General features: G+C 62.3%; 104 protein-coding genes (2 of these 104 running past the window's edge). 71 read left to right on the top strand and 33 right to left on the bottom strand.

Going from position 1 to position 113,872, the window contains the following annotated elements; genetic code table 11:
• On the top strand, positions 1–319 hold the 3' end of the coding sequence (locus Q8L25_RS12155) for an IS66 family transposase (protein ID WP_308921040.1). Its footprint begins 1,226 nt before the window's first position; 319 of the gene's 1,545 nt are visible here — the last part of the coding sequence; the start codon falls outside the window, past its left edge; its stop codon occupies positions 317–319.
• 79 nt (positions 320–398) lie between these two features.
• Here the strand turns inward: Q8L25_RS12155 and Q8L25_RS12160 are convergent, their stop codons facing one another.
• The 3 genes from Q8L25_RS12160 to Q8L25_RS12170 all read right to left on the bottom strand — a co-directional run bounded on the left by Q8L25_RS12160 (position 399) and on the right by Q8L25_RS12170 (position 2,569).
• Positions 399–665 (bottom strand): helix-turn-helix domain-containing protein, encoded by a 267-nt coding sequence (locus Q8L25_RS12160; protein WP_308925065.1) that lies wholly within the window; start codon positions 663–665, stop codon positions 399–401.
• A gap of 313 nt (positions 666–978) precedes the next feature.
• Positions 979–1,710 carry a hypothetical protein gene (locus Q8L25_RS12165; RefSeq protein WP_308925066.1) on the bottom strand — a complete coding sequence of 244 codons (732 nt, stop codon included), beginning with the start codon at positions 1,708–1,710 and terminating at the stop codon, positions 979–981.
• Between the two features lie 331 nt (positions 1,711–2,041).
• The gene (locus Q8L25_RS12170; protein ID WP_308925067.1) at positions 2,042–2,569 is read right to left on the bottom strand and encodes a hypothetical protein; all 528 of its coding nucleotides are present in this window, start codon (positions 2,567–2,569) and stop codon (positions 2,042–2,044) included.
• Between the two features lie 303 nt (positions 2,570–2,872).
• Between Q8L25_RS12170 and Q8L25_RS12175 the strand changes: the two genes are divergently transcribed.
• Positions 2,873–4,729 (top strand): GGDEF and EAL domain-containing protein, encoded by a 1,857-nt coding sequence (locus Q8L25_RS12175; RefSeq protein WP_308925068.1) that lies wholly within the window; start codon positions 2,873–2,875, stop codon positions 4,727–4,729.
• A gap of 15 nt (positions 4,730–4,744) precedes the next feature.
• Here Q8L25_RS12175 and Q8L25_RS12180 read toward each other — a convergent pair whose 3' ends face one another.
• The 5 genes from Q8L25_RS12180 to Q8L25_RS12200 all read right to left on the bottom strand — a co-directional run bounded on the left by Q8L25_RS12180 (position 4,745) and on the right by Q8L25_RS12200 (position 10,736).
• On the bottom strand, positions 4,745–5,524 hold the full coding sequence (locus Q8L25_RS12180; RefSeq protein ID WP_308925069.1) for a transporter: 780 nt from the start codon (positions 5,522–5,524) through the stop codon (positions 4,745–4,747).
• Positions 5,525–5,938: 414 nt separating this feature from the next.
• A complete protein-coding gene (locus Q8L25_RS12185; protein WP_308925070.1) occupies positions 5,939–8,074 on the bottom strand; it encodes a peptidase domain-containing ABC transporter in 2,136 nt (711 codons plus the stop codon).
• A gap of 32 nt (positions 8,075–8,106) precedes the next feature.
• On the bottom strand, positions 8,107–9,414 hold the full coding sequence (locus Q8L25_RS12190; RefSeq protein WP_308925071.1) for an HlyD family efflux transporter periplasmic adaptor subunit: 1,308 nt from the start codon (positions 9,412–9,414) through the stop codon (positions 8,107–8,109).
• A gap of 253 nt (positions 9,415–9,667) precedes the next feature.
• Positions 9,668–9,874 (bottom strand): hypothetical protein, encoded by a 207-nt coding sequence (locus Q8L25_RS12195; RefSeq protein ID WP_308925072.1) that lies wholly within the window; start codon positions 9,872–9,874, stop codon positions 9,668–9,670.
• A 772-nt stretch (positions 9,875–10,646) separates the two neighbouring features.
• Positions 10,647–10,736 (bottom strand): class IIb bacteriocin, lactobin A/cerein 7B family, encoded by a 90-nt coding sequence (locus Q8L25_RS12200; protein WP_308925073.1) that lies wholly within the window; start codon positions 10,734–10,736, stop codon positions 10,647–10,649.
• A 96-nt stretch (positions 10,737–10,832) separates the two neighbouring features.
• On the opposite strand from Q8L25_RS12200, the gene Q8L25_RS12205 reads away from it, so the two are divergent.
• Positions 10,833–11,300: a helix-turn-helix domain-containing protein gene (locus tag Q8L25_RS12205; protein ID WP_308921530.1), complete on the top strand. Its 468-nt coding sequence runs from the start codon at positions 10,833–10,835 to the stop codon at positions 11,298–11,300.
• Positions 11,301–11,308: 8 nt separating this feature from the next.
• The gene (locus Q8L25_RS12210; protein WP_308925074.1) at positions 11,309–11,833 is read left to right on the top strand and encodes an IS630 family transposase; all 525 of its coding nucleotides are present in this window, start codon (positions 11,309–11,311) and stop codon (positions 11,831–11,833) included.
• A gap of 130 nt (positions 11,834–11,963) precedes the next feature.
• Here Q8L25_RS12210 and Q8L25_RS12215 read toward each other — a convergent pair whose 3' ends face one another.
• Positions 11,964–12,521, bottom strand: a complete 558-nt coding sequence (locus Q8L25_RS12215; RefSeq protein ID WP_308925075.1) for a hypothetical protein — start codon at positions 12,519–12,521, stop codon at positions 11,964–11,966.
• A 4-nt stretch (positions 12,522–12,525) separates the two neighbouring features.
• A complete protein-coding gene (locus Q8L25_RS12220; RefSeq protein WP_308925076.1) occupies positions 12,526–14,760 on the bottom strand; it encodes a protein kinase in 2,235 nt (744 codons plus the stop codon).
• Between the two features lie 205 nt (positions 14,761–14,965).
• On the opposite strand from Q8L25_RS12220, the gene tssF reads away from it, so the two are divergent.
• From tssF to Q8L25_RS12260, 8 genes are all read left to right on the top strand, one after another.
• Positions 14,966–16,813: a type VI secretion system baseplate subunit TssF gene (gene tssF / locus Q8L25_RS12225; RefSeq protein WP_308925077.1), complete on the top strand. Its 1,848-nt coding sequence runs from the start codon at positions 14,966–14,968 to the stop codon at positions 16,811–16,813.
• On the top strand, positions 16,810–17,814 hold the full coding sequence (tssG, locus tag Q8L25_RS12230) for a type VI secretion system baseplate subunit TssG (protein ID WP_308925078.1): 1,005 nt from the start codon (positions 16,810–16,812) through the stop codon (positions 17,812–17,814). The genes tssF and tssG overlap by 4 nt, the downstream gene beginning before the upstream one ends.
• 35 nt (positions 17,815–17,849) lie before the next feature.
• A complete protein-coding gene (locus Q8L25_RS12235; protein WP_308925079.1) occupies positions 17,850–20,600 on the top strand; it encodes a type VI secretion system Vgr family protein in 2,751 nt (916 codons plus the stop codon).
• A 23-nt stretch (positions 20,601–20,623) separates the two neighbouring features.
• Positions 20,624–22,846 (top strand): DUF3274 domain-containing protein, encoded by a 2,223-nt coding sequence (locus tag Q8L25_RS12240; RefSeq protein ID WP_308925080.1) that lies wholly within the window; start codon positions 20,624–20,626, stop codon positions 22,844–22,846.
• 73 nt (positions 22,847–22,919) lie between these two features.
• Positions 22,920–24,263 carry a hypothetical protein gene (locus tag Q8L25_RS12245; protein WP_308925081.1) on the top strand — a complete coding sequence of 448 codons (1,344 nt, stop codon included), beginning with the start codon at positions 22,920–22,922 and terminating at the stop codon, positions 24,261–24,263.
• Positions 24,264–24,282: 19 nt separating this feature from the next.
• The gene (locus Q8L25_RS12250; RefSeq protein WP_308925082.1) at positions 24,283–26,514 is read left to right on the top strand and encodes a DUF3274 domain-containing protein; all 2,232 of its coding nucleotides are present in this window, start codon (positions 24,283–24,285) and stop codon (positions 26,512–26,514) included.
• 66 nt (positions 26,515–26,580) lie between these two features.
• On the top strand, positions 26,581–27,924 hold the full coding sequence (locus tag Q8L25_RS12255) for a hypothetical protein (protein WP_308925083.1): 1,344 nt from the start codon (positions 26,581–26,583) through the stop codon (positions 27,922–27,924).
• A gap of 19 nt (positions 27,925–27,943) precedes the next feature.
• Positions 27,944–28,207 (top strand): PAAR domain-containing protein, encoded by a 264-nt coding sequence (locus Q8L25_RS12260; RefSeq protein WP_308925084.1) that lies wholly within the window; start codon positions 27,944–27,946, stop codon positions 28,205–28,207.
• Positions 28,208–28,212: 5 nt separating this feature from the next.
• On the opposite strand, the gene Q8L25_RS12265 is transcribed toward Q8L25_RS12260, so the two are convergent.
• The gene (locus tag Q8L25_RS12265) at positions 28,213–29,535 is read right to left on the bottom strand and encodes an aspartate aminotransferase family protein (protein WP_308925085.1); all 1,323 of its coding nucleotides are present in this window, start codon (positions 29,533–29,535) and stop codon (positions 28,213–28,215) included.
• 179 nt (positions 29,536–29,714) lie between these two features.
• Here Q8L25_RS12265 and Q8L25_RS12270 point away from each other — a divergent pair, with 179 nt between their 5' ends.
• The 3 genes from Q8L25_RS12270 to Q8L25_RS12280 all read left to right on the top strand — a co-directional run bounded on the left by Q8L25_RS12270 (position 29,715) and on the right by Q8L25_RS12280 (position 32,236).
• On the top strand, positions 29,715–30,386 hold the full coding sequence (locus tag Q8L25_RS12270; RefSeq protein ID WP_308925086.1) for a response regulator transcription factor: 672 nt from the start codon (positions 29,715–29,717) through the stop codon (positions 30,384–30,386).
• Positions 30,370–31,743: an ATP-binding protein gene (locus tag Q8L25_RS12275; RefSeq protein ID WP_308925087.1), complete on the top strand. Its 1,374-nt coding sequence runs from the start codon at positions 30,370–30,372 to the stop codon at positions 31,741–31,743. The genes Q8L25_RS12270 and Q8L25_RS12275 overlap by 17 nt, the downstream gene beginning before the upstream one ends.
• An 82-nt stretch (positions 31,744–31,825) precedes the next feature.
• Positions 31,826–32,236 carry a NirD/YgiW/YdeI family stress tolerance protein gene (locus tag Q8L25_RS12280; protein ID WP_308925088.1) on the top strand — a complete coding sequence of 137 codons (411 nt, stop codon included), beginning with the start codon at positions 31,826–31,828 and terminating at the stop codon, positions 32,234–32,236.
• Here the strand turns inward: Q8L25_RS12280 and Q8L25_RS12285 are convergent.
• Both Q8L25_RS12285 and Q8L25_RS12290 read right to left on the bottom strand, forming a co-directional pair.
• Positions 32,233–33,102, bottom strand: a complete 870-nt coding sequence (locus Q8L25_RS12285; protein WP_308925089.1) for a MurR/RpiR family transcriptional regulator — start codon at positions 33,100–33,102, stop codon at positions 32,233–32,235. The genes Q8L25_RS12280 and Q8L25_RS12285 overlap by 4 nt on opposite strands.
• A gap of 45 nt (positions 33,103–33,147) precedes the next feature.
• Positions 33,148–33,441 (bottom strand): hypothetical protein, encoded by a 294-nt coding sequence (locus Q8L25_RS12290; protein ID WP_308925090.1) that lies wholly within the window; start codon positions 33,439–33,441, stop codon positions 33,148–33,150.
• Between the two features lie 213 nt (positions 33,442–33,654).
• Between Q8L25_RS12290 and Q8L25_RS12295 the strand changes: the two genes are divergently transcribed.
• The gene (locus Q8L25_RS12295) at positions 33,655–34,089 is read left to right on the top strand and encodes a YbjN domain-containing protein (RefSeq protein ID WP_308925091.1); all 435 of its coding nucleotides are present in this window, start codon (positions 33,655–33,657) and stop codon (positions 34,087–34,089) included.
• A gap of 1 nt (position 34,090) precedes the next feature.
• Here the strand turns inward: Q8L25_RS12295 and Q8L25_RS12300 are convergent, their stop codons facing one another.
• From Q8L25_RS12300 to cphA (Q8L25_RS12310), 3 genes are all read right to left on the bottom strand, one after another.
• The gene (locus Q8L25_RS12300) at positions 34,091–37,267 is read right to left on the bottom strand and encodes an EAL domain-containing protein (protein ID WP_308925092.1); all 3,177 of its coding nucleotides are present in this window, start codon (positions 37,265–37,267) and stop codon (positions 34,091–34,093) included.
• A gap of 173 nt (positions 37,268–37,440) precedes the next feature.
• Positions 37,441–40,011: a cyanophycin synthetase gene (gene cphA / locus Q8L25_RS12305; protein WP_308925093.1), complete on the bottom strand. Its 2,571-nt coding sequence runs from the start codon at positions 40,009–40,011 to the stop codon at positions 37,441–37,443.
• Positions 40,012–40,090: 79 nt separating this feature from the next.
• Positions 40,091–42,268, bottom strand: a complete 2,178-nt coding sequence (gene cphA, locus Q8L25_RS12310; protein ID WP_308925094.1) for a cyanophycin synthetase — start codon at positions 42,266–42,268, stop codon at positions 40,091–40,093.
• A gap of 480 nt (positions 42,269–42,748) precedes the next feature.
• Between cphA (Q8L25_RS12310) and Q8L25_RS12315 the strand changes: the two genes are divergently transcribed.
• Both Q8L25_RS12315 and Q8L25_RS12320 read left to right on the top strand, forming a co-directional pair.
• On the top strand, positions 42,749–45,022 hold the full coding sequence (locus Q8L25_RS12315; RefSeq protein ID WP_308925095.1) for an ABC transporter ATP-binding protein: 2,274 nt from the start codon (positions 42,749–42,751) through the stop codon (positions 45,020–45,022).
• Between the two features lie 2 nt (positions 45,023–45,024).
• Entirely contained in the window at positions 45,025–45,495 is a 471-nt protein-coding gene (locus tag Q8L25_RS12320; protein WP_308925096.1) for a DUF1854 domain-containing protein, read from the top strand.
• A gap of 86 nt (positions 45,496–45,581) precedes the next feature.
• Here the strand turns inward: Q8L25_RS12320 and Q8L25_RS12325 are convergent, their stop codons facing one another.
• Positions 45,582–46,229 (bottom strand): hypothetical protein, encoded by a 648-nt coding sequence (locus Q8L25_RS12325; protein ID WP_308925097.1) that lies wholly within the window; start codon positions 46,227–46,229, stop codon positions 45,582–45,584.
• A 152-nt stretch (positions 46,230–46,381) separates the two neighbouring features.
• On the opposite strand from Q8L25_RS12325, the gene Q8L25_RS12330 reads away from it, so the two are divergent.
• Positions 46,382–46,864, top strand: coding sequence for an antitoxin Xre-like helix-turn-helix domain-containing protein (locus Q8L25_RS12330; RefSeq protein ID WP_308925098.1), 483 nt, complete (start codon positions 46,382–46,384; stop codon positions 46,862–46,864).
• Positions 46,861–47,331, top strand: coding sequence for an RES family NAD+ phosphorylase (locus Q8L25_RS12335; protein ID WP_308925099.1), 471 nt, complete (start codon positions 46,861–46,863; stop codon positions 47,329–47,331). The genes Q8L25_RS12330 and Q8L25_RS12335 overlap by 4 nt, the downstream gene beginning before the upstream one ends.
• 4 nt (positions 47,332–47,335) lie before the next feature.
• Here Q8L25_RS12335 and Q8L25_RS12340 read toward each other — a convergent pair whose 3' ends face one another.
• A complete protein-coding gene (locus tag Q8L25_RS12340) occupies positions 47,336–48,850 on the bottom strand; it encodes an AMP nucleosidase (RefSeq protein WP_308925100.1) in 1,515 nt (504 codons plus the stop codon).
• A 232-nt stretch (positions 48,851–49,082) separates the two neighbouring features.
• Positions 49,083–49,484, bottom strand: coding sequence for a hypothetical protein (locus Q8L25_RS12345; protein ID WP_308925101.1), 402 nt, complete (start codon positions 49,482–49,484; stop codon positions 49,083–49,085).
• A 215-nt stretch (positions 49,485–49,699) separates the two neighbouring features.
• Between Q8L25_RS12345 and Q8L25_RS12350 the strand changes: the two genes are divergently transcribed.
• From Q8L25_RS12350 to Q8L25_RS12370, 5 genes are all read left to right on the top strand, one after another.
• Positions 49,700–50,002 carry an HNH endonuclease gene (locus tag Q8L25_RS12350; RefSeq protein ID WP_308925102.1) on the top strand — a complete coding sequence of 101 codons (303 nt, stop codon included), beginning with the start codon at positions 49,700–49,702 and terminating at the stop codon, positions 50,000–50,002.
• Between the two features lie 90 nt (positions 50,003–50,092).
• Entirely contained in the window at positions 50,093–51,334 is a 1,242-nt protein-coding gene (locus Q8L25_RS12355) for a hypothetical protein (RefSeq protein WP_308925103.1), read from the top strand.
• A 77-nt stretch (positions 51,335–51,411) separates the two neighbouring features.
• Positions 51,412–52,014 (top strand): TetR/AcrR family transcriptional regulator, encoded by a 603-nt coding sequence (locus tag Q8L25_RS12360; RefSeq protein WP_308925104.1) that lies wholly within the window; start codon positions 51,412–51,414, stop codon positions 52,012–52,014.
• 25 nt (positions 52,015–52,039) lie between these two features.
• The gene (map, locus tag Q8L25_RS12365) at positions 52,040–52,843 is read left to right on the top strand and encodes a type I methionyl aminopeptidase (protein WP_308925105.1); all 804 of its coding nucleotides are present in this window, start codon (positions 52,040–52,042) and stop codon (positions 52,841–52,843) included.
• A gap of 62 nt (positions 52,844–52,905) precedes the next feature.
• Entirely contained in the window at positions 52,906–53,208 is a 303-nt protein-coding gene (locus tag Q8L25_RS12370; protein WP_308925106.1) for a hypothetical protein, read from the top strand.
• A 95-nt stretch (positions 53,209–53,303) separates the two neighbouring features.
• Here the strand turns inward: Q8L25_RS12370 and Q8L25_RS12375 are convergent, their stop codons facing one another.
• Positions 53,304–55,745, bottom strand: coding sequence for a hypothetical protein (locus Q8L25_RS12375; protein WP_308925107.1), 2,442 nt, complete (start codon positions 55,743–55,745; stop codon positions 53,304–53,306).
• A gap of 113 nt (positions 55,746–55,858) precedes the next feature.
• Here Q8L25_RS12375 and Q8L25_RS12380 point away from each other — a divergent pair, with 113 nt between their 5' ends.
• Entirely contained in the window at positions 55,859–56,758 is a 900-nt protein-coding gene (locus tag Q8L25_RS12380; protein WP_308925108.1) for a DMT family transporter, read from the top strand.
• 37 nt (positions 56,759–56,795) lie between these two features.
• A complete protein-coding gene (locus Q8L25_RS12385; RefSeq protein ID WP_308925109.1) occupies positions 56,796–57,392 on the top strand; it encodes a class I SAM-dependent methyltransferase in 597 nt (198 codons plus the stop codon).
• Here the strand turns inward: Q8L25_RS12385 and Q8L25_RS12390 are convergent, their stop codons facing one another.
• Together Q8L25_RS12390 and Q8L25_RS12395 are read right to left on the bottom strand one after the other, a co-directional pair.
• Positions 57,393–57,902, bottom strand: coding sequence for a GAF domain-containing protein (locus Q8L25_RS12390; protein ID WP_308925110.1), 510 nt, complete (start codon positions 57,900–57,902; stop codon positions 57,393–57,395).
• A 61-nt stretch (positions 57,903–57,963) separates the two neighbouring features.
• Complete coding sequence (locus Q8L25_RS12395) at positions 57,964–58,842, bottom strand: LysR family transcriptional regulator (protein WP_308925111.1); 879 nt, start codon at positions 58,840–58,842, stop codon at positions 57,964–57,966.
• A 135-nt stretch (positions 58,843–58,977) separates the two neighbouring features.
• Between Q8L25_RS12395 and Q8L25_RS12400 the strand changes: the two genes are divergently transcribed.
• The 13 genes from Q8L25_RS12400 (at position 58,978) to Q8L25_RS12460 (ending at position 75,359) form a co-directional block, all read left to right on the top strand.
• On the top strand, positions 58,978–59,934 hold the full coding sequence (locus Q8L25_RS12400) for an aldo/keto reductase (RefSeq protein WP_308925112.1): 957 nt from the start codon (positions 58,978–58,980) through the stop codon (positions 59,932–59,934).
• An 87-nt stretch (positions 59,935–60,021) separates the two neighbouring features.
• Positions 60,022–60,882, top strand: a complete 861-nt coding sequence (locus tag Q8L25_RS12405; protein WP_308925113.1) for a CheR family methyltransferase — start codon at positions 60,022–60,024, stop codon at positions 60,880–60,882.
• 14 nt (positions 60,883–60,896) lie between these two features.
• Entirely contained in the window at positions 60,897–61,505 is a 609-nt protein-coding gene (locus Q8L25_RS12410) for a chemotaxis protein CheB (protein ID WP_308925114.1), read from the top strand.
• A gap of 159 nt (positions 61,506–61,664) precedes the next feature.
• Positions 61,665–62,786: a hybrid sensor histidine kinase/response regulator gene (locus Q8L25_RS12415; protein ID WP_308925115.1), complete on the top strand. Its 1,122-nt coding sequence runs from the start codon at positions 61,665–61,667 to the stop codon at positions 62,784–62,786.
• The gene (locus Q8L25_RS12420) at positions 62,783–66,157 is read left to right on the top strand and encodes a PAS domain S-box protein (RefSeq protein ID WP_308925116.1); all 3,375 of its coding nucleotides are present in this window, start codon (positions 62,783–62,785) and stop codon (positions 66,155–66,157) included. The genes Q8L25_RS12415 and Q8L25_RS12420 overlap by 4 nt, the downstream gene beginning before the upstream one ends.
• A 42-nt stretch (positions 66,158–66,199) precedes the next feature.
• Positions 66,200–66,598 (top strand): MAPEG family protein, encoded by a 399-nt coding sequence (locus tag Q8L25_RS12425; RefSeq protein ID WP_308925117.1) that lies wholly within the window; start codon positions 66,200–66,202, stop codon positions 66,596–66,598.
• A 119-nt stretch (positions 66,599–66,717) separates the two neighbouring features.
• Positions 66,718–68,439 (top strand): ATP-dependent DNA helicase RecQ, encoded by a 1,722-nt coding sequence (locus Q8L25_RS12430; protein WP_308925118.1) that lies wholly within the window; start codon positions 66,718–66,720, stop codon positions 68,437–68,439.
• A gap of 84 nt (positions 68,440–68,523) precedes the next feature.
• Positions 68,524–69,579, top strand: a complete 1,056-nt coding sequence (locus tag Q8L25_RS12435; RefSeq protein WP_308925119.1) for a ligase-associated DNA damage response exonuclease — start codon at positions 68,524–68,526, stop codon at positions 69,577–69,579.
• A complete protein-coding gene (locus tag Q8L25_RS12440) occupies positions 69,572–71,203 on the top strand; it encodes an ATP-dependent DNA ligase (RefSeq protein ID WP_308925120.1) in 1,632 nt (543 codons plus the stop codon). Before Q8L25_RS12435 ends, Q8L25_RS12440 begins: the two co-directional genes overlap by 8 nt.
• 10 nt (positions 71,204–71,213) lie before the next feature.
• Positions 71,214–73,679 (top strand): ligase-associated DNA damage response DEXH box helicase, encoded by a 2,466-nt coding sequence (locus Q8L25_RS12445; RefSeq protein WP_308925121.1) that lies wholly within the window; start codon positions 71,214–71,216, stop codon positions 73,677–73,679.
• A complete protein-coding gene (gene pdeM, locus Q8L25_RS12450) occupies positions 73,676–74,377 on the top strand; it encodes a ligase-associated DNA damage response endonuclease PdeM (RefSeq protein WP_308925122.1) in 702 nt (233 codons plus the stop codon). The genes Q8L25_RS12445 and pdeM overlap by 4 nt, the downstream gene beginning before the upstream one ends.
• A gap of 158 nt (positions 74,378–74,535) precedes the next feature.
• Positions 74,536–74,907, top strand: a complete 372-nt coding sequence (locus Q8L25_RS12455) for a KGG domain-containing protein (RefSeq protein WP_308925123.1) — start codon at positions 74,536–74,538, stop codon at positions 74,905–74,907.
• A 161-nt stretch (positions 74,908–75,068) separates the two neighbouring features.
• Positions 75,069–75,359 (top strand): hypothetical protein, encoded by a 291-nt coding sequence (locus Q8L25_RS12460; protein WP_308925124.1) that lies wholly within the window; start codon positions 75,069–75,071, stop codon positions 75,357–75,359.
• Here the strand turns inward: Q8L25_RS12460 and Q8L25_RS12465 are convergent.
• Together Q8L25_RS12465 and Q8L25_RS12470 are read right to left on the bottom strand one after the other, a co-directional pair.
• The gene (locus Q8L25_RS12465; protein WP_308925125.1) at positions 75,356–75,946 is read right to left on the bottom strand and encodes a DUF2239 family protein; all 591 of its coding nucleotides are present in this window, start codon (positions 75,944–75,946) and stop codon (positions 75,356–75,358) included. The genes Q8L25_RS12460 and Q8L25_RS12465 overlap by 4 nt on opposite strands.
• 80 nt (positions 75,947–76,026) lie before the next feature.
• Positions 76,027–76,524, bottom strand: coding sequence for a pyridoxamine 5'-phosphate oxidase family protein (locus Q8L25_RS12470; RefSeq protein ID WP_308925126.1), 498 nt, complete (start codon positions 76,522–76,524; stop codon positions 76,027–76,029).
• A gap of 217 nt (positions 76,525–76,741) precedes the next feature.
• Here Q8L25_RS12470 and Q8L25_RS12475 point away from each other — a divergent pair, with 217 nt between their 5' ends.
• Genes Q8L25_RS12475 through Q8L25_RS12500 form a run of 6 tightly spaced genes read left to right on the top strand, consistent with a single transcriptional unit; the run spans position 76,742 to position 81,767 of the window.
• On the top strand, positions 76,742–77,386 hold the full coding sequence (locus Q8L25_RS12475; RefSeq protein WP_308925127.1) for a PepSY-associated TM helix domain-containing protein: 645 nt from the start codon (positions 76,742–76,744) through the stop codon (positions 77,384–77,386).
• 32 nt (positions 77,387–77,418) lie between these two features.
• A complete protein-coding gene (locus Q8L25_RS12480) occupies positions 77,419–77,934 on the top strand; it encodes a DUF2271 domain-containing protein (protein WP_308925128.1) in 516 nt (171 codons plus the stop codon).
• Positions 77,935–77,946: 12 nt separating this feature from the next.
• A complete protein-coding gene (locus Q8L25_RS12485) occupies positions 77,947–78,771 on the top strand; it encodes a DUF4198 domain-containing protein (RefSeq protein WP_308925129.1) in 825 nt (274 codons plus the stop codon).
• Between the two features lie 3 nt (positions 78,772–78,774).
• Positions 78,775–79,797 carry an FAD:protein FMN transferase gene (locus Q8L25_RS12490; RefSeq protein ID WP_308925130.1) on the top strand — a complete coding sequence of 341 codons (1,023 nt, stop codon included), beginning with the start codon at positions 78,775–78,777 and terminating at the stop codon, positions 79,795–79,797.
• Between the two features lie 7 nt (positions 79,798–79,804).
• Positions 79,805–81,169 (top strand): sulfite reductase subunit alpha, encoded by a 1,365-nt coding sequence (locus Q8L25_RS12495; protein WP_308925131.1) that lies wholly within the window; start codon positions 79,805–79,807, stop codon positions 81,167–81,169.
• Positions 81,170–81,215: 46 nt separating this feature from the next.
• On the top strand, positions 81,216–81,767 hold the full coding sequence (locus Q8L25_RS12500; protein ID WP_308925132.1) for a glutathione peroxidase: 552 nt from the start codon (positions 81,216–81,218) through the stop codon (positions 81,765–81,767).
• Positions 81,768–81,771: 4 nt separating this feature from the next.
• On the opposite strand, the gene Q8L25_RS12505 is transcribed toward Q8L25_RS12500, so the two are convergent.
• From Q8L25_RS12505 to Q8L25_RS12535, 7 genes are all read right to left on the bottom strand, one after another.
• Positions 81,772–82,998, bottom strand: a complete 1,227-nt coding sequence (locus Q8L25_RS12505; protein WP_308925133.1) for a DUF2325 domain-containing protein — start codon at positions 82,996–82,998, stop codon at positions 81,772–81,774.
• Positions 82,999–83,042: 44 nt separating this feature from the next.
• Positions 83,043–83,372: a hypothetical protein gene (locus Q8L25_RS12510; RefSeq protein ID WP_308925134.1), complete on the bottom strand. Its 330-nt coding sequence runs from the start codon at positions 83,370–83,372 to the stop codon at positions 83,043–83,045.
• 96 nt (positions 83,373–83,468) lie between these two features.
• Entirely contained in the window at positions 83,469–83,666 is a 198-nt protein-coding gene (gene hemP / locus Q8L25_RS12515) for a hemin uptake protein HemP (protein WP_308925135.1), read from the bottom strand.
• Between the two features lie 177 nt (positions 83,667–83,843).
• Complete coding sequence (locus Q8L25_RS12520; RefSeq protein ID WP_308925709.1) at positions 83,844–84,656, bottom strand: helix-turn-helix domain-containing protein; 813 nt, start codon at positions 84,654–84,656, stop codon at positions 83,844–83,846.
• Positions 84,657–84,982: 326 nt separating this feature from the next.
• A complete protein-coding gene (locus Q8L25_RS12525) occupies positions 84,983–85,627 on the bottom strand; it encodes a response regulator transcription factor (RefSeq protein WP_308925136.1) in 645 nt (214 codons plus the stop codon).
• Positions 85,628–85,735: 108 nt separating this feature from the next.
• Positions 85,736–86,203 (bottom strand): universal stress protein, encoded by a 468-nt coding sequence (locus Q8L25_RS12530; protein WP_308925137.1) that lies wholly within the window; start codon positions 86,201–86,203, stop codon positions 85,736–85,738.
• A complete protein-coding gene (locus Q8L25_RS12535) occupies positions 86,185–86,523 on the bottom strand; it encodes a hypothetical protein (protein WP_308925138.1) in 339 nt (112 codons plus the stop codon). The genes Q8L25_RS12530 and Q8L25_RS12535 overlap by 19 nt, the downstream gene beginning before the upstream one ends.
• A 135-nt stretch (positions 86,524–86,658) precedes the next feature.
• Here Q8L25_RS12535 and Q8L25_RS12540 point away from each other — a divergent pair, with 135 nt between their 5' ends.
• Entirely contained in the window at positions 86,659–87,510 is an 852-nt protein-coding gene (locus tag Q8L25_RS12540; protein ID WP_308925139.1) for a protein phosphatase CheZ, read from the top strand.
• The gene (locus Q8L25_RS12545; RefSeq protein WP_308925140.1) at positions 87,510–89,399 is read left to right on the top strand and encodes a chemotaxis protein CheA; all 1,890 of its coding nucleotides are present in this window, start codon (positions 87,510–87,512) and stop codon (positions 89,397–89,399) included. Before Q8L25_RS12540 ends, Q8L25_RS12545 begins: the two co-directional genes overlap by 1 nt.
• A 52-nt stretch (positions 89,400–89,451) precedes the next feature.
• On the opposite strand, the gene Q8L25_RS12550 is transcribed toward Q8L25_RS12545, so the two are convergent.
• On the bottom strand, positions 89,452–90,585 hold the full coding sequence (locus Q8L25_RS12550) for a S41 family peptidase (protein WP_308925141.1): 1,134 nt from the start codon (positions 90,583–90,585) through the stop codon (positions 89,452–89,454).
• Between the two features lie 311 nt (positions 90,586–90,896).
• On the opposite strand from Q8L25_RS12550, the gene leuC reads away from it, so the two are divergent.
• The 16 genes from leuC to Q8L25_RS12630 all read left to right on the top strand — a co-directional run bounded on the left by leuC (position 90,897) and on the right by Q8L25_RS12630 (position 108,901).
• Positions 90,897–92,300 carry a 3-isopropylmalate dehydratase large subunit gene (gene leuC / locus Q8L25_RS12555; protein WP_308925142.1) on the top strand — a complete coding sequence of 468 codons (1,404 nt, stop codon included), beginning with the start codon at positions 90,897–90,899 and terminating at the stop codon, positions 92,298–92,300.
• A gap of 67 nt (positions 92,301–92,367) precedes the next feature.
• Positions 92,368–92,490, top strand: a complete 123-nt coding sequence (locus Q8L25_RS12560; RefSeq protein ID WP_308925143.1) for an entericidin A/B family lipoprotein — start codon at positions 92,368–92,370, stop codon at positions 92,488–92,490.
• A 53-nt stretch (positions 92,491–92,543) separates the two neighbouring features.
• Positions 92,544–93,191 carry a 3-isopropylmalate dehydratase small subunit gene (leuD, locus tag Q8L25_RS12565; RefSeq protein ID WP_308925144.1) on the top strand — a complete coding sequence of 216 codons (648 nt, stop codon included), beginning with the start codon at positions 92,544–92,546 and terminating at the stop codon, positions 93,189–93,191.
• Positions 93,192–93,203: 12 nt separating this feature from the next.
• Entirely contained in the window at positions 93,204–94,274 is a 1,071-nt protein-coding gene (gene leuB / locus Q8L25_RS12570) for a 3-isopropylmalate dehydrogenase (protein ID WP_308925145.1), read from the top strand.
• An 80-nt stretch (positions 94,275–94,354) separates the two neighbouring features.
• Complete coding sequence (gene asd, locus Q8L25_RS12575; RefSeq protein ID WP_374694265.1) at positions 94,355–95,446, top strand: aspartate-semialdehyde dehydrogenase; 1,092 nt, start codon at positions 94,355–94,357, stop codon at positions 95,444–95,446.
• Between the two features lie 384 nt (positions 95,447–95,830).
• A complete protein-coding gene (locus Q8L25_RS12580) occupies positions 95,831–98,293 on the top strand; it encodes a FimV/HubP family polar landmark protein (RefSeq protein ID WP_374694266.1) in 2,463 nt (820 codons plus the stop codon).
• A 103-nt stretch (positions 98,294–98,396) separates the two neighbouring features.
• Positions 98,397–99,227, top strand: coding sequence for a tRNA pseudouridine(38-40) synthase TruA (truA, locus tag Q8L25_RS12585; protein ID WP_308925148.1), 831 nt, complete (start codon positions 98,397–98,399; stop codon positions 99,225–99,227).
• 15 nt (positions 99,228–99,242) lie between these two features.
• Entirely contained in the window at positions 99,243–99,923 is a 681-nt protein-coding gene (locus Q8L25_RS12590; RefSeq protein WP_308925149.1) for a phosphoribosylanthranilate isomerase, read from the top strand.
• A complete protein-coding gene (gene trpB, locus Q8L25_RS12595) occupies positions 99,920–101,164 on the top strand; it encodes a tryptophan synthase subunit beta (RefSeq protein ID WP_308925150.1) in 1,245 nt (414 codons plus the stop codon). The genes Q8L25_RS12590 and trpB overlap by 4 nt, the downstream gene beginning before the upstream one ends.
• An 87-nt stretch (positions 101,165–101,251) precedes the next feature.
• Entirely contained in the window at positions 101,252–102,049 is a 798-nt protein-coding gene (trpA, locus tag Q8L25_RS12600; protein WP_308925151.1) for a tryptophan synthase subunit alpha, read from the top strand.
• Positions 102,050–102,260: 211 nt separating this feature from the next.
• Positions 102,261–103,133, top strand: coding sequence for an acetyl-CoA carboxylase, carboxyltransferase subunit beta (gene accD / locus Q8L25_RS12605; RefSeq protein ID WP_065310462.1), 873 nt, complete (start codon positions 102,261–102,263; stop codon positions 103,131–103,133).
• 96 nt (positions 103,134–103,229) lie between these two features.
• Complete coding sequence (gene folC, locus Q8L25_RS12610; protein WP_308925152.1) at positions 103,230–104,528, top strand: bifunctional tetrahydrofolate synthase/dihydrofolate synthase; 1,299 nt, start codon at positions 103,230–103,232, stop codon at positions 104,526–104,528.
• 24 nt (positions 104,529–104,552) lie between these two features.
• Positions 104,553–105,539 carry an SPOR domain-containing protein gene (locus Q8L25_RS12615; protein ID WP_308925153.1) on the top strand — a complete coding sequence of 329 codons (987 nt, stop codon included), beginning with the start codon at positions 104,553–104,555 and terminating at the stop codon, positions 105,537–105,539.
• 27 nt (positions 105,540–105,566) lie between these two features.
• Positions 105,567–106,055, top strand: a complete 489-nt coding sequence (locus tag Q8L25_RS12620) for a CvpA family protein (protein WP_308925154.1) — start codon at positions 105,567–105,569, stop codon at positions 106,053–106,055.
• Between the two features lie 37 nt (positions 106,056–106,092).
• Entirely contained in the window at positions 106,093–107,616 is a 1,524-nt protein-coding gene (gene purF / locus Q8L25_RS12625; RefSeq protein WP_308925155.1) for an amidophosphoribosyltransferase, read from the top strand.
• 43 nt (positions 107,617–107,659) lie between these two features.
• Positions 107,660–108,901 carry a cystathionine gamma-synthase family protein gene (locus Q8L25_RS12630; RefSeq protein ID WP_308925156.1) on the top strand — a complete coding sequence of 414 codons (1,242 nt, stop codon included), beginning with the start codon at positions 107,660–107,662 and terminating at the stop codon, positions 108,899–108,901.
• Positions 108,902–108,966: 65 nt separating this feature from the next.
• On the opposite strand, the gene lexA is transcribed toward Q8L25_RS12630, so the two are convergent.
• Entirely contained in the window at positions 108,967–109,605 is a 639-nt protein-coding gene (gene lexA, locus Q8L25_RS12635) for a transcriptional repressor LexA (RefSeq protein WP_308925710.1), read from the bottom strand.
• 276 nt (positions 109,606–109,881) lie between these two features.
• Here lexA and rpsF point away from each other — a divergent pair, with 276 nt between their 5' ends.
• The 7 genes from rpsF to Q8L25_RS12670 form a co-directional block, all read left to right on the top strand.
• On the top strand, positions 109,882–110,271 hold the full coding sequence (gene rpsF / locus Q8L25_RS12640) for a 30S ribosomal protein S6 (RefSeq protein ID WP_034750499.1): 390 nt from the start codon (positions 109,882–109,884) through the stop codon (positions 110,269–110,271).
• Between the two features lie 17 nt (positions 110,272–110,288).
• Positions 110,289–110,588 carry a primosomal replication protein N gene (gene priB / locus Q8L25_RS12645; protein ID WP_308925711.1) on the top strand — a complete coding sequence of 100 codons (300 nt, stop codon included), beginning with the start codon at positions 110,289–110,291 and terminating at the stop codon, positions 110,586–110,588.
• A 26-nt stretch (positions 110,589–110,614) separates the two neighbouring features.
• The gene (gene rpsR / locus Q8L25_RS12650) at positions 110,615–110,905 is read left to right on the top strand and encodes a 30S ribosomal protein S18 (protein WP_010400024.1); all 291 of its coding nucleotides are present in this window, start codon (positions 110,615–110,617) and stop codon (positions 110,903–110,905) included.
• 27 nt (positions 110,906–110,932) lie between these two features.
• Positions 110,933–111,388, top strand: coding sequence for a 50S ribosomal protein L9 (gene rplI / locus Q8L25_RS12655; RefSeq protein WP_308925157.1), 456 nt, complete (start codon positions 110,933–110,935; stop codon positions 111,386–111,388).
• Between the two features lie 136 nt (positions 111,389–111,524).
• Positions 111,525–112,910: a replicative DNA helicase gene (locus Q8L25_RS12660; RefSeq protein ID WP_308925158.1), complete on the top strand. Its 1,386-nt coding sequence runs from the start codon at positions 111,525–111,527 to the stop codon at positions 112,908–112,910.
• A 93-nt stretch (positions 112,911–113,003) separates the two neighbouring features.
• A complete protein-coding gene (locus Q8L25_RS12665; RefSeq protein ID WP_065310472.1) occupies positions 113,004–113,630 on the top strand; it encodes a DUF47 domain-containing protein in 627 nt (208 codons plus the stop codon).
• A 44-nt stretch (positions 113,631–113,674) separates the two neighbouring features.
• Positions 113,675–113,872: the 5' end (the start) of an inorganic phosphate transporter gene (locus Q8L25_RS12670; RefSeq protein ID WP_308925159.1), read on the top strand. 813 nt of this gene lie beyond the right edge of the window; 198 of the gene's 1,011 nt are visible here — the first part of the coding sequence; it begins with the start codon at positions 113,675–113,677; the stop codon falls past the right edge of the window.

Raw genomic sequence — 113,872 nt, forward strand, 5'->3', positions numbered from 1 at the left:
GGCCATCCTGTATGCCCTGAACCTGTGGCCGGCCCTGACGCGCTACTGCGACAACGGCGCCATCGAGATCGATAACTCGGCAGCCGAACGGGCATTGCGCGGTATCGCCATCGGCCGGCGCAACTACCTGTTCGCCGGCGCCGACAGCGGTGGCGAACGGGCGGCCGCGATCTACTCGCTGATCGGCACCGCCAAGCTCAATGGTATCGACCCCGAAGCCTGGCTGCGCCATGTGCTGGCCAACATCGCCGATCATCCGGTCAACCGGGTTGACGCCTTCCTGCCCTGGAACTGCACCGCGCAGCTCCCTTCAGCCTAAACAACACGCCGCTTCCCAGCGGTGTGAGGCCATCATCTAGCAAATCAACACCCAGTTCAAGACGGCGCTGGCTTTACGCTTACTGCTGTTCGGCCGTCCACTTGCGTTTGCGCCCGGTATGATGGCCTTCATAAAGACCCATCAGGCCTTGCTTGTTCCAGCGTTGCCGCCATGCTTCAATGCTGTTCAGATGGACATGGAATTCGTTCGCGGTTTGCTGCAAAGTCAGTCCCTGACTCAATCGAACTATCGCTTGGGCACGTATCCGTACACGTGGATGCTGATGAAAAACACCCATGTCGCGCAATGTTTGCTGTTCAGCCGGTTGTAGTATCAGTAGTTTCATCACATCAACTCCTGCGTCGTTGCCTATCAGGCTTTGACAGCAAAAATTGACGAATTACTTAGTCGCCTTTTTATTTGATGCACCGACCTGAAATCGTATGGCGTATGCGCCAGCTGACGCGTATCCATCCAGTATGGCGAGAGCTGGTGGCCGATGATTAGCATGGCCTCGTTGGAAAATAAGAAAAACCTTTGAAAAGTGCAAAAAAGGTTACAAACCCAAGCATGTAACCCTTTGATTTCACTACAATTCTGTGGGGTGGGTGATGGGACTCGAACTCACGACAACAGGAATCACAACCTTGGACTCTGCTTTAGACCTGCAGATCTCTGTGGTCTAGTGCCTGTCTAATGAGCATAACGTCCCAGCAAGCATGAACTCTGGCATGTGCGTTGAGGAATGCTAGAGCATCAAGCCACCCGACGACCGCTTCGTATCGCTTTTTATAAAACTCTGCAACAGACTCTGCGCCGCCGATGCGGTTGTACTCCTCAAGGCACCAAGCAAGTTGTTGAAGTTCGATTCCGATCACTCCAACTATCGACCCTATTGCCGGCTTTATCTTGTTAATTATTTCATTATTTCGGGCTTCGATGATGAAGTCAGCAGCAGGAGCTATTGCCGCGCTACCAGCCGCGCTTATGTAATAAAACACGGTTTCTGGCTTACCTACAAGACCGGGATGTATCGGCGGTACTTCAAGCCTATGGGCGAGTAAACCATCCAGTTGCAATGAAACGTTTGCTATCACTCTTTGAAACTCGTCAATCTTGGCCTGTGATTTTGCTCTATCAAGCTGTATTGCTTGAAGCCAGACTGTAAGCAGGACGCCGGCAAACGCGAGAAATGAAAAAAGAGGGCCGAGCACTCCTCCGATATAGCTTCCGAAATTAGCCCAAGCACCGTCACCCGGTGAAAGTTGAAAGTTGTTCTTGGGTCCAAAATTGTAAAAGTACAGTGATATGAGTACTGCCGAAAAAAATACTGCAGCCACGGTGATCTTCTTCGCCCAGGAAAAAATTGGTTTTAAATCAGTATTTTTCAAAGAAAGATCCCTTTTAGGCGGTCACAAAAAAAATCGTTGCGGCTTAACTTTTGGCGCAGCTTTTAATAATCCATGAAATTTTTCATAGGTAAAAGCCCTGTTGCATCATCGGCGTGAGTTTGCTGCGGGCGATATTGGCGAGCTCGTGGTTTGACTGCATGTTCATGTAAGTCTTTGAAGGTAAGCGTTGTTCTGTAGGGTGGTCGGGTGCCGGGCGGGGCGGGCGCGCAATGGCGCGGCCAGGCTGCCTGCGGCAAGCCACACTTTACCATTACCGGCAGGGTAGGGGCGAGACTTGCCGGACGGCAGGCCTGGCTCCATGACGTTCACGTCACTTTCTTTTGATGATGTTATCCGCATGGGCCTTCAGCACCGGATTGCTGATCGCATCGTTGCCGTATTTTGTCACATTGGCCAACACCGAAGAGATGCTGTCCTTGTAGATGGCCTTGATTTCTTCCGCGCTCTTGCCAGCGGCCATGCCAATCGCAAACGCTGTTTCGGCATACGCTTTTTGCGACAAAATCCATTTGGCCAAAGCCAGCTGCTCCGCATCATGCGATGCCTTGAAGCGCGGATTTTTTTCCGCCATCTGATGCATGGGCAGAGTGAATAAACTCTCAAGGAATGCGTTGTCAAGCGCAAGCTTTTCATTTGCCTGCTGTAACTGACGATTTTTTTCGGCCAGTGCAGCGACATTATTTCTCAGTTGAACAATCAAGCTGTCATTGGACTGATTGCAAAATTTTTGGGCCTCAAGCTCCCGTTTTGCCGCAATCTCCTCGAGTCTTGCCCTCTCCTCATTCTGCTTCGCCTGTTGTGCAAAATAATTGTTTGGGTTTAAATAATCATCGTTCATGACGCGCCTTGTTCTCAGATTTCGAAAGATTGTTAAAAGTGTAGCAGTTATTCGTAGACCGATGTCACCATGTCATCCTGGTCCAGTACCTGGTCGATCAGAGCAGGCGCAGGGGATCCACCAAACAACAGATTTGCGCAAATATAATTTCATATTGTTAACGTAAATTACTTTGATGTAATTTCAGGGTAAGATAAATACATCCAGGCATTTTTCTTTTCAAATACCCTAACCTTGTATTGTATTGAGGGAAATATTGCCAACCGCCAGGCGTCACGAGCGCCCGCGTTGGACTGGTGAATCTTGAATAACAACCAAGCCCAACCCATGACCATTTCCTGCCATATCACCGAAGCGCGCCGCCTGCAGGCGCTGCGCAAGCTCAATCTGCTCGACACGCCGCCCAGTGAGGCCTTCGACCGCATCACGCGCATGGCGGCGCGCTTTTTCAATCTGCCGATCGCCGCCGTGTCGTTGACCGATGCCAACCGGCAATGGTTCAAGTCGCGCGTCGGCGTCGAGCACACCTCGATACCGCGCATGCAGGCGCCGTGCGGCGCAGTGGCCGACAGCCGCGACGTGCTTGTGATTGCCGATCTGCTGGCCGACGCCGGCTATTGCGACAGTCCGCTGGCCGCCGGCGGCGTGCGCTATTACGCGGGCGCGCCCCTGATCACGCAGGATGGCCATTGCCTGGGCGCCTTGTGCGTGCTGGGCAACGCGCCGCGCGAGACGACGCCGGAAGAGCTGGGCAGCTTGCAGGACCTGGCCGGCATGGTGATGGCGCAGATCGAGATGATGCATGCGATTGGACGCGTCGATCCGGTCAGCGGCTTGCCGAACCGCACCCAGTTCATCGAAGATTTCCAGGACATGCAAAAAGACCGCCCCAGCGGCGAATGGCGCCTGGCCATCCTGATCAACCTGGCCACGCCGGAGCAGCTGGCGCACGCCGCGCGCGCCATGGATTCGGTTTACCTCGATGACCTGGTCAACGACGCGGCCGCCTGGATACGCGACGAGCTTGGCGATGGCCGCAAGGTCTACCACGTGGCCACCACCCAGTTCGCGCTGCTGGCGGCTCCCGGCATCACGCTCGACGCTTGCCTGCCGGTGATCGAAGCGAAAATCGCCGGCGCCATCGCCTCCATCAAGACCAGTTTCGTCGCCACGCCCGCGGTCGGCGTGGCGCCGTTCGAAGTGGGCACGGCCGATTGCCTGAGCGTGCTGCGCCGCGCGCAAAGCGCGGTCCAGGACGCGCTTGAGCGATCCAGCCATGTGGCCGTGTATTCCGCGCATGAAGACCGGCTGTATCGCCGCCGCTTCACCTTGCTGGGCGACTTCGCGCGGGCCTTGGCCAGCGGCGACCAGCTGCGCCTGGTGTACCAGCCGCGCATCGATATCGCCAGCGGCCTGTGCGTGGGCGCCGAGGCCTTGCTGCGCTGGAACCACCCGACCCTGGGCGCCATCGGCCCGGCCGAATTCATCCCCTTCATCGAGCGCTCGCGCCTGGCGCAAGCCACCACCGCCTGGGTGCTCGAAACGGCGCTGGCGCAGCAACGGGCGTGGCGCGAGGCGGGCATGGCCTTGCAGCTGTCGCTCAATGTATCGGCCGCCAACCTGCTGGAGCCGGACCTGGCCGGCCGCGTGACCGGGGCGCTCGACCGGCGCGGCCTGCCGCGCGACTGCCTGGAACTGGAAATCACGGAAAGCGCCATCATGGAGCAGCCGGCCCGGGCGCATGCCACGCTCGAGGCGATCGCCGCCAGCGGCGTGCACCTGGCAATCGACGACTTCGGCACCGGCTACAGCAGCCTGGCCTATCTGCAGCGCATGCCGGCCGACGTGGTCAAGATCGACCAGTCCTTTATCCGCGAACTGGAAACCGATACGCGCCAGCAGGGCCTGGTGAAAGCCATGATTTCACTGTCGCAGGATCTGGGCCACCGGGTGGTGGCCGAAGGCGTGGAAAACGAGGCCGTGCTGGCCTTCCTGCGCGAGGCCGGCTGCGACGAAGCGCAAGGCTATCTGTTTGCGCGGCCGCTGGAGGCGGACGTGTTTACGGCCTGGTATGTGGGAAGGATGGTGGCGCAGGCGCAGCAGTTGTCCTTGAATATTGCGCCCATGCCAGCAAACGGGATGGTGGTTGCCGCTTCCTGAGCGCGGGTATTGGTGTTACCACAGGCGCGCCAGCGGCATCACAAAGCCGCTGAAGAACGACCACTTGGGTGACGCGCGATTGAGTCCGTGCGCAAAGCCAAAGTCGATCGCCAGCCGTTTGGCCGGGCTGTAGGTGGTGGCGAACAGAACCTGGGCCGTGCTGCCGGCGCCTGGCCGGCGCGTGCCGGACAGCTCGCCCGTGGCGCCCGAATGTTCGTCCAGCGGCAGCGACAATGAGACCGAGGCGCCCGTCTGCACGCGCCCCTCGCCCGCATCGGCGGCGCCCATGCGCGTCACGTTCAGATTGCTGTCCATATGCACGCTGGCGATATCCTGGCTGTAGATGCCATTGATGCTGTAGTCCGCCCTGCCACTGCCGATCACCTTGCGCGCCGTCGGCACCTTGGCGCCCAGTTCCACGCCGAAGGCGGTAGCCGGGCTGACCAGGAAAGCATGCTTGAGCTCGACGGTGGTATCGCCCAGGCCCTGCTTGCGCGGGCTGCCGCCATCGCGCTCGGAAACAAAGGCCTCGCCCCCCAGCAACACGCCCCAGGTCTCGTTGAAAGCCAGCTTGACGGTGTAGGGCAGGCTGGCCCGGCGGTCATCGTCGAGCCTGGTGTGCAGGCCACCCAGCTCCAGCTCCAGCTGCCCTGGTACGGGCAGTTGCGCCGGGCTGGAGACGGAAGGACGGTAAGGCGTGACCGCATCGTCCGGGGCTTGCTGGGCGTGCACGGTGCTGGCGGCGATGCACAGGCAGAGCAGGGCGAGATGGGGGAGGAATTTCGGGACGGACATTGCGGGCTTTCGGGTGGTCAGGGCAGCAGTGCGGTGATTGTCGCACTGCTGGCACTTTAACCACAGTGGCGATGACCAGGCAACTAGGCAGTGCAGTGACTTAATAAAATGCTTGTTCAGCTGCGTAGTCCGGCCGTTGTTGCATATATTTTTCGAGATTACCCATGGCCCCAAGACTCGCCAACAGAGCTTTCTGGCATATTCCCACCAGATATTTCTTCTACTTCATCAAAATTTAATTCTTGCATATTTTCCTCGCTGGTTTTTTAACTTAGGGGGTATCTGTATAGCGGTAAGTATTGCTCACCTACCAAGAATAATATTAACTTGCTGAGTTGATTTTGTATATGAAGGCTGGAGAAATTTCCAAATTGCAAAAAACATGCAAGCGTTTCCCATGTCAGCCGGTACTGATCACGCAGACTCTCTTGTCTCCTGCATCACATCCTTCACTATTTTCCCTTGTTGCAGTACCACCAGCCGCTCTGCCATGGCAATCGTTTCCGGCCGATGCGCAACAATCACGCGCGTCAGCCGGATCTTCTGAATCGCCGCATTCACCGCCTGCTCATTCCACACGTCCAGATGGCTGGTCGCCTCATCCAGCACCAGCAGTTTCGGATTGCAGTACAGTGCGCGCGCCAGCAGGATACGCTGCTTCTGACCACCCGACAGGCCGCTGCCGATATCGCCCACCAGGGTATTGAAGCCCATCGGCATGGCGGCAATTTCTCCGTGCACGGCCGCCAGTTGCGCGCAGGCCTGCACCTGCTGCGGGTTCGGCGACGGCGCAAAGAAGCTGATATTGTCGGCGATCGAACCGGCGAACAGGCTGTCTTCCTGCATCACGGTGCCCAGCAGTTGCCGGTAATTCTTCATGCCCAGGTTCGCCAGCGTCACGCCGCCGATCAGGATCTCGCCTTCGGTCGGCTCCAGCAGGCCCAGCAGCAGTTTCATCAGGGTCGTCTTGCCGCAACCGGACGGGCCGGTCACCGCAATGCACTGGCCGGCCGGTATCGTCAGGTTCAGCCCACTCAGCACATAGGGTTCGCTGTCGGCGTAACGGAACGCCAGGTTGCGGATCTCGATCGATGGCGAAATATGCTCGACGTCGATTTCGACGTCGTTGCTGTCTTCTTCCGCGCGGGTCAACACGATATCGGCCACCCGCTCGCCATGCAGGCGCAGCATGCGCAGTTCGAACAGCTTGTCGACCAGGCTGGCCATGCGCTGGCTGAACTGGTCCTTGTAGCTGATAAAAGCAAACAGCATGCCGACCGAAAAACGGTTGTCGAGCACCGCCAGCGCGGCCATCCAGATAATGATCACTCGTTCGGCGCTGAATAAAAATGTATTGGCGGTCTGGTAAGACACCGACAGGCGCGCGATGCGCAGGTCGGCGTTGAACTGGTCGGCCAGCGCATTCATCCAGCTGGCGCGGCGCTCTTCATTGCGGCCGAACAGGCGGATGCTCTGGATGCCGCGCACCGATTCCAGGAAGTGCGTCTGCTGCTTGGCGGCGTGGATGATCTGCTCGGCGGTCGCCTCGCGCAGGGCCTTGAAGATGCTCCAGCGCAGCAGCACGTACAGCAGCACCGCGATGCAGGCCACGCCAGCCAGCAGCGGACTGTAGATCAGCATCATGCCCAAGGTGGCCAGCACCAGCACGCCGTCGATCGCGACTTCGACAAATTGCGTCGTCAGGCTGCGCTGCATGGTCTGGATCGAATTGAAGCGCGAGACGATGTCGCCCGTGTGGCGCTTCTCGAAATACGGCAGCGGCAGCTTCAACAAATGCGCAAACGCATTGCCCAGCCATTGCAGATTCAGATTCGTCGCCAGCACGGTGGTGATCCACGAGCGCACGGCGCCAATCGCCGTCTGTATCAGCACCAGCAGCAGGAAGCCGCAACCGAGCACCGTGATCAGGTCGCGGTCGGCCGCCAGCAGCGCTTCGTCGACCAGCCACTGCATGTAGAACGGCGCCACCAGCGCGCACACCTGCAAGGCCAGGCCCAGCACCAGCAGTTGCAGCAGGCCGCGCTTGAGGCCCACCACCCGACCCATCAGCGACAATAAGGAAAACTGCTGCTTTTCCTCGACTTTTTTGAACTCGGCGGTCGGCGTCAGTTCCAGTGCCACGCCCGTAAAATGCTTGGCCACTTCCGCCAGCGCCAGGCGGCGTTCGCCGACGGCCGGGTCGTGGATGGTTGCGTGGCTGCCGGAGACCGATTTGAGCACCACGAAATGGTTCAGGTCCCAGTGCAAAATCGCCGGCAGTTTCAGTTCGGGCAAGTGCTGCATGTCCAGTTTCAGCGGCCGCGTATGCAGCGCCAGGCCCTGTGCCATCGCCATCAGGCCTTTTAACGTGACACCTTTCAGCGAGACGGAAAAGCGTCGGCGCATGCTGGAAATATCGATCTGGTGGCCCCAGTAACTGGCCACCATGCACAAGCTGGCCAGGCCGCATTCGGCCGCTTCCGTCTGCAGCAGCACGGGCAGGCGATTGCTGCGCCAGAAAGACAAATGAGCAAGAGAGGGGAGATGCATGGCGCACAGACAAAGAAAATAAAAAAGAAGCCTTACAGGCGCCCGGAAATGCTGAACAGCGGCTCCAGCACCCATTCATACAGGCGGCGCTGTTCCAGCAGCACGCTGGCGTCGACCAGCATGCCCGACTTCAAAGGCAGCGTTTCGCCATACGCCTGCACGCTCTGGCGCTGCAGGCGCAAGCGGATGCGGTACAAGGGTTCGCCATTGGTGCCGCTGACGGCGCCCGGCACAGCCAGGTCTTCCGGTCGCAGCGAGGTGCTGGCCACTTCGCGCACCTGGGCCGGATACTGGCCGAATTTCTGGTACGGATAGGCCTGGTAGCGCAGCAGCACCTGCATGCCGGGCTTGATAAAGCCGACCGAGCGCGATGGCGCATAGATTTCCGCTTCCAGTTCCGCGCCCATCGGCAGCACCGAGGCCAGCACGCTGTTGGCGGCCACCGTCTGGCCGATCTCAGTGGTGATCGCCGTGACCTTGCCATCTTGCGCGGCGCGCACCAGGATCTCGCGGCGCGCCTCGTTTTCGGTCAGGTCCTGCTCGATCTCCGACGCATTGCGCTGCAGGTTTTCCGCATCGCGCTGGGCCTGCACCTGCAGGTCGCGTACATCGGCCTGGGCAGTAGCCAGGTCGCGCCCGCTGGCCGACTTGATGCGCTGCAGTTCCGCCAGGCGCTGGTGCTGGTCCAGCAGCTCGGCCTGCTTGTCCTGCAACTGCGCCGAGGAAATATAGTTGGTGGCGTGCAGGTCGCTGTAGCGCTTGTACGATTGCTCGGCCAGCGTGATGCGGCGCTGCTGCAACACGATCTGGTCTTCCATGCGGGCGATTTCGGCCGTCAGGTCGCTGGCACGGCGCTGCCCGGCCGCCATGCGCTGGCGCGATTGCAGGCTGGATTGTTTCAGCTCCGCGTCATAACTGTCGCGCCGGCTTTTCAGCAAGGTCGACACCACTTGCTGCGGCGCACCCGCATTCGCGCTGCTGCGCTCGCCCGACAATACGAACAGTACCTCGCCAGCGCGCACGGTCTGGCCTTCCTTCACGCGCGCTTCGGTAATCACGCCAGACTGGCCCGGCATGACGCGAATCACGCCGCTGGTCGGCAGCAGCACGCCTTGCGACTGCGCCTTGCGGGTGGTGCTGAAGAAAATGAAAAAAGCGATGATGGCCAGCGCGATGCCCAGAAACAGCAGGGTCAGGAACAGATGGCTGACGGGACGCGCCAGGATGACCGTGCCATATTGGCGGCTGCTCAGGTGCTCGAGGGCTTGCTGGCGGAACAGCGGTTGGACAGCTTGAGGGGGAGTTGCTGGCGACGCCGGAGCACTGGGTTGATCACGCAAAATAAGTGCTTTTCAATAAATGGATTGATCTCGGCCACGGTGTGCCGGAAACAGGTGAAACACGAGCTTCAGAGAAAATATCGCCGAAGCTCGTTGAGCGCACGCCACGCTGAAGCCTGCGTCGCAAATCCGTGTTTGGTACAAAGTAAATGCCTGTTTATGCTAGCGCATTGACTAACATGCCATCGGTCATGCTTGTTGATGCACTAATGTCTTTTGTTGTGTTTTAATGGCAAAATTATCTGAGGCAGCCTTACCAGTTGCTTTCGCCACCAACCGAGCTTTCAGGCAAGTTGCCACCGGATACCTCTTCAATTTCCTCGATGCTTAATGCTTGCATGTTTTTCTCCAAAACTTCATTATAGGTTGATGACAGGTGGTGCTGAAATGCCCCGTGGGATCGTGTCGCCGCCCACTGAGCCTTCAGGCATGTTGCCGCCAGAAACTTCCTCGATTTCATTGATTTTCAATTCCTGCATATTACTGTCCATTCGTTTTAAATGTTGCGGGTGAAATCAGGCTTTTATATGATTAGGTTTCCAAGCGTCCGCCAACCGAAGCTTCAGGATAATTTCCGCCAGCCACTTCTTCGATTTCACTAATATTTAATTCTTGCATATATTTTTCTTTTCTTCTGGTTGTTTGAATCATACATCGAATTTTAGTAGACAGCGTGCATCGTCAGTCCTGATCGCAACTTGAATTTTCTACTGGGTTTTATGTGAAAAGCCAAGCTTTCAGATATTTTTTCCATCGCAAAATTTTTCAATTTTGGTTTGACTTAATTCAGTCATGGCTTCTGCCAAAAATTAAAATTTATGATGGTTCTCGATGACCATGCAATCACGGCCTTACTTTGCCACCAACTGAAGCCTCCGGATAGTTTCCGCCTGATACTTCTTCTATTTCTTTGAGATCTAATTCTTTCATATTGTTTTTCTTTCTTTTGAATTTTGTGAGATAAAAATCAGGTCGACTATGTTTATATGTTTCAGTTTTTATTATTATTTTCTATTGAAATAATAATTTTATTTTTTTGTTATCTCTTGGATTTTATCTCGGACCAGTATCACCACCAACTGAGCTCTCAGGCATGTTGCCGCCGGATACTTCGTCAACTTCATTTAAATTTAATTCTTCCATTCGATTGATTCTATCTTGAGATTGAGGTGCTGAGAGAATAATTTAACTGAAAATTTTGACTGCTGCCTGGAATGGAGTTAATGTTTTAATTAACCCATGCCCCAAGCATCGCCAACCGAGCTTTCAGGAATATTTCCACCTGATATTTCTTCTAAATCATTATCATCTAATTCTTGCATTTTTGAAAAATTTGAAAATGTGGTATATGTTGGACTAAGTAATTCGTCAATTTTTGCTGTCAAAGCCTAATAGGTAACGACGCAGGAGTTGATGTGATGAAACTACTGATACTACAACCGGCTGAACAGCAAACATTGCGCGACATGGGTGTTTTTCATCAGCATCCACGTGTCCGGATACGTGCCCAAGCGATCGTTCGATTGAGTCAGGGACTGACTTTGCAGCAAACCGCGAACGAATTCCATGTCCATCTGAACAGCATTGAAGCATGGCGGCAACGCTGGAACAAGCAAGGCCTGATGGGTCTTTATGAAGGCCATCATACCGGGCGCAAACGCAAGTGGACGGCCGAACAGCAAGAGACACTGCGCGCATTGGCGCAAGCCGATGGGGGCAGCGCCAACAGCCTGCTACGGACTCTGGCGCAAACGGAAGGCTTGCCAGTCATCAGCCAGGAAACGGCAAGGCGATATCTGCATGAGATGCAGTTCAGCTACAAGCGCTACCGTTACAGTTTAAAAAAAAGCATCCGCCTGAAGCTTTCGGCAAGTCCGCACGGATAATCGGCGAGTTGGATTACTTGGCACGCGCCGGGCGGTGTGAACTGCTGTTTTATGACGAATCCGGTTTCAGCCCGAATCCGCCGATTCAGTCCGGTTGGTCGCCGATTGGGCAGACGCGTGGCGTGGAACCGCTATCGCATGGCGAGCGCGTGAATGTTCTGGGTGCGCTCAGCCATGACCACAAGCTGCACTGGCGAACGCAACGTCGGCCGACAGTACGCGACGACGTGATCGCTTTTTTCGACGAGCTCGCGGCACAAAAACATACCGTGCCGCGCATTGTCGTACTGGACAATGCGTCATTTCACAGGGGGTCGCAGATTGAGAAATGCCGACGAAAATGGATGGCACAGGGACTGTTTCTGTATTACTTGCCGCCTTACAGCCCGGAACTGAATCGCATCGAGATCCTGTGGAAACAGGCCAAGTACTTCTGGCGCCGTTTCGCCGGGCTGAAAGGAAGTGAGTTGCTGAGCGAGGTGGAATCCTTGATGAAAGGTTTCGGAACTGCATTCACAATAAATTTCGTCTGACTACTTAGTATCGCCGCCCACTGATGCTTCTGGCATATTTCCACCGGAAACTATCTCTACCTCATAAAAATCAAGTTCTTTCATATTATTCATAAATGATTGATTTTTACAAAGTGAATTTATCTAATTGTTACATATCAGTGTTGCCGCCTACTGATGCTTCTGGGTCAAAACTAAAAACACGTAATTCTGGCAGATCCTGTTCACCTCTGGTAATGCGTACGGTTATGACAAATGCAAGTTCCCAGCGGCCTTTGCTTTGCCCGATATCGAGATTGTGTTTCCATTCCTGACGAATACGGCGCAGGTCAGGCATTTCCGGATCTTGTGGCAGTAAGTGCGATTCAAAATCCAGTGGCAGTTGGTATGTTGCACCCACTGATTGCAGAAATGGTGACGGCATGGAGTAGCGTGTGGGTAAATCTGGACCAATCTGCGTCAACTGAGGCACGCTGATAAGGCAGCAATCGACGATTTGAAAGCCGGTAAAACCACTTTCTTTTGAGCCGCAGCAATTAATTTCTAGGTAAACATGCTGACCTTGCTGAAAGTGTACACCTCCCATATAAGGCCCATGGCGAGGATCAGCGCTACCATCACAAGAGGTAAAGGCGTAGTCCAGTTCATTGGTAATTTGATCTGCATCGAAGTGAACAGATAATTTCATCCAAGGTTTTTCGTAATTCATCTTTCTATTTTCTTTCGATGTGAGTAAGTAGTTTTTGATAGCGAGCATCTCGCCTCAGTGCCAACAGATCGGGAGTTGCTTCGATCAAATTGATAGGGTAGCCCCGCTCCAGGGCGTGTGCGAGAGCAGTTATAGCTTCGTTGCGGTTGCCTAGTAATTCATAGGTTAATGCTGCGCGAAAATGAACATCTGGCAAAGTTGGAGCAAGATTGATAGCTTGCGCCACGTGCTTTAACGCATCTTCACGCAAGCCAATATACGCAGAATATAATGCCAGACGAGAATGAATGTTAAAGTCATCAGGCATGTTTTTGAATGCGTATTTGGCAAGCATTATGGCCTGGCGATAAGATTCGCGCGAAAGTTCAATTTGGCCTGGAACCCATCGTTGAGCATCTGCTAGATTTGCCCAAAGTAAATAATTGTTGGGGCTTCCTTTTTTATCGGAGACTGCATTTTTAAATGATTGAACTGCACCTAAATAGTCTCCGCGATTAAATAGTGCATTGCCTAAGTTGGTGTAAAGTTCCCAATCTGGATTTATTTGCAATCCTTGTTGTAGAATTTGTAGCGCTTCATCATTGCGATTTAAACGATCGAGTGTGGCACTAAGATGGGCATATGCGTTTGCTAATCCTGGTTCTAATTTTACTACCTTTCTAAAAAGCTTTTCTGCCTCAATATAGTTTCCCTGATTATAGTGTATGCGCGCTAGGAGAGAAATGAACGGACTATTGTCAGGATAAATTTGTAAAGATGCCTCAAGTATGTCTTTTGCTAAATAAAATTTTTGTGCACGATTAAACAGTCGAGCTTTACCATACAATCCGAGAAAATTGTTTGGTTCTAAATTTAATGCAATAGTCGTTTCTTGTTGAGCTTGATCGTGTTTTCCTTTGTACTCAAGCACCCAAGCCTTCGCTACATGCGCCAAGGCTAACTGGTCGTCGGTTATTAATGCTTGCTTCGCTGTAACATCTGCGCGTTGTAACCAGGTGGGATCGCGATCACTGCCGAGATAGCGTAATGTGGATACCAGCGAAGTGCCTGCGTTTGCACCTGCATGTTCGGGTTTGTGCTTGAGAATTTTGCTGAAATGTTCCAGCGCCTGATATTGAGAAATTTGTTGGTCGAATGTACGTAACGCCTTCATCCCCGCAGCCATACTTTCTACCTCGGAATATGGTGCCGGCGCTTTTTTTCCAGTGACCAAAGCTGTTACTGCAGGTGCTATATTGGACCATTGCCAAGTGAGTAACAACATCAACACCATAATCCCTGCACCAATTTGCAAACTGCGCTTGCGCGGTACTAGAACTCGAATTGAAACAGTTGTGGGGGGCACGGTCGGCAATGTGGTTTCAGGTGTCGGAACTGCGGCAGATGCCGATATCAGACCGCTGCGGTGCGCCGCGATCGCTTCCTTTATCACCCCCATCGTCCTCGGCCGATCCATCGGCTCATGCCCCGTCATCGACCGCACCAGCGCATCGATGGCAGGCGGCACGGTGTCTGGCAACGCTGGCCAGACCGCATTCGACTGCATATGCGCGGCGGCCAGGGCCAGGCCGTTCAGGTGCGAGAACGGGCGCTGGCCGGCCAGCATTTCATACAGCATGGCGCCCAGCGCATAGATGTCGCCGCGCATGTCGGGCAGGCGCCCCATCAGGCGCTCGGGCGCCATGTAGGCAATCGTGCCCTGCAGGTCGCACAGCAGCGTGGTTTGCGTCGCTTGCGGGTCCAGCTGGCGCGCCAGGCCAAAGTCGAGGATGCGCACCTTGCCGTTTGCTTCCAACATCAAATTCGATGGTTTCAAGTCGCCATGCACCAGGTCCATGGCGTGCGCTTCGTCCATCGCGTCGGCGATCTGCTGGGCGATGTCGAGCGCGGCGTCGAGCGGCATGGCCGCTGCGTGCATGACTTGTCCCAGGGTCTGGCCTTCGACCAGTTCCATCACGATGGACTGGCTCTTGCCGTCGCCGTCGATCGAGAAGATGCGCACGAAAGCGGGGTGGCGCAGGGACGCCGCCAGGCGCGCTTCGTTGAGCAGCTTTTCCGGATGCAGCATGTCGGCATGCTGCTTGAGGCGCTTGAGCGCCACGCTGCGGCACAGCTTGGCATCCCACGCTTCGTACACGTGGCCGAAACCGCCTTCGCCCAGCAGCCGGCGCACTTCGTAGTGCGCGCTGAGGGTGTCATCTTGCAGCGCAGGCTGCAGCACCGGATCGAGCAATTCCATAGGGCGTGATGTGCAGTAAATTGATTTTAAGTAACTTCCTGATTTAAAACGATTGTTTCGAATAAGTCAATTCCTATTGATAAAAAATGAAGATGGCTTGCCGTGCAAGATGATGACGTGCGCACCAGAAACTTGTTTAAACGCAACTTTGGGGGCGGCCGCTGCGCCAATAATGCAAGGGGAACCTGGCATGGGAAGGGCGGTCATGGACAAGCTGCTGCAGTATTACGAGCGTGAACTGGGTACCCTGGGCGCGCATAACCAGGCGTTCGCGCGGCGCTATCCGGCGCTGGCCGGCGCGCTCGGCATGGCCGGTGGCGAGCCCGGCGATCCGCACCTGGCGCGCATGCTGCAGTCGTTTGCCATGTTCAATGCGCGCACGGCCAAGCGGCTCGACGATGCATTCGGCCAATTCAGCGATACCCTGCTGGACGTGAATTTTCCGCATTATCTGCGGCCGTTCCCGTCGTGCTCGATTGCCCGCGTGGACAGCGATGGCCATGACGATATCGGCCCGCTTGTGATTCCACGCGGCACTGTCATGCATGCGCAGGAACAGCAGGGCGTGGCTTGCAAGTTCAGCACGGCGTGGGACGTGACGGTCGCGCCGCTGCGCCTGTTTGACGTGCGCTATCAGGCCGTGCTGGCGGCGCCGCCAGCGCTGCGCCTGGCCAGCGAACTGGGGTCGGCCATCAGCATCGGCATCGAAGCCACCGGCGCGGTGCCCGCCCTGGGCAAGCTGACCCTGCCGTCACTGCGCTTGTTCCTCGATGGCGAACCGGCCTTGTGCGCGAGCTTGCGCGATGCCCTGTTTCTGCGCGTGCGCGGCGCCTGCGTCGAGATCGTCGATGGCGCCGGGAAAGGACGCTGGCTGGCGCTGGAGCAGATTCCGGTCGCGGCGGTGGGCTTTGCACCAGGCGAAGCGTTGATCCCGTTCCAGGCCACTGCGCACCCGGCCTACCGCCTGCTGACCGAATACTTTGCCTTTCCCGAGAAATTCAACTTTATCGATATCGGGCTGGCGCCGATCCTTGCGCTGCTGCCGGACGACTGCCGCCGCTGCAGCGTGCACTTGCTGCTGGCCGATGTGCATGCCGACTCCGCTATCGCGCGCATCCTGCGGCCATTATCAAAGCGCAACCTGCTGACCGGCTGCACGCCGGTCGTCAATCTGTTTGCCCAGGCGGCCAATCCGCTGCGCCTGACGCACACCAGCGCCGACTATCCGCTGCTGCCGTCCGTGCGGCAGGCGCATGGCCATGACATCTACAGCGTCGACAGCGTGCGCGTGTTCGGTGGCAGCGGGCAGGGTGCGGCGCCAGACACTTATTTCCCTTTGTATTCGATGCGCCACGGCGAGGCCGGCGGGCGGCGGGGCCGCTACTGGCTGACGCGGCGCGACGAGGTCATGGCGCTGAGCCATCCCGGCTACGAAATGCGCATCGCCTTTGTCGACAGTGCCATGGTGCCGCTGCACGACAGCACGCAGACGGTGTCGATCAATCTCACCTGCAGCAACCGCGACTGGCCGACCCGCCTGGCCTATGGCGCGCCGGGTGGCGACCTGCGCCACGAAGGGCCAGCCAGCAGCCTGCCGGTACGCCTGTTGCGCAAGCCCGGCGCGCCTTGCCGCTTTGCCTCGGGCGCGCCGGCCCACTGGCGGCTGATTGCCCAGCTGTCGCTGAACCACCAGTCGCTGGGCCAGCAGGGTTTGCCGGTTTTCAAGCAAATCCTGGAGCTGTACAACTTGCCGGGTTCTATCAGCGCCGCGCGCCAGATCGCCGGCATCACCGGCTTGCGCCAGCGTCCCGCCAGCACCTGGCTGGCCGACGAGGCGGGCGGCAGCCTGGTGTTCGGCATCGAGGTCGTGCTGACGGTGGACGAGGACGCTTTTGCCGGCAGCGGCCTGCATGCGTTCGCGCAAGTGATCGAACATTTTCTCGGGCTATATGTTCACCTTGCCAGCTATACCCGATTGATCGTCCTGTCGCACCAGAGCGGAAAGGAGTTGCTATGTTGCCTGCCCCGCAATGGAAGCCAGACCCTGGTGTGAACCCTGACGTTATCCCTGATTTGATCGCACAACTGCTGGCGCGGCCCGGGCGCTTCGATTTTTTCCAGGCGCTGCGCCTGCTGGCGGCCTGGCTGGCGCAGCAGGGCCTGGAAGCGGACCGGGTATTCGAGCAGGGCCTGCACCTGCACGGCAGCGCCAGCCTGGCGTTTGCGCCTGGCCAGATCGAACACTGCTGGGCCGATGACGAGGGCCGGTTGCATGTGCGCGCGGCCATGATCGGTTTTCTGGGCCTGCACGGCAACTTGCCGCTGCACTACACCGATACCATCGACCGGCATGAACGCGACACGGGCGACGGCGGCCCGCGCGCCTGGCTCGATGGCTTGTCACAGCGTGCGCTGAGCTTGTTTTACCAAGCCTGGGCCCGCTACCGCATCGAATGTCAGGGCGACGCCGATGGCGGCGACTTCCTGCCGTTGCAACTGGCGCTGGCCGGCGTCGCTCCCGGTGCCTTGGCGCAACAGTCCGATAGTTTGCCCGCGCACGTGATTGCCCATTACGCGGCTTTGCTGCGCCACCGGCCGGCCACGGCCGAAGTGATGCAGGCGGTACTGGCCGAGTATTTCGGCGTGGACGTACGGTTGCAGCGTTTTATCGCTGCCTGGGTGACCCGCGCGCCGCACGAGCATACGCGGCTGGCGGGCAGCAACGCCGTACTGGGCGGCGGCGCCATGCTGGGCGAGCGCTGCCGGCGCGCCGATCTGCGCCTGCGCCTGGTATTCGGACCCTTGTCGCGCGAGCAATATGACGACTTCCTGCCGGGCCGGCCGGGCGCGCTTGTCCTGCGCCAGATGCTGGCGCTGTTCGGCTTGCCGTGCGTCAGCTTCGAGGTGCGGCTGGTGCTGCGCCGCGACGCCGTGCGCGGTTGTGCGCTAGGCGATGGCGCCTGCCTGGGCCAGCATGCCTTTCTGCTGACCGAACCGCCACAGGCCGACCGCGACGACATGCATTACGAGCTGCGTTTTGATGGTTCCGCCTGAGATGGCAAATCTTGACCATGATGGGAGGGCATGCCGTGGACAGTGACAACGATTTTGCGCAATGGATGGCGCTGGAAAAAACCTTGATTACCGCCAACCGGCCGCTGCGCCTGCGCCTGGCTTATGCGCAAGGCATCAATGACGATGTGCTGCTGCCGCAGCGCATCCACGGCACGGAAAGCCTCTGTGGCGGCATCGAGTACCGCATCCTGTGCGTGGCGACCGATGCCCAATTGCCGCTCAAGCAGTTCATCGCCGTACCGGCCGAGTTGCAGATCGTCACCGACCGGGGCGCGCTGCGCAGCGTGTGCGGCATCGTCGCCGAAGCGATGGCAGGCCAGAGCGATGGCGGCCTGGCCACGTATCAGCTGGTGCTGCGCGACGCGCTGGCATTGATGGACAAGCGCATCAATACGCGCGTGTTTCTCGACAAGAACGAATTGCAGATCGTGCAGCTGCTGTTCGAGGAATGGCGCCAGGGCAACGGCATCCTGGCGGCCAGCCTGGCGCTTGATATCGAGCCGGCGCTGGCGGCGCGCCAGCATCCGCCGCGCGACTTCACCATGCAGCACAATGAATCGGACGCGGCCTTTATCCGCCGCCTGCTCATGCGCCGTGGCATCGCCTGGTGCATCTGTCCGGGCCAGCCCGCCACCCCGGGCGTGCAAGGCGACGACTTTCCCGCACACACGGTGCTGCTGTTCGATGACGCCAGCCGGCTGCCGCAAAACGCGGCCGGCCTGGTGCGCTATCACCGCGACGACGCCACCGAACAGCGCGATACCGTCACCGCCTGGAACGCCGTGCGGCGTTTGCAGCCGGGAACGCTTGACCGCCACAGCTGGGACGAGACCCACCCGCTCAATCCGCAATTCATGCATGTGCGCTCATACGGCATGGCGCAGCAAGGCGCCAACGGCCAGCAGCTGGCGGCCACCCTGGACGATTACATCGTGCAGATGCCGCAGGCCGGCGCCGGCAGCGACGATCACGCCCGGCTGGGCGAACTGGCGATGGCGCGCCACGATCTGGAAACCAAGTGCTTCGAGGGCGAAGGCTGCGTGCGCGATTTTTGCGCCGGGCAATGGTTCAGCTTGCAAGGCCATGCGGAGATCGACAGTCACGCCGTCGACCAGCGCAGTTTCGTGATCACCTCCCTGAAGGTATTGGCCAGCAACAACTTGCCGAAGGGACTCGATGCGCGCATCGACCGCCTGTTTGCGCAGAACCACTGGGCCATCGATGCCAGCCTGGCGCCGCCAGCGGAGGGCATGACCTTGCGTTACCGCAACCGTTTCAGCTGCGTGCGGCGTGGCGTCGCCATCGTGCCCGCTTTCGACCCGCGCAGCGACTTGCCCGTGGTGCGCCTGCAAAGCGCGCTGGTGGTGGGCCCAGGCAACGAGGAAGTCCATTGCGACGCGCTGGGCCGGGTCAAGCTGCGCTTTGTTGCCACGCGCGCGCAGGATCATGTACATGCCAACGGCTCGGGCGCCTCGAATACCGAGCGCGATTCGGCCTGGGTGCGCGTCGCGTCGAGCTGGGCCGGCAATGGCCCGGGCATGGGCCGGCAGTGCGGCGCCGTTACCTTGCCGCGCGTCGGCAGCGAAGTGCTGGTCGATTTTCTCGGCGGCGACCCGGACCGGCCCATCATCGTCGGCCAGTTGTACAACGCGGTGGCCATGCCGCCCGGCTTGAGCGAGCGCGGCGGCTTGCCTGGCAACCGCTATCTGTCGGGCCTGCGCAGCCGCGAAGTACGCGGCGCGCGCGGCAATCAGTTGTGCCTGGACGATACGCCAGGCCAGATCGGCGCCCAGCTGGCCAGCGACCATGCTGCGACGCAATTGAACCTCGGTCATTTGAGCGTGCCGCGCGTTGACGGCGCCGGCCAGCAGCGCGGCGACGGTTTCGAATTGCGCAGCGACGCCAGCGGCAGCCTGCGCACGGCCCGCTCGCTCTTGATTTCAAGCTGGAAACAGCTGGCCGCAGGCGGCAAGCAGCTTGACAGCAGTGAGCATGCGGCGCTGATGAAGGAGTGTCTGGAACTGTTTACTTCGCTTGGCGAGTATGCCGCGCAGCACCGGGCGCTGGCGCTGGATGCCGCCGGCAGCAAGGCCCTGGCCAGCGCGATCGCGGCGGACCAGCCGGTGATCAGCATTACCGCGCCCCACGGCGTGGCCGTTTCCACACCCAAAACCATCGTCGGCCATGCCGGTGAAAATATCGACCTGGTGGCCCTGCGGCAGCTGCAACTGAGCGCGGCGCAGCACTGCAATTTCAACGCGGGCAAGGGCATCTCGCTGTTTGCGCACCAGGATGGCATCGTGCAAGTGGCCCATCATGGCAAGTTCTTGCTGCAAAGCCAGCATGATCTGCTGCAGGCCGACGCCGCCAAGGAAATCCGCCTGTCGGCCGGCACGCGCCTGGTCGGCATGGCGCAGGACGAAATCACCTTCATGACGACCGGCGGCGCGTATTTGAAACTGTCGGGCGGCGCGGTCGAGCTGGGTGGGCCGGGCGCCTTGACGATCAAGACCGACGGCCACCACTGGAACGGCCCGGGCAGCATGAAGGCGGAGTTGCCGGTTTTCAGCGAAGGCGACCTGGGCCGCGTGCCGCAGCTGGTGCGCGCCACCGACGGCATGCCGGTCGAAGGCGTGGAGGTACACGTCGAGCGGGAAAACGACAGCGCCCTGACCGGCAAGAGCGATGCCGGCGGGCGCGGCCCCAAGGTGCTGACCGACCACTTGCAACGGCTGAAAGGCTTTTTCTTCAGCCGCCGTTCCTGATTCCCCCTCCAGGAGAGCACACCATGACCTTTGATCCACGCCCGCCGCTGTGCGACGACCCGAAAGTCGACCTGCACGGCGAGTTTGCCTGCAGCGCCGATTATCTGCACAGCGACAGGGTGACGGTGCAGCAATTGCCGCTACCGGGCATCATTATTTTCGTGCACGGCGTCAATTCCGATGGCGAGTGGTACCAGGCTGCAGAGGAGGGCTTGTGCCGGGGCTTGAACCAGCGCCTCAAGCGAAGTTGCGATCACCTCATGCATCACGGCGTGGAAGGCGGGGAAATGACGCCGGTGAGTTATGGCAAGGAGATTACGGACGAAGGCTTTCTCAATCCCGAGATGTCGGCCGACAATCTCATTCTCGACAGCGCTACTTTCTCGCCCGTGATCCGCTTTCGCTGGGGCTACAAGGCCTCGGGCGAGGAATTGCAACAGTATGGCCGGGGCATCTACCTCAATGAACAGGATTACTGGGGTGGCGGCCCGTTTGCCAATGGCTGCAGCGCGCTGGCCGATTTGTGGAAGGAGGGCTTGAGCGAAGACCTGTTCCTGTGGACCACGATCCAGCACATGAATCCGTTCCCCGAGCGGCAGGTATTCAGCTGCCCGCCGCGGCCGTACTTCGTGCTGGCCGCGTATCGCCTGGCCAAGCTGGTGGAAGCGGTACGCCAGCAGCAGGCCGATGTGCCGGTCACCATCGTCTGCCACAGCCAGGGCACGATGGTGGCGATGGCGGCCGCTTTCCTGGGCAACAATCTGCCGGCGGTGGATGGCGCGTTTCCCTGCGTGGCCGATAACTATGTGATCTGCAATTCGCCGTACAGCCTGGCGCAAAGTAATTTTTCCGAAAACTGGATCGGCAGCAACCTGCGCGCGGTGGACGGCAGCAAGGGCAGGGTGACGGTCGCGGCGCGGATCGAAACGTTGAAGAACTTCTTCGAGATTATCCGCCAGCGCGCCAGCCTGGCTGAAGTGCAAACCGACCAGCGCCTCGATGACTGGGCGGCCAATGTGCAACATGGATTCTCCGCCGCCGCCGACCGCGAACGATATGGCATCGCCGGTGCCGCGCGCGGCGGCAGGAAATCGTCGTACGGCCGCGTCACCTTGTATTGCAATCCGCACGATGTGGTGGTGTCGTCGATCGCCATCCAGGGCATCGGCTGGCGCGGCCTGGATGGCGCAGAGCTGGCTGTCACCCATGCCGAAGGCGTGTATGTGCAGCGCGTGTTTGCCCAGGGTTTCGAGGTGGGCAAGCAGGGCAGTTATCACTACTGGGCCAATCATTGGCGCAAACCCAAGCCGGGCGGCAAGGATTTCTGGTTTCCGGACCAGAAATATGCGTCCTACTCCATCAAGCAAGGCAAGGAGGCCAGCGAGAGTGCGTTTGCCGCCATCCTGACGGTCGGCTTTGCGCCCTTGTTCATCCTGCTGACCAAGCTGTCCAAGAATCCCACCAATGCCTCGCCCGACAAGGATTGGAAAATCGAGCTGACTGCACCCGACCTGGCGCCGCCCTTCACGCCCCAGTCCCTGCGTTTCGGGGTAGCGAGCGATCAATTCGACGAAGGCTACGACCCCGCCGGTGAGTCGCGCCAGGCCGGCAAGCAGCGCACGCCGGACGACGATTATTTTGCCAACCATGAAATTCCACGCGGCGGCCTGCAAGGCGAGGAAAAAAGGCTGGAGGCGCAACGCATGGATATCGCCAGGGGTACGGCCGACGACGAGGCGCGCCTGCGCTACGAGCAGCGCGCGGTACTGCGCGCCCAGGCGATACGGGAAGAGAAAAGCGCCGCCGGAAAAAAGGTAGAGCAGGAAATGCCGCGCGCCACGCCCAGCGCCGACTACATGACCTGGCGCAGCGCGCGGGTCGAGGAAATGATGTCCAACCAGGCCGGCGCTTTTGCCACCGACCATTCCACCATCATGACCAACCCCCTGCATGCGGAGCGGGTGCTGGCGTATGACGTGCCGGTGGGGGTGTGCAATATCAAGTCTGATGCGCTGAGGAAGTTGCGGGTGGCGGCGGATTGGAGGTTGTTGAAGGCATTGGAAGAGACAAATACTGCAAAAGTTTTTCAGGAATATTTTGATAAAGGTGAGTTTCGTCGAAAGACTACTTTTGTATGGGCGAGTCAGTCCGACGGCGAGGCTGCAATGCCAAACTTAATTATTGATAGACGTCAAAACTTAGCATCGAACGCCAGGCCTGCATCCGGTGAAATGGCGCATGAATGATACAAATCCGATTGATTTTCCTTGCTTGAATCACTAAGAAATATTTAAAAGGTTTTCCAAATGGAGAATTCGTATGTTGAAATCATTTTTTTTGTATACGTCGTTGGTTGTTCTTGCATTGATTTTTCTTGCGGCCTGTGCTCGTTTTCGTTCATCAACTACTACACCGTCAAATGCCGTGGTTGCATTGCCAGAAGCTGTCAAACGACCCTATATGGCACAAGTGGTCGCCGTGCAATGGCTTAATCCACTACAGCGGCGAGACTATCCAACGCAATGGCAACTGTTGTGGACTTTGGGACTTGTAAAGCCAAATCCTGCTGATGATATGGTCAAGGTAAATCCTGGGAAATACTCCAGTTTACAGGCCATCTCGCCTGTTGCCGCTGGCAATGAAGGTGAAGAAACGTTTCGTGGTTATCACAGGAAATATATTCGTGAAGCTATGAATTTGTTCCGTAGCCCGTATTTTGCAGATCCGGAGTATTTCTACAATGTTCACTCGGCCGAGAATCGGTCGCGTTGGCGTGAGCTGGCGGGTATTCATGTTGAGTATGCTATTCCTGATGGAAAGCTTGATTTGGTGGACACGAAGAATTTTGTGCGCGAATACATTGGAGACACGTTTGACATTGGAAACCCGAATTTCCCTACTCTCTGGACCCGTCCTACCCCACCCGATGTGCACCTGAACATGGGCGGCCCCAACGCCGGCTTCACCTCCCTTTCCGCCGCCCTCGACTATCTGCAAGCCCACCCCAAAGAAACCGTCTGGGTCATGAACTGGGATGCGCCCAGTCGTCCCAAGGACAGGCAGATCAACGAAAACCTGGTGTTGCTGATCTTGGCTGGCCCTGACTTCAAGACCGAGCGCGCACCGCTGGCGTGGCTTGGGTATCCGAGCACAAAATCCATCGCCGACTTCGAGCTGAAAAAGGGCGAGCCGCCGCGCCTGGTGCGGGCCTGGACGGCCGCCATTGCGGATGCCGCAGAAAAAGCGGGCAAGGTCGATACCGATATCGGCTATGTGATCCACGATGCCGGCAATACGCATAAAGACTCATCCGACCGCATCGGCGCGCTGGCGCAGACCTTGACACTGGAATTACCGGAATTCGATTTTCTGAAACAAGGTTTCAACCTGACCGCCGTGCTCGGCGAGACAGGCGCCGGCACGGCCTTGACGAATGTGGCGCTGGGTATCGCTTACGCGCATCACTTCGGCAAACCGGTGCTGGTGGCCGGCACCAGCGATTTGACGTCGCCGGTGGCGCTGGTGGTGGCGCCGCCAGCCGTGGTGCGGCCGATTCAATATGACAAGCCGTGGTTCCGAGCGCGCGGCGGCAATCATGCGTATTTGCCGTGGTGGGGGCTGCGTCATGATGCTCCTGAGTATCTTCAGGGATTTTCGCAATGAAGGCGGAGCGGGAGGTACCATGCGCGGCTTGATGTTTGATCCTCATCCGGCACTGTGCGACGACCCGAAAGTCGACCTGCACGGCGAGTTTGCCTGCAGCGCCAATTACTTGCACAGCGACAGGGTGACGGTGCAGCAATTGCCGCTACCGGGCATCATTATTTTCGTGCACGGCGTCAATTCCGATGGCGAGTGGTACCAGGCGGCCGAGGAGGGCTTGTGTCGGGGCTTGAACCAGCGCCTCAAGCGAAGTTGCGATCACCTCATGCATCACGGCGTGGAAGGCGGGGAGTTGGCGCCGGTGAGTTATGGCAAGGAGATCACGGACGAAGGCTTTCTCAATCCCGAGATGTCGGCCGACAATCTCATTCTCGACAGCGGCACTTTCTCGCCCGTGATCCGCTTTCGCTGGGGCTACAAGGCCTCGGGCGAGGAATTGCAACAGTATGGCCGGGGCATCTACCTCAATGAACAGGATTACTGGGGCGGCGGCCCGTTTGCCAATGGCTGCAGCGCGCTGGCCGATTTGTGGAAGGAGGGCTTGAGCGAAGCCCTGTTCCTGTGGACCACGATCCAGCACATGAACCCGTTCCCGGAGCGACAGGTGTTCAGTTGCCCGCCGCGGCCGTATTTCGTGCTGGCCGCGTATCGCCTGGCCAAGCTGGTGGAAGCGGTACGCCAGCAGCAGGCCGATGTGCCGGTCACCATCGTCTGCCACAGCCAGGGCACGATGGTGGCGATGGCGGCCGCTTTCCTGGGCAACAATCTGCCGGCGGTGGAGGGCAAGTTTCCCTGTGTGGCCGATAACTACGTGATCTGCAATTCGCCGTACAGCCTGGCGCAAAGTAATTTTTCCGAAAACTGGATCGGCAGCAACCTGCGCGCGGTGGACGGCAGCAAGGGCAGGGTGACGGTCGCGGCGCGGATCGAAACGTTGAAGAACTTCTTCGAGATTATCCGCCAGCGCGCCAGCCTGGCTGAAGTGCAAACCGACCAGCGCCTCGATGACTGGGCGGCCAATGTGCAACATGGATTCTCCGCCGCCGCCGACCGCGAACGATATGGCATCGCCGGTGCCGCGCGCGGCGGCAGGAAATCGTCGTACGGCCGCGTCACCTTGTATTGCAATCCGCACGATGTGGTGGTGTCGTCGATCGCCATCCAGGGCATCGGCTGGCGCGGCCTGGATGGCGCAGAGCTGGCTGTCACCCATGCCGAAGGCGTGTATGTGCAGCGCGTGTTTGCCCAGGGTTTCGAGGTGGGCAAGCAGGGCAGTTATCACTACTGGGCCAATCATTGGCGCAAACCCAAGCCGGGCGGCAAGGATTTCTGGTTTCCGGACCAGAAATATGCGTCCTACTCCATCAAGCAAGGCAAGGAGGCCAGCGAGAGTGCGTTTGCCGCCATCCTGACGGTCGGCTTTGCGCCCTTGTTCATCCTGCTGACCAAGCTGTCCAAGAATCCCACCAATGCCTCGCCCGACAAGGATTGGAAAATCGAGCTGACTGCACCCGACCTGGCGCCGCCCTTCACGCCCCAGTCCCTGCGTTTCGGGGTAGCGAGCGATCAATTCGACGAAGGCTACGACCCCGCCGGTGAGTCGCGCCAGGCCGGCAAGCAGCGCACGCCGGACGACGATTATTTTGCCAACCATGAAATTCCACGCGGCGGCCTGCAAGGGGAGGAAAAAAGGCTGGAGGCGCAACGCATGGACATCGCCAGGGGTACGGCCGACGACGAGGCGCGCCTGCGCTACGAGCAGCGCGCGGTACTGCGCGCCCAAGCCATCCGCGAGAAAAAAATTCCCACCGGCCAGAAAGTGGAACAGGAAATGCCGCGCGCCACGCCCAGCGCCGACTACATGACCTGGCGCAGCGCGCGGGTCGAGGAAATGATGTCCAACCAGGCCGGCGCTTTTGCCACCGACCATTCCACCATCATGACCAATCCCCTGCATGCGGAGCGGGTGCTGGCGTATGACGTGCCGGTGGGCGTGTGCAATATCAAGTCCGATGCGCTGAGGAAGTTGCGGGTGGCGGCGGATTGGAGGTTGTTGGATGGACTGGATAAGCACGATTCGGCAAAGCAGTTTGGCGAATATTTTACCAAGGCTAAACGTCACAAGATGATTCTCACAATATGGGCCAACCAAGAGGGTGGTGAGGCTTGTCTCCCTGAAAAAATAATCGATAGGCGAGAGAATCCTGCGCGCGATTCCCAACCGAATTCGGGAGAACTAGCTCACGGATGAAAAATGCCGGTCTTTTTTCATGGATAAGGTTAAATAATAAATATCTATTTTTCAATGGGGAAAATTATGTCAAAATCTTTTTTTCTTTATGTATTTGTATTAATTATTATTCTGTGCAGCATAACTGCCTGCACGCATTTTCGCTCATCTGTCAAGCAGCCAGAGAGCATCGTTGTCGATCCCTCTGATCGTAGTAAAAGACCTTTTATTGCCCAAGTTGTCGGTTTGCAATGGCTTAATCCTTTACAACGCAAGGATTACCCGACGCAATGGCAATTGTTGTGGACTATGGGATTGGTAAAGCCAAATTCTGGCGATGAGATGGTCAGAGATAAGCCTGAAAAATACACCAAGATTCAAAGTATTGCATCTATTGCCATAGGAAATAATGGTTCAGAAACATTCGATGGTTATCATGAGAAATACGTCGAAAAGATGTTTGATTTAATGTATAGCGTGTACTATGCGGATCATGAATATTTTTATAATGTTCATTCGGCCGAAAACAAGTTACGCTGGCGCGAACTTGCAGGTATCCACATCGAATATGCTTTACCCGAAGGTAAACTTGATCCTGTGGAGGCAAAAAATTTTGTCCGAGAATATGTCGCAGATGTTTTTAATATCGGAAATGTCCATTCACCATCTCTCTGGACTCGTCCTACCCCACCCGATGTCCACCTGAACATGGGCGGCCCCAACGCCGGCTTCACCTCCCTTTCCGCCGCCCTCGACTATCTGCAAGCCCACCCCAAGGAAACCGTCTGGGTCATGAACTGGGATGCGCCCAGCCGTCCCAAGGACAGCCAGATCAACGAAAACCTGGTGTTGTTGATCTTGGCTGGCCCTGACTTCAAGACCGAACGGGCTCCGCTGGCGTGGCTTGGTTATCCGAGCACAAAATCCATCGCCGACTTCGAGCTGAAAAAGGGCGAGCCGCCGCGGCTGGTGCAGGCGTGGACGGCCGCCATCGAAGAGGCCGCCGGCAAGGCGGGCAGAATCGATACCGAGATTGGCTATGTGATCCACGATGCGGGCAATGTGCACAAGGACTCGTCAGACCGTATCGGCGCGCTGGCGCAGACCTTGACTTTGCAACTACCCGAGTTCGATTTTCTGAAACAAAGTTTTAATCTGACCGCCGTGCTGGGCGAGACGGGGGCCGGCACGGCCTTGACGAATGTGGCGCTGGGCATCGCTTACGCGCATCACTTCGGCAAGCCGGTGCTGGTGGCCGGCACCAGCGATCTGGCCGCGCCGGTGGCGCTGGTGGTGGCGCCGCCAGCCGTGGTGCGGCCGATTCAGCATGACAAGCCGTGGTTCCGCGCGCGCGGCGGCAATCATGCGTATTTGCCGTGGTGGGGGCTGCGGCATGATGCGCCTGAGTATGTCCAGGGGTTTTCGCAATGAACACGGGCCAGGAGGCGGCATGCGTGGCGTGATCCGTCTGAACGACCCCACCAGCCATGGCGGCAAGGTGATGGGCGCGGCGCCGAACAGCACGGTGCTGGGAGTGGCCGTGGCGCGCAAGGGCGATCCTTGCATGTGTCCGGTCAAGGGCCATGTGCGCTGCACGATTGCGGAAGGCGATCCGCAGGTGCTGATCGATGGCGTGCCGGTCGCCTTCGAAGGCCACAAGACCACCTGTGGCGCCAGCCTGATTTCCACGGTGGGCAAAAGCGGGCGCGGCTGACGCAATCAGGCCAGGCAGCTGTCGATGGCCTTGCCCAGCTTGTCGACAATCTCGTCCACATGGCTGCCGTCGATGATGTACGGCGGCGCCAGCAGCACATGGTCGCCGTGCTGGCCGTCGATGGTGCCGCCCATGGGGTAGCACATCAGGCCGGCCTGCATGGCTTGCGTCTTGATGCGCGCGTGCAGGCGCCGGGCCGGGTCGAACGGCTGTTTTGTCGCGCGGTCGCATACCAGTTCCAGCCCCAGGAACAGGCCACGGCCGCGGATGTCGCCCACATGCGGATGCCCGCCGAAGCGCTGGACCAATCGATCTTTCAACAGATTGCCCATGGCGCGCACATTGGCCAACAAATCGCGCTGTTCGATCTGCTGCTGCACCGCCAGGGCCGCCGCGCAGGCGGTGGCGTGGCCGATATAGGTGTGGCCGTGCTGGAAGAAGCCGGTGCCCGCGCGGAGGGTGTCGCGGATGGTTGTTGATACCATCACGGCGCCGATCGGCTGGTAGCCGGCGCCCAGGCCCTTGGCGATGCAGATCAGGTCGGCGGTCACGCCTTCCTGCTCGCAGGCGAGCAGGCTGCCCGTGCGGCCCATGCCGCACATCACTTCATCGAGGATGAACAGGATGCCATGGCGCTGGCAGATGGCGCGCATATGGGCAAAATAGCCGGCGACGGCGGGCAGGGCGCCGGCCGTGGCGCCCACCACCGGTTCGGCGATAAAGGCCAGCACGTTGTCCGCCCCCAGCTCCGCGATACGCTGTTCCAGCTCGCGGCCCAGGCGCGCCACATAGTCGCCATCGGTTTCGCCGGACAGCTGGTCGCGATACGCATAGCAGGGCGCCACATGCGTGACGTCGATCAGCAGCGGCGCAAACTGCTGGCGGCGCCATGCGTTGCCGCCGGCGGCCAGCGCGCCGAGGGTGTTGCCGTGATAGCTCTGGCGGCGCGCGATGATATGGCGGCGCTGCGGCTGGCCCCGCTCGACCACATACTGGCGTGCCAGTTTCAGCGCGCTTTCCACCGCTTCCGAACCGCCCGACACAAAATACACGCTGGCCATGCCGGCCGGCGCCCGGGCGACCAGGAAATCGGCCAGTGCTTCCATCGGCTCGCTGGTGAAAAACGCGCTATGCGCGTACGCCATGCCGGCCACTTGCCGCTGCACGGCGGCGATCACGGCCGCGTCCGAATGGCCCAGGCAGGAAACGGCCGCGCCGCCGCAGGCGTCCAGGTAGCGCTTGCCGTCGGCATCGATCAGGTAGGGGCCGTCGCCGGCAACGACGGTGGGATAAGTGGCGGTCAAACTGCGGTGGAAGACATGGCTCATGGCGGCGCTTTCGGCAAGGAGGGAAGCGCCAGTATAGGGTTGCCAAAAGCAATTTACAACATGTGTTGTATTTTAAAATTAAAAACAACATAAAATGTTTGACGTCTTAAGATGGCATTCATCTTGCCCCTCCACACTGAGCGGGCCATACTGGCGGCTGACTTTTTTGGAAACTTCTCATGCGTATCCTGCTTGCCGAAGACGATCTCTCCCTCGGTGAAACCATCCTGGCCTGGTTGCGCCTGGACCAGCACGCCGTCGACTGGGTCGAGCGCGGCGACTCCGCACAGACGGCCCTGATGACTCATCACTACGACTGCGTGCTGCTGGACCGTGGCTTGCCGGGCATGAGCGGCGACGCCTTGCTGGCGCAGTTGCGCGGCGCCGGCAACGCCGTGCCGGTGATATTGATCACCGCCTTCAATGCCCTGGCCGACCGGGTCGAGGGGCTGGACCTGGGGGCCGACGATTACCTGGTGAAACCGTTCGAGCTGGAAGAGATGTCGGCGCGCATCCGGGCCGCCGTGCGGCGCGGCGCCAGCCAGGTCAGCAATGCGCTGGCGCACGCCGGCATCGCCCTCAATAGCGAGACCAGGCAGGCCAGCCTGGACGGCCGGCCGGTGGCGCTGACGGCGCGCGAATACCATGTGCTGCATGCGCTGTTGTTGAGGAAAAACAGCATTGTCGCGCGCGCGCAGATCGAGGAAGCGCTGTATGGCTGGGGCGATGAAGTGGAAAGCAACGCCATCGAGGTCTACATCCACAACCTGCGCAAGAAATTCGGCGCCGACAGCATCGTGACCGTGCGCGGCCTGGGCTACCGGCTGAAACACGATGACAGCCAGGCTTGAGCTGAAACCCAAGCCCTGGTCGCTGCGGCGGCGCCTGCTGGCCGCCATTGTTGCCGCCAGCACCGTGCTGTGGCTGGCCAGCCTGGGCATTGTCACCATGATCGCCTGGCATGAAACCAACGAGGTGTTCGACGATGCGCTGGAGGAATCGGGCCAGATGCTGATGGCCGCCACCACCGACTGGCAGCAGCGCGGCCTGCTGGCGCGCGCGCAGGGATCGGATGGGCCTGAGCGCAAGGTCGACATGCAGTACCAGATCGTGGTCGGTGGCAAGGTGGTGCAGCGCAGCAGCGGGGCGCCAGCGCAGCCGTTCGTGACGGGCTTTGACGACCGCCACGGCTTTGCCGACCCACACGTGGAACAGCGCCGCTGGCGCGTGTTCGTGATACGCGACGAGGAGCGCCATTTCGAGGTACAGGTGGGCCAGCAGTACAAGAAGCGCTACGATATCCTGGAGGAACTGGCCGAGCACCTGTGGCTGCCGATCGCCGGCTTCCTGGCGCTGCTGGCGCTGGTGTGCTGGCTGCTGACGGGCAGGGTGCTCAAACCGCTGCGCGCGACCGCCGCCAGCATTGCCGGCAAGAGTCCCAGCGACCTGGCGCAGGTGGCACTGGCCGGCCAGCCGCGCGAGCTGCTGCCCATCGTGCAGGCGCTCAATGGCGTGCTGGCGCGGCTGGACACGGCGCTGCAGTCCGAGCGCCGCTTTACGGCCGACGCCGCCCATGAACTGCGCACGCCGCTGGCCGGCCTGCACATGCATGTGCAGCTGCTGCAGCGCCAGCATCCCGACCTGGCCGCGCCGTTTCAGAAGCTGCGCCGCGATATCGCGCGCGTGACAGCCCTGGTCGACAGCCTGCTGACCCTGGCGCGGCTGGACCCGCTGGCGCCTGGGCAAGTGGGTCGCCAGCCCGTGATGCTGGCGCCGGTGCTCGATCAATTGCTGGCATCCCATGCGCAGGAAGTGGCGGCGCGCGGCATGACCCTGGCCGTGCGCTGCGAGCTCGACTCGGTCGCGGCCGACCCCGCCATGCTCGAGATCGTGCTGCGCAACCTGCTCGACAATGCGCTGCGCTATTGCCCCGACGGCAGCCGCATCGAACTGGTGGCCGAACGCCACGCGGGCCGGCTCCGCATCAGCGTGCGCGACAACGGGCCCGGCGTGGACCCGGCCAGCCGGCACCGCCTCAGCGAGCGTTTTTTCCGGGTGCTGGGGCAGCAGCAATCGGGCAGCGGACTGGGTCTCTCCATCGTCAGGCGCATTGCCGACCTGCATGGGATCGCGCTGGCGTTCGGTAGCGGCCTGGACGGCCGTGGCCTGGGCGTGACCCTGGATTTTCCTGGCGGGTCCGCACCTTAAGATACGGTTAATGTCGGCTGGGTGTAATGCGTCTGTGCCTGCAGCGACAGGCAAACCCCACCACTACCGAAGAGGAACGACCATGAAAAAAGTACTGACCATCTCCTGCATGACCGCCCTGATTGCCGCTTCCGCCTTTGCCATCGCCCAGCCCGCCGGCTATACGGGGCCCTCGAATACGGCGCCGGCCGCAGCAAGCGGCTACACCGGCCCGTCGAGCGTGGCTTTGACAACGGCCAAGGACGTGCTGGCCAAGGCCAAGGACGATCAATACGTGAAGGTCAAGGGCAAGCTGACCAGCCACAAGGGCGGCGAGGAATATGAATTCACCGACGCCAGCGGCAAGATGACGGTGGAAATCGACGCCAAGCGGTTCCCGCCAGGCGTCAAGATCGATCACACGACGATGGTGGAACTGACCGGTGAATTCGACAAGGAAACCTTTGGCGAGTCGACCCTGGACGTGAAACAGATCAAGGTCGTCACCAACTAAGGCGCGTACGCGCCCAGTTCGCGCAGCTGGCTTTCGGCCGCCGCAATCGCCTGCACGGCCTGCGGTCCGGCGCGCGCCACCAGCAGTTCGGCCAGGCTTTCGACGGCGGCAATGCCGGCCACGATGGACGGGAAGAACGAAGGGCTGTCGACGGCGATGACGATGCTGGCGTGCGCTTGCAGGGCCAGCGGCGACATGGCGCTGTCGCTGAAGGCCACGACCATGCAGCCGGCCTGGCGCGCGCGGCTGGCCACCAGCAGCGCTTCGCTGGAATATGGTGCAAAGCTGGCCACCACCACCGCGTCGCCTTCCTGCAGGGCGCGCAAGTCCATCTCCAGGGTGCCGCCCTGGCCGCTCAGCAGCTGCACGCTGGGGCGCAGCAAGCGGTACAGATAATGGAAGGTGTAGGCGATCGGGTGCGCCGCCCGAAAGCCGGCCACGTGCACGCGGCCGGCCGTTTCCAGCAGGCCGGCCGCCGCCTGCAGGGCGGCCTGGCTGGCGCATTCGGTGGCGGCCAGGTTGCGCTGCTGCACCGCAAATACTTCGGCCACCAGCTCGGCGCCCTTGCCGGCCAGCGCGCCGGCTTTTTCCGCATAGGGCGCCGGCCGCGTGCGCAGGCGCTCGACAAAAATGCTTTTCAGTTCAGGCCAGCCGGCAAAGCCCAGCTGCTGCGCCAGCCGCACCAGCGCCGCCGACTGGACCCTGGCGCGCGTGGCGATGCTGCGCATCGACGAGACGGCCACGTCGTCGGGATGGTCGACCAGGTAGCGCGCGCCGGCCTGGAATTGCGGACTGAACTGCGCATAGCGCGCCTGGATCTCGGCGATCAACGCCGCGTGCCTGTCGTGGTGGGTGCTTGCCTGCATCGCCGTGCCTGAAGTAAGTAAGGTGGGGCGATGGTACAGGATAGCTCAGCGTCCCGGTAGCGCCGCGCCGAGGGTAGCGTAGCCGACGGCCCCCGCGCGCGGGCGCAAGCGGGCGAACAGGTGCGGGCCGGCCTTGTGCCGCTGCGGCCCGGTGGTCAGCACGCGCAGGGCGGTGGCCAGCGGCACGTCGTGGCAATGCAGGAACAGGGCGGCCGCGCCGGTGCCGGCCATGTTCTGCAGCGCCAGCGCATGCTCGACCAGTGCGCAAGTGCGCATGTCCAGCCGCGCCGGGATGTCGGGCTGGAATAATTGCTGAGGAGCTTGCCGCGCACCGCCCATGCCGTTCTCCGCTTGATTGGATGAGGAACTGACAGCATAAAAGCGCCGTGCGGTTTGACTTTGCGCCAGATCAAATCCCGTACTAAAACGATGCTTTCAGGAAAATTTCGCGGGCCGTGAAAATAATTTTGCATTGTGGCCGGGCCGCGCCGTTGAGGAGGGTATGCAGCGGCACCATCACGGTTGCCGGCATCCCAACTGAAAGGATCTACCATGGCCAATACTCCCGTTACCGACTTCCTGCTCCAGCATCTGCAAGCCGAAGGCTACCAGGCCAGCCTCGACGGCGATGGCGATATCGCCTTCCGCTTCGAGGGCATGGGTTACGTGCTGTGCTTTGACGAGGACGACGCCCAGTTCGCCAAGCTGATCCTGCCCAATGTCTGGTCGATCGATACGCCGGAGGAACTGCAGCGGGTGCTGGCCGCGCTCGACGAAGTCAACCGCCGCATCAAGCTGGTCAAGGGGCACGCGGTGCGCGGCCAGGTGTGGTTCTGCATCGAGATGCTGCTGGTCGACCAGCGCCACTGGTCGGTCTTTTTGTCGCGCGCCACGCGGGCCATCTCGCACGCCACGGCCATGTTCGCCGCCGAGATGCGCGCCAGCGCGGTGGCCGCGCAAGCCATCGCCGACGCCGGCGCCAACTAATTCAGGCGCAGGCCGGCACGGGCTGCTCGATGCCTTCCAGCCATGCCAGCAGCTGCGCCTGCAGCATGGGGCGGGCAAAATAATAACCCTGCAATTCGTCGCAGCCGGCATGGCGCAGCACGTCAGCGTCGGCCGCGCTTTCCACGCCTTCGGCCGTCACCGTCAGGCCCAGCGTGTGGCCGAGGCCGATGATGGCCTTGGTCACGGCCAGGTTTTGCGGCGACTCATGGATGTTCTGCACGAAGCTCATGTCGATCTTCAGCTTGTCGAGCGGGAAGCGGCACAGGTAGTTCAGGCTGGAATAACCGGTGCCGAAATCGTCGATCGACAGGCCGAAGCCCAGCGCCTTGATTTGCTGCAGGGTGGCGATGGTGTCGTCCACATTGTCCATCAGGATCGATTCGGTCAGCTCGAATTCGATCTGGCCCGGCGCCACGGGAAACTCGGCCAGCACTTCGCGCAAGGTCGCCACCAGCGCGCCGTTTTTCAGCTGGATCGCCGACAGGTTGATCGAGACGGCGATGGCGCCGATGCCGGCCTCGCGCCAGGCCACGTGCTGGCGGCACGCTTCGCGTATCACCCAGGCGCCGATCGGCACGATCAGGCCCGATTCCTCGGCCACGGGTATGAAGCTGTCGGGCGCGATCAGTCCGCGCTGCGGATGGTTCCAGCGGATCAGGCTTTCCACGCCGTGCAGCAGGCCGCTGATGGCGTCGATGCGCGGCTGGTAGTGCAGCACCAGCTGCTGGCGGTCGATGGCGTGGCGCAGATCGCTTTCCAGGTGCAGCTGCTGCAGCTGCTGGTCCTGCAGCTGCGGCGAGAACATGCGCGCGTTGTCGCGCCCGCCGCTCTTGGCCTGGTACATGGCGGCGTCGGCATGGCGCATCAGGGTGTCGAGGTCGTCGCCGTGATCGGGATACACGGCCACGCCCACGCTGCACGACACATACAGCTCGCTGCCGGCCACCTGGTGCGGCGCGCGCATGGCCGGGATCAGGCGCTTTTCCAGCAGGCGGCCGATGGCCTCGACATCGTCGATGCCGTTCAGGATGACGACGAATTCATCGCCACCCAGGCGGCTGACGGTATCGCCGTCGCGCACCAGCTGCAGCAGGCGCGATGACACCGATTGCAGCAGCGCGTCGCCGACATGGTGGCCCAGCGCGTCGTTGACGTTCTTGAAGCGGTCCAGGTCGATGAACAGCACGCCCACCTTGTCGCCGTTGCGGCGCGCCTGCGCGATGGCGGTGGCCAGGCGCAGGTTCGAGACATGGCGATTGGCCAGGCCCGTCAGCGCATCGTGATGCGCCATGTGCTCGATCTGGCGCTCGCTGGCCTTGCGCTCGCTGATGTCGAGCGAACTGGCGATAAAGTGCGTGGTCACGCCGTCGAGGTCGCGCACGGCGTTCATCACCAGCCAGGCCGGATAGCATTCCAGCGATTTGCGCTGGATCGAGATTTCGCCTTGCCAGTAGCCGCGCCGCGCCAGCGTGTGGCGCAGGTTGTCGAGCTGCTCGGGGCTGTTGTCCGGCGCCAGCAGAAAGGCCGGCCGCTTGCCGATCAGTTCCACCATGTCGTACAGCGAATGGCGGCGGAAAGCCTGGTTGACGGTGATAATGCGCATGTTCGCATCCATCACGATCAGGCTTTCGGCCGAGGCCTCGAACACCTTGGCCCACAGTTCCAGGCGCGACTCCATCTGCTTCATCTTGTTGATCGGCGTGAAGGTCGACAGCACCGCGCGCTGGCCCTGGTAGTCGATCAGGCGCGCCGAGATCAGGGCCCAGGTGGGCGTGTCGCCGCTGTGCCACAGCACTTCGAATTCATCGACGGCGCCCAGGTCGCTCAGGCGCTGGAAGAAGCGCGAGCGGGCTTGCGCGCTCATGCCGCGGCTCCACGGATCGAGTTCCAGTCCCTGCTGCCACGCATGCGCGGCCTGGTTGGCGTGCAGCACCTGGTGGTGCGGGATCGAGGTGACCATCAGCGGGATCGGAATCGCGTCGACCAGCTGGCGCTGCGCATCGGCCGCGCTGGCGCGCGCCACCAGTTCCTGCTGCGCCACGCGCTGGAAGTCGAGCTGCTGCAGCATGGTGTTGAAGGCGCCCACCAGGCGGCCGATTTCGTCCACGCTGTGCCAGTCGGCGCGCAGGCTATGGTCGCCCGTTTCACGCACTTCTTGCGCCACGCGGGCCAGGCGGCGGATCGGCAGGGCGATCTGGCGGGCGACGAAAAACACCAGCCCGAGGATCATCACCAGCAGCAGCACGGCGGTACCCAGGTGCAGCCACATGCGCGTGAAAAAGCCGTCGACCCGCAGCTGGATCAGGCGCTGCAGCTCGACTTCGGCATCCTTCCAGGCCAGCTGCAGCGCGGAGACTGCCGCCGCGTCGCGCAGCAGCAGTTCCTGGCGTCCGGCCGGATACGCCTCGGCGCCGGCCAGCGCCTGGGTGCTGGCACGGAACCGGGTGACGGCGTCGCGCAGGGCCGCGCGCGAGCCTTCCAGGTGGCGGCGCAGCAGCGGCGTGCTCGCTTCGAATGCTTCCGTGTAATCGCTGCCGATGCCGCCCATGGTGGCGTCCATGCGCCCTTCCAGGATCAGGAACTGGGTCTGCATGCGCTGGCGCTGCGCGCCTTCGGCGCTGGACAGGTTCAATGCCAGTTCGCGCATGCTGTTGATCACTTCCAGCAGTTCGGGAAAGCGCAGGATCACCAGCGACATGGTGTAGTAGCTGTCGAGGTCGGGGTCGAGGATCAGGTTCGATTGATTGCCCACGCGCGTGAGCAGTTCGCGCCCGGCGACAAACACGGGCGAGGGGGCGATGGCGTCGCTTGCCGCGCCGGCCTCGTGCGGGCGCACCAGCAGGGCGGCGAATTCGGCCGCCAGTTCGGCGCTGCGCATGGACCCGCCCAGGGCGCTTTCGGCGCGGGCGATGCTGGACGCCGCTGCCGCGCCCTGGGTTTCGGCGCCGGTGCGCGTGAGCGGCAGCATGGCGTCGCGGATCACGGCGATGTATTCGTTGCCGGCCATCTCCTTGCGCGAAAAATCGATGGCGATGTATTTTTCGTTGATCAGAATGCCGGAGATAAAGATGACGGCGGACAGGTCCAGCAGGTAGATCAGGGCCAGCTTGCGCCCCACCGTCAGCTTGCCGATAAACCGCGAGATTTTACTCACCATGCCTGCACCGCCTTGTCGTCAACCGATGATATGGTTTCTTATATGCAATTTTCATGCCCGAAATTACAGCATGCAGACCACGATTCGGGGTGAAAATGCACCAGGCTGGTGCGAGGGGGCCGGACGAAAAAAAGGCGGCGCATCGGCGCCGCCTCTTCATCGCAGTGAGCCGCTTACGCTTCGGCCACGCGTTTGGCGATATGCGCCAGCGCTTCTTCCACCTGGTCGATCAGGATCAGGCACAGGTCGCCTTCGCCCAAGCGCGCCAGGGCCGTATCGATGGCCACGAACTCGCCGTTGATTTCATCGATATGGCTGGTGCGCCTGGCGCCGTCGAGACCCTGGCGCAGCAGGGCCACCACTTCGCCGTCGGCGCGGCCGCGCTGGCATTGATCCTGGTACAGCAGCACGTCGTCGAACGCGGCGCCGAGGATTTCCGTCTGCTGGCGGATGTCTTCGTCGCGGCGGTCGCCGGCGCCGCTGATCACCACCGAGCGGCGCTTGGCCGGCATGCTTTCCACCGCCTGCACCAGCGCCAGGATGGCGTCCGGGTTATGGCCGTAGTCGGCGATCAGGGTCGCACCCTTGTAGTCGAACACATTGAAGCGGCCCGGCGCATTGTCGGCTTCGTTGGCAAAGGTTTTCAGGCCCAGCGCGATGGTGGTCCAGTCCAGGCCGACGGCCCAGGCGGCGGCCACCGAGGCCATGGCGTTTTCCACCTGGAAGCCGATCGCACCGTTGCGCGTGATCGGCACTTGCAACAGTGCAATTTCATGGCGCGCCTTGCCTTGCGCCGCCACCAGCTTGCCGTCTTCCACGTAGACCACGCGGTTGCCCTGGGCGCGGTGGGTGGCCATCACGGGATGCGATTTGTCGGCCGCAAAGAAGGTCACGCTGCCGCTGCAGTTCTTCGCCATGCGCACCACCGCCGGATCGGTTGCATTGAGCACCGCCACGCCGCTGTCGGCCACGTTCTGCACGATCACGCGTTTCAATACCGCCAGGTCTTCCACGGTGGTGATGTAGTTCAGGCCCAGGTGGTCGCCGGCGCCGATATTGGTCACCACGGCCACCTGGCAGCGGTCGAAGGCCAGGCCTTCGCGCAGCATGCCGCCGCGCGCTGTTTCGAACACGGCCGCATCGACGTCCGGGTGCAGCAGCACATTGCGCGCGCTGCGCGGGCCGCTGCAGTCGCCGCTGTCGATCTGGCGTCCTTCGATGTAGACGCCGTCGGTATTGGTCATGCCGGTGCGCAGGCCCGACGCCGTCAACAGATGGGCGATCAGGCGCACGGTGGTGGTCTTGCCGTTGGTGCCGGTCACTGCCACCACGGGAATACGACCGTCGTCGCCGTCGGCGAACATGGCGGCGATGATCGCCTCGCCGACCGGACGCGGCCTGCCGAACGAGGGCGCCAGGTGCATGCGCAGGCCCGGCGCGGCGTTCACTTCGACGATGCCTGCATTCTGTTCTTCCAGCGGTTTCAGCACGCTGTCGGCGACCACGTCGACGCCGCAGATATCCAGCCCCACCATGTGCGCGGCGGCGACGGCGCGCGCCGCCACTTCCGGATGCACGTCGATGGTGACGTCGGTGGCCGAGCCGCCCGTCGACAGGTTGGCGTTATTGCGCAGGATCACGCGCTGGCCCACCGGCGGCACCGAGTCGGCCACATAGCCCTGCTTGGACAGGCTGGCCAGGGCGATATCGTCGAAGCGGATCTTCGTCAGCGAGGTGGCGTGGCCACTGCCGCGGCGCGGATCGAGGTTGACCTGGTCGACCAGTTCGCGCACCGTGTGGCGGCCATCGCCGACCACTTGCGGCGGGTCGCGGCGCGCCGCCGCCACCATTTTGTTACCGATCACCAGCAGGCGGTAATCGTGGCCCGGCAAGTAGCGTTCGACCAGGATATCGTCGCGAAATTCCTGCGCCGCGATAAAGCCGGCCGTCAGCTGTTCGCGCGTGGTGACATTGACGGTGACGCCCTTGCCCTGGTTGCCGTCCTTCGGTTTGACGACCACCGGCAGGCCGATCTCGCAGGCGGCGGCCCAGGCGTCGTCGGCGTCGAGCACCACGCGGCCTTGCGGCACCGGCACGCCGGCCGAGTCCAGCAGCTTTTTGGTCAGTTCCTTGTCCTGCGCGATCGCTTCGGCAATTGCGCTGGTGCCGTCCATTTCGGCGGCCTGGATCTTGCGTTGTTTGCTGCCCCAGCCAAACGTGACCAGGCTGCCTTCGGTCAGGCGGCGAAACGGAATATTGCGGGCCAGCGCCGCGTTGACGATGGCGCCGGTCGACGGCCCCAGGCGCACGTCTTCATCGAGTTCCTGCAGCTGCAGCAGGGCGCCGGCAACGTCGAAAGGCCGGTCTTCCAGCGCGGCCAGGCACAGCTGCTGCGCCAGTTCCAGCGCCAGGCGGCCGACCGCTTCTTCCGAATATTCGACCACCACCTGGAAGATGCCCGTTTCCAGGGTCGGCGTGGTGCGGCTGAAGGTGACCGGGCAGCCGGCTTGCGCCTGCAGGCCCAGCGCCACCAGTTCGAGCACCTGCGCCATCGGCGCGGCGTTGTAGTTGCCCAGCGGTTGCAGCGGGCTCAGATGCGGAAAGATATTGCGCAGGCGCGCTTCGAATCCAGGCAGCTGGGCGATGTCGAGTTCCTGCGTAGTGCAGGAAACGATGGCTTCCACGGCGGTGTCGTGGCTCCAGAGGTTGGGGCCACGCAGGGCCCGTACGCGAGATACTTCCATAATTAACCGTATTCCTTGTGTTCTTGTGGGCCCGGCTTGCGCCGGGCTTGTTCTGTGCCTTGCCGGGTTTGGCAACCGTTCAGTTGCCGATGCTGCCCGGCGCCGCGTCAAACGTGCGCAATCCCGCGCAGATCAGGTCGGTGGACAGTTCCAGCGACCAGGCCGCGGCGACGGCCGCCAGCACGCTGTCGACGTTGCCGGCGGTGGCCGGTTTCAGCAGGTCCAGGCACAGCAGCACGGTTTCGATGCCGCCCTCGGCCAGCACGATATGGTTGCCGCGCACGAACGCGGCGCGTTTTCCTTCGGCCAGGTGGGCGGCGATGCCGGGCAAATCACCATCCTGGGCGTACAGGGTCACGCTGCCGTCGCACAGTGCGGCCATTTCCAGCACCAGTGGTTCGGCGGCGTTCAGCACCGCCACGCCGGTCGGCAGCACCACGTCGACCTGGCTGCGCACGGCCTTGTACAGGCCGACCTCGTCGAGCACGTCGAAATCCTTGATGTCATCGAGGCTGCCGGTGTCGGTGACGATGCCGATCTGGCAGCGGTCGTACGCCAGGCCTTCGGCCAGGATCATGCGCGGATTGCTTTCGAACAGGGCCGTCTGCACGGTGCGGTTGAGCAGCAGGCGCTGGCCCGCGTCCCAGTTCACGCAATTGGTGCTGACCACGCGGCGCTGGTCGAGGAACATGCCTTCGCCGCAGACGGCGCCGGTATGCAGGCCGGACAGGTTGAGCAGTTTGCACAGCATGCGCACGATCAGGCTGGCGCCGCGCGTGCCGGTCACGCCGATCAGCGGAATGCGGCCCGTTTCGCCAGGTTCGAACAGATGCTCGACGATCGCCGCGCCGACCGCGCGCGGCTTGCCGACACCCGGCTTGATATGGGCCAGCAGGCCCGGGCTGGCATTGACTTCGATGATGGCGCCGCGCTGTTCTTCGAGCGGACGCGTGATGTCTTTCGCCACCAGGTCGATGCCGGCGATATCGAGGCCGACCACGCGCGCGGCCAGCAGCACCGCATGCGCCACCGATGGGTGGACGTCGTCGGTCACGTCGATGGCGACATTGCCGTTCGGCTGGATCAGCACTTTCTGGCCCGCTTGCGGCACGGAATCGGCCGTCATGCCCTGGCGCCGCAGTTCCAGCACGATCTCGCCCGATTCATGCGGCCGGACAGTGCCGAGCGGGAAATCTTCGCCTTCGCCGCGGCGCGGATCGGTATTGATCTGCGTGTTGACCAGTTGCAGGATGGTGGAGGCGCCATCGCCATCGACCCACAGCGATTCGCCCTTGGCGGCGGCGACCAGCTTGTTGCCGACCACCAGCAAGCGGTGTTCGTCGCCGGTAATGAAGCTTTCGACGATCACGGCCGAGCTGTCGCTTTGCGTGGCGGCCAGTTCATACGCGGCCTTCACGTCGCTTTCGGTCATCAGGTTCAGCGACACGCCGCGGCCATGGTTGCCGTCATACGGCTTGACCACCACCGGCACGCCGATATCCTGCGCTTCTTCCCATGCCGCTTCGGCGCTGCGCACCAGGCTGCCTTCGGGCACGGGCACGCCGCACGACTTGAGCAGCGACTTGGTCAGATCCTTGTCGCTGGCGATGCCTTCGGCGATCGCGCTGGTGCGGTCGGTTTCGGCGGTCCAGATGCGGCGCTGCGCGGCGCCATGGCCCAGTTGCACCAGGTTGCCGTCGTTCAGGCGCAGCGACGGGATGCGGCGCTCGGTGGCGGCGTCGACGATATTGGCCGTGCTCGGGCCCAGGCAGCGCGCATCGACCATCTCGCGCAGCGGCGCCAGCGCCGCTTCCAGGTCGAATGAGGTGTCGTTGATGGCGGCCATCAGCATGTCGCGGGCGGTTTCCAGGCAGGCGCGGCCGACCTGTTCCTCGCGCGTGCGGAAAGCCATTTTATAGACGCCGCGCTGGCTGGTCGAACGCGTCTGGCCGAAGCCGGTGCGCATGCCGGCCAGGTTTTGCAGTTCCAGCACCACGTGCTCGAGGATGTGGGCCGACCAGGTGCCTTCGCGCAGGCGCTCGAAAAAGCCGCCCCGCTCGCCGACGCCGCAGCGGTGCTCGATCATGCCGGGCAGCCATGCAACGAGCCGCTCATACAGGCCGGGCAGGGTGTTGGAGGGGTAATCTTCCAGTTCGCCGATATCGACCCAGGCCTCGATCACCGGACGGTAGGTCCAGATGTTGGGGCCGCGCAGATGGGTGACGCGGACAAATTCGATGTTCTTCTTCTTGATCATGTAAGTGGTTTCTTGATAACAAGCCAGGCGTCTGGGCGCCAGATACTTTAGGTGGCTCTACAGAGACTTTTCAGGCTCGTGCTTGGTTCTTTATCCCGGGTATGCGCAGTGTGCCACTTTTAGGGGGCTCTTGTCGCGTTTGCTTCTACTATTCTGCTGGAGTTACGTTTCTAATTGTTACCAATCGTTGCCTTGAATGCTACTTTCCCCCTGCCTTGCCCCGCAACTTGCAGCATTTGCGCAACGGCGTGTTGTTGTATACTTCAGCCTGGCGTTGCAAAAGCGCAGCATCCACCTGGCCCTTCCTGATCAGTTTAGTCATCCATGCCTTACCTGCAGGCATCCATTCGATACAATACAGGAAATTGCCACTGGTATATCTGGCGGCCGCCGTCCCGCTGCACACCCCAGGATAGGCAGCGTCCATCCCCCCAAATCCGCCCTTCGAGGGCCAGGCCATGAGCCGGAGCATGCTTTACGATGACAACTGAACTGATAGTTCCTGCAGTACCCACCCCCGCCACCGCGCTGCCTGACCACTGGCTGGCGCAGGTGGAAAAGAACCTGCTTACCGGGGAGAACGTTTTAAGTAGCGTGGAGGTTGACCTCGACGCGCGATTACGTTTCACAAAAGGCATAATCGTTGTCACCGAGAAGCGCCTGCTGGCGCGCGCGCCCGGCGAAACCGAGTGGAAACACTGGTCGTACCGCCCCGGCCTGCGCCTGGCGCACCACGATCACGCCGGCGTCGGCCACCTGGAACTGTTCGACGACCATGGCCGCCTGGCGTCGTGGCGCTTCACGCTGGGCCAGAACCTGCACGCCATCCGCGTGCTGGAACAGTTCGTCGAGCGCCTCGACAGCCACCTGACGGGCCAGCCCATTCTGGCAGCCGAGCAGGAAGTGTGCCCCAGCTGCAAGGCGCCGTTGGCGCCGGACCAGGAAGAATGCCCGATCTGCGCCAAGGTGCTGCATACGCCGCCGTCGACCTGGACCCTGTTCCGCCTGTGGCGCTTCGCCCACCCTTACCGTGGCCAGCTGGCGCTCGGTTTCCTGCTGATGCTGCTGAGCACCGCCGCGCACATGATTCCGCCCTACCTGACGGCGCCGCTGATGGACAATGTGCTGATCCCGTACCAGAACGGGCAGCAGATCGACCCCTGGCTGGTGGTGTATTACATGGGCGGCCTGCTCGGTTCGGCCCTGCTGGCCTGGCTGCTGGGCTGGGGCAAGACCTATGTGCTGGCGCTGGTGTCCGAGCGCATGGGCGCCGACCTGCGTTCGGCCACCTATGAACACCTGATGAAGTTGTCCCTCGAATTCTTCGGCGGCAAGCGCACCGGCGACCTGATGGCGCGCATCGGCAGCGGCAGCGACCGCATCTGCGTGTTCCTGTCGCTGCATCTGCTGGACTTCGCGTCCGACGTGCTGATGATCATCATGACCGGCGCCATCCTGTGGTCGATGAACCCGTGGCTGGCCATCATGACCCTGGCGCCGCTGCCGTTCATCGCCTGGATGATCCACCTGGTGCGCGACCGCCTGCGCACCGGCTTTGAAAAGATCGACCGCGTGTGGAGCGAAGTGACCAATGTGCTGGCCGATACCATTCCCGGCATCCGCGTGGTGAAGGCGTTTGCCCAGGAACACCGCGAAGCGGCGCGCTTTCGCGACGCCAATGCGCACAACCTGGCCGTCAATGACAAACTGAACAAGGTGTGGTCGCTGTTTTCGCCGACGGTGTCGTTCCTGACCGAAATGGGCTTGCTGGTGATCTGGTGCTTCGGCATCTGGCAATTGTCGCGCGGCGAAATCACCGTCGGCGTGCTGACCGCCTTTATCGCCTACAGCACCCGCTTCTACGGCCGCCTCGATTCCATGAGCCGCATCGTGTCGGTGACGCAAAAGTCGGCCTCGGCCGCCAAGCGCATCTTCGACATCCTCGACCATGTATCGAGCGTGCCCGAGCCTGCCCAACCGGTCAAGCTGGACAAGATCGAAGGCCGGATCGACCTGCGCGAAGTCGGTTTTCGCTACGGCAACCGGGCCGTCAACCGCGGCATCACCCTGAACATCAAGGCCGGCGAAATGATCGGCCTGGTCGGCCACAGCGGTTCGGGCAAAAGCACCCTGGTCAACCTGATCTGCCGTTTCTACGATGTGTCGGAAGGTGCGATCCTGCTCGACGGCGTCGATATCCGCTCGTTCGCCGTCTCCGACTATCGCCGCAATATCGGCCTGGTGCTGCAGGAGCCGTTCCTGTTCTTCGGCACCATCGCCGAGAACATCGCCTATGGCAAGCCGCATGCCACGCGCCAGGACATCATCGCCGCCGCGCGCGCCGCGCATGCCCACGAATTCATCCTGCGCCTGCCGCAGGGCTACGATTCGATGGTTGGCGAACGGGGCCAGGGCCTGTCGGGCGGCGAGCGCCAGCGCATCTCGATCGCGCGCGCCCTGTTGATCGATCCGCGCATCCTGATCATGGATGAGGCCACCTCGTCGGTCGACTCGGAAACCGAGAAGGAAATCCAGAAGGCGCTCGACAACCTGGTGCAGGGCCGCACCACGATCGCGATCGCGCACCGGTTGTCGACCCTGCACCGCGCCGACCGCCTGGTGGTGCTCGACCGCGGCCAGGTGGTGGAAGTGGGCAGCCATGACGAACTGATGGCGAAAGAGGGCGCGTATTACCGCCTGTATGAAGCGCAGGCGCGCAACGCCGCCGAAATGGTATTGGAAGAGAAGGAATAAACATGGCCAGCACGACTTTTACCCTGCGCCGCGACCCGTATGGCAAGCTGGTGATGACCGCCGAAGACGGCCAGCAGCATGTCGGCGTGGCGCCGGTGCGCGCGTTTCCGATCCAGGCGCCCGACGAAGGCATTTCACTGGTGCAGGGCGACGGCAAGGAAGTGGCGTGGATCGATCATCTCGACGAGCTGCCCGAACCGCAGCGCGGCTTGCTGAAGGAGGAACTGGAAGGGCGCGAATTCATGCCCGAAATCGCGCGCGTGAAAAGCGTGTCGAGCTTTGCCACGCCGTGCACCTGGTTTGTCGATACGGACCGCGGCGAAACCGAGTTCGTGCTCAAGGGCGAAGAGGATATCCGCCGCATCGGCGCCACCTCGCTGCTGATCGCCGACAACCACGGGATACAATTTTTGATCCGCGACATGTTCACCATCGACAAGCACACGAGAAAAATCCTCGACCGTTTTCTGTAAGGCGATGTTACAGACAAAAATGGCGCCTTGTATATGGATACAAGGCGCCATTTTTACGACCATGTCATCCTGAGAGAGAGCCTTTTTTATCGTGTCTTGTTGGCCTCATGGACCTTGTGAACCGATACCGTCAGCTTTTTCATGCAGGCCAGCATGGCGTCATAATCTTCATCCGACAGTTTTTCCGAAAACTGGATGGTATTCTGGCTGCGCTGGTTCGGGTATTCAATGGACAACTGCGTTTCCTCGCCATTGATCAGATTCCATAACTGCCGGGTAGCCGGTACCAGATCGGCCGTGCCATGGAGCTGCCCGGGCTTGCTGGACGCCTCGATGTTCCGCATGCGCAGTACTTCGGCGTCATCCTTTTTCTTGATCCAGAATCCGGTAGGGCGGGGTAATTTTTTTTGTGCTCCTGCCTGTTTTGCATTGTCAGGCGGCGTGGTCGGTGCACCTGCATTGACGTGGCCCAGCAGCGTCGAGGCTGCGACATAGAACTGGAAATTATATGTTTCAAGTTTCTTGTTGATGATCACTGCGGTGATGGCATCCACTCCGCAGATGTCATTGCCGTTCGCATCGATTTCCACGAGGGGCGCAGCAAGCTGTAGATGGGCGTGGAGACGGTTTGCGCGAATGCCGGCATCGACAGACCGAATGCCAGGGCGATACTGGCGCTTTGAAATAGATTCATTATTTTCCGTGAGATAAATGGCGGACCGGGCGGTCCGCATTCATGATACGCAAGCTTTACCGAAAAGCAACCTTGGCAAAGTGCGCAATGTGTGACCATGACAGCAGGCGAGAAGTCCCTTGTCATTTTTCTCGGCGCGTACCTTGTATTTTGTCTCATTCAACCTATTCTGATGTCTTGAAGGAGACGATCATGGCACATCCCAAGCAAACAGATCATTCACTGGCAGCCAGACAAGCGCGGGTTCTGTATGAAGGCACGGCGCCGCATGGCGGTGATCCGCACGAACGCATTGCGCTGATACGCCAGGGCATCCCGGCGGCGACCATCGGCCGCTTGTCGGCGCGCATGGGCATGAGCAAGGAGCTCCTGCTGTCCAGCCTGGGGCTGTCGCGCGCCACCATCAGCCGCAAGGAAAAAGACGCCGGCCTGCTGTCGAAAGACGAGTCGGAGCGGGTGCTCGGCATCGAGACGCTGATCGGCTCGGTGCAGGCAATGGTCGAGCGCTCCGGCGATCCGGCCGGCTTTGACGCCGCGCGCTGGCTGTCTGACTGGCTGAGCAAGCCCCTGCCCGCGCTGGCCGGCGCCACGCCCGCCAGTTACATGGATACCTTCGAGGGGCAAAAAATGGTGGGCGCCTTGCTGGCCATGAGCGAAAGCGGAGCTTACGCATGAGTTTGCTCTGGCGTATCGCCGCCGATACGCCAGGCTATGCCGCCGATGACCTGAGCGGCATCGGTGCCAAGCTTACGGGCGGGCGCTGGAACAGCAAGGGCGTGCCGGTCGTGTATTGCTCCACCAGCATTGCGCTGGCGACCCTGGAAACCGTGCACTACCTGCGCGCCGGCACGCTCCCTTTCAATCGCTTTCTGGTGCGCATCGAGGTACCGGAAGCGGTATGGCAGGCGCGCCAGCTGCTCGATCCCGTGCCGGGCGGCTGGGACGCCATCCCCGCCAGCATGTCTGCCAGCCGGGCTGGCGATGGCTGGTGCGCGGCAGGCAGGACCGCTCTGCTGGTGGTACCTTCCGTGATCGTGCCCGACGAATGCAATGTGCTGATCAATCCGCGTCATCCTGACGCGACGGCGATCACTGCCAGCACCGTGCGGCGCTGGCAGTACGATCCGCGCTTCTTTGCTTGAACGCTTACTGAAACGCCACCTCGGCAAAGCTGCGCAGCTTGCGGCTGTGCAGCCGGTCCACGCCCTGGCGGCGCAGCAGTTCCACCGCGCGGATGCCGATGCGCAAATGCTGGTCGACCCGCTCACGGTAAAAATGATTCGCCATGCCGGGCAGCTTGATTTCGCCGTGCAGCGGCTTGTCGCTGACGCATAGCAAAGTGCCATACGGCACCCGGAAACGGAAGCCGTTGGCGGCGATCGTGGCGCTTTCCATGTCGAGCGCAATCGCGCGGCTCTGGCTGAAACGGCGCTCGGGCGTGCGCTGCGGCAGCAGTTCCCAGTTGCGGTTGTCGGTGCTGGCCACCGTGCCGGTGCGCATGATGTGTTTCAGGTCCAGCCCCGTCAGCTGGGTGATTTCGGCCACCGCCGTCTGCAGCGCCTGCTGGATTTCGGCCAGCGGCGGGATCGGCACCCACAGCGGCAAGTCTTCGTCGAGCACATGGTCTTCGCGCACATAGGCGTGCGCCAGCACGTAGTCGCCCAGGCTTTGCGTGGTGCGCAGGCCGGCGCAGTGGCCCAGCATCAGCCAGGCATGCGGGCGCAGCACGGCGATATGGTCGGTGATGGTTTTCGCGTTGGCCGGACCGACGCCGATATTGACCATGGTGATGCCGCTGCCGTCGGCGCGCAGCAGGTGATAGGCCGGCATCTGCGGCAGGCGCGGCGGCGCGGCGCCCAGGGCGTCGTCCAGCTCGACCGACTGGCCGACCCGGCGCGTCACCACATTGCCCGGTTCGACAAAGGCGATATAGCCGTCGTCGTCCGAGGGCGTGCCGGCGTCCTGCGGGCGCTGCATCATGGCGTGGCCCAGGCGGATGAATTCGTCGATATAGAACTGGTAATTGGTAAACAACACGAAGTTCTGGAAATGCTGCGGCGAGGTGCCGCTGTAGTGGCGCAGGCGCTGCAGCGAGTAATCGACGCGCGGGCCGGTAAACAATGCCAGCGGCTGGGCTTCGCCATGCGCCGTTTCATGCGTGCCGTTGGCGATGCCGTCGTCCATCGCCGCCAGGTCGGGCAGGTCGAACAGGTCGCGCATGGCCATGCGGCGTCCGGCATCCATATTGCCTTCGATATGGTCGTGCTCGGCAAACGAGAAATGCACGGGAATGGGCTGGGCGCTGACGCCCACTTCCAGGGTCACTTTCTGGCCGTTGTTATGGTTTTTCAGCAGCAGGGTGAACTGGTCGAGATAGTAGTCGGCGAACAGGTCGGGGCGCGTCAGGGTGGTTTCGAACACGCCGGGGCCGGCCACGAAACCATAGGCCAGCGGCGAGTCGGCGCGCGCCACGGTCTCGGTCTGGATGCGCACGAAGGGGTAGCAGCCGCGTACCCGTTCCTGCATGTTTTCGCCGGCGACAAAGCGCTGCAGCGCATCGCGCAGATGGTCGATGCTGGCGCGGTAGATGGCTTGCACCTGTTCCAAAGCCAGGCGGGGATCGTCAAAACGGGCGGAGGCGATAAAGGCGGGCGTATGCAAGCGGTACTCCTGTAAGGGTTGGTACATGGCATTGTAAGGCAGGCACCGCATAAAGGTTTAAAAACGGCGGGCCGGAGACGCGGGCCCGAGAAAATGCCGATGGCGGCGTTGCGGCTCCTTGCCGTACATGCGTACTGTCTTCGTCGCCGCGCCTTGCCCTCGACATTTTTCAGGCCCGCTTGGCCCGGGACGCCCGAGCTGGCGACTTGGGCCATGATGGGAAAGCAGTCGTCTAGGGTGCGGTGAGCGCGACAATATTGTCGCCGTAATCGCCGTCAAGCCACCCGTGATAGCCCATGCACATTCCATCACCGTCGCGCAAGTCCAGTTCGGTTGCAATGGCGGGCGGTTCTCGATTCACCAGCCGTGCGGTCACGGAGAGCTCGACAGATTGAGGCCCGCTTTTGAGAACACCGGACACACCGTCAATCACCATCATCAAGCCGTACATCGCGTCATCAATTCCTTTCTGCACAGCCAAGCGAGTTTCGTCCGGCAGCGTCGGGTCGATTTTTTCGGTAGCGTAAGCCCGTACATCCTCGAATAGAATGCGGCCTGCGGCATGCTGTAGCCAAAGCTCCAATGCGCGCGCCTGCTGCGGTGGACGAGAAAGTTCTAATTGCGATGTTGCCATGGGTAGGTCTCCTGAAGCTCTGATCAATACGGAAAAAAACGAGTCGTATCGGTGTTCAACGTCGCACCTCCACCACCCCTGGCGAGCAGCCGCCTTCAACCGCCGGATGCAACACTCTACCCTGTATGGTGACAACCACTGTCAGGCGGCACGACAAGTGCAGGCCAGGGGCGAATGATATAGTGGCGGGAATGTATACACTGAAAGAAACTGCCATGAAAAACGATATTGCCGTGCGCCCGAAAGCAAGCCAGGCACCTGCCAGGCTCAGCAAAGGGGACTTTGTCACCGTGCTGCGCAAACAGCTGCAAGAAGCGGAAAAGGCCGGCGAGGCCAGCGTGGACGTACGTGCTGCCAACTTGCACACCGAGGTTGGCGTTTATCCGGCGCGCGGCCATTCGATGCCAACCTGTTGCACCGTGATGTATGAAGAGATGCAGCCAGGTGACGAGATACTGCTGACGCCGCCTGGCGGCAAGGGACCTACGCTGCTGGTACGGTATAAATTCCCACGCTGAAAATCGCTGTCATCAGCTGCGGCCAGGGTGAGGGCGACAGGTTACACTGTCGACTCGTTCACTGATCGGCCCTGATCGGCCCACACTGCCATGTTCGTGCGCTTCGCTTTCCTCGCCACCGCCTTGACGCTCGGCTACGCCGGTCCGGCCGCCGCCGATACTGCCGTCCTCGACAAACTCCAGGCCAACCGGCTCGCCATCACGCTGAACAAAGGCACGCTATCGGGGCCCGGTGCGGCACCGCTGCTGCAAGCGTCGCGCCAGGCGCAGTATGTGCTCCTCGGCGAGGATCACGGTGTCGCCGAGATCGCCCGGTTCTCTTCCGCCTACTTCAATGCCCTGGCGCCTGCCGGTTTCACGACCCTGGTAACGGAAACTGGTCCGGTCGTGGCGAGCGCGCTCGAAGGGATGCTCAAGCGCGCCGACGCGGTCACGGCGATCGGCCAATTCGACGCCGCCTATCCGGACGCCATCGCTTTCTACGCCATGCGCCAGGAAGCGGAGATGCTGGCCGGCTTTGCACTGGCCGCAGGACCGCGCTTCGAGCACTGGGGCATCGACCAGGAATTCATTGGTACGGCCAAATACCTGATCGCCCAGATGCTGTCCCAGCCGGTCAATCCGGCCGCCCGCGCGAAGCTGGAAGCCTTGCGTCAAATGGAAGCTGTCGCTTATCAAAAGGCGGCGGCTACCGGCAATCCCCTGGAGTACCTGATGCTGTCGGCCTCCGACGAGGAGCTCGCTTCGCTGCGCCCGCTGCTGGCCGGCCCCAAGGAGCAAACAGCGCTGGGCCTGCTCGATGCACTGCTGGAGAGCCGTGCGATCTATCAGAAAAGCGCCTCCAAAGTGCCCGGCGACCGCGACCTCTCCAACCGCCTGCGTTTGGCGCTGTTAAAACGGACCCTGGCCTCCCGGCTCGGCATGCAAGAGCAAAAGCTGGTGGTCAAGGTCGGCGCAAATCACGCCTACAAGGGGTTCAATCCGCTCAACAATCGTGACGTCGGTAACTTTCTGGCGGAACGCGCCGAAGGCCAGGGCCACACCTCGCTGCACCTGATCGTGCTGGCGGTGAAGGGCAAGCAACTGCGATTCGCGGGAGCGGGCAAGCCACACCAGCCGGCACAGATCGAACCTGGCAGCGCCGCCTTCAAACTGCTGGCCGGTGCGGGCACCACCGACGGTAGCTGGTCGTTATTTGATCTGCGGTCATTGCGGCCCGGCTTGCGCAAACTGGCGGCGGGCGATATCGACATGCTCAATCTGATCAACGGCTACGACTTCGCCCTGATGATTCCTGAAGGCAGCGCTTCGACGCAGCTCGGGGCACCGTAGAGCGGAAGCGGAACCCGGGCAGGGCGCAAAATATCGGCATGCTTGACGGATTCAAATAGAATGGGTATTCTATTTGCATGGTCAGACTAGCCAAATTCAACGAAAATCATTTTATCGACAGCGCCATCACGGTCGCGGCCCAGTGCGGCGTGGCGGCCGTGTCGATGTCCGCCATCGCGGTCAAGGCGGGCGCGCCGATCGGTTCGGTGTATCACCGCTTCGATTCGCGCAACGCCATCCTGGCGCGCGCCTGGCTGCGCGTGAAAAGCGACTTCCGCGAGGAAGTGGCCAGCCTGTGGGGCGAGGGCGACACCTGGGCCGGCGTGCATGGCTTGCTGGACTGGTGCCGCCGCAAGCCCGTCTACGCGCGCTTCTTGCTGCAATGCGAGGACAGCCCCGATTTCAACGGCAGCCTCGATGCGGCACTGCAGGCCGCGCTGGAACAGGAACAGGCCGCGCTCGACGCCTGTTTTACGCGCTGCGCCGCCGCCATGCCCAACGTGGCCGAAACCGATGCGGGCATTGATCACCTAGTGCTCAAGTTCATGCTGATCGACGCGCCGGTGGCCGTCGTCAAGCCTTACCTGACCCAGGAACGCGCCATTCCCGCCAGCGTCGACGCCATGCTGCGCGCCTCGCACGACGCCGTGCGCGGCTGGGCCGCCCACACCACACATTAATCAATCAGAATAAAGAACCCACACCATGCGCTATTCCACCCAGCTTGAACACGGCAAGAAAATCCCGCTGCACGACGAAGAAGGGTTCGAAGGCATGCGCGCCGCCGGGCGCATCGCCGCCGACACGCTCGACTACATCACGCCGTTCGTCAAGCCCGGCATTTCGACCGCCAAGCTCGACGCCCTGTGCGAGGAATTCATGCGCGCCGCGGGCGCCATTCCCGCCACCATCGACTACCACGGCTACAAGCACGCCAGCTGCATTTCGGTCAATCACGTGGTCACGCACGGCATCCCGTCCGAGAGCAAGATCCTGAAAGTGGGCGACATCCTCAATATCGACGTCACGCCGAAATTCAACGAGTGGCACGGCGACACCAGCCGTACCTTCAAGGTCGGCGCCGTGTCCATCCTGGCGAATCGCCTGGTCAATACCGCGTATGAAGCGATGATGGTCGGCATCAACACCGTGAAGCCGGGCGCGACCCTGGGCGACGTTGGCGCGGCCATCGAAGCGGTGGCAAAAGCGCAGGGTTTTTCCTCGGTGCGCGACTTCTGCGGCCACGGCGTGGGCAAGGTTTTTCATGACACGCCGCAAGTGCTGCACTACGGCCGCGCCGGCACCGGCATCGTGCTGGAACCGGGCATGATCTTCACCATCGAACCTATGCTCAACGTCGGCAGCTACCAGGTGAAAGTGTTGCCCGACAAATGGACCACCGTCACCAAGGACCGTTCGCTGTCGGCCCAGTTCGAGCATTCGCTGGCGGTGACGGAAACCGGGTTTGAAATCTTTACCCTGTCGGCGTTGCCGGACGCGCAGCCCTGAGCTCGCTGACCGGGCGGCTGCTGGCGCGCCATCGCTCGGAACCCGAAGATGCACTGCAGCAGGTGGCGCAAGCCGTCCTGATGCAGCACGGCATCCGCAGCGACAGCGTGCTGCGCGCGGAACGCATTGCCGCCCTGGCGCCGCCGGTGGCGTGCGTGGTGGTGCTGGCCGAATGGCTGGCGTATGTGGACTGGGAAGGATTCGACAGCGCGCGGTACATGAATTTTAAGGCCGTCAATGCGCTGGTGCAAACCGAGCTGGGTTTGCCGCCGCTGGCGCGCGACAATTTCGAGCGGCAGCGGCCCCAAGTAGTGGACGCGCTGTACGCCTATATTCAACGCCATATTGCCGAATTCCCAGCGTAGGTCGGATTAGCGTGCAAGCGCGTAATCCGACAACATTGTTAACGCGGCCGGAGGTGATGTCGGATTACGCGCAAGCGCTAATCCGACCTACGCCGTCAAGGCTTGCCCTGCGCCACCGCTTTGACGGCGCGTTCCTCCCCCATGCTTGCCGCAATCTTCCACCTCTGCATGGCGCTGGCGCGGTCGGGGCGTTTCAGGCCGGCGCCTTCCCAGTCCATCAGTCCCAGGTTGTAGATATCGCCGGCGCTGCCCTTGTCGGCGGCCATGGTGAACCATTTGCGCGCTTCCTTGTGGTTGACAGGCGTGTTTTTGCCCATCATGTTGTACAGGCCCAGCAAGTGCATCGCTTCGGTATTACCCTTTTGCGCCGCCTGCTTCAAGAGTTCCAGCGCGCGCGGCATGTTGCGCTGCTCCTGCCAGCCTTCGGCCAGCATCACGCCCTTGGCGGCCAGCGCGTAGCTGTCGTTTTTCGCCAGCGCGCGCGTGATCCACGGCTTGGCGTCGGCGTGCCATGCCTGGCGTTCCTGCGTGGTGGGGGCGGCCTGGCCCGGCTTTTTCGATAGTCCTTCGCCCATCAGTGTCATCCAGCCGTACAGGCCGTAGGCGTCGGCATTGCCTTTCTTGACCAGCACGTCGAGCATGGCCAGCGCTTGCGCCTTTTCGCCGTTTTCATACAGTTTCAAGGCCTTCGCCGCACTCGCGTCCTGCGGCACGCTGGCCACATGCGGCGACACCGGCGTCGACGCGATGGCGGGTACCGGCGCCGTGCTGGCGCGCTGGCGCAGCGGCAGGCCATAGCCGGCGCCCAGCGCCGCCACGATGGCCGGCGTCAATACCAGGGTATAGGCCAGCTGGTGGCGGCCGCCCTTGCCGGCGATCAGCATGGCCCGTTCGGCCTGTCTGTCGCCGCCCAGCGCTTCGCTCAGCACGCTTTTGACCTGGCGCTTGAACAGCAGCCAGGCCGCGCCGGTGGCCAGCAGGCCGGCAAACGCGCCCATGCCGCGGCCAAAGAAGAACCACACGCCGATGGTGGCGGCCAGCGCGCCGAGCGCGCCTTTCCACCAGAATTGCTTGGCCAGCCGGGTGTAGACCTGGCGCAGCGCGCCCAGCACGCAGGTGCGCACATTGCTGGCGTAGTCGGCCGAGACCACGTCGGCGTGGGCGTGATTGGTCTCGCCGCTCAGCACCGCTTCGATCACGTCGGCGTTCAGCTCGGACGCCGCCACGTCGCGCAGCGGCGTCAGCAAGCCCTTCACCTGGGACGAGAACAGGCCGTCATCAAGACTGCCAGCCAGCGCGTCGCTGAGCGCCTTGAGGTCGCCGCGCAGCAGTTTTTCCACGATATCGTCGAGCGTCAGCCAGCGCAAGTCGCGGCCGTAGGCCACCAGGTGGTGCGACTCGCCATTGCAGGCGGCGTCCAGGCGCACGATGCGCAGCTTGCCCGCATACAGGGCGTCGACTTCCTGCGGCAGGTCCGGGTCGTACACACTCACTTGCGCCAGCGCCAGGCTGCCGGCAAGCGCCGCCAGTGAGCGCACGCTTTCTTTTTCGCGGATGCGGCGCGCGTCGTCGGGCGCCTGTTTCGGCAGGCTGACGCTGTAGGCGGGCGCCACATGCACGTCGACCCAGGCCGCGCTGCCGACCTTGCCGGAACCGTCGCAAGGGTTGCAGCGCAAATCGCCGACGCCGCTGCAGGTGCGGCACGTGACGCTGCCGCTGGCGCGGCAGGTGCCGCAATTGACATTGCCGTTGCCGTGGCAGGTGTTGCACGTGACCTTGCCGTAGCTGCAATGATGGCAATTGCGCTGCACGTTGCGGTACTGGGTGCGCGTTTCCGTGTGGTAGCTGGTGCGCGAACTGCCGTTCTCGTAGATGGTAGTGGGTACTTCCACCGTCACGTAATCGGTCACCTGTTCGGTGACGAAACCGCTGCCGCTGCAATACGAGCACGACACCTTGCCGCTGCCGTAGCAGCCGTAGGCGTCGCAGCTGACGGTGCGCCGGCCGTGGCAGCTCCAGCAGGTTTCCGTGGTGCTGCCGTAGCAGGTGGTGCAATCGACGCGGCCGTGGCCGGCGCAGCTGTGGCAGGTGTCCAGATGCCACTGCTTGACGGCGTGACCGAGGTACAGGCCGTCGGCAATCGCGTCGTAGGCGTGGCCGGCGCCGTTCAGTTCCGTGCCCAGCCTGGCCGCCGCGCGGCGCAGCCGGTCTTTGGTCTGCCCCTGCGCGAATGGCGTCACTTCATGGCTGGCGCAGCAGTGATCGCTCGCTGACGGCGTGAAATAGCCGTTGATATGGCGCTGTTCCAGGCGCGCCTCGAAGGTGTAATTGGCTTGCAGTGAAAAGTCCTGGAGCACATCGTCTTCGGCCAGCGGCGTGATGTCCTGCGGCTCGAAGCGGGTCTTGTCCTGCACCAGGGTGCGCAATTTGCCCAGTACGGTGGGTGCGTCGTCCTTGCCCAGGTTGATGGGGGCGGGCGAGGCCGGCGCGCTGGCGCCGCCGGTGTCATCGCCGTTCGTCTCCGACACTGGGTTCATGCGACCATCCTTTGCTCAGTAGAAAGATGTTTGGATTTTAGCATTGATGGCATTGACGCCATGCGGCCGGCCGGCGCATGCGAAAATGCGGGCTGTTGAATTGAGGAGTTGCCATGCAGGCCAAGCATTATGTGTTTCCCGTGATCGCCGTACTGATCTGGGCCGTCAATACCATCGTCAGCAAGCTGGCCGTCGGCGTGATCGATCCGGCCGCGATCTCGTTTTTCCGCTGGCTGCTGGCCGGCGTGCTGCTGGCGCTGGCGTTCGGCCGTCCGGTATGGAAGCAGCGCGCCGTCGTCAAGCCCTACCTGGGCAAGCTGTTTGTGCTGGGCATGCTGGGCATGGTGATGTACCAGTGCCTGGCGTATATCGCCGCGCAGACCACCTCGGCCACCAATATGGGCATCCTGGCGTCGATGATGCCGCTGCTGGCGGTCGGGCTGTCGGTGCTGCTGCTGGGCGAGGCGGCCACCGTCGGCGGCGTGTTCGGCGGCCTGGTGTCGCTGCTGGGGCTGGCGTATCTGCTCAGCCATGGCGACCCGGCCGCGCTGCTGGCGCACGGCGCCGCCATCGGCGATGGGCTGATGCTGCTGGCCTGCCTGTCGTATGCCGGCTATGGCGTGCTGCTCAAGCGCTGGAAGATTCCCCTGAATAATTGGCACTCGCTGCTGGTGCAGGTCTGGTGCGCGGTGCCGGTGCTGTTCATCTATTACCTGAGCCAGTCGGCGCCGCCCGTGACCAACGCCGGCCTGCCGCTGGTGCTGTTCGCCGGCATCCCCGCCTCCATCGTCGCGCCGTTCCTGTGGATGCACGGGCTGGCGAAGCTGGGACCTAGCCGCGCCACCACCCTGATGAATCTGCTGCCGGTGTTCACCGTGATTATCGCCATGCTGTTTCTTGGCGAAACCCTGCACGCCTACGATGTGATCGGCGGCGGCGTCACCCTGCTCGGCGTGCTGATGGTGCAACTGCTCAAGCAACCGCTGCGCCGCGCCAAGGTCAAATCGGCTTGATTTTTTGCTATGCTGGTGCTTTTTGCCAGGAGCCGTCATGATCATCAATCCCACCCTCGATACCTTGCTGGGCGAACTCGAAGCGTTCGGCCTGGCCAACGATGCGGCGCACGCCGAACGCGGCAGCCGCATGCTCAATATCACGCGCGATACGGGCCAGTTGCTGGCGGTGCTGGTCCAGGCGCGTGGCGCGCGGCGCCTGCTGGAAATCGGCACCTCGAACGGTTACTCCACCCTGTGGCTGGCGCACGCGGCGCAGGGCCTGCAGGGCACGGTGGTGACGGTGGAGCTGGCGCAGGATAAATTCGCCATGGCGCAGGCCAATTTTGCGCGGGCGCAATTGGCACAGCTGATCGAACAGAAACTCGGTGACGCGGGCCAGGTGCTGCGCGAGGCGCAGGACGGCGCGCACGACTTTATCTTCCTCGACTCGGCGCGCGGTCAATATCAGGCGTGGTGGCCGCAGCTGGACCGGGTGCTGGTTGCGGGCGGCGTGCTGGTGGTCGACAACGCCACCTCGCACTATGAGGAGATGGCGCCATTTCTTGACGGCATACGGGATGATCCTCGCTATACCACATGCCTGGTACCGGTCGGCAAGGGCGAGTTTATCGCCGTCAAGTCGGCTACCTGATCAGGCAGCGACGATGGTCGCTTCCAGCGCACGCACCAGCGACTCGATGCCTTGCGCATCGACATCGTCGAAGCGGCCGGGCAGGGGGCTGTCGAGGTCGAACACGCCGACCACTGCGCCGTTCGAGAAGATCGGCACCACCAGTTCCGAGCGCGAATTGACGTCGCAGGCGATATGGCCGGGAAACGCATGCACATCCTGCACCACGATGGACTTGCCTTCGACCACGGTGGTGCCGCACACGCCACGGCCCTTCTTGATGCGGATGCAGGCCGGCTTGCCCTGGAACGGTCCCAGCACCAGTTCATCACCCTTGAGGAAATAGAAACCGGCCCAGTTCAGGCCCGGCATGGTGTTGAACACCAGCGAGCTGAAGTTGGCGGTATTGGCGATATAGTCGGTTTCGCCGGCCAGCAGGCCCTGCAGCTGTGAACGCAGGTCGGCATACATGGTTTGCTTGGCGGCGGGGGTGTCGGTGCCGTAGGCGGCGTCGCTGATGGTAAAGGTCATGGTGAAAGCTCTTGAACAGGGAAGGCGACATGGTAGCGCTTCTGGCGCGATCGCGTACTGGTCAGGCGTTTGCCCTTGCATGCAACAAGTCCAGCGCCGGATGTGATTTCTCCTTGGGCGCCACCAGCGCGATCCGCAGCGCCAGTTCCTCGCCCTCGGCCAGCGCGCGGTAGGCGACCCCGGCCAGGCGCAGCGCGCGGAACGAGTCGGCCAGCAGCGCCGCGCCCTTGCCGGCGGCCACTTCGGCCAGCAGCACATGATGGTCCGGCGGTTCGCGCAGGAATACGGGATCGTAGCCGTGGCGCGCAAATACCTGCTGGCAATGGTCAAAAAATGCCGGCTGGCGCGCGCGTTCGAACCAATACACGGGCAAGCACTGCAAATCGGCCAGGCGCAAGCGGCGCTTGCGCGCCAGCGCGTGGCCGGACGGCAAGGCCACCATCATGGGCTGGCGCAGCAAGGGGTGCACCGCCAGCTCGAAGGTATTGGCCGGCAGGGCCACCAGCGCCGCGTCGAGCTTGCCCTTGCGCACAGCCGTGATCAGGGTAGGGGACGGCGCCGATTGCAGGCGCAGCGTGGTGGCCGGCAGGCGCGTTTCCAGCTGCGCCAGCCAGGGCCGGAACAGGCCCGCCTCGACCGACGTCGTCAGGCCCAGGCGCAGCTGTGGCGCCGCGCTGTTGCGCGCCAGCGAGCGCTCGGCCTGGTCCAGTAACGCCAGGATTCGCAGCGCCTGCGGCAGCAGGCTTGCTCCGGCATCGGTCAGCGCCACGCCTTGCGTATCGCGTTCGAACAGGCGCGTGCCGAGCTTGTCTTCAAGCGTCTTGATGGCGCGCGACAGGGGCGGCTGCGTCATGTGCAGCTGCTGCGCCGCCTGGCGGAAGTTCAAACAGCGGGCGACCGCGCAAAACAGGGTCAATGCGTGGGTGTCGAGGGCTCTCATACCATAAAGGTATCACGAAATCGGACCTTCCCCCGCTGCTCAAGGCGCGCCAGACTGGTCTCACTCAACCATCACTGGAGAATCACCATGCGACAAATCGTGCCACAAAGCGTACGACACATCGGCAATAGCGGAATGGCTGCTTCGGCGCTGGGCCTGGGCTGCATGGGCATGTCCGAGTTTTATGGCGCCACCGACGAGGCGCAGTCGCTGGCCACCTTGGCGGCGGCGTTCGACGCCGGCGTGACCCTGTTCGATACGGCCGACACCTATGGCTTTGGCCACAACGAACAATTGCTGGGCCGCTTTCTGCAAGGCAAACGCTCGCGCGTGCTGGTCGCCACCAAGTGCGGGCTGGCGCGCGAGCCGGGCGGCTATGCGCGCCGGGTCGATAATTCTGCCGCGTATATTCGCCAGGCCTGCGAGGCGTCGTTGCAGCGGCTCGGCGTCGACACCATCGATCTGTTTTATCTGCACCGCATCAACCTCGATACGCCGTTGGAGGAGTCGATGGGCGCGCTGGCGCAATTGCGGCAGCAGGGCAAGATCCGCGCGATCGGCTTGTGCGAAGTGGGGCCGCAGACGCTGTTGCGCGCCGCCGCGATCGCGCCGGTGGCTGCCGTGCAAAGCGAATATTCGCTGTGGACGCGTGAACCGGAGCAGGGCGTGCTGGCCGCCTGCCGCACGGTGGGCGCCAGCTTTGTTGCCTACAGCCCACTGGGGCGCGGATTCCTGACGGGTGCTGTCCATGATGTGGCAGCCCTGGAGCCGAATGACTTTCGCCGCTTCAATCCGCGTTTTGCGGCTGAGAACATGGCACGCAACCAGGCCATCGTGGCGCCGCTGCGGCGGATGGCGCAGGAAAAACAGTGCACGCCGGCCCAGCTGGCGCTGGCCTGGCTGCTGGCGCAGGGCGACGATATCATCGCGATACCCGGCACCAAGCGGATTGTTTATCTGCACGATAACCTCGGCGCGCTGGCGGTGCGCTTGAGCCCGGCTGAGCTGGACGCCATGGCGCACGCTTTTCCACCGGGCGCGGCCTTTGGCGCCCGGTATACCGACGAGGGCATGAAGGGTGTGGACGCCTGATGGTTGCTCAGTGTTCGCTACCGAACGTACACCAGACTTTTCATAAGGAAAAATGCAGGACGATCTGCTAGCATCGACCAGGTCCCCATGTCACCCGGGAAACCAAGCAAAGGTGGGAAACCATTGTTAGACGACGATGCAATTTTTGATATTGAACTGAAATTATTGTTGGAAGGAATATTGCTGCGGTATCAGCATGACTTCCGCGATTATTCGGTGGCCTCGCTGCGCCGGCGCATGCGCCAGGCGCTCGAACGTTTCGACTGCGCGACCTTGTCGCAGTTGCAGGATCGCATACTGCACGAGCCGGCCATGTTCCTGCAGATGCTGCAGTTCTTTACGGTACAGGTCAGCGAGATGTTCCGCGACCCGGCGTATTTCCGCGCGCTGCGTGAAAAAGTCGTGCCGGTGCTGCACACCTATCCCTCGATCAAGATCTGGGTCGCCGGTTGCAGCAGCGGCGAAGAAGTGTGGTCGCTGGCAATTTTGCTGGAAGAAGAGGGCTTGCTGGAACGCACCATGATTTATGCCACGGATATCAATGTCGATGCGCTGGCCGCCGCCGAGGCCGGCATTTATGCGGTCGACCGCATCGCCCAGTTCAGCGACAATTACCGGCGTTCGGGCGGCAAGCGTTCCTTGTCCGACTACTACACGGCCGCGTACAAAGGCGCGATTTTCGACCGCCGGCTGCGCCGCCATTTCGTGTTTGCCGACCACAGCCTGGCGACCGACAGCGTCTTTTCCGAGGTGCATATGGTGTCATGCCGCAATGTGATGATTTACTTTAACAAGGACCTGCAGGACCGCGCGCTGGGCCTGTTCCATGAAGCGCTGGTCAACCGCGGTTTCCTGGGGCTGGGCATGAAGGAAAGCCTGCATTTCAGCCGGCATGCGGGCAACTTCCGCGAGCTGTGCCAGGTGGAAAAAATCTTCCAGCGGGCTTGAAAGGTGATTTGACCATGCTGCCGCACCGCGCACCGCTGACCACCATCGCCGCGCCGCCGGAAGGCCTGCGCCTGATCGCCATCGGCGCCTCGGCCGGCGGCGTCGAAGCGCTGGGCTTGCTGCTATGCGCCTTGCCGGCCCACTGCCGCGCCAGCGTGGTGGTGGTGCTGCACCTGGCGCCGGGTCGTTCGAGCCGCCTGCCGCTGCTGTATGGTGCGCGTTGCCTGCTGCCGATCCGCGAAGCGCAGGACAAGGAACCCTTGCAGCCGGGAGTGGTGTATTTCGCGCCGCCCGACTACCATTTGCAGATCGAGCCGGAGCGCAGCTTTTCGCTGTCGCTGGAAGCGCCCGTGTATTTTTCGCGCCCATCGATCGACGTGCTGCTGGAAACGGCGGCCAGCACCTACCGGCGCGAGATGCTGGCCATTATCCTGACCGGCGCCTCGGCCGATGGCGCCGAAGGGTTGGCGAAAGTGCGCCAGCTGGGCGGCGGCGCCTGGGTGCAGGACCCGGCGACGGCCTCGTCGGCCACGATGCCGGCCGCCGCGCTGCGGCGCGCGGGCGCCGACCGCGTGCTGGACGTGCGGCAACTGGCCGCCAGCCTGGCTTTGTTGGCAAGCTGAGCTGCACGCTTGCACAGTCCGCCGGTGCGGATGGCGCAGTACGTGTAAGATACACATGAATGCGGTAATGTTGAATTTGTGATATTAGAATTCCTGTTTTGTAACTTTTATTGAAACGCACGCTGCCGGCTGGCCGTCGCGATGCCTGAAGACTGATCCGTGACCGCACCTATCCACATCCTTGTCGTTGACGACATCGCGCAAAACCTGGTTGCCCTTGAGGCCGTGCTGGCCCGGCCCGGCATCGTCATCCTGAAAGCCGGTTCGGGCGCCGAAGCGCTGGAAATCCTGCTCAACCAGGAAGTGGCGCTGGCTCTGCTGGACGTGCAGATGCCGCAGATGGACGGCTTCGAGCTGGCCGAACTGATACGCGGCAGCGCGCGTACGCGCGACATTCCCCTGATCTTCCTGACGGCCGCCACGCGCGAGCCCACCTACAGTTTTCGCGGCTACGAGGCGGGCGCGGTCGACTTCCTGTTCAAGCCGGTCGACGTCAAGGCGCTGCAAAGCAAGGTGCAGGTGCTGGTGCAGCTGTACCAGCAAAAGCGCGAACTGTCCTCCCAGCTTACCGAACTCAAGCACGCGCTGCACCTGAACGAATTGTTTACGGCCGTGCTGGGTCACGACCTGCGCACGCCGCTGTCGGTGGTGATGAACGGCGCCATGCTGCTGCCGATGATGAGCGAGCATCCGAAGGTCATCATCACGGCGCAGCGCATCGAGAGCAGCGCCAAGCGCATGGCGCGCATGGTCGATCAGCTGCTGGATCTGGCGCGCATCCGGTCGGGCACCATGGAGCTGCGCTGCGGCATGCACGACTACCTGGCGCTGGCGCAGGCCATCGTCGATGAATTCGACATGCCGGGCCAGCCGGCGCGCATCACGCTCAGCCATGTGGGCGAACTGCATGCCCAGTGCGATGCGGGGCTGTTGTCGCAAGTCATATCCAACCTGCTGGCCAATGCGCTGACGCACGGCGAACCGGGCGCGCCGGTGCAAATGGTGCTCGACGGGCGCGCCGCCGACCATGTGGAAATACGCGTGGTCAACCGGGGCGAACTTGATCCTTCGCTGCTGCCGGCCCTGTTCGAACCGTTCCACCAGAGCGGTGAAAAGCGCAGGACGGGGCAGGGCCTGGGGCTGGGCCTGTACACGGTCGACATGTTCATCAAGGCGCATGGCGGCACGGTGCAGGTGAGTTCCTCCGCCACCCAGGGCACCATCTTCACGCTGAATCTGCCGCGCCAGTGCGATCCCGCTGCGCAAGTGGCAATACCATGAGCGACTCCATGGATAACGATCAGCCGCGCGGCGGCGGCATTACCGGCGAGCTGGTGCGCAAGCTGGACTGGTCCGCCACCAGCCTGGGCGCCATCTCCGGCTGGCCGGCCAACCTGCGCACCAGCGTCGACATCGTGCTCAATTCGCCGATGGCGATGGTGCTGATGTGGGGCCCCGAGCATGTGATGATCTATAACGACGAATATATCAAGATTGCGGCCGGGCGCCATCCGGCCGCGCTGGGCGGCACCGTGCCCGATGTCTGGCCCGAAATATGGGACTGGAATGCGCGCATCCTCGAAGCGGGCCTGCGTGGCGAAACCCAGGTGCACCGTGAATGCGCGCTGCCGCTGCTGCGCGACGGCGTGCCGGTCGACCAGTATTTCGACCTGTTCTACACGCCCGTGCACGGCGCTGGCGGCCAGGTCGACGGCGTGCTGTGCACGGCGCTGGAACTGACGGCGCGTCTGGAAGAGGGCCGCCAGCTCAAGCTGGCCACGGCCGAACTGGGCGCCGTCAATCACGCGCTGCAGGCCGAGGCGGAAGCGGCGCGCGACGCCAACCGGCGCGTGGCCGAAGAGCGCGGCCTGTTGCGCGCCCTGTTCGAACAGGCGCCCAGCTTCATGGCCGTGCTGCGCGGTCCGCAACATGTTTTCGAGCTGGCCAACGAACACTATATCCGCCTGGTCGGACGCAGTGAATTGCTGGGAAAAAGCGTGGCAGAGGCCTTGCCGGAAGTGCGCGAACAGGGTTTTATCGACCTGCTCGACGAGGTCTACCGCACCGGCGTGCCGTTCGAAGGGCGCCAGCTGAAAGTCGACCTGGCCACCGCCGACGGCAAGCAAAGGCAGCGCCATATCGATTTCGTCTACCAGCCGATCAAGGATGACGACGGCGTGGTCGGCGGCATCCTGGTCGAAGGCAGCGATGTCACGGAACGCATCGAGGGCGAAGAGCGCTTGCGCCTGGCGCAGCAGGCCGGCGGCATCGGCACCTTCGAGTGGTTTCCTGACACCGGCAAGATGGATGTCTCGCCGACCTTCCGCCGCATCTGGGGCATCGCCGACGATGCACTCGTCACGCAGCAATTGCTGGTGAGCCTGGTCGACCGGCGTGACCTGGAAAAAGTCGGGCCCAGCCGCATGCAGCTGGCGCAAAACCCGCTCGAATATGTGGAATACCGCGTGCGCCGCCCGCTGGACGGCGAAGTGCGCTGGATCGCGCGCCAGGGCGAAGTGGTCGACGGCCCGGCGCCGGGGCAGCGCCGCTATGTCGGCGTGTCTTTTGACGTGACCGAGCGGCGCCTGATCGAAAATGAACTGCACGCCAGCCAGGAGCGCATGGCCGCCATCTTCGGCCAGGCTTCGGTCGGCCTGTCGGAACTGGGCCTGGACGGCAGCTTCCAGCGCGTCAACGGCGCCCTGTGCACCATGCTGGGCCGCTCTTCCGAAGAGCTGCTGAGCATGAACATGAACGACATCATGCATCCGGACGATGTGCCGGGCAATACCCTGCTGTTCCGGCGCCTGGTGGAAACGGGCGAATCATTCAGTCTGGAAAAACGCTACCTGAAGCCGGACGGCATGCAGGTGTGGGTGTCGAGCAATGTCAGCCGCCTGGTCGATGAGCATGGTCAAACGCGTGCCCTGATCGCCGTCAAGACCGATATCACGGAACGGCGGCGCATCGAAAAAGCGCTGCATGAATTGAACGAAACCCTCGAGCACCGGGTCGAACAGGAAGTGGGCGAGCGCACCAAGGCCGAAGACGCCTTGCGCCAGGCGCAAAAAATGGAAGCCGTGGGGCAACTGACGGGGGGCATCGCGCATGACTTCAACAATGTGCTGCAAATTATCTCGGGCAATCTGCACCTGCTGCACCATTTGTCCGGCAACGACGGCGTGATGCGCCAGCGCCTGGACACGGCGATCGCCGCCGTCGAGCGCGGCGCCAAGCTGTCGTCGCATTTGCTGGCCTTTGCCCGCCGCCAGCCACTGCAGCCGGTGGTGGCCGACCTGTCGCGCGTGGTGCGCAACATGGATGCGCTGTTGCGGCGCGCCCTGGGCGAAGCGATCGATATCGTGCTGGTGGGCGGCGCCGGCCTGTGGAATACCCTGGTCGACCGCGGCCAGATCGAAAACGTGATTTTGAACCTGGCCATCAATGCGCGCGACGCCATGGATGGCGCGGGCAAGCTGACCATCGAGATGGGCAATGTGGTGCTTGACGAGCAGTATGTGCACAACCTGGACGTGCCGGCCGGCCAGTACGTGATGCTGTCGGTCACCGATACCGGCAAGGGCATGAGCGGGCCGGTGCTGCAGCGCGCGTTTGAACCGTTCTTTACCACCAAGCCCGAAGGCGCCGGCACCGGCCTGGGCTTGTCGATGGCGTATGGTTTTGTGACGCAAAGCCGTGGCCATATCCGCATCTACAGCGAACCGGGCCATGGCACGGGCGTGAAGATCTACCTGCCGCGCACCCTGATGGCGGAAGCGGCGGACGAGGAGGAACTGAGCGGCGTGGTCACGGGCGGTACCGAAACCGTGCTGGTGGTGGAAGACGACGTGGGTGTGCGCGCCACCGTGGTCGACATGCTGGGCAACCTGGGCTACAAGGTATTGAAAGCGGAAGACGGCGAAAGCGCGCTGGCCGTGCTGCAAAGCGGTGCGCAGATCGATTTGCTGTTTACCGACGTGATCATGCCGGGACCCGTGCGCAGCACCGACATGGCGCGCATGGCGCGCGAGATGCAGCCCGATATCGCCGTGCTGTTTACCTCCGGCTATGCGCAGGACGTGATCGTGCACGAAGGACGGCTGGACGCGGGGGTGGAGTTGCTGAGCAAACCGTACCGGCGCGAAGAACTGGCGCGCAAGCTGCGCCATGTGCTGGCCAACCGCCAGCAGCAACTGCGCGCGCGCCAGTTCGACTGGTCTGCCACGCCAAACGATGGCGCGGCGGCGGCCGGCACGCCGGGCCTGGACCTGACGGGCCACGCGCCGGTGCCACAGGGAGACGTGCCGACTTCGATGAAAATCCTCGTCGTGGAAGACAACCTCGATTCCCAGCTGATGGTCTGCGAACTGGTGGGCATGCTGGGACATACGGTGAGCGGCGTGTCGGACGGCGAATCGGCGTGGGAATTGCTCAATGAGCAAGAATTCGATATCCTGTTTACCGATGTCAGCCTGCCTGGCATGTCCGGCATCGCGCTGGCGCGCATGGTGCTGCGCGACAAGCCTGGCATGCGCATCATCTTTTCCACCGGCTACGGCAAGGAATCGATGGACGAACTGGGCTTTTCCGCCAGCGTGCTGCGCAAGCCCTACGACCTGCTGGAACTGCAGGCGGCGCTGGAACAATCGTAAGCCGGGCAATCTTGCCCGGTTTTAACTAACTGAAAGGCAAGCATGACTCCTGAACTGACGATACTCGGCTGGACCCTGGTGCTGGCGCTGGTGCAGATCTTCCTGCCATCGAGTGCCCGCACGCGCGAGACCGGCGCCGCCTACAACATGAGCGCGCGCGACGAGCCGGGGCCGCCGGTGGGCAAGGTCACGGCCCGCCTGAGAAGGGCGCAGGCCAACCTGTCCGAAACCCTGCCGCTGTTCGCCGCCGCCGTGCTGATCGCACACGTGACGGCCGTGCACAACAGCCTGACCCTGTACGGCGCGGCCCTGTACCTGGCGGCGCGCGTGCTGTACGTGCCGCTGTATGCGTTCGGCATTCCTGTCGTGCGCACCCTGGTGTGGGGCGTTTCCTTCGTCGGCCTGCTGATGATCTTGTGGGCAATTCTGTTTCCCTCCTGAACCACTTCCTGAAATCCTACAGGGGCTGTGGCAGGCGTCCTATGGCGCACACACCGGCCCAACCGTAGAGTGAATACCAGCTGGCGCACGGGCGCCGGCATTCACCATACGGACACAAGATGGCCACCATCGCCACTGCATTACCCGAGACCGCCGGCAAGACGCCGGGCAAAAAGATCCAGCGCCTGCTGCGCTCCGTGTTCGGCGTCGCGCGCCTGCGCCCAGGCCAGCAGGACGTGATCGACAGCGTGCTGGCCGGCCGCGACACCCTGGCCATCATGCCCACCGGCAGCGGCAAGTCGCTGTGCTATCAGATTCCCGCCTCCTTGCTGCCGGGCCCGACCCTGGTGGTGTCGCCATTGATCTCGCTGATGAAAGACCAGCAGGAAAAGCTGGCCGGCCTGGGCATTACCGCCGTGCAACTCAACAGCAGCCTGTCGCGCGCCGAAGAACAGGACGCCATCGCCACCATCGCGGCCGGCGGCAAGGTGATTATTTTTTGCACGCCGGAACGGCTGGCCACCGCCGAGTTCCTGGCGCTGCTGGCCGCCACGCCACCGTCGCTGGTGGTGATCGACGAAGCCCATTGCATTTCGCAGTGGGGCCATGATTTCAGGCCCGCCTACCTGGAAATCGCCGCCGCCCTGCGCGCGCTGGGCCGCCCGCCGGTGCTGGCGCTGACGGCCACCGCCACCGACGACGTCGTCGACGATATTGGCGCCCAGCTCGATACGCGCAAGCTGCATATCGTCAATACCGGTATCTACCGTGACAACCTGCGCTACAGCGTGATCCAGGTCACCAATGCCGGCGAAAAACAGGATCAGGTGTTGCGCCTGCTGCGTGAGACGGCCGGTGTCGGCATCGTCTATGCGGCCACCGTCAAGGCTGTCGAAGCGCTGGCGGAGAAACTGCAGGAGCTCGGTGAAAGCGTGACCTGCTACCACGGCAAGCTGTCGGCGCGCGAACGCAAGGAACACCAGGACCTGTTCATGCGCGGCGAGCGCCGCATCATGGTGGCCACCAACGCCTTCGGCATGGGCATCGACAAACCCGACACGCGCTTCGTGATCCACCTGCAGGTGCCGGCCAACCTGGAAGCGTACTACCAGGAATCGGGACGGGCCGGGCGCGACGGCCTGCCGGCCGACTGCACCTTGCTGTACTTCCAGGAAGACAAGCGGGTGCAGCAATTTTTTCTTGCCAAGCATTATCCGACCGCCACCGAACTGGCGGCCATCGTGCTCGAAGCGCAGGAGTTGCCGGCCACGTTTACCTTCGATGCGCTGGCCGGGCGCCTGCCCGATTTCTCCGATGGCCACCTGAAAGTGTGTCTGAAGCTGTTGAAGGACGGCAAGCTGCTGCGCCAGGACCGCAAGCTCGGCTATTGCCTGAAAGCGGTGACGGCCAGGACGCCGTCGTATGCGCAGCTGGAACAGATCTATATTGAAAAGCAGGAACGCGACAAGCAGGCGCTGGAACAGATGGTGGCCTATGCGCAGAGCGGCTTTTGCCGCTGGAAGCTGCTGCTCGATTATTTTGGCGACGCCGGTGATTTTGAGCGCTGCTGCAGCTGCGACAACTGCCTGTCGCCGCCGGCCGTGTCGGCGCCGATCACCTTCGATGAGCACTTGCAGATAAGCACCCTGGCGCCGGCGCTGCCGGAAGTGCCGGAAGTGCAAAAAGCGCCGGCGACGCCGCCGATCGCCGTCGGCAGCCGGGTGCGCGTGCCGCGCTTTCATATCGGCACGGTGCTGTCGGTGGCGGGCGACCAGGTCACCATCGAGTTTCCTGAAAACACCACCAAGACGTTCATGGCCGAATTCGTCGCGCCAGCCTGAGTCTGCCTGAGTGTGCGCTGTCGAACAACGCCGGTGGCGGCGCATGGCTAGAATGGTTCCATTCGAGGATGACATGGAACTGGCATGAGCGACATGGTGGTAGTGCGCAAGGAAGGCCTGTATTGTGTGCCGGGCCAGTTTTACATCGACCCGTGGCGCCCGGTCGAGCGCGCCATCATTACCCATGCGCACGCCGACCATGCGCGCGTGGGCCATGGCCATTACCTGAGCGCGCAATCCGGCGTGAAGGTGCTGCAGTCGCGCCTGGGTCCCGTCAATATCCAGGGCCTGGCATATGGCGAGCGCATCAATCAAAACGGCGTGACCGTCTCGCTGCACCCGGCCGGCCATGTGCTCGGTTCCGCCCAGGTGCGCATGGAATGCGGTGGCGAAGTGTGGGTGGCCTCGGGCGACTACAAGCTGGAGTCCGACCCGACCTGCCTGCCGTTCGAACCGGTGCGCTGCCATACCTTCATCACCGAATCGACGTTTGGTTTGCCGATCTACCGCTGGCAGCCGTCGCAAACCATCTACGACGAGATCAACCAGTGGTGGCGCAAGAACGCCGCCGAAGGGCGCACCAGCGTGCTGTTCTGCTATGCCTTCGGCAAGGCCCAGCGCATCCTGGCCGGGCTCGACCCCGAGATCGGCCCGATTATTTGCCATGGCGCGGCGCAGGCCTTGACCGAGGTCTACCGTGCCTCTGGCGTCATCTTGCCGCATACCGTGATGGTGGGCGATGTGACGGACAAGGCGGCCCTGAAGACGTCGATCGTGATCGCGCCGCCGTCGGCCGCCGGCTCGCCCTGGATGAAACGCTTCGGCGACTACAGCGATGCGTTCGCCAGCGGCTGGATGCTGCTGCGCGGTGCGCGCCGCCGGCGTGGCGTCGATCGCGGCTTTGTCCTGTCGGACCACGCCGACTGGCCCGGCCTGATGCGCGCCATCAAGGCGACGGAAGCCGAGCGCGTGATCGTCACGCATGGCTCGATCCCCACCATGGTGCGCTGGCTGCAGCAGAACGGCTGGCAGGCGGGCGGCTTCGAGACGGAATATGGCGATGACGAAGCGGCCGACGCGGTAGCCGGCGCCGTCAATGAAGCAGTGGCCGCCGCCGCCGACGAGGCGCCCCATGCGTGAATTCGCCCGCCTGTATGCCGAGCTCGACGAGACCACCTCGACCAGCCGCAAGCTGGCCGCGCTGCAAGCGTATTTCAGCAGCGCCTCGCCCGAGAATGCGGCCTGGGCCGTGTATTTCCTGGCCGGCGGCAAGCCGCGCCAGGCCGTGCCGACCAAATTGCTGCGCGAATACGCGACCGAAGCGGCCGTGCTCGACACCTGGCTGTTCGACGAGGCCTATCACGCCGTGGGCGACCTGGCCGAAACCATCGCCCTGATCCTGCCCGCGCCCGGCCATGTCAGCGATATCGGCCTGGCCGAGTGGGTCGAACAGCGCATCGCGCCCTTGCGCGGCGCCGCCCCCGAGGCCATCCGCAGCGCCTTGCTGGGCTTTTGGGATGAGCTGGAAACGCGCGAACGCTTTCTGTTGATCAAGCTGATCGGAGGCGGCTTCCGGGTCGGCGTGTCGAAACTGCTGGTGACGCGCGCGCTGAGCGCCATCGCGGCGGTCGACAGCAAGCTGATCGCGCAGCGCCTGATGGGCTGGACCGATGGCAAGGTCAGCCCCACCGGCGCGGGATTTTTAAAACTGATCAGCGAGGAGAGCGACGGCGAACATGCGCTGCGCGGCGGCCAGCCCTATCCCTTTTTCCTGGCCCACCCCTTGCAGGCGGCGCCGGAAACGCTGGGCGAGGTCGGCGACTGGCTGGTCGAATGGAAATACGACGGGATGCGGGCCCAGTTGTTGCGGCGCGACGGCACCACCTGGCTGTGGTCGCGCGGCGAAGAACTGATCACGGAACGCTTTCCCGAACTGGCGCACATCGCGCTTCCGGAAGGCTGCGTGATCGATGGCGAGATTCTGATCTGGCAGCCGGGCGACACGCCATCGCCGTTTGCCGACCTGCAAAAGCGCATGGGCCGCAAGACGGTGTCCAACAAGCTGCTGGCCGAATTGCCGGCCGCCCTGGTCGCCTACGATGTGCTGGAGCTCGATGGTGTCGACATCCGCCACCTGCCGCAGCACGAGCGGCGCGCACTGCTGCTCACCCTGGTGGAAAAGATTGCCGACCCGGCGCTGCGCCTGTCGCCGCGCATCACGGCCGGCAGTTGGGAAGAACTGGCGGCGATCCGCAGCGAATCGCGTGCGCGCGGCGTGGAAGGCATGATGCTCAAGGCGGTCTCGGCCGCTTACGGCGTGGGCCGCACCAAGGATGTGGGCACCTGGTGGAAATGGAAGATCGATCCGTTTTCCGTCGACGCCGTGCTGATCTATGCCCAGGCGGGCCATGGGCGGCGCGCCTCGCTGTACACCGACTACACTTTTGCCGTATGGGATGACGATGAAGACGGGCAGCGCAAGCTGGTGCCGTTCGCCAAGGCGTATTCGGGCCTGACGGATGCCGAAATCGGCAAGGTCGACGCCGTGATCCGCAAGACCACCATCGAAAAATTCGGCCCCGTGCGCAGCGTGAAGCCGACCCTGGTGTTCGAGATCGGCTTCGAGGGCATCGCAGCGTCCAGCCGGCACAAGGCCGGCATCGCGGTGCGCTTTCCGCGCATCCTGCGCCAGCGCGACGACAAGGCGATTGCCGATGCCGATACGCTGGACACCCTGAAAGCCTTGCTGACGGGTGTGCCATGAAAGGAAGGCCGTGAGCAAGAGCGCGCTGGCGCAGCGCATCGACGACTGGTTTGCGGCCAAGGGCTGGACCGTGTTTCCGTTCCAGCGCGCCGTCTGGCGCGCGGCCGCCAGCGGCCAGCCCGGCATGCTGCATGCGAGTACCGGTTCCGGCAAGACCTACGCCGTCTGGTTCGGCGCCTTGCTGCGTTCCGATCGATTGGTGCGCAAGAGCCGCAAGCAGGGCCTGCGCGTGGTGTGGATCACGCCGATGCGCGCGCTGGCGGCCGATACCGTGCGCGCGTTGCAGGCATCCAGCGAAGCATTGGCGCCCGGCTGGCGCATCGAGGCGCGTACCGGCGACACCAGCGCGGCCCAGCGTGCGCGGCAATCGAAGACCTGGCCCGACGTACTGGTCACCACGCCCGAAAGCCTGTCGCTGATGTTGAGTCAAGCCAATGCCGCCGAGCGCTTCAACCTGCTGGAAACGGTGATCGTCGACGAGTGGCACGAGCTGCTGGGCAGCAAGCGCGGCGTGCAGGTGCAGCTGGCGCTGGCCCGCCTGCGGCGCTGGAATCCGGCCCTGATTACCTGGGGCGTCTCGGCCACCCTGGGCAACTTGCAGCAGGCGCAGGACGTGCTGCTCGGCGAACACAATAGCGGCGTGCTGGTCGAAGGCAAGGTGCGCAAGCGCATCGTGGTCGACAGTCTGATCCCGCTCAATCCCACGCGCTTTCCCTGGGGTGGCCACCTGGGCATCCAGATGCTGCAGCCGCTGATCGCCGAAATCGACGGCAGCGCCACGACTCTCGTATTTACCAATACCCGTTCGCAAGCCGAGATCTGGTACCAGCACCTGATCGACGCGCGGCCGGACTGGGCCGGGCTGATTGCCTTGCACCATGGTTCGCTGGCGCGCGAGGTACGCGAGTGGGTCGAGCAGAGTCTGAAGGCCGGCACGCTGAAAGCCGTGGTCTGCACCTCCAGCCTCGACCTGGGCGTGGACTTCCTGCCGGTCGAGCGCGTATTGCAGATCGGCAGCGCGAAAGGCATCGCGCGCCTGGTGCAGCGGGCCGGGCGCAGCGGCCACGCGCCGGGGCGGGTCTCGCGCGTGACCCTGGTGCCGACCAACAGCCTGGAATTGCTGGAAGCGGCCGGCGCGCGCCAGGCGCTGGCGCAGGGATTGCTCGAAGCGCGGCCGGTGCCGGACAAACCGCTCGACGTGCTGGTGCAGCACCTGGTGACGATCGCGCTGGGCGGCGGTTTCCAGTCGCAAGCACTGTATGAGGAAGTGCGCACGGCCTGGTCGTACCGGAATCTGACGGCACAGGAATGGCAGTGGGCGCTCGATTTCGTCGCACGCGGCGGGCAGAGCCTGACCGTGTATCCCGAATACCGGAGAGTGCTGCCGGACGAGGACGGTATCTATCGCGTGCCGGACGCGGCGCTGGCGCGGCGCCACCGCATGAGTATCGGGACGATTGTTTCCGAATCGTCGATCCAGGTAAAGTACATAAGCGGCGGCAAGATCGGCAGCATCGAGGAATCGTTTATTTCGCGCCTGAAGCAGGGTGACCATTTCCTGTTTGGCGGGCGCATCCTGGAATTCGTGCGCGTGCATGAAATGACGGCCTATGTGCGGCGCGCCACCGGCAGCCGTGGCGCCGTGCCGCGCTGGCAGGGTGGCAAGATGCCGCTGTCGTCGGAACTGGCGCATGCCGTGCTCGACCAGTTGCAGCAGGCGCAGGACGGCGAGGCCACCGGGCCGGAAATGCGCGCATTGGCGCCACTGCTGGCGATCCAGCAGAAATGGTCCAGCCTGCCCACGCGCGCCAGCCTGCTGGTCGAAACCTTGTCCAGCCGCGAGGGCCATCATCTGTTCCTGTATCCGTTTGCAGGCCGTTCGGTGCACCTGGGGCTGGCGTCCCTGCTGGCGTACCGGATTGCGCGCGTGCAGCCGGCGACCTTGTCGATCGCCGTCAATGATTACGGCTTTGAATTGCTGGGCGCGGATGATCTCGATTTTGCGCCGCTGTTCACGGCAGGGAAGGGCGGGCAGGTTCCCCTGTTCAGCCTGGATAAGCTGCTGGAAGACGTGCTGGCCAGCCTGAACGCGACGGAGCTGTCGCAGCGGCGTTTTCGCGAAATCGCCCGCATCGCCGGCCTGGTATTCCAGGGCTATCCGGGCCAGCCGAAAAGTACGCGCCAGTTGCAGGCGTCATCGTCGCTGTTCTTTGAAGTGTTCCGCAAGCATGACGCAGGCAACTTGCTGCTGACGCAGGCGCAGCGCGAAGTGCTGGAGCAGGAACTGGAGCTGACGCGCCTGCGCGCCACCTTGCGTGAGCTGCACCAGCGCAGCATGAGCGTGCAAGCCTTGCAGCGCGCCTCGCCGTTTGCGTTCGGCCTGATGGTCGAGCGTTTCCGCGAAAAGCTGACCACCGAAAAACTGTCGGACCGGGTGGCGCGCCTGGTGCGCGAACTGGAGAAAGCGGCCGCATGAAGCACTGCAGTATTGAACTGGCCGACGAAACGCTGTGGCTGCTGGCCGGCAAGGCCATCTATTGGCCGGCGCGCAAGATGCTGCTGGTGGCAGACATTCATTTCGGCAAGGCCACCGCGTTTCGTTCGCTGGGCGTGCCGGTGCCGCACGGCACCACCAATGAAAACTTGCAGGCCTTGTCGCACTTGCTCGAGGGTTACGCCTGCGAGGAAATCGTGTTTCTCGGCGACTTTCTGCACGCCAGGGCCGCCCGTGCGCCGGCCACCCTGGCCGCCATGCAGGCCTGGCGTGCGCGCCATCCTGGCTTGCGCCTGACCCTGGTGCGCGGCAACCACGACCTGCATGCGGGCGATCCGCCGGCCAGCCTGGGCATTACCATGGTCGACGAACCGCACCGGATGGGGCCGTTTGCGCTGTGCCATCATCCGGAGCTGGAAACAGATGGTTATGTGCTGGCCGGCCATGTCCACCCCGTGTTTCATTTGCGCGCTGCGCGCGAGACCTTGCGCCTGCCGTGTTTTCTGCTGGGGCCGCGGCGCGCCATGCTGCCGTCGTTCGGCGCATTTACGGGCGGCCATGCGGTCAAGCCCGCGCCGGACGAGGCCGTCTTTGTCGTGGCGGACACGGCTATTTTTCGCGTGCCGGGCCAGGGGCCGGATACTGTTGAGTGTTTGGTACCATCGATCAAAAACCAATAGTAACTGCGCCACCGCAGGCGGGATAGCTCCTACATATCGTCTTGTCATGCTCCTATTCTGGCTTGTCCGATCGCGCACTAAGATGACTGCTCCCATGCGTCAGCGTGGTTTTAATATCCGACATTACTCACGAATTACTCACGATTGAGGAGATGATCATGGCCACATCGAGTGACAACAAACCAGGTCAGCAAGGCGGCAAGGCCAGCGGCAGTGCCGGCAGCGGCAGCGGCAACAAGCAGAGCGACACCAGCAAACGCGGTTTTGCTTCCATGGATCCGGCACAGCAACGCGAAATCGCCAGCGAGGGTGGCCGCGCCGCCCATGAAAAAGGTACAGCCCACGAATTCACGTCGGAAGAAGCACGCCGGGCTGGCAGCCAGAGCCATAAAAACGATGGCAACCGCCAAAGCGCCAGCACGGCGCAAAATCCGGGTGGGCGCGACGACACCAGCATGAAGCAGGACAATCCGAACAAGCAAAGCGGTGGCTCGGGTTCGTCTGGCGGCAGCGGCAGCCGTGGCAGCTAGCGGTAACAGGCGGTAACAAGTGGCAATAGGCGGCAGCGATGCCGCCTTTTTGTAGGATAAATCTTACATATTCATCTGTTGTTTTCTGATGTCTGTCCCCGCCGGCGTGGACTATGCTGAACAGGTTGCAATCACGCAGCACACCATAGACGGAGGTCGACATGGCGCACACTACTCCACCGGGGCCGGCGGACAAGGCGAACAAGGCGGGCAATCCCGGCAATCAGCAAGTTGCCCGCAGGGATGAGGGTAACCGGCAAAGCCACGCGCAGGAAGGCGAGCATTTCGTGCTGGTCGACAGTGAACGGGGACTCGATATCGGCGACGATCTGTTTTCCATCGGCGAAGTGCGGCGCGCCGACCGGCTGCCGCAACACCAGGGCGGCAACGCGGGCCAGAGCCGGCAAAGCGCCGACGATGCGCCCGACACCACCGGCAGCACCGGCGTTTAGTCGGGGTTCCAGGCCGCTTGTGCCAGCCGCAGCACATGCTCGCGCACATCGGCCGGCCATGTTGCTACCTGCGTCAAAAAGGCCGTGCGCTGTCCTGCAAACAGGGCGCGGCTTGCCTCCTCGAAGCCCGCTTCATCACCGGCCAGCGCACTCATGAAGCGGTAGGCCGTTTCACGCGCCTGCCGCTGTTCGTCGACTGCCTTGTTGCCGCGCTGCGCATGTTCCACCAGTTTCCGTAACGCCACCGACGCGCCGCCCGGCTGGGTCGCCAGCCATTCCCAGTGGCGCGGCAGCAGCGTGATTTCGCGCGCCACCACGCCCAGCCTGGGCCGGCCTGCCGTGCGCGGTGTCGCGGGCACGGCAATCTCTTCCACCTGTTCACGCGACTGTGGCAGGCGCTGCAATACCTCGGCCAGGCTGCCGTGCAGGTTCAGGTCGACCTGCTGTCCATTGTCGTCATTGAAAACCAGGATTTGCGCGTCGGGCTCGCGGCTCACGAGCTCCTTCAAGGTTTGCGCCACGGCATGCAAGCTGCCGGCGGCCACCTTGCGCTTGCCGTCAAAGGCGGTGAGGGGTGATGGGGTCATGCTGCCTCCGTATAGGAATGGGATAAGCAGCCAATTCTACCCGGGTTAAAATAAAAGTCAATAATACCCGGGTAAAATTTTTAGAGATCGACGCGGCCGTGTTCGCCCAGGTCTTTCGGCGTGTCGCCCGTGATGGCGGCCTTGGCCATTTCAAAGAACTGGCGCATCTTGCTGACGTCGCTGTCCCAGTATTCGGCCGACTGGATGGTGACCTTGATCAGCGACAGGTGGGGATCGTCGAGTCCGCCCGGGAACCAGGCCTTGACGATGGGGTTCCACAATTCTTCCGCCTTGGCGCGGTCTTTCAGCAACTCGGCGCGGCCGCACACCGACACATACAGGCTGTCGCCCGGTTCGGCGAAGCTGACGTTCACTTGCGGGTTGTTCAGCAAGTCGCGCGTATAGGCTGCCTCGTCCGTGACGAAAAACCAGATCTGGCCTTCGCTGTCGACTTGCTGCTGGGTCAGCGGGCGGCTGGTCAGTGTGCGCGTGTCGTCGCTGGTGGTGAACATGCCAAATTTCACGCTCTTGATCTTGTCGGCAATCAGGGTGATCTGTTCGCTGGTGTAGGAAGTCATGGGATTCTCCGTTGGTGGTTGTGCTGAATGAACAGCATAGGCCGCCTCAGTCTCACGCTCTGTTCGACAGCGTACTTTGACGACAGGTCGCTCATGTTTCAAGCTTGTTACAAAACGTTGTTGTTGGGACACCTTCCGCATATTGACTTAATAAATGATAATCATTATCATTTGTTGGATAATCCGGTTTGACCCCTCTTATTTCCGAAGGATGTGAATGAAGCAAGCTGACGTGTCGCGCAGCAACGCCAGCCGTGCTGTCTGGTTGAAGCAACTGCATCAGTGGCACTGGATCAGCTCGGCGCTATGCCTGCTGGGCATGTTTTTGTTCGCCATCACCGGCATTACCCTTAACCACGCCAGCCAGATCGAAGCCAAGCCCGTCGTTTCGCGCCAGAAGGCGCAACTGCCCGCGCCCCTGGTCACGGAACTGGTCGCCTATGCCGAAAAGCATGATGGCGCCAACGCGCCGATGCCGGCAGCGGCCGAGCGCTGGCTGAAACATCAGTGGTCGCTCAATGCGGGCGGCCGTCCGGCCGAATGGAGCGTCGACGAAGTCTATTTGCCGCTGCCGAAAGCTGGGGGCGACGCCTGGGTGCGCATCGGCCTGGAAGACGGCGCCGCCGAATACGAACTGACGGACCGTGGCTGGATCTCCTGGCTCAACGACGTCCACAAGGGCCGCAACACGGGCGTGGCCTGGTTCTGGTTCATCGATATTTTTGCCGGTCTGTGCATCGTGTTCTGCCTGACCGGGCTCCTGATCCTGAAGTTCCACGCGACCAACCGGCCGTTCACCTGGCCGATGGTGGGCCTCGGTATTTTGATTCCTTGCGCGATCGCGCTGCTGTTTATCCACTGATGTTTTTTCTCCCTTACTTTGACAGGCACACCATGAAATTACGCTACTCCCTTGCGCTCGGTCTTCCCCTGATCGGCACCTCGGCGATGGCGGCCGACCTGGCCCTCAAGCTTGAAATCCCGCAACTGAACGTAGCGGAATACCACCGTCCTTACGTGGCCGCCTGGCTGGAAACGGCCGACCAGAAAGTGGCGGCCAACCTGGCCGTGCTGTACGACGTGAAGAAGAAGGACAAGGCGGGCGAGAAGTGGCTCAAGGACATGCGTTCGTGGTGGCGCAAGAGCGGCCGTGACCTGGCCATGCCGGTCGACGGCGTCAGCGGCGCCACCCGTGCGCCAGGCGAACACAGCCTGACCTTCCCTGGCTCCAAAGCCGTGCTCGACAAGCTGCCGGCCGGTGAGTACCAGCTGGTGGTGGAAGCGGCGCGCGAAGCCGGTGGCCGCGAACTGGTGCGCGTACCGTTCCAGTGGCCGCCGAAGTCGGCCCAGTCCGTCCCTGCCAAAGGCAAGGAAGAACTCGGTAACGTCGTCGTCCAACTCAAACCTTAAGGCGCATCCATCATGCTGAAGCAATTGAACAAACCGCTGATCGCCCTGGCCCTGGCCGGCCTGGCCATGAACGCCCACGCCCACCGTCCGTGGATGGTGCCATCGAGCACGATGGTGGAAAGCAAGGACGCCTGGGTCACGGTCGATGCCGCCGTCTCCGAAGGACTGTTCGAGATCGATCACCAGCCGCTGCGTCTCGATGCGCTGGTCGTCACCGGCCCGGATGGCGCCACCGTCGCGCCCGCCAATGTGGTCACCGGCCGCCTGCGCAGCGTGTTCGACGTCAAGATGGAAAAAGCAGGCACCTACAAGGCCGCCATCGTCTCGCAAAACGTGATGGCCAGCTACAAGGTCAACGGCGAGCAGAAGCGTTTCCGTGGCAACGAGGAAACCTTCAAGAAAGACGTGCCGGCCGATGCGCAGGAATTGAAAGTCACGCGTACCGCGGGCCGCCTGGAAACCTTCTTCAGCAAGGACGAAGCGAGCACCGGCGTCTTCAAGCCGACCGGCGTGGGCCTGGAACTGGTGCCCGTCACCCACCCGAACGAATTGCGCGCCGGCGAAAAAGCCACTTGGCGCTTCCTGATCGACGGCAAGCCGGCCGCCAACCAGGCCTTCAGCCTGGTGCCGGGTGGCGTGCGCTACCGTGGCGTGCTCGGTGAAATCCGCCAGAGCACCGACGCCAAGGGCGAAATCACGTTCACGGTGCCGGCTGCCGGCATGTATTACGTCAACAGCAGCTGGCCCGCCGCCACGCCACCGGTCGCCGGCCAGCCGCCAGCCATGCCGGAGCGCCGCATGACCTACGCGGCCACCGTGGAAGTATTGCCGGAATAAGCGATGCGCCGGGTACTGTTGCCGCTGGAACTCGATGATCGCGCGCCGCCGCCTGGTGCCGCGGTGCGGGAGTTGCACGGCTTGAGCATGGGCACCAGCTGGTCGGTGCGCCTGGTCGACAGTCCGCTGCCGGGACGCGCCGGCAGCGCCGATGTGCAGCAGGGCTTGCAGCAGCAGCTGGACCTGGTGGTGCAGCAGATGAGCCATTGGCAGCCTGATTCCGACCTGGGCCGTTTCAATCGCGCCGCGCCAGGCAGCTGGCAGCAACTGCCGGCCGCCTTTGGCGAAGTGCTGGGCTTTGCGCTGCAGGTGTCGCAGCTGAGCGGCGGCGCGTATGACCCGTGCGCCGGGACCCTTGTCAATGCCTGGGGTTTCGGCCCCGAGAACCGCTACGACCAGCCCGGTTTCCGGGCGCCCGCTGCGGCGACCGTGCGGCAACTGTTGTCGCAACGAGGTCAGATTGAATTTGATATCTCCACGCGCCGCGTACACCAGCCGGGCGCGGTGCAGCTGGATTTATCTTCTGTTGCGAAGGGTTATGCCGTGGACCGGCTGGGGCGCTACCTGGACAGCCAGGGCATCGCGCATTACCTGGTGGAAGTCGGTGGCGAGCTGCGCGGCGCCGGCTGCAAGCCCGACGGGCAACCGTGGTGGGTGATGCTGGAGCAGGTTGACGGCGCCGATGCGGCCTGTCATCCGGCCGAAATGATGCTGGCGCTGCATGGCCTGTCGGTCGCCACCTCGGGCGACTACCGCCGTTTTTTTCACGATGGCACAGTGCGCTACGCGCATACCATCGATCCGCGCACCGGCATGCCGCTGACGAATGATCTTGCCTCGGTGACCGTGGTGCATGCGCAATGCATGGCGGCCGACGCCTGGTCCACCGCCTTGACCGTGCTGGGCATCGATGCCGGCCTGGCGCTGGCCGAACAGCAGGGCCTGGCGGTCCGCTTCGTGCGGCGCGACGGCCAGGCTTACCAAGAATACCTGAGCAGCGCGCTGCTGGCCTTGCTCGACGACTGATACCTTCATGATTTTTACCCACGATACGACGCGGCTGTTGCTGCTGGCCGGCCTGTCCTTCAGTTATGCCGGCGTGTGCCTGGCGCCCTGGCTGCGCGCGCGCACCAAGCGCCGCGCCGCCGCTGCCGCCAAGGCGGCGCTGGCCGGCAATCCGGCCTGGCTGGTGGCGTATGCCAGCCAGACCGGCAATGCCGAAGAGCTGGCCACGCAGACGGCGCACAGCCTGCAGCTGGCCGGCATCGCCGTGCGCGTGTGCGCACTGGCCGAACTGACGGCGCAGGAGCTGCAGCAGGCCGAGCGGGCGCTGTTCCTGGTCAGCACCTATGGCGAGGGCGATGCGCCCGACAATGCCGCCGCCTTTATCGGTCGCCTGATGACGGGCGAACTGGCTCTGCCGCAACTGCATTATGGCGTGCTGGCGCTGGGCGACCGCAGCTACAGCCAGTTCTGCGGCTTTGGCCGCGCACTCGATGCCTGGCTGGCCGGGCAGGGCGCGTCGCCCCTGTTCGAGCGCATCGAGGTCGACCGCAGCGCCAGCGCCGCCATCGGCGCCTGGTTCCAGCAACTGAGCCATCTGGCCGGCACCAGCGATGCGCCCGACTGGAGCGCGCCCGCGTTCGACGACTGGCGGCTGCTGGAGCGCCGCCTGCTCAATCCCGGCAGCGCCGGCGGCCCGATTTATCACGTGGAGCTGGCGCCTGCCAGCGGCATCCTGCCGGCCTGGCAGTCGGGCGACCTGGTGCAGCTGGCCGCGCCGGCCGATCCATCGAAGCCGCGCGAATACTCGATCGCTTCGATACCGCAGGAAGGCCGCGTACACCTGCTGGTACGCCAGCACAGCCATCCCGACGGCAGCCTGGGCGTGGCATCGGGCTGGCTGACGCAGGCGGCGCAGCCGGGGCAGCTGGTGCAATTGCGCGTGCGCCAGCACCGCCGTTTCCGGCTGGAAGACAATGCCGGGCGGCCCTTGATCCTGATCGGCAACGGCAGCGGCATCGCCGGCCTGCGCGGCCACCTGAAAAGCCGCATATTGGCCGGCCAGCGGCGCAACTGGCTACTATTTGGCGAGCGCAATGCGGCCCACGATGCGCATTACCATGAAGAATTGCAGCGCTGGCACGCCAGCGGCGAGCTGCCGCGACTGGACCTGGTGTTTTCGCGCGACCAGGAGCAGCGCCTGTATGTGCAGGACCGCCTGCGCGGCAATGCCGATGAAGTGCTGCAGTGGCTGGCGCAGGGCGCGGCGATCTATATCTGCGGCAGCCTGGCCGGCATGGCCGGCGGCGTCGACCAGGCGCTGGAAGAGATGCTGGGCCGCCCGGCCCTCGATGCGCTGGCGGCGCAAGGCCGCTACCGCCGCGACGTATATTGAGCTGGCGCGCTATCATGGCTGTTTCCACCCGTTCCCAGGAGGCAGCATGAGCGACCATATCGACACAATTCCCGTCAACCTGATCAATGGCCAGGCCACCAGCCTGGCCGCCTACCGTGGCAAGGTGCTGCTGGTGGTTAACGTGGCCTCGGCCTGCGGCCTGACGCCGCAATACGAAGGCCTGGAGAAGTTGTATGAAGACAAGCAGGCCGAGGGCCTGGTGGTGCTGGGCTTTCCCGCCAATGAATTCGGCGCGCAGGAACCGGGCAGCAACGAAGAGATCGCCGACTTTTGCAGCAGCAAGTTCAGCGTGCAGTTCCCCCTGTTCGAGAAAATCGTCGTCAAGGGGCCGGGCCAGCATCCGCTGTACCAGCAGCTGGTCAAGCAGCAGCCGCAGGCGCAGGAAAAACCGGGCAGCGATTTCCGCGCCAAGCTGGCCGGCTACGGCATTACGCAAGACAAGCCCGATGATGTGCTGTGGAATTTCGAGAAGTTTTTGATCAGCAAGGATGGCCGGGTGGTGGGGCGTTTTGCACCCGACACCACGGCCGACGACGCCATCCTGCGGGACGCCATCGAGCGCGAACTGCGCGCCTGAGCGCTTATTCCGACGTGGCGTGCTGGGCCGCCGGTGCCAGCTCGCCGCTCACTTCCTGCAAGCCGCGCGCCAGGCTGGAAATGCTGGGGTTGTCGATGAAGACGCAACGCTTGCCGGTGCGCTTGCAATAATCCTTCACGCGCCAGTAGGCGCTGTGGCTGATGCAGCCGGTCTGGCAGATCACCAGGTCGGCCGCCGCCAGGCTCGAATCGAGCAGGTTGGCATTGTCTTCCAGTCCGCCGTCATGGTGGGCGAACTGCGCGCCCACGCGCTCGATCAGGGCGCGGTAGGTGGCGACGTTGCCGCTGCGGCCACCGACGCACAGCACGCTCTGGTCGACCAGGCGGATCGGCATTTTCAGCTTGCCGCCGCTGGGCGCTTCCAGCTTCGGCGCCGGCGGCGGCACGGCCGCGGCAGGCCGTGGCTGGGCTTTCAGCTCGGTGATTTGCAGGCGCAATTCCTTTTCGCGTTCATCCATCTGCGCCAGGCGCTCGACCAGGCGGGTGCGCGATTCCAGCGACGGGATGGCGGCCTGCAACTGCGCCAGCTCGGCCCGCAAGCCTTCGATCACGCTGTCCTTGCCGATCGCTTCGGCACGCGTGCGCAGCAGCACCGCTTCCTGGCGTTCCAGTTCGCCGGTTTTCTCCTGCAGCATGGCCTGGCCGCGCTGCTGCAGCCTGGCCAGTTCCTGCGCCAGGCGCACGTTTTCTTCTTGCAGGGCCGTAAATTTGCCCATGTCGGCCCGCACGCAGGCGCCGGCCTGGTGCTGGATCATGTGCAGGTCGCGGCACATCTGCTCTTCCAGCTCCGCATCGCAGCGTGGATGGGTCAGGCCGGCCCAGAAGGCGCCGGACACATCGCCATTGGCCACCGCGGTGCGCCACAGCTGGGCCACCTGCTCCTTGCTCTTGGCACCGCGAAAACGCAGGATCACCGGTGCGTAGCGGCGTTCCAGTTCCTTTTGCAGCGCTTCCGACAAGCGGTTGCGCGCGCCGCATTCGGTCACCGCGCCGACGTGCACTTCGTAGTCGTCGGCCAGCACCCGGCCACCCGTCATCTTGCCGACCAGTTTGCGCAAATAGCCGAGCGGCAGCCCCACGCCGACCAGTGGACAATGGCAGGTATGCGACAGCTCCCACAGGCGCCGGCGGCGCGAGGTGAGCGCGCTTGTTTCGGCGTCGCTGGCGGAACAATTGCTGATGACGGGCAGGGACTTGTCTTTGTCACACATGGCGGTTTCCTGTAAAGCGTAGAGGGAAGGCAGGGCGGCGGCGCTTATTGCGCCAGCGGCAGGGGGCGCTTGGGGTTGACCAGGCGGTCCAGGCGTTCGAGCAAGGTGCCCTTGGCCGGCTTGGGCGGGTTGATGCTGGCCGTGACCATCGCCGCCCATTGCTGCGACAGCTGCTGGCAGGTTGCCTGCAGCACCGGCGCCAGGCTCGGCAGGCTGGACAATACCCGCAGGTGGCGTTCGATCACCGACGCCAGTTTCGGACACGCCGCGTTGGCGTGATAGTGCGACATCAGGTGCAGCACATTCGACAGCATCAGTTCGGGCTGCTGTTCATGGTTGCTCGCCAACATCGTGTCGATACGGTCGTTCGCCATCAAGCGCTCCTGTGCGGTAGTGCCGCTGGCGGGCGCGCCGGAGGCGCACGACTGGCTTGCGGAAAGGGATGGTCTGCCGGTACAGCCGCAGCTGGCTCAGGCAGTGAGGATCAGTTTGTTCAGTTGGGTGACGCGCAGGCGGTAAATCTTGCCGCTGTGTTCGATTTCGATTTCGCGGCCCTGCTGCAGCAGCGTTTCGCTGGTGATGCGGCGAGCCGGCTGCGCCATGCTGACGGGCGGACGGACATGGGCGGTGGCGGCATCCTGGATCATGGCTGGTTTTGAGCTGTGCATGGGTGGCTTTCTTTATCTCAGTTGAGAATGATTCGTATTTGCATTATTGTTGAGTGTGACCCGAAATGCAAGCCTTATTTACGAGAAAATCATCATTAGAAAACCGGTCTTTCTTGCGCGCAAAAAAAGACCCGGCAGGAGCGCGTGCTCCGGCCGGGTCAAGCCTGTACGGTCAAATCAGACGGCGAGCAGCTGCGGTGTTTCCAGGGCGGCCACGCTGGCCGCCTGCGTTTCTGCCTTGAGCTTGGCGGCGGCCAGTTGCTTGGCGCGCGAGCGCGACGGCGGCAGGCGGCGCAGGGTCTTCAGCGCTTCCGGGTCCTTGATGCCGATCGTGCGCTGATCGACCGTGATCAGCCCGATTTCATTAAAGGCCGACAAGGTGCGGCTGACCGTTTCCAGCGTCAGGCCCAGGTAGCTGCCGATTTCATGGCGCGTCATGCGCAGGTTGAACAGCTTGCTGGAATAGCCCATCTGCGCGAAGCGGTCGGCCAGCGAGACCAGGAAGCGGGCCACGCGGGCTTCGGCGGAGAGCGCGCCCAGCATGCCGATCATCGCCTGTTCACGTACCAGTTCGCGGCTCATCACGCCGTACATGACGTTTTCCAGCTCCAGGTGCACGCGGCCCAGCGCCGTCAGTTTTTTGAATGGCAGCAGGATCAGGTCGCAGTCGGACAGCGCCACCGCTTCCGACGAGTAATGGCGGGTGTGGATGCCGTCGACGCCCAGCATGTCGCCCTTCATGGGGAAGCTGAGCACCTGTTCGTTGCCGAATTCGTCGATCAGCACGGTTTTCAGGAAGCCCGAGTTGACGATGTACAGGGTGTCGAAGGGCTGGCCGATGGTGTGGATGCGCTGGCCGGTCTTGAACTGCACATGCTGGAACAACAGTTCGTCGGCGGCGATGGTGCAGGCGGTGGAAATATGCAGCAGATCGCAGACCTCCTTCAGGTTCGACCACAGCCGTCCCTGGCGCTGGCGTCCCGCTTCCATGGACGGCGAAGGGGGCATCGGCGAAACCGGACGGTTTTCAGACGTTTGCGTGGACAGCATGTTCATCTCCTGGTGTCAGGTCGGTCATATTGAATAGCGGAATGCTCAGGGATTGCGCCGCATGTCGGCAGGTTCCTGGCGGTTAGTGCTTGAAGCGCTGAAACTTGGCATGTGATGAAATAACTTCCAGCAACTCGATGACTGGTTTCAGTATGCCAACACGCGTAGTGAATTCATATCAGCCGAGGCTGAATATGGCAGTAGGAGGTAAGGAGAGGACTGTAGGATTGTTCCTACTGTGACGAGCCCGCGCGCGGCGGGCTGGTTCAGGTCTTGAAGGGCGACAGCAGGCGGTGGGCGACGGCGTATTGCACCATTTCTGAAAGGGAACTCATGCCCATTTTTTGCATGATGCGCGTCTTGTGGGTGCTGACCGTCTTCACGCTCAGGTGCAGGTTGTTGGCGATTTCCGTGATCGACTTGCCGGCCACCAGCAGTGAAAACACTTCGAATTCGCGGTCCGACAATTGTTTGTGCAGCAGGCTTTCATTGGGCATCATGATGTTGAGCACCAGCTGCTCGGCCACTTCCGCGCTGATGTAGGGCCGCCCCGAGGCCACCTTGTGGATGGCGCCGACCAGCTGGGTGCCGGCGCTTTCCTTGGTCAGGTAGCCTTGTGCACCGGCGCGGATGGCGCGCACGGCATATTGCTCTTCTTCGTGCATGGTGAGGATCAGGATGGCCAGCTTGGGCGCCTCGCTGCGGATCTGGCGGATCAGGTCGACGCCGCTGCGCCCCGGCATCGACAGGTCGAGCAGCAGCAGGTCGAAGCCGCCCTGGCGCACCTGGTTCAGTACTTCGAAGCCATCGATGGCTTCGCGGACGATGTCGATGTCGGGTGCGCCGTCCAGTATGCGCTTGAGGCCCTCGCGCATGATGGTGTGGTCGTCGGCAATCACAATACGTATCATAGGGTGCGGTAGGTTGGTTCGCCGGGCGCGGGGCGATTGTTAAGGAATCAGAAAGGTTGTCATCTTAGCCGAAAAAGACCGCCGCACCGGTATCCCTGGCGCGGCGCTTCATTGCGCAGGCGGTTCCTTGATCAGCCGGTGCACCAGCACCGGCAAGGTGGAGTGCGACAACACCTTGTTGGTGACGCTGCCCAGCAGCAGTTGGCCCCAGCCGCTGCGGCCATGCGAACCCATGAAGATCAGATCGCAATGCTGCAGCTGCGCCACTTCGACGATCTTCAGCGCCGGGCTGTCGGAAAAGGCCGTCAGGCCGCTCGCTTCCAGTCCCCGCTTGGCGGCCTCGTCCAGGATGGGCTGCCAGTGGCCGCCGCCGGCCTTGCGCATGGCGATGCGGTATTCTTCTTCGCTGGGATAGCTGGGCGGAATGATTTCGATATACACGGGATACTGGTATTCGGGTGCGACGTACAGGGCAAGGATGTCGGCATGCATTTGTGCGGCGAACGCGACGCCGGCGCAGGCGGTGAGGTTGGAGACGGCGGAACCGTCCGTGGCGATCAGAATTTTCTTATACATGACAGCTCCTTCTTAAGTGAACCGGTGCGCGCAGCCTCCCTTATTGTAGGCCGGGCAGCATGATTGTATTCATGTAAAGACTTGATATTTATCAACAGTTGTGCAGCTTCAGTATAGACAACATTGGCGAAAAGGTTGTCATTTGCCGCTCCTGGTGTGGCGGCAAGTGGCTTGCGGCAAGGTTTTCTCGCCGGATTGATGCTCTTGCCTGCGCGCCAATGGTAGTATTTCAAAATACAACACCTGATACGGATATTTCCGTACGGAAAAGGTATTGTATGCCCGCTTTGCGGCGGGAAGCGCGTTTTGAGATTGAACAACAGGGCGGCGCCCTGCTACACTCGCACCATCGCAGCGGTATTGCCTCAAATCATCTTAATCGAGAAATTGTGGGTAGTAGTCTGTAAAACGCACAGTTCAGGCGGAATTTTGACAAATTATGGAGAAGCAGGGATATGACAAACGCCGCTGATGATTTCGATGCCTTATTCGATGAAGTATCTGCCCAACGCACCGAGGCGCCCAAACCGGCGCCCGCCGCGGCAGCTCCCGCCGTGATTGCGGACGATGATTTCGACGCGCTGTTCGACTCGGTGTCGGCCAGCGCCGCGCCCGCCGCAGCCGCCCCGGCGCCTGCCGTGGTGGAACCTGCGCCGGCAGCGGCCGCACCTGCCCCTGCGGCAGACAGCGCCGATCCGGTCGACCAGTCCGACAAGCCGATGTTCGAACGCCTGGGCGGCATCGTGCGCCTGCTGCACGACTCGCTGCGCGAACTGGGTTACGACAAGGCGCTGACGGAAGCGTCGTCGCAGATCGTCGACGCCCAGGACCGCCTGGAATACGTGGCGACCCTGACCGAACAGGCCGCCAACAAGGTGCTGAACACGCTCGACGAAGGCATGCCGGCACAGGACGTGCTGTCGAAAAAGGCCAAGGACATGGACAGCCGCTGGACGGCGCTGTTCGACGGCAAGCTGAGCCTCGACGAATTCAAGGCCCTGGCCGGCGACTCGCGCCAGTTCGCGCAGGCCGTCACCGAGGCGACCGAGGCGGAAAAAGCCCGCCTGCTGGAAATCATGATGGCCCAGGACTTCCAGGACATTACCGGCCAGTTGATCAAGAAAGTGGTCATTATCACCAAGACGGTGGAAAATGAACTGGCTCAGTTGCTGCGCGACAATGCTCCGGCCGAAGTGCGCGAGAAACTCGCACTGAAGGAAGCGCCGCTGATGCAAGGGCCTTCCGTGCCGTCGGTGGCGCTGGACCAGGATAATGTCGACGACCTTCTTGCCGATTTGGGATTCTAATGGACGATATGCTCAAGGATTTCGTCGTTGAGGCGATGGATCTTGCGGTTAATGTTGAAGAGCACTTACTGCGTCTCGAACGCGATCCGGACAACAAGGAAACGCTCAATGCGGTGTTTCGTTCCTTTCACACCATCAAGGGTGGCGCCGGTTTCATGGGCCTGCCTGCGCTGGTGGCGGCCTGCCACCTGACCGAAAACCTGTTCGACGCGCTGCGCACGGGCGCCGCGCCGGTGACGCCGATCGCCATCGAGGCGGCGCTGCAGGCGTCCGGCTTCGTGGCCGACCAGTTGACGGAGCTGGCCAACGGCGCCGCGCCGGAAAGCCTGCCGGCCATGCCGGAAGAGCTGGAAGTCATCCTCACCAACGCCATCGAAGGCAAGAGCATGGATGCGCCTGCCGCAGCCGTCGCTGCGCCTGCGCCGGCGGTGGTTGCAGCGCCCGTGGCCGCCGCGCCCGTCGCCGCTGCGGCCGCGCCTGCCGCTGTCACGGTGGGCGCCGATGGGCTGGACTGGACCGCCCTGTACAACGCCGTGGTGCCGGCCGGCAGCCAGCTGGCCGTGGTCGCGCCTGCCGCTTCGGCTGCCGCGCCGGCTCCGGCATCTGCTGCCGTCGCGGCGCCGCCTGTCGCCGCCAAGCCGGCCGCCAAGGCCGTCGATGGCGTGGTGCGCGAAGAGCGCCCGGACATGCGCCATGCGGCCCCGGTCAAGGAAGACAGCATCCGCGTCGATGCCGTCAAGCTCGACGCCTTGCTGGAAGTGGCCGGCGAATCGGTGCAGGCCGCCAACCAGGCAGCCGTGCTGCTGGAACGCTTGCTGCAATTCAAATTCGAAGGCCAGGCCGCCACCTTGATGGCGACCCTGGCGGAAACCCTGGAACGCGCCTCGCGCTACTCGACCGAACTGCAGCGGGCCACCCTGGCCACGCGCATGCAGCCGGTCGGCCGTCTGTTCCAGAAATTCCCGCGCCTGGTGCGCGAGCTGGCCAAGGACCTGGGCAAGGATGTCGAACTGACCATCGAGGGCGCGGAAACGGAAGTCGACCGCGTGGTGGTCGACAGCCTGTACGATCCGCTGGTGCACATGCTGCGCAACTCGCTCGACCATGGGGTGGAATCGCCGGAAGACCGTCTGGCCGCCGGCAAGCCTGCCAAGTCGTATATTTCCCTGAAAGCATGGCAGGAAGCGAACAGCGTGATGATCGTGCTGCAGGACGACGGCAAGGGCATGGACCCGGTCTTCCTGCGCAGCAAGGCGCAGCAAAAAGGCCTGATCAGCGAAAACGCGCAACTGAGCAACGACGAATGCTTCCAGTTGGTGTTCCTGCCCGGCTTCTCGACCAAGGAAGTCGCTTCCAGCGTGTCGGGCCGTGGCGTGGGCATGGACGTGGTCAAGACGGCGGTGGAAAAAAACCGCGGCGCCATCCATATCGAATCGGCGCTGGGCAAAGGCACCAAATTTGCCATCCGCCTGCCGATCGAACTGTCGATCGTGCCGACCATGCTGGTGTCGACTTCGGGCGCCGCGCTGGCGCTGCCGATGGCGGTGGTGCAGCGCGTGGTCGAGTTGCCGGAAACCTTCATGGAAGTGGGCGGCGCGCCGGTGCTGAAAGACCAGGGCCGTCCGTTGCCCGTGCGTTCGCTGGCCGGCGCCCTGGGCTACGAGCCGTGCAGCGAGCGGGTCGGCATCGTGGTGGCCGCGCCGCAGCCGTATATCCTGGCGGTGGCGGCCGTCGACGGCACGGCCGATCTCGTGATCAAGCCGATGACGGCCATTACGGTCGAAGGCATTACCGGTACCGCCCGTTCGGCCGAAGGCGAACTGGTGCTGGTGGTAGGGCTGTCCTTCCTGATGGATGGCTGCCGCGGCACGGTACGCATGGCGGCGTAACCTTTGCTTCAAAAATCAAGCCCGCTGCGCAGATTTGCGCAGCGGGCTTTTTTTATGCGCCGTCGCGGCGCAGCGTGCCGCCTTCCAGCCAGCGCTGCACGCGCACGATCTCGTCGTCGCGGCCGGCCTCGTCCTTGGGCGGCGGCAGATAGATGTCGGGTTGAATGCCGCCCAGGTCCACCTGCAGATGCGGCAGGCGGGCCGAGCGCGAGGTGGCGTATTGCAGGTGGCGCACGCCCGAGGGCAGGGCATGCAGGCGCAGGTTCGAATAGTCGAGCGCGCCATAGCTGTTGCGTCCGATCAGCTTGACGTGAAAACTTTGCCGCGCCGCCAGCAGGAATTCTTCGCAGGAACTGGCACAGTCGCGGTCGACCAGGATCGCCACCCTTGCCGGCCGCTGCGCCGTTTGTCCGTCGACGCGCAGATAGCTGATGGTGCCGCCTGGCTGCTGCGGCGCGAATTCGCCGGCCTGGACCGTGCGCATCTGCGCCACGGCCTGGCCGGCAAACGCCGCGCAGGCGGCGTCGCCGGGCGCCAGCAGCGCACAGACGCTTTCCTGGCCGGCGATATTGGCCGGCGTGGACAGCCATTCGGCGCCTACCCGCACCATTTCACCCGAACTGATCCATTGCAGCAGCGGCGCGTAGGTATTGTCGCTGCCGCCGCCATTGCGGCGCACGTCGAGTATCCAGTTGGGACGTGCGGCCAGCGCCTCGCGGTGGGTGTCGAGCAAGGCCTGCATCGCCGCGCTGTGGTTGCCGCGAAAGCTGGGCAGGCTCAGCAGCACGGTCTGGCTGCTCAGCAACTGCAGCGTGGGCGCTTTCGATGGCGCGGCCTGGCCGCTGGCGGCAGGCTGCGCCGGTGCCGGCTTGGCAATGTCCACGGCGCTGCCCGGCTTGATATGCAGATGGCCCTTGCGCCACACGCCCACGTAGTTTTCCAGCACCGCGTCGCAGGCGGCGGCGTCAGGCGCGGCGCTTGCCGCCTGGCTGGCCGTGGCCAGTGCCTGGTCGAAATACGCTTGCCCTTTTTGCGCCAGGTGCTGGCGCGCGCCAGTATCGTTTTCCAGCAGGAAGCCGGGAATGGCGCGCAAGTCCTGCACGCAGATCTCGCCAGGCGTGGCGGCCTGTGCGTGGCTGGCCGCGACGATGGCCAGTGCGGCCCATGCGAAAAAACTTGGTCTCATCAGTGTTGTTCCTTGATATTGTTGTCAAAATACAATACACGAAAGCCCTTGAAAGTCCTATCGCTTTGTGGTGCCGCCGTGGTTGCTTCGGGCGGCCGGATTGCTGGCCCGGCCTGATGCCACAAGCAGGCCATAATCGGCAATTTTCAGCTCAAATCCAACACTGCGGCCAAACTTTGTATCGCCAATCCCACGGCTGGGCCGCTTTCGGTTCTGTAATGGGCAAAATATGGCATAATCCTTGTGGATCACCGTATGAATCTGGTATCACTTGATCACTTACTACAGGCTGTGGCATTGCTGCATAACTCATGATGAAGACGCTTTACGACAAACTCTGGGAATCCCACGTGGTGCGGGCCGAAGAAGACGGCACGACCATTCTGTATATTGACCGCCACCTGGTGCACGAAGTGACCAGCCCGCAAGCGTTTGACGGACTACGCGACGCCGGGCGCCAGCCGTGGCGCATTTCCGCCAACCTGGCGGTGGCCGACCATAACGTGCCGACCACCAGCCGCGCCGACGGCATTGCCGATCCGGTCTCGCGCCTGCAGGTCGAAACCTTGGACAAGAACGCCAAGCACTACGGCCTGACGTATTTCAACATGAACGACAAGCGCCAGGGCATCGTGCACGTGATCGGCCCCGAGCAGGGCGCGACCCTGCCCGGCATGACGGTGGTGTGCGGCGACTCGCATACGTCCACCCACGGCGCCTTCGGTGCGCTGGCGCACGGCATCGGCACCTCGGAAGTCGAGCATGTGCTGGCCACGCAAACCTTGCTGCAAAAAAAATCGAAATCGATGCTGGTGCAGGTCGACGGCGTGATGCCGGCCGGCGTGACGGCCAAGGACATCGTGCTGGCCATTATCGGCAAGATCGGCACGGCCGGCGGCACCGGCTACTGTATCGAGTTCGGCGGCGCGGCCATCCGCGCGCTGTCGATGGAAGGGCGCATGACGGTCTGTAACATGGCGATCGAGGCGGGCGCGCGCGCCGGCATCATCGGCGTCGACGACACCACCATCAACTACGTCAAGGGCCGCCCGTTTTCGCCGGCCGGCCCGCACTGGGACCGCGCCGTGGCCTACTGGCGCACCCTGCATTCGGACCCGGGCGCGCGTTTCGACCTGGTCGTCACCTTGAACGCTGCCGAGATCGAGCCGCAGGTCACCTGGGGCACCTCGCCTGAAATGGTGGTGGGCATCGACGGCCGCGTGCCTGATCCCGACCACGAGAAAGACAGCGTCAAGCGCGACGCCATCGAAAAAGCGCTGGTCTACATGGCCCTCAAACCAAACACGCCGATCTCGGATATCCGCATCGACAAGGTCTTTATCGGCTCGTGCACCAACTCGCGCATCGAAGACTTGCGCGCCGCCGCCGCCGTGGTGCGCGGCAAGTACCGCGCCTCGAACGTCAGGCTGGCGCTGGTGGTGCCGGGCTCGGGTCTGGTGAAGGACCAGGCCGAACGCGAAGGACTGGACCGCATCTTCAAGGACGCCGGTTTCGAATGGCGCGAACCGGGCTGCTCGATGTGCCTGGCGATGAACGCCGACCGCCTGGAGCCGGGCGAGCGCTGCGCCTCGACCTCGAACCGCAACTTCGAAGGCCGGCAAGGGCAGGGCGGGCGTACCCACCTGGTGTCGCCGGCGATGGCGGCCGCGGCGGGGATTGCAGGGCATTTTGTCGATGTGCGTGGCTTGCGATGAATGACGGGGCTGGTGCCGCTGGCGTACACTGGCAGTTCCAACCCCTACCCTGACCAACGAGCATACAATGAAAAAACTCTTCGCCCTCCTGATCGCCACCGCCCTGCTTGCCGGCTGCAATACCGTGTCGGGTTTCGGCCGCGATGTGCAGAAAGTCGGCCAGGTCGTCACTGGCGCCGGCGGAAAATAACCCTGTGACGGTGCGGTGCCTGCGCGCCGGCCGTCCTACCGAGTACACACAGCATGGATAAATTTACGATTTACGAAGGCCTGGTCGCTCCGCTGGACCGCGCCAATGTCGATACCGACGCGATTATCCCGAAGCAATTCCTGAAGTCGATCCACCGCAGCGGCTTCGGCCCCAACCTGTTCGATGAATGGCGCTATCTGGACCACGGCGAACCGGGCCAGGACAACAGCCGCCGTCCGCTGAACCCGGAGTTCGTGCTGAACGAGCCGCGCTACCAAGGCGCGTCGATTCTGCTGACGCGCAAGAACTTCGGCTGCGGCTCCTCGCGCGAACACGCGCCGTGGGCGCTCGATCAATATGGCTTCCGCGCCATTATCGCGCCCTCGTTTGCCGATATCTTCTTCAACAACTGCTACAAGAACGGCCTGCTGCCGATCGTGTTGTCGGAGTCCCAGGTCGATCATCTGTTCAATGAAGTCAAGGCTTTCCCCGGCTACAAGCTGGTGGTGGACCTGGAGCAGCAGCGCGTGGCGACCAGCAACGGCTCGGTGTCGTACCCGTTCCAGATCGACGCTTTCCGCAAGTATTGCCTGATGAACGGCCTCGACGATATCGGCCTGACCCTGCGCCACGCCGACGATATCCGCGCCTTCGAAGAACGCCACCTGAGCAACCAGCCTTGGCTCGCCAACGTTATCTAATTCTATAAAAACATGAAAATTGCTATCCTGCCCGGCGACGGTATCGGTCCTGAAATCGTCGCCCAGGCCGTCAAGGTCCTGAATGTCCTCGGTGAATCGTTTGAGCTGGAAACGGCGCCCGTCGGCGGCGCCGGCTATGCCGCCCACGGCCACCCGTTGCCGGAAGGCACCTTGGCCCTGGCCAAGGCGGCCGATGCGGTGCTGTTCGGCGCCGTTGGCGACTACCAGTATGACAACCTGGAGCGCCAGTTCCGCCCCGAGCAAGCCATCCTGGGCCTGCGCAAGAACCTGGGCCTGTTCGCCAACCTGCGTCCGGCGATCCTGTACCCGGAACTGGCGGGCGCCTCGACCCTGAAGCCGGAAGTGGTGTCGGGCCTCGATATCCTGATCATCCGCGAACTGACCGGCGACATTTATTTCGGCCAGCCGCGCGGCGTGCGCGAGTGCCCGGACGGTCCGTTCAAGGGCCAGCGCGAAGGGTTCGATACCATGCGCTATGCGGAAGGCGAAATCCGCCGCATCGCCCACGTCGCCTTCCAGGCCGCGCAAAAGCGCGACAAGCGCCTGACCAGCGTCGACAAGGCGAATGTGCTGGAAACCTTCCAGTTCTGGAAAGACATCGTCACCGACGTGCACAAGGAATACCCGGATGTCGCGCTCGACCATATGTATGTCGACAATGCCGCTATGCAACTGGTGCGGGCGCCGAAGAAATTCGACGTGATGGTCACCGGTAACATGTTCGGCGACATCCTGTCGGACGCGGCCGCCATGTTGACCGGTTCGATCGGCATGCTGCCGTCGGCTTCGCTGGACGCCAACAACAAGGGCTTGTACGAGCCATCGCACGGTTCGGCGCCGGATATTGCCGGCAAGGGCATCGCCAATCCGCTGGCGACGATTTTGTCGGCGGCGATGATGCTGCGCTACTCTTTAAACCGCGCCGAGCAGGCCGACCGGATTGAGGCCGCCGTGAAAAGCGTGCTGGCGCAGGGTTTGCGCACGGCCGATATTTACGAAGCGGGTACCACCAAAGTGGGCACCGAGGCGATGGGCGATGCGGTTGTGAAAGCGTTGGCGTAATATATATTTCAATGACGGCGTTGGCCGTCTCTTCTCGAGGAATGGTAATGAAATTAGTAGGCTTGGTAGGTTGGCGCGGTATGGTCGGTTCGGTCCTGATGCAACGCATGCAGGAAGAGGGCGATTTCGCCCATATCGAACCGGTGTTTTTCACCACCTCGAACACGGGCGGCGCGGCGCCGGCGATGGCGAAGAATGAAACCATCCTGAAGGATGCCAACAGCATCGCCGAACTGTCCAAGTGCGACATCATTATTTCCTGCCAGGGCGGCGACTACACCAGTGCCGTCTTCCCGCAGTTGCGCGCAGCCGGCTGGGACGGTTACTGGATCGATGCGGCCTCGACCTTGCGCATGGAAAAAGACGCCGTCATCGTGCTCGACCCGGTCAACCTGCACGTCATCAAGGACGCGCTGGGCAAGGGCGTGAAAAACTATATCGGCGGCAACTGCACCGTGTCCTGCATGATGATGGGCCTGGGCGGCCTGTTCCAGCACGACCTGATCGACTGGATGACCTCGATGACCTACCAGGCGGCTTCGGGCGGCGGCGCGCAGCACATGCGCGAACTGCTGACGCAGTTCGGCACCATCAACAGTTCCGTCAAGGCGCTGCTGGAAAATCCGGCCTCGGCCATCCTGGAAATCGACCGCCAGGTGCTGGCCACCCAGCACGGCTATTCGGCTGACGAGATCAAGCAGTTCGGCGCGCCGCTGGCCGGCAATTTGATCCCGTGGATCGACAAGGACCTGGGCAACGGCCAGTCGAAGGAAGAATGGAAGGCCGGCGCGGAAACCAACAAGATCCTCGGCCGCGGCATCGACTTCGGCAGCAAGGAAATCCCGGTCGACGGGCTGTGCGTGCGCATCGGCGCCATGCGCTGCCACTCGCAGGCACTGACCATCAAGCTGAAAAAAGACGTGCCGCTCGACGAGATCAACGACATTATCGCCAGTAACAATGAGTGGGTAAAATTCGTGCCGAACACGCGCGAAGCATCGGTGCGCGACCTGTCGCCGGCGGCCGTCACCGGCAGCCTGACGATTCCCGTCGGCCGCGTGCGCAAGATGAGCATGGGCGGCGAATACCTGTCCGCCTTCACCGTCGGCGACCAGCTGCTGTGGGGTGCGGCCGAGCCGCTGCGCCGCATGCTGCGCATCTTGCTCGACTGATCCCGCCTCGCTGACAGACTGCCCTTGCCAGCACGCCGGCGCCGCCCACCAGGGCCGCGCCGGCGTTTTTCGTGTGCCGCAGCGCCATCCGATCCATTTCCTGGGTGCCGTCCAGCTGCTCGACTACCTGTATGTGTCCGCGTCGTCGTCACCAGACGCCGTCTTCCCGCTGCCGCCGCGTAGCGACTGACGGGCAAGGAAGCCGCGTTACATAGGAGGAAAGCTTGCACAGCTGGATACATGATGATATGTTGGTACATCTGGAAAAGTAACTGTTTTCCCATGCCAACCAAGATGCCACCAATTATGCCTGTACATACTCGTCCCCGAGTCGCCTCCCTTGCCATCAAAACACTCAGCAGCGCGGTCGCCTGCGCGGTGTTATTGTCACCGGCGGCATACGCGGCCGAGCTGGGCAAGATTACGGTACTGTCCGCCGTGGGCCAGCCCCTGCGCGCGGAAGTCGAACTGACCGCCGTCAAGCCGGGTGAAACGTCGGCCTTGCTGGCCAAGCTGGCGCCGCCCGATGCCTATCGCCGGGCCGTGGTCGACTTCAATCCCGCCCTGAGCGGCCTGACGTTCGCCATCGAGACGCGTACCGGCACCCCCTATATTCGCATCAGCTCGGCGCAGCCGCTGACCGAACCGCTGGTCAACCTGATGGTCGAACTGAGCAGCAAGGGCAGTGTGCAGACCCGCGAATACGCTTTCGTGCTCGATACCCCGGAAGCGCGCCAGACGCGTGGCGCGCAAGTGGCCGCGCCGGTGCAGCCAGGCAAGGGGCAAGGTAGCGGTGCGGCGCCCGCCACGCCGGCAGCGCCCGCCGCCGAGGCCAGGTCCGACTATCGCATCAAGCGCGGCGATACCCTGAGCCGTATCGCCAGTGAACTGAAACCGTCGGGCGTCTCGCTCGACATGATGCTGGTGGCCCTGTACCGCGCCAATCCGGACGCCTTCCAGGGCGAGAACATGAACCGCATGCAGGCCGGACGCATCCTGGCCGTGCCGTCCAGCGACACCGTGCGCGCCACGGATGCCGCCGAGGCGAAGGGCGTGGTCACGGCGCATGCCATCGATTTCGAAGCCTACCGCAACAAGCTGGCGGGGCAGGTGGCGCAAAGCCGTCCCGCGCGCGCGGCCCAGGCCACGCAAAGCACGGGCGGCAAGATCGGTGCTACCAAGGTCGAAGAAAAACCGACGGCGGTGAGCGAAGCCCAAGACAAGCTGAAACTGTCGAAAGCCGAGCCGGCAGCCAAGGCGGCCGGCAAGAGCACCGTGGCCAGCGAGGAAGAAAAGATCGCTAAGGCCAGACAGGTGGACGAAGCGGCCTCGCGCGTCAAAGAGCTGGAAAAGAACGTCAGCGACCTGGAACAGCTGATGGCCGTGAAGAACAAGGCCATGGCCGACAAGAGTGCGCCGTCGCCGGCCAAGCCTGACGAGGTCGCCGCCAACGCGCCGGCAACACAGCCGGTTGCGCCACAGCCGCCGGTGCCCAAGGCCAAACCGGTGCCGCTGGTCAAGAAGCCGTCACCGCTGGAACCGACCTTCGCCGACAAGATCAACGACCACCTGGGCGCCATCGGCATCGCCCTGGCCGCCCTGTTTGCGGCGGTGGCCGCGCTGGTGATCGCGCGCCGCAAGAAAGACACGCCGCCGGCGCACGACTACATTGCGCCGGTGCTGCCGCCCGATGAACCATCGCTTGCCGGGACCGGTTCCGGGACCGATGCCGACAAGCCGCACGACCTGGCGCCGGAAGACCAGCAGTCCGAAGCGAGCAATCATCTGTTCGGCGCTGGCGTCGCCGCCGCCGGCGTGGCGGCGGTGGCCAGCACCGCGCTGGCCTCGAATGAAGTCGATCCGGTGGCCGAAGCCGATGTGTATATCGCCTATGGCCGCGATGGCCAGGCGGAAGATATCCTCAAGGAAGCCTTGCGCGCCAACCCCGACCGCCATGCGGCGCGCCTGAAGCTGCTGGAAATCTATTCGGCACGCAAGGACGTGGCCGCCTTCGAAGACCAGGCCAGCGAACTGTACAGCCAGACCCGCGGCCACGGCGACGAATGGCCGCAAGCGGCCGCCATGGGCGCCGCGCTCGATCCGACCAATCCGCTGTACGGTGACGCCGACGTCGATGCGGTGGTGAGCCTGAGCAAGCCGCCCGAAGAGCCGCTGCACGGTCAGAGCGTGGACTTGCCGCTCAATCACAGCGCCTTCGATATCGACCTGCCGCCGGCCGAGCCCGCGCCAGCCACGCCAACCGCACCGGTGCCGGCGCGCGACGAGCGCCATCCGCTCGACTTCGATCTTGACAGCCTCGACTTTGAACCGGTATCGACCAGCGACCCGATCACCATGCCTGCGCCTGCCCATGCACCGGTCGGCAAGCTGGACGGCAAGGACCCGGCCCAGTACGACGCCAGCATGGATTTCGGCCTGGACCTGGAGCCGCCTGGCGGTCCCGCCAATGGCCTGGGCCCTGGCTTGACGCCGCTGCCCGATCCCCTGAAAAACGTCGACCTGGCCGATTTCGACCTGGAGCCGCCAGTCACGCCCGTGACGCCGCCCGCAGCGGCCGTGCCAGCCGAGACGCCGCCGGCGCCGCAGGAATTCGACCTGACCGGCATCGACCTGGACCTGAACGAGGGCAAGACGGCGGCCAGTGCCGGCGTGGACGACCCGCTGTCGGCCATCCACATGGAAATGGATACCAAGCTGGACCTGGCGATCGCCTACCAGGAGATCGGCGACAAGGAAGGCGCACGCGAGCTGATCGATGAAGTGATCAAGGGCGGCAGCGCGGAGCAGGTCGCCAAGGCCAACACGATGAAGGCATTACTGAGTTAATCACCTGATACGACGCTCATGGCTGCGTTGCTTGTCCTCGCCGTACTATTCGTACCGTCTTCGGGCGCTTAGGCGGAATGGTCAGGCCCGGTATAATGCGGCGATGCAAAATACTAACGAAGCAACGCCATTGAAGCGCATCGTCCTGGGCCTGCAGTATGACGGGCTGGCCTGGCATGGCTACCAGAAGCAGGAAAGCGGCCTGACGGTGCAGGACCAGCTGGAAAACGCGCTGGAGAAATTTGCCCGCGTGCGCCTGGCCACCACCTGCGCCGGCCGCACCGATACCGGCGTGCATGCGCTGGAACAGGTCGTGCATTTCGATACCACCCTGACGCGCGACATCCATTCCTGGGTGCGTGGCGTCAACGCCTTCTTGCCGGCCTCGATTGCCGTGCGCTGGGCCAAGGAATTGCCGGGCGACCCGACCGTCAATGATTTCTTTCACGCCCGCTTCAGCGCCCGCGCCCGCACCTATCATTATGTGTTGTACAACAATCCGACCCGTTCGCCGCTGGTCCAGGGCCGCGCCGGCTTCTTTTTTCGCCCGCTCGACGTCGAACTGATGCGGCAGGCAGTGCAGCCCTTGCTCGGCTGGCACGACTTCACGGCATTTCGCGCCGCCCAGTGCCAGGCCAAGTCGCCCGTCAAGCTGATGCATGACATCCATATCGAACGCCGTGGCGACATGGTCATCTTTACCATCACCGCCAATGCTTTCCTGCACCATATGGTGCGCAACCTGGTCGGCTCGCTGGTGTATATCGGCAGCGGCCGTGAAAAACCCGAGTGGCTGGCGTATCTGCTGGAAAGCAAGGACCGCCATGCGGCCGCGCCCACCTTCATGCCGGACGGCCTGTACCTGGCGAAAATCGATTACGACCCGCAATGGGGCTTGCCGCAGGACGCCAGCAGCGCCTTGCCCTGGTTTTAACAAGGACATATTTCCATGCCACGCACCCGTATCAAGATCTGCGGCCTGACCCGCGTCGAAGACGTCCAGGCGGTGGTTGCCGCCGGCGCCGACGCGATCGGTTTCGTGTTTTATCCGAAAAGCCCGCGCCATGTGACGCCCGAGCAGGCCGCCAGCCTGATTGCCGCCGTGCCGCCGTATGTGGCCACGGTGGGCCTGTTCGTCAACGCCAGCGTGGCAGAAGTGCAGGCGATCTCGGCGGTGGCGCCCCTGTCGCTGCTGCAGTTTCACGGCGACGAAACGCCAGAGCATAGCGCTGCCCTGGCGCAAGCCGTGCATACGCCGTTCGTGCAGGTGTTCCGCGTCAAGCCTGACACAAGCGTGGAAGATTTGCTAGAATACGAGCAGCGCTATCGCGCCGCCAGTCCCCTGTTTTCCAGCCTCTTGCTCGATACCTATGTGGATGCCTACGGCGGTGCAGGAAAGGTATTTGATTGGTCTCTCGTTCCAGAAGAACTCGCGCCTCGGGTCGTTTTGAGTGGTGGCTTGAGCGTACACAACGCGACTGACGCAGTGGTGCGCGTACGCCCTTACGCGGTTGACATCAGCAGTGGTGTCGAGGCGTCCAAGGGCATCAAGGAAGCGTCCAAAGTCCGCGCGTTTATTGCCGCGGTGCAGGACGCCGATGCCATCATTGCCAGAGGAAATACCCCATGAAGCCATTCAATACCAGCGGCGCCGCCGCATTGTTCCACGCCACCGATTATCCTTTTCCTGACGCACGCGGCCACTTCGGCCCCTACGGCGGCTCGTTCGTGGCCGAAACGCTCACGCACGCGCTGGCCGAGCTGAAGGACGCCTATGCGCGCTACAGCGCCGACCCGGAGTTCCTCGAAGAGTTCCGCTACGAGCTGAAGCATTTCGTCGGCCGCCCGTCGCCGATCTACCACGCCAAGCGCTGGTCCGAGATGGCTGGCGGCGCGCAGATCTATTTCAAGCGCGAAGACCTGAACCATACGGGCGCGCACAAGATCAACAACGTGATCGGCCAGGCCTTGCTGGCCAAGCGCATGGGCAAGCCGCGCATCATCGCCGAAACGGGCGCCGGCCAGCACGGCGTGGCCACCGCCACCATCTGCGCGCGTTTCGGCCTCGAATGCGTGGTCTACATGGGCAGCGAGGACGTTAAGCGCCAGGCGCAGAACGTGTACCGCATGAAGCTGCTGGGCGCCACCGTGGTGCCGGTCGAATCCGGTTCCAAGACCTTGAAAGATGCGCTCAACGAAGCGATGCGCGACTGGGTCACCAACATTGAAAACACCTTTTACATCATCGGCACCGTGGCCGGCCCGCACCCGTATCCGATGATGGTGCGCGACTTCCAGTCCGTGATCGGCGAGGAATGCCTGGTGCAGATGCCGGAAATGACGGGCCGCCAGCCCGACTACGTGCTGGCCTGCATCGGCGGCGGCTCGAACGCCATGGGTATTTTCTATCCGTATGTCGACCAGAAGGACGTGCAGCTGATCGGCGTGGAAGCGGCCGGCGAAGGCCTGGAAATGGGCAAGCACTCGGCCTCGCTGACGGCCGGCTACCCTGGCGTGCTGCATGGCAACCGCACCTATCTGCTGCAGGATGATAATGGCCAGATCATCGAGACGCATTCCGTCTCGGCCGGTCTCGACTATCCGGGCGTGGGTCCCGAGCATTCCTGGCTGAAAGACTCGGGCCGCGCGCAATACGTCTCGATCACCGACGACGAAGCGCTGCAGGCCTTCCACGACTGCTGCCATATCGAAGGCATCATTCCCGCGCTGGAATCGTCGCACGCATTGGCCTATGCGGCCAAGCTGGCGGCAACCTTGCCAAAAGATAAAATTGTACTGGCCAACCTGTCGGGCCGCGGCGACAAGGACATGCATACGGTGGCCGAGCGCATGGGACTCAATTTCAGCTGAACAGTTGAAAAGCCATTCCTGTCGTAGGTCGGATTAGCGCGCAAGCGCGTAATCCGACATCTCTCACCGATTACAAGAAAGCCATCCATGTCCCGTATCGCCGCAACCTTTGCCTCCTTAAAAGCCCACAACAAGACCGCCCTGGTCACCTTTATTACCGCCGGCGACCCCGGTCCCGACGCCACCGTGCCGCTGATGCACGCGCTGGTCGAGGGCGGCGCCGACGTGCTGGAACTGGGCGTGCCGTTTTCCGATCCGATGGCCGAGGGCCCCGTGATCCAGCGCGCCTGCGAGCGCGCCCTGGCATTCAATGTCGGCATCCACGATGTGTTCGAGTATGTGCGCCAGTTCCGCAAGACCAACCAGAGCACGCCGGTGGTGCTGATGGGCTATGCCAACCCGATCGAGCGCATCGGCAGCGCCGCCTTTATCGCCGCCTCGAAGGAAGCGGGTGCCGACGGCGCCATCGTGGTCGACTATCCGCCCGAGGAATGCGAAGAGTTCGCCGCTGCCATGCGTGCCGGCGGCCTGGACCTGATCTTCCTGCTGGCGCCCACCTCCACCGAAGAGCGCATCGCGCAGGTGGCCAAGGTCGGCGGCGGCTTCAGCTATTACGTGTCGCTGAAAGGCGTGACCGGCGCCGGCAATATCGATACGGCGCAAGTGGCCGAACGCCTGGCCGCCATCCGCCAGCACGTGAAACTGCCGATCGGTGTGGGTTTCGGCATCCGTGACGCCGCCACCGCGCGCGCCGTGGCCGAGGTGGCGGACGCCGTGGTGATCGGCAGCCGCATCATCCAGGAGATAGAAAACGCCCCGCAAGGTGGCGAAGCCGAGGCCGTGCGCAGCTTTGTGGCCGGTATCCGCGCCGCGCTGGATGCCTGACAATATTGCCTTCAAAGCAAGGCGTTAATATGGCAAAGTTCGACAGCCCGGCGATAAACGGCTACACTTCGGCCACTGAATTGGCTGATATTGTGCAATAGATAAAACAGGGGCCGCCGCAAGACGCGGCTGCCTCATCATCGTTCGCCGGGTGCGTCCACCGACGCACCGACACGACATTCTTGCCCGACAAGGGTAACAGGAGAAAAATATGAGTTGGTTGGAAAAACTGCTGCCACCGCGCATACAGCGTTCTGATGCTGCCGCGCGCAAGACCATGCCGGAAGGCCTGTGGGTCAAATGCCCGTCGTGCGAAGCCGTGCTGTACCGTACGGACCTGGAATCGAACCTGCACGTCTGCCCGAAATGCGACCATCACATGCGCATCCGCGCGCGCGAGCGCCTCGACAGCCTGCTCGACGCCGGCGGCCGTTATGAAATCGGCCAGGAAATCCTGCCGGTCGACACGCTGAAGTTCAAGGACAGCAAGAAATACCCGGACCGCCTGAAGTCCGCCATGGAAGCGACCGGCGAGACCGACGCCATGGTCGTCATGGGCGGCGCCATCATGAGCTTGCCGGTGGTGGTGGCGTGCTTTGAATTCGAATTCATGGGCGGTTCGATGGGTTCGGTGGTCGGCGAGCGCTTCGTGCGCGGCGCGCAGATCGCGCTGGAACAGAAAGTGCCGTTCATTTGCATCACCGCCACCGGTGGCGCGCGCATGCAGGAAGGCTTGCTGTCCCTGCTGCAGATGGCCAAGACCACCGCCATGCTGACCAAGCTGGCCGAAAAGAAATTGCCGTTCATCAGTGTGCTGACCGACCCGACCATGGGCGGCGTGTCCGCTTCGTTTGCCTTCATGGGCGACGTGGTGATTGCCGAGCCGAAAGCGCTGATCGGCTTTGCCGGCCCGCGCGTGATTGAAAACACCGTGCGCGAAAAGCTGCCGGAAGGTTTCCAGCGCGCCGAGTTCCTCGTCACCAAGGGCGCCGTCGACATGATCGTCGACCGCCGCAAGATGCGCGAAGAAATCGCCCATCTGCTGGCGTTGTTGCAAAACCAGGCTGTGGAAGTCCTCGCTTAAATCCTGCCATGCCGGGTTGCGCCATGCGGCCAGCCCGGTGACCACGTTTTACCGTCTTCGCGCGCGGCGCATCGTTTCCTCTTCAAGAAGTCTCCCATGCAAAACCTCCCCACCACTTTGCCAGACTGGCTCGCCATGCTGGAAGCCCGGCATTCGGAAACCCAGATCAACATGGGCCTGGACCGCGTGCAGGCCGTCAAGGCGCGCCTGCAGCTGGCCTTTGCCTGCCCCGTGATCATGGTGGCCGGCACCAATGGCAAGGGGTCCACCTGCGCCATGCTGGAGTCGGTGCTGTTGCGCGCCGGCTACAAAGTGGGCCTGTATATCAAGCCGCACTTTCTCGACTTTAACGAGCGCGCCCGCGTGCTGGGCGAAATGGCCAGCGACGAGCAGCTCGTCGCCAGTTTCAATGCCGTCGAAGCCGTGCGTGGCGACACGCCGCTGACGTATTTCGAATTCACCACCCTGGCCATCTTGCATTTGCTGTCGCAGGCAAATCTCGATGTGGCCATCCTGGAAGTGGGCCTGGGCGGGCGCCTGGACGCCGTCAATGTGATCGACGCCGACGTGGCGATCGTCACCAGCGTCGATATCGATCATACCGATTACCTGGGCGACACGCGCGAGGCGATCGGCTTTGAAAAGGCCGGCATCTTCCGCGCTGGCAAGGCCGCCATCTGCAGCGACCCGGTGCCGCCGCAATCGCTGATCGACCATGCAACGGCAATCGGTGCCGACCTGTGGCTGATGGGCCGCGACTTCAATTACTCGGGCGACAAGCAGCAGTGGAACTACGGCGGGCGCGAGCAGCGCCGCAACTCGCTGGCGTATCCGAGCCTGCGCGGCGCCAACCAGATCCTGAACGCCACCGCCGTGCTGGCCGCGCTGGAAGTGCTGAAACTGAAACTGCCGGTGGGCGCGCAGGAAGTGCGCACCGGCCTGGTCACGGTGGAACTGCCGGGCCGTTTCCAGGTGTTGCCGGGCCGCCCCAGCGTGATCCTCGACGTGGCGCACAATCCCCATGCGGCCTCGGCGCTGAACCAGAACCTGGGCAATATGAGTTTTCACCCGTATACCTATGCCGTGTTCGGTTCCATGCAGGACAAGGATATCGACGGCGTGCTGGCCGCCATGAGCGAGCACGTCGATCACTGGTGCCTGGCGGGCCTGCCGTCGCCGCGCGCGGCCACTGCGTCCGAGCTGGCGGCCAAGGTGCAGATCATGCTGGAAGACAAGCCGGACAGCGGCGATCATACAGTGTCTGTTTTCGATGACCCGGCACAAGCTTTTGCAAATGCAATGAGCCGGGCCGGTGAGAATGATAGAATTGTGGTCTTTGGTTCTTTCCTCACCGTTGCCGGCGTGATGAAGGCCAGGAAATCCTCACTTCACTGAAACGCACTCGACTGAAAATGACGCATGGGCTTGTTCTCGAAACTGTTTAAAAACAAGCAAGAATCCTCTGGCGAAGACAGCGGCTTTTATGTTCCTGGCGAAGCACAGTCGCCGACCCGCAAGCGTGCCGCCAATACCGCCGGTGGCGGTGGCCGCCGTGCTGGCCGCGATGCGCCCGATCCCGCCTTGCCGGAAAAGAAACGTGCGCGCCGCCGCCTGATCGGCGCCATCGCGCTGGCGCTGGGTGTGGCCGTCGGCCTGCCGATGCTGCTCGATTCCGAACCGAAGGCGCCCGTCAACGATATCGCCATCGAGATTCCGTCGAAGGACAAAGTGGCCGCCGCACCGGTCCCGGTACCGGCGCCCGTGCAGGCGGTGCCCGCCCAGGGCGCGGCCAGCAATGGCCTGGACCAGTCCGAGGAAATCGTCGACACGCCATTGCCGGCCAGAAGCAAGCCAGTACCGATGCCAACGCCGGTTCCGGCCACCGTGGTGGCCGCCGCCGAGCCGGTCAAGCCGGCCTATGTCGAGCCGAAGCCTGTCAAGGTCGAGCCCAAGCATGAGGCCAAGCCTGAGCCGAAGGTCGAACCGAAGCGGGAAGCCAAGCCTGAACCCAAGCCCGAGCCGAAACATGAAGCCAAGCCGGAGCCGAAGCCCGAGCCGAAGCCGGCCAAGGTGGAAAAATCGAATGACGATGCGGCGCGCGCGATGGCCATCCTGGAAGGCAAGCCCGCCGCCAGGGCGGAGGCCAAGCCTGCGGAGAAGTCGGCCGACGCCGATTCGGGCCGCTTTGTGGTGCAGGTCGCCGCGCTGGCGACGCAGGACAAGGTCGATGAGCTGCAGGCGAAATTGCGCGACGCGGGTATCAATTCCTATACGCAAAAAGTGTCCAGCGCCGGTGGCCAGCGCATCCGCGTGCGCGTGGGGCCGTTCGGCAGCCGCGACGAGGCGGAAAAAACCCGCGCCAAGCTGCAAAAGCTGGGCCTGGGTGGCAGCCTGGTGCCGGCGTGAGCAGTGTAGATCTGGCGGGCTGACGGCGTGACGATCTTCGATTACCTGGTGCTGTTCGTGCTGGCAACTTCGGTGCTGATCAGCATGATGCGCGGCCTGATCAAGGAAATCCTGTCGCTGGTGAGCTGGGTGGTGGCGTTTGTCGCCGCCAATGCCTACGGCGCGACCCTGGCGAAATTCCTGCCGGCCGTGATTCCTGGCGAGGCCGTGCGCCTGCTGCTGGCCTTCGTGATTCTGTTTATCGGCGTACGCATCCTGATGGGCTTGCTGGGCATGACGGTCGATGCGCTGGTCAAGGTGACCGGGCTGAGCCTGGCCGACCGCATGCTGGGCAGCCTGTTCGGCGCGGCGCGGGGGCTTGTAATTGTGCTGACCACCGTCATCTTGTGCGGCATGACCTCGATTCCGCAACAGCCGTTCTGGAAGAACGCCTTGCTCAGTCCATACGCCGAACAGGGCGCGCGCACCATCAAGCCTTATCTGCCTGCCGCCTACGCGCAGCATGTGAAATTTTGATCTTTTTAAATCAGTAGCACAGTTACAGGAGCACACCATGTGTGGCATCGTCGGCGTCGTTTCCCATCAACCTGTCAATCAATTGCTCTATGACGCATTGTTGCTCTTGCAACATCGCGGTCAGGACGCGGCAGGGATTGCGACCAATCACAGCAGTATGTTTTCCATGCACAAGGCCAATGGCCTGGTGCGCGACGTCTTCCGTACGCGTAACATGCGTTCGCTGCAAGGCAATTCCGGCATCGGCCACTGCCGCTATCCTACCGCTGGCTCGTCGAGCGAAGAAGAAGCGCAACCGTTCTATGTCAATGCGCCGTTCGGCATTACCCTCGCGCACAATGGCAACCTGACCAACTGGGAACAGCTCAAGCAGGAGATGTTCAAGAACGACCGCCGCCACATCAATACCGATTCCGACTCGGAAGTGCTGCTGAACGTGCTGGCCCATGAAATCCACCAGGCCACCACCGGCCTGGTGCTCGATCCTGAAGCCATCTTCAAGGCCGTCACCGTGCTGAACCGCCGCGTCAAGGGCGGTTACGCTGCCGTTGCCCAGATCGCCGGCGTGGGCCTGCTGGCCTTCCGCGATCCGCACGGCATCCGTCCGCTGTGCCTGGGCATCAATGAAAGCGAGCAGGGCACCGAATACCTGATCGCCTCCGAGTCGGTGGCGCTGGAAGGCATGGGCTTCCGCTTCGTGCGCGATATTGCGCCGGGCGAAGCCGTCTTTATCGATGCCGACAAGCAGCTGCACAGCCAGCAATGCGCCGACAACGCCAGCCTGAACCCTTGCGTGTTCGAATTCGTCTACCTGGCCCGTCCCGACTCCGTCATCGACGGCGCCTCGGTCTACGCCACGCGCCTGAAAATGGGCGAATACCTGGCCGAAAAGATCCGCCGCGAACTGCCCGAAGGCGGCATCGACGTGGTCATGCCGATTCCCGATTCCTCGCGTCCGGCCGCCATCCAGCTGGCCCTGGCGCTGAATATCGAGTACCGCGAAGGCTTTATCAAGAACCGCTATATCGGCCGTACCTTCATCATGCCGGGCCAGGCGGCGCGCAAGAAGTCCGTGCGCCAGAAGCTCAACGCCATCCCGTCCGAATTCAAGGACAAAGTGGTGCTGCTGGTCGACGACTCCATCGTGCGCGGCACCACCAGCCGCGAAATCGTGCAGATGGCGCGCGAAGCGGGCGCCAAAAAGGTGATCTTCGCCTCGGCCGCGCCACCGGTGATCTACCCGAACGTGTACGGCATCGACATGCCGACGCGCGACGAGCTGATCGCCTACGGCCGCACCACCGAAGAGGTGTGCCGCGAAATCACGGCCGACTACCTGGTCTACCAGGATATCGACGACCTGAAGCAGGCGATTGCCGACGTCAATCCGGCCCTGACCAGCTTTGAAGCGTCGTGCTTCGACGGCGTCTACGTGACGGGCGATGTATCGCAGGACTACCTGGACCGTCTGGAATATGCGCGCCATAATCCGAAGGCGGCCGCACCCGAAGACACGCCGCGTTCCCAGCTGAACCTGAACCTGGCGACCACGGAAGCATAAGTAACCTGCCCGGCCTGCGCCGGGCTTTTTTTTCTCTGCGATCATGAACGACAAAAAAAACTACGGCTTTACCACCACCATCCTGCATAGCGACCGCCGCAAGGGCATCGAACACGGCTCGCTGCACAAGCCCGTGCATACCTCGGTCGCGTTCGGCTACAGCGACGCGCGCCAGCTGGCCTCCGTGTTCCAGGGCAAGGAACCGGGCTTCCGCTATGGCCGCCAGGGCAACCCGACCGTCTCCGCGCTGGAAGACAAGGTCAACCAGATGGAAGACGGCGTCGCCACCTTGTGCTTTGCCACCGGCATGGGCGCCATCGGCGCCGTGGTGCAGTCGCTGCTGCGGGCGGGCGACCATGTGGTGTCGTCGGCCTTTTTGTTCGGCAATACCAACAGCCTGTGGCAGACCGTCACGGGGCAGGGCATCGCCGTATCGTTCGTCGATGCCACCGATGTCGCCAACGTGGCGGCCGCCATCACGCCGCAAACGCGCATCGTGTTCGTCGAAACCATCGCCAATCCGCGCACCCAGATCGCCGACCTGGCAAAGATCGGTGAGCTGTGCCGCGAAAAAGGCATCCTGTATATCGTCGACAACACCATGACCACGCCCTACCTGTTCCGCCCGAAAGCGGTCGGCGCCGGCCTGGTGATCAATGCGCTGACCAAGTCGATCGGCGGCCACGGCAATGCGCTGGGCGGCAGCCTGACCGATACGGGCGTGTTCGACTGGACGCAGTACCCGAATATTTTCGAGAACTATAAAAAGGCGGCGCCGAAACAGTGGGGCATTGCGCAGATCCGCGCCAAGGCCCTGCGCGACTTCGGCGCCTCGCTGGGGCCGGAAGCGGCCCACCATATCGCCGTCGGCGCCGAAACCATGGCCCTGCGCATGGACCGCACCTGCTCGAACGCACTGGCGCTGGCGAGCATGCTGGAAGCGGATCCGCGCGTGGCGGCCGTGCACTATCCAGGCTTGCCGGGCCACCCGCAGCACGCGCTCGCCACCGAGCTGTTCCGCAGCTACGGCTCGCTGTTCAGCTTTGAGCTGAAAGACGGCATCGACTGCTTCGATTTCCTCAACCGCTTGAGGCTGGCGATTCCTGCCAGTAACCTGGGCGACACGCGCACCCTGGTGATACCGGTGGCGCACACGATCTTCTACGAGATGGGTGCCGAGCGCCGCGCCAGCATGGGTATTGCCGAGTCGTTGATCCGCGTCTCGGTCGGTATCGAAGACGAAGCCGATCTGCTCGATGATTTCAAGAGCGCGCTGGACGCTTAACTGCTACGGCAAGTAAAAAGGGCCGCGACAGCAATGCTGTCGCGGCCCTTTTTGCGTGAAATCGATTAATGCCAGCTGCGCATCAGCCCGACTGCGAGACCTTCCAGCGCAAATTCGTCTTCCGGCGACACGGTAATCACCTTGAAGTCGGGGTTTTCCGGCAGCAGTTCGATCAGGGTGCCGGTCTTCCTGTAGCGCTTGACGGTGACTTCATCGCCGATGCGGGCCACGACGATCTGGCCGTTCTTGGCGCTGTCGATCTTTTTCACGGCCAGCAGGTCGCCGTCCATGATGCCGGCGTCGCGCATCGACCAGCCGCGCACTTTCAGCAGGAAGTCGGGCTTGCTGGAAAACAGGGCCGGGTCGACGTTGTAGCTCGCTTCCAGGTTTTCCTGCGCCAGGATCGGCGAGCCGGCGGCAACGCGGCCGATCAGCGGCAGCGACATCAGCAGCGCGGCCGGCACTTTCGGCAGCGCCGGCTCGGTGACGGACGCGCCGATCAGGCGGATGCCGCGCGAGGTGCCCGGCGAAATCTCGATCGCGCCCTTGCGGGCCAGGGCCTGCAAATGCTCTTCGGCCGCATTGGCCGATTTGAAACCCAATTCATTGGCGATTTCGGCGCGGGTCGGAGGAAAACCCGTGTTTTCAATCGCGTCCTTGATCAGGTTCAGGATTTGTTCTTGTCGTGCTGTCAGCTTGATCATGGATGGTGGGTGCATAGTGAAATGCTGTCTATATGAACAGTCTGTATTTTTGTACAGTATCGCCGACTATGCAAGCGACTTTCGGCATTTTCGGCTGATTTCGATGCAAAAAATCGCCTGGCGCGCAAAAAGGGCAGGCCGGCCGCCGCTCCAGGCGCCGTCGAAGAAGCAATGGTTGATCGGATTGCAAAAGGCGGTTATAATCTTCGGCTGACCTTCCCACACCCGTCTTGACGCCGGGGTGGGCGATTATCAATCCGACCTGAAGGAGTTTGCATGCGTCATTATGAAATAGTCTTTATCGTCCATCCGGACCAGAGCGAGCAAGTGCCCGCGATGATCGAACGCTACAAAGCCAGCGTAACCACCCGCGGCGGTTCGGTTCACCGCGTGGAAGATTGGGGCCGCCGTCAAATGGCTTACTCGATCCAGAAGCTGCCTAAAGCACACTACATCTGCCTGAACATCGAATGCGACAACGAGACCCTGGTCGAGTTGGAAACTGCATTCAAATTCAATGATGCCGTGTTGCGTCACCTGACCGTTAAAATGAAGAAAGCTGAAACAGCTCCTTCGCCGATGATGAAATCGGTACAACGCGAAGATGCGGCGAAAAGCCACCGCACCGAAGCACCAGCAGCCGCTCCAGCCGCAGCAGCAGCCTAATTGAGCAGGATCGTGCGCTGAACCAGTTACAAGTTACCGCCATCATTGCCGAGCGCGAAATATTGCGCTATACCCCGGCAGGGTTGCCGATCGTGAATGCAGTATTGCAGCACAGTTCGCAGCAGATGGAAGCCGGTATTGCCCGTTTGACCGAGTTTGATGTTGCCGCGCTTGCCGCTGGCGAAATTTCAGGCCGGTTCAGCCAGGCAAGCTTGGGCGGGGTGTATCAGTTCACGGGTTTCCTGGCCAGAAAAAGCCGCAACAGCAAGAGTTTGGTGTTTCACATCATTGATTTTAGTGCAGTCATTTCTGACTAGCGCATTTATAGATACAGGAGCCTCACATGGCATTCGGTAAAAAGTTCGACAAAAATAAGCTCAAGCTTAAAGAAAAACGCAAACAGCAAAACCCACTGTTCAAACGCAAGAAGTTCTGCCGCTTCACCGCAGCACACGTTGAACAAGTTGACTACAAAGACGTTGACACGCTGAAAGACTTCGTCCAAGAAAACGGCAAGATCATGCCAGCACGCCTGACCGGTACCAAAGCGCACTACCAGCGCCAAGTTGACACCGCAATCAAGCGCGCTCGCTTCCTCGCGCTGCTGCCATACACCGATCTGCACCACGCTTAATCGGTCAGATATTCCTGGAGAAGAACTATGCAAATCATTCTGTTAGAAAAAGTTGTTAACGTCGGTAACCTCGGCGAAGTCGTCAAAGTCAAAGACGGTTACGCACGTAACTTCCTGATTCCACAACGCCTGGCCCGTCGTGCTACCGCTACCGCGATCGCCGAATTCGAAGTCAAGCGCGCCGAACTGGAAAAAGCTGCTGCCGCCAAACTGGCCGCATCGCAAGCCCAGGGCGAAAAACTGAGCGGCCTGACCGTTCAAGTCGCTCAAAAAGCTGGCGTCGATGGCCGTCTGTTCGGTTCCGTCACCAACTTCGACATCGCTGAAGCGCTGACCAAGCAAGGTTTTGCTGTTGAAAAAGCACAAATCCGCATGCCTACCGGCCCGCTGAAAGTTGTTGGCGAGCACAACGTTTCGGTTGCTCTGCACACCGACGTGGTGGTGGAAGTGGTCATTGCTGTCGTACCAGACGCAAACGCGTAAATCGTTTGCAGGCCTCGGCCTGCAGGCATTGCCGCAATAGAAAAAGCCGGGTTCGCCCGGCTTTTTGTCGCCTTTTTTTCGCTGATTTTCAGCCCTTTATTTTTGCCCGGACGCCGAAGCGGGTATAATTCGCGCCATGAACGCCCCCTCAGATCCACAACTGGATTCCCTCCGCATACCGCCGCATTCGATCGAAGCAGAACAGTCCGTCATCGGCGGCCTGCTGCGCGATAATGCCGCGTATGACCGCATTGCCGATTTCATGCATGCGGATGATTTCTATCGCTATGACCATCGCATCATCTTCGAGCAAATCGTCAAGATGGTGAACGCCTCCAAACCGGCCGATGTCATTACTGTTTTTGAAACCCTGACCCAGCTCGGCAAGGCCGAGGATGTGGGCGGACTCGCTTACCTGAACGCGATGGCGCAGAACACGCCATCGGCCGCCAATATCCGCCGCTACGCCGAGATCGTGCGCGACCGCGGCGTGCTGCGCAAACTCATCACCGTGGCCGACGATATCTCGGGCACCGCCTTCAGCCCGCAAGGCAAGGAAGTCAAGCAGATGCTTGACGAAGCCGAATCGAAGATCTTCGCGATCGCCGAAGAAGGCGCGCGTGGGGCCCAGGGCTGGACCGCGATCCAGCCGCTGCTGACGCAGGTGGTCGAGCGCATCGACGAGCTCTACAGCCGCGACAATCAAAGTGAAATCACCGGCGTGCCGACCGGTTTCATCGACCTCGACCGCATGACCTCGGGCCTGCAGCCAGGCGACCTGGTGATCGTGGCCGGCCGTCCGTCGATGGGCAAGACCGCGTTTTCCGTCAATATCGGCGAGAACGTGGCCATCGACAGCGGCTTGCCCGTGGCCGTGTTCTCGATGGAGATGGGCGGCGCCCAGCTGGCCATGCGTATGCTCGGTTCGGTCGGACAGCTGGACCAGCACCGCCTGCGCACCGGCCGCCTGAACGACGAAGACTGGCCGCGCCTGACCAACGCGATCCAGAAGATGAACGACGCCCAGTTGTACATCGATGAAACCCCGGCCTTGAATTCGATCGAGCTGCGCGCCCGCTCGCGCCGCCTGTCGCGCCAGTGCGGCAAGCTGGGCCTGATCATCGTCGACTACTTGCAGCTGATGTCGGCCAATAGTCCCGGCGACAACCGCGCCACCGAGATTTCCGAGATTTCGCGGGGCCTGAAAGGGCTGGCGAAAGAACTCGGTTGTCCGGTGATCGCGCTGTCCCAGCTGAACCGCTCGCTGGAGCAGCGCCCGAACAAGCGTCCGGTGATGTCGGACTTGCGCGAATCGGGCGCGATCGAACAGGATGCCGACGTGATCCTGTTCATTTACCGCGACGAGGTCTACAACCCCGATTCGCCCGACAAGGGCACGGCCGAAATCATTATCGGCAAACAGCGTAACGGGCCTATCGGCAGCATCCGCCTCACTTTCATGGGGCAGTACACCAAATTTGGCAATTACAGTGGTGGCCTGGCGCTTTACCAAGGCGACTAATCCATCAGCACTGGCATTCCATCGGCCGCCCCCCACTCACCGGGGCGGCTTTCTGTAGTAAATAACACGACTCAATGCTTAACGGAGAATGACATGTTTGGACGCTTGATGCCCACTGAGGGCAAGTTTTTTGAATTGTTTAACCAGCACGCGGAACTGTGCGTCAAGGGCGCAAAAGAGATGCTTGGCCTGATGACCAATTTCGACGACCTGGAAAACCGCGTGCATGCCATCGAGAGCATCGAGAAACAGGCCGACAAGGTAACCTACGCCACCGTCGAAATGCTGCACAAGACCTTCATCACGCCGATCGACCGCGACGATATCCACCAGCTGATCACGCGCCAGGACGACATCCTGGACCTGCTGGAAGACGCGGCGCAAACCGTTTCCCTGTATGACCTGAAAGCGGTCACGCCGGAAGCCAAGCGCCTGGCCGAACTGGTGCTGGCCTGTACCGAAAAAGTGCGCGATGCCGTGGCCCTGCTGCACAACATGGACAACTCGCGCAAGATCGTCGCCATCTGCGAAGAGATCGACCGCCTGGAGTCCGACGCCGACCACGTGATGCGCGCCGCCATGTCCAAGCTGTTCCGCGACGAGCCTGACGTGCGCAACCTGATCAAGATGAAGGCGATCTACGAGCTTCTGGAAACCGTGACCGACCGTTGCGAAGATGTGTCCAATATTATCGAAGGCATCATCGTCGAAAACGCGTAAGCGTTTGGGCCTGTCCTGAACCAGAATCAGAAAAGAACATACCAATGACCATACAAATCAGCATCTACGTGCTAGGCCTGTTGATCGTCCTCGCACTGCTGTTTGACTTCATGAACGGCTTCCACGATGCCGCCAACGCGATCGCCACGGTGGTCTCGACGGGTGTATTGAAACCGCAGACCGCGGTTGCCATGGCCGCCACCTTCAACTTTGTCGCCATTTTCGTGTTTCACCAGCTGACC

Source organism: Janthinobacterium sp. J1-1 (assembly GCF_030944405.1).
GTDB lineage: Bacteria > Pseudomonadota > Gammaproteobacteria > Burkholderiales > Burkholderiaceae_D > Janthinobacterium.

What these genes read in the sequence shown, in the direction of transcription:
- Q8L25_RS12400 (WP_308925112.1), top strand. Translation starts at nt 58,978, where the DNA reads ATGGCTGCTTCGGCGCTGGGCCTGGGCTGCATGGGCATGTCCGAGTTT.
- trpB (WP_308925150.1), top strand. Translation starts at nt 99,920, where the DNA reads ATGAAGCCATTCAATACCAGCGGCGCCGCCGCATTGTTCCACGCCACC.
- Q8L25_RS12430 (WP_308925118.1), top strand. Translation starts at nt 66,718, where the DNA reads ATGGCCACCATCGCCACTGCATTACCCGAGACCGCCGGCAAGACGCCG.
- Q8L25_RS12290 (WP_308925090.1), bottom strand. Translation starts at nt 33,441, where the DNA reads ATGGGCGGTGCGCGGCAAGCTCCTCAGCAATTATTCCAGCCCGACATC.
- Q8L25_RS12245 (WP_308925081.1), top strand. Translation starts at nt 22,920, where the DNA reads ATGTTGAAATCATTTTTTTTGTATACGTCGTTGGTTGTTCTTGCATTG.
- Q8L25_RS12425 (WP_308925117.1), top strand. Translation starts at nt 66,200, where the DNA reads ATGACTCCTGAACTGACGATACTCGGCTGGACCCTGGTGCTGGCGCTG.
- lexA (WP_308925710.1), bottom strand. Translation starts at nt 109,605, where the DNA reads ATGATCAAGCTGACAGCACGACAAGAACAAATCCTGAACCTGATCAAG.
- Q8L25_RS12440 (WP_308925120.1), top strand. Translation starts at nt 69,572, where the DNA reads ATGCGTGAATTCGCCCGCCTGTATGCCGAGCTCGACGAGACCACCTCG.
- Q8L25_RS12360 (WP_308925104.1), top strand. Translation starts at nt 51,412, where the DNA reads ATGGTCAGACTAGCCAAATTCAACGAAAATCATTTTATCGACAGCGCC.
- Q8L25_RS12195 (WP_308925072.1), bottom strand. Translation starts at nt 9,874, where the DNA reads ATGAAATCGAGGAAGTTTCTGGCGGCAACATGCCTGAAGGCTCAGTGG.
- Q8L25_RS12520 (WP_308925709.1), bottom strand. Translation starts at nt 84,656, where the DNA reads ATGGAAGCGGGACGCCAGCGCCAGGGACGGCTGTGGTCGAACCTGAAG.
- Q8L25_RS12375 (WP_308925107.1), bottom strand. Translation starts at nt 55,745, where the DNA reads ATGAACCCAGTGTCGGAGACGAACGGCGATGACACCGGCGGCGCCAGC.
- Q8L25_RS12390 (WP_308925110.1), bottom strand. Translation starts at nt 57,902, where the DNA reads ATGACCTTTACCATCAGCGACGCCGCCTACGGCACCGACACCCCCGCC.
- Q8L25_RS12220 (WP_308925076.1), bottom strand. Translation starts at nt 14,760, where the DNA reads ATGGAATTGCTCGATCCGGTGCTGCAGCCTGCGCTGCAAGATGACACC.
- Q8L25_RS12185 (WP_308925070.1), bottom strand. Translation starts at nt 8,074, where the DNA reads ATGCATCTCCCCTCTCTTGCTCATTTGTCTTTCTGGCGCAGCAATCGC.
- Q8L25_RS12560 (WP_308925143.1), top strand. Translation starts at nt 92,368, where the DNA reads ATGAAAAAACTCTTCGCCCTCCTGATCGCCACCGCCCTGCTTGCCGGC.
- Q8L25_RS12505 (WP_308925133.1), bottom strand. Translation starts at nt 82,998, where the DNA reads ATGTGTGACAAAGACAAGTCCCTGCCCGTCATCAGCAATTGTTCCGCC.
- Q8L25_RS12665 (WP_065310472.1), top strand. Translation starts at nt 113,004, where the DNA reads ATGTTTGGACGCTTGATGCCCACTGAGGGCAAGTTTTTTGAATTGTTT.
- Q8L25_RS12495 (WP_308925131.1), top strand. Translation starts at nt 79,805, where the DNA reads ATGATTTTTACCCACGATACGACGCGGCTGTTGCTGCTGGCCGGCCTG.
- truA (WP_308925148.1), top strand. Translation starts at nt 98,397, where the DNA reads ATGCAAAATACTAACGAAGCAACGCCATTGAAGCGCATCGTCCTGGGC.
- pdeM (WP_308925122.1), top strand. Translation starts at nt 73,676, where the DNA reads ATGAAGCACTGCAGTATTGAACTGGCCGACGAAACGCTGTGGCTGCTG.
- Q8L25_RS12160 (WP_308925065.1), bottom strand. Translation starts at nt 665, where the DNA reads ATGAAACTACTGATACTACAACCGGCTGAACAGCAAACATTGCGCGAC.
- map (WP_308925105.1), top strand. Translation starts at nt 52,040, where the DNA reads ATGCGCTATTCCACCCAGCTTGAACACGGCAAGAAAATCCCGCTGCAC.
- Q8L25_RS12300 (WP_308925092.1), bottom strand. Translation starts at nt 37,267, where the DNA reads ATGGTGAGTAAAATCTCGCGGTTTATCGGCAAGCTGACGGTGGGGCGC.
- Q8L25_RS12550 (WP_308925141.1), bottom strand. Translation starts at nt 90,585, where the DNA reads ATGAGACCAAGTTTTTTCGCATGGGCCGCACTGGCCATCGTCGCGGCC.
- Q8L25_RS12330 (WP_308925098.1), top strand. Translation starts at nt 46,382, where the DNA reads ATGGCACATCCCAAGCAAACAGATCATTCACTGGCAGCCAGACAAGCG.
- Q8L25_RS12355 (WP_308925103.1), top strand. Translation starts at nt 50,093, where the DNA reads ATGTTCGTGCGCTTCGCTTTCCTCGCCACCGCCTTGACGCTCGGCTAC.
- Q8L25_RS12455 (WP_308925123.1), top strand. Translation starts at nt 74,536, where the DNA reads ATGGCCACATCGAGTGACAACAAACCAGGTCAGCAAGGCGGCAAGGCC.
- cphA (WP_308925094.1), bottom strand. Translation starts at nt 42,268, where the DNA reads ATGATCAAGAAGAAGAACATCGAATTTGTCCGCGTCACCCATCTGCGC.
- Q8L25_RS12320 (WP_308925096.1), top strand. Translation starts at nt 45,025, where the DNA reads ATGGCCAGCACGACTTTTACCCTGCGCCGCGACCCGTATGGCAAGCTG.
- Q8L25_RS12490 (WP_308925130.1), top strand. Translation starts at nt 78,775, where the DNA reads ATGCGCCGGGTACTGTTGCCGCTGGAACTCGATGATCGCGCGCCGCCG.
- Q8L25_RS12480 (WP_308925128.1), top strand. Translation starts at nt 77,419, where the DNA reads ATGAAATTACGCTACTCCCTTGCGCTCGGTCTTCCCCTGATCGGCACC.
- Q8L25_RS12540 (WP_308925139.1), top strand. Translation starts at nt 86,659, where the DNA reads ATGACAAACGCCGCTGATGATTTCGATGCCTTATTCGATGAAGTATCT.
- accD (WP_065310462.1), top strand. Translation starts at nt 102,261, where the DNA reads ATGAGTTGGTTGGAAAAACTGCTGCCACCGCGCATACAGCGTTCTGAT.
- Q8L25_RS12405 (WP_308925113.1), top strand. Translation starts at nt 60,022, where the DNA reads ATGTCACCCGGGAAACCAAGCAAAGGTGGGAAACCATTGTTAGACGAC.
- Q8L25_RS12465 (WP_308925125.1), bottom strand. Translation starts at nt 75,946, where the DNA reads ATGACCCCATCACCCCTCACCGCCTTTGACGGCAAGCGCAAGGTGGCC.
- Q8L25_RS12460 (WP_308925124.1), top strand. Translation starts at nt 75,069, where the DNA reads ATGGCGCACACTACTCCACCGGGGCCGGCGGACAAGGCGAACAAGGCG.
- leuD (WP_308925144.1), top strand. Translation starts at nt 92,544, where the DNA reads ATGGATAAATTTACGATTTACGAAGGCCTGGTCGCTCCGCTGGACCGC.
- Q8L25_RS12170 (WP_308925067.1), bottom strand. Translation starts at nt 2,569, where the DNA reads ATGAACGATGATTATTTAAACCCAAACAATTATTTTGCACAACAGGCG.
- Q8L25_RS12200 (WP_308925073.1), bottom strand. Translation starts at nt 10,736, where the DNA reads ATGCAAGAATTAGATGATAATGATTTAGAAGAAATATCAGGTGGAAAT.
- Q8L25_RS12215 (WP_308925075.1), bottom strand. Translation starts at nt 12,521, where the DNA reads ATGAATTACGAAAAACCTTGGATGAAATTATCTGTTCACTTCGATGCA.
- Q8L25_RS12380 (WP_308925108.1), top strand. Translation starts at nt 55,859, where the DNA reads ATGCAGGCCAAGCATTATGTGTTTCCCGTGATCGCCGTACTGATCTGG.
- Q8L25_RS12255 (WP_308925083.1), top strand. Translation starts at nt 26,581, where the DNA reads ATGTCAAAATCTTTTTTTCTTTATGTATTTGTATTAATTATTATTCTG.
- Q8L25_RS12395 (WP_308925111.1), bottom strand. Translation starts at nt 58,842, where the DNA reads ATGAGAGCCCTCGACACCCACGCATTGACCCTGTTTTGCGCGGTCGCC.
- Q8L25_RS12630 (WP_308925156.1), top strand. Translation starts at nt 107,660, where the DNA reads ATGAACGACAAAAAAAACTACGGCTTTACCACCACCATCCTGCATAGC.
- Q8L25_RS12500 (WP_308925132.1), top strand. Translation starts at nt 81,216, where the DNA reads ATGAGCGACCATATCGACACAATTCCCGTCAACCTGATCAATGGCCAG.
- Q8L25_RS12660 (WP_308925158.1), top strand. Translation starts at nt 111,525, where the DNA reads ATGAACGCCCCCTCAGATCCACAACTGGATTCCCTCCGCATACCGCCG.
- Q8L25_RS12410 (WP_308925114.1), top strand. Translation starts at nt 60,897, where the DNA reads ATGCTGCCGCACCGCGCACCGCTGACCACCATCGCCGCGCCGCCGGAA.
- Q8L25_RS12335 (WP_308925099.1), top strand. Translation starts at nt 46,861, where the DNA reads ATGAGTTTGCTCTGGCGTATCGCCGCCGATACGCCAGGCTATGCCGCC.
- Q8L25_RS12265 (WP_308925085.1), bottom strand. Translation starts at nt 29,535, where the DNA reads ATGAGCCATGTCTTCCACCGCAGTTTGACCGCCACTTATCCCACCGTC.
- Q8L25_RS12325 (WP_308925097.1), bottom strand. Translation starts at nt 46,229, where the DNA reads ATGCGGACCGCCCGGTCCGCCATTTATCTCACGGAAAATAATGAATCT.
- cphA (WP_308925093.1), bottom strand. Translation starts at nt 40,011, where the DNA reads ATGGAAGTATCTCGCGTACGGGCCCTGCGTGGCCCCAACCTCTGGAGC.
- Q8L25_RS12545 (WP_308925140.1), top strand. Translation starts at nt 87,510, where the DNA reads ATGGACGATATGCTCAAGGATTTCGTCGTTGAGGCGATGGATCTTGCG.
- trpA (WP_308925151.1), top strand. Translation starts at nt 101,252, where the DNA reads ATGTCCCGTATCGCCGCAACCTTTGCCTCCTTAAAAGCCCACAACAAG.
- Q8L25_RS12345 (WP_308925101.1), bottom strand. Translation starts at nt 49,484, where the DNA reads ATGGCAACATCGCAATTAGAACTTTCTCGTCCACCGCAGCAGGCGCGC.
- rpsR (WP_010400024.1), top strand. Translation starts at nt 110,615, where the DNA reads ATGGCATTCGGTAAAAAGTTCGACAAAAATAAGCTCAAGCTTAAAGAA.
- Q8L25_RS12295 (WP_308925091.1), top strand. Translation starts at nt 33,655, where the DNA reads ATGGCCAATACTCCCGTTACCGACTTCCTGCTCCAGCATCTGCAAGCC.
- leuC (WP_308925142.1), top strand. Translation starts at nt 90,897, where the DNA reads ATGATGAAGACGCTTTACGACAAACTCTGGGAATCCCACGTGGTGCGG.
- Q8L25_RS12315 (WP_308925095.1), top strand. Translation starts at nt 42,749, where the DNA reads ATGACAACTGAACTGATAGTTCCTGCAGTACCCACCCCCGCCACCGCG.
- leuB (WP_308925145.1), top strand. Translation starts at nt 93,204, where the DNA reads ATGAAAATTGCTATCCTGCCCGGCGACGGTATCGGTCCTGAAATCGTC.
- Q8L25_RS12205 (WP_308921530.1), top strand. Translation starts at nt 10,833, where the DNA reads ATGAAACTACTGATACTACAACCGGCTGAACAGCAAACATTGCGCGAC.
- Q8L25_RS12270 (WP_308925086.1), top strand. Translation starts at nt 29,715, where the DNA reads ATGCGTATCCTGCTTGCCGAAGACGATCTCTCCCTCGGTGAAACCATC.
- Q8L25_RS12385 (WP_308925109.1), top strand. Translation starts at nt 56,796, where the DNA reads ATGATCATCAATCCCACCCTCGATACCTTGCTGGGCGAACTCGAAGCG.
- Q8L25_RS12350 (WP_308925102.1), top strand. Translation starts at nt 49,700, where the DNA reads ATGAAAAACGATATTGCCGTGCGCCCGAAAGCAAGCCAGGCACCTGCC.
- rpsF (WP_034750499.1), top strand. Translation starts at nt 109,882, where the DNA reads ATGCGTCATTATGAAATAGTCTTTATCGTCCATCCGGACCAGAGCGAG.
- Q8L25_RS12475 (WP_308925127.1), top strand. Translation starts at nt 76,742, where the DNA reads ATGAAGCAAGCTGACGTGTCGCGCAGCAACGCCAGCCGTGCTGTCTGG.
- Q8L25_RS12485 (WP_308925129.1), top strand. Translation starts at nt 77,947, where the DNA reads ATGCTGAAGCAATTGAACAAACCGCTGATCGCCCTGGCCCTGGCCGGC.
- Q8L25_RS12615 (WP_308925153.1), top strand. Translation starts at nt 104,553, where the DNA reads ATGGGCTTGTTCTCGAAACTGTTTAAAAACAAGCAAGAATCCTCTGGC.
- Q8L25_RS12260 (WP_308925084.1), top strand. Translation starts at nt 27,944, where the DNA reads ATGCGTGGCGTGATCCGTCTGAACGACCCCACCAGCCATGGCGGCAAG.
- Q8L25_RS12435 (WP_308925119.1), top strand. Translation starts at nt 68,524, where the DNA reads ATGAGCGACATGGTGGTAGTGCGCAAGGAAGGCCTGTATTGTGTGCCG.
- Q8L25_RS12275 (WP_308925087.1), top strand. Translation starts at nt 30,370, where the DNA reads ATGACAGCCAGGCTTGAGCTGAAACCCAAGCCCTGGTCGCTGCGGCGG.
- tssF (WP_308925077.1), top strand. Translation starts at nt 14,966, where the DNA reads ATGGACAAGCTGCTGCAGTATTACGAGCGTGAACTGGGTACCCTGGGC.
- Q8L25_RS12470 (WP_308925126.1), bottom strand. Translation starts at nt 76,524, where the DNA reads ATGACTTCCTACACCAGCGAACAGATCACCCTGATTGCCGACAAGATC.
- Q8L25_RS12590 (WP_308925149.1), top strand. Translation starts at nt 99,243, where the DNA reads ATGCCACGCACCCGTATCAAGATCTGCGGCCTGACCCGCGTCGAAGAC.
- rplI (WP_308925157.1), top strand. Translation starts at nt 110,933, where the DNA reads ATGCAAATCATTCTGTTAGAAAAAGTTGTTAACGTCGGTAACCTCGGC.
- hemP (WP_308925135.1), bottom strand. Translation starts at nt 83,666, where the DNA reads ATGCACAGCTCAAAACCAGCCATGATCCAGGATGCCGCCACCGCCCAT.
- Q8L25_RS12250 (WP_308925082.1), top strand. Translation starts at nt 24,283, where the DNA reads ATGCGCGGCTTGATGTTTGATCCTCATCCGGCACTGTGCGACGACCCG.
- Q8L25_RS12180 (WP_308925069.1), bottom strand. Translation starts at nt 5,524, where the DNA reads ATGTCCGTCCCGAAATTCCTCCCCCATCTCGCCCTGCTCTGCCTGTGC.
- purF (WP_308925155.1), top strand. Translation starts at nt 106,093, where the DNA reads ATGTGTGGCATCGTCGGCGTCGTTTCCCATCAACCTGTCAATCAATTG.
- Q8L25_RS12240 (WP_308925080.1), top strand. Translation starts at nt 20,624, where the DNA reads ATGACCTTTGATCCACGCCCGCCGCTGTGCGACGACCCGAAAGTCGAC.
- folC (WP_308925152.1), top strand. Translation starts at nt 103,230, where the DNA reads ATGCAAAACCTCCCCACCACTTTGCCAGACTGGCTCGCCATGCTGGAA.
- Q8L25_RS12510 (WP_308925134.1), bottom strand. Translation starts at nt 83,372, where the DNA reads ATGGCGAACGACCGTATCGACACGATGTTGGCGAGCAACCATGAACAG.
- Q8L25_RS12280 (WP_308925088.1), top strand. Translation starts at nt 31,826, where the DNA reads ATGAAAAAAGTACTGACCATCTCCTGCATGACCGCCCTGATTGCCGCT.
- Q8L25_RS12525 (WP_308925136.1), bottom strand. Translation starts at nt 85,627, where the DNA reads ATGATACGTATTGTGATTGCCGACGACCACACCATCATGCGCGAGGGC.
- asd (WP_374694265.1), top strand. Translation starts at nt 94,355, where the DNA reads ATGGTCGGTTCGGTCCTGATGCAACGCATGCAGGAAGAGGGCGATTTC.
- Q8L25_RS12285 (WP_308925089.1), bottom strand. Translation starts at nt 33,102, where the DNA reads ATGCAGGCAAGCACCCACCACGACAGGCACGCGGCGTTGATCGCCGAG.
- Q8L25_RS12530 (WP_308925137.1), bottom strand. Translation starts at nt 86,203, where the DNA reads ATGTATAAGAAAATTCTGATCGCCACGGACGGTTCCGCCGTCTCCAAC.
- Q8L25_RS12420 (WP_308925116.1), top strand. Translation starts at nt 62,783, where the DNA reads ATGAGCGACTCCATGGATAACGATCAGCCGCGCGGCGGCGGCATTACC.